We start from the raw sequence: 115,343 nt of genomic DNA, 5'->3' as shown, positions 1-115,343 counted from the left end.
TCGCAATGCGCATGGCGGCTCTGATGAAAGTTCAGAACATCCAAGTTTACACGCACGACTCTATCGGTTTTGGCGAAGATGACCCAACTCACGAACCGATTGAGCACATAGCGCCCATGTGACCAAGTTGAATCTGCACCAGCAGGCGAACTGTTCAAGATGTTTGGCTTTACTACTGAAAACGTAGTGAACACAGCGAAAGAACGACTAGCTTAGTCATCGATTAGTTTTCAAGTAATTGCTTTAAAAACAGAGCCCCACTAATGCAGTGGGGCTTTTTATCATCTAAATTGCGTATTGTATAAATAACGGAATTTTTTACGAAGATTTATCTTCAAATCGAAGTGCTAGTTGATAGAAATCTTTGACCTGCTCTTTTAGCTGAAGGCTATTTTGTTCGACAGAATGAGTCGCGGCTAAATTCTGTTCTGCAGTGGATGCGATTGACTGAATATGCAAATTCACATCACTCGCCAGTTTTAGCTGATTATCCGCTGTCTGTGCCACATCAACCATTAAACCACTCATGGTTTTCATCATCTGTTCAACTTCCGAAAGGCGTACTGTACTCTGTTCTGCCACTTCAGAACACGCGTCAGTCTGCTCTTTATTTGCAAGAATGTCTTTTTGCCAACTCTGTATTGTCGACAGCATGGTAGAAATGGAGGCCTGTATTTGCTCTGTCGCATTAGAGGTACGACCGGAAAGAGCTCTTACTTCATCCGCGACCACAGCAAAGCCACGTCCTTGTTCACCAGCTCTAGCAGCTTCAATTGCCGCATTTAACGCCAGCAAATTGGTTTGATCAGCAATGCCGCCGATTTCTTCCATCAAGTGACTCACTTTTTGTGCCTGATCACTCAATTTATAGGTTGTTTCAGTGGCTTGCTCTGCCTGTAAACTCAGCTGGGTTAAATTACTGTGGGTCTGAACAATGGTTTCTTTGGCCATCAAACATGATTTAAGCGTGTCATCAATAAGTAGATGTGCATCATTTGTTGTGGAAGAAGCCGAGTTTGCAGAGCTCTCAACCTCTTGCATGGCATCACGTACTCGATGGATATCTATGTTTTGCTGGTTAAGCGCATCATGCACTTCAGCCGTTGTCTGACTGAGATCTTCTGCGCATTCTTGTAACGGTAATGCTGAGTCTGTCATACGCCCTAGGACGGTTCGTATTCGAGCTGACAGCATTTTGATATGGAAGTCCGCAATAGAGAATGCACTATCACCCGAGTAAATGAGTCTGCTTACACTATCATATTGCTTCTGTAATTTTTTTAGTTGTTGAGGAGTATCAATCAATTCTTGACGAAATAACAGGGCTAACACGCCAGCAGGCAAGAGACTCGCTAGCCAAGCTAAAGGACCTTCAGCAGACATAGCATAAGCAGCGGTCGGGGCGCTCAATGCACCAAGTAAAATAGCATAGCGTAACGAATCATTAATCTTTAAAGACCAAATTCGACCGGATTTCTCTGCCGCTTGCATACTCTTATAAGCTTTCGCGGCAATATCAACCCATTCACGTTTCGGCTTAACACGCACAGACTGGTAACCTACTACCTGATTCTGCTCATATATTGGTGTTACATAAGCATCAACCCAATAATATCCACCAGACTTGGTGCTGTTTTTTACCATGCCACGCCATGCCTTACCTTGCTTAAGACGGGCCCACATGTCACCAAATGCCCCTTTCGGCATATCATTATGACGAACAATGTTATGATTTTGGCCGACCAACTCTTTGTTTGTATATTCTGCCACTCGACAAAATGCCTCGTTGCAGTAAGTGATAACACCTTTCAGATTCGTAGTTGAGACCAGTTCCTCAAACTCTCCGACGAGAGTCTCTTGACCTTTGTGATTTGAATTGACTGACATAGACAATGCTTCTCATATTTATAGTTATCGCTCAGTAATAATTTGTCGAGCTATTACGAAGTAATTGATTCACGACCCTTTTAGGGTGACTATTTAACGGCATGTCCCCATTTTTCTTAAGAGTAAACACAGGGAAATTTACACAGTTGCTTACAATCAAAGGACATGCCCGTCTTTAACGGAACGCAGACGCTATGTAGTTATTACGGGTAATAGCCTAACCACATGCTTGTTCAGGTTAGTAATATGTCAGCGATAAATAAAAAAAGAGCCAGAGGCGTCGGCCTCTGGCTCCATATATAATTAAGAAGTGTTATTTATTGCGACGTGCTTTCACTGCATCTGCAAGCTGACGTAACACAACTTCAGTATCTTCCCAGCCGATACATGCATCGGTGATTGACTGACCATAAGTTGCAGCCTTGCCATCAACAAGATCTTGGCGGTCTTCAACCAGATGAGACTCGATCATCACACCAAAAATAGCATCTTCTCCACCAGCAATCTGCTCTGAGACGTCGTCTGATACCAGCATCTGACGCTTGAACTGCTTCGAGCTGTTAGCATGACTGAAATCGATCATCACTTTCTTTGGTAGACCTGCCGCTTCTAGCTCATCTTTAATTTGGGTAACATGAGCCGCACTGTAGTTTGGTTCCTTACCACCACGCAGAATGATGTGACAATCTGGGTTGCCTGCGGTTTCAACAATCGCGGAGTGACCGTATTTCGTTACAGATAAGAAGTGGTGAGACGCACTTGCCGAACGAATAGCGTCAGTTGCAATCTTGATATTTCCATCTGTGCCGTTTTTAAAGCCTACCGGGCAAGATAAACCCGATGCTAATTCACGGTGTACCTGTGACTCTGTCGTACGCGCGCCTATTGCACCCCAACTAATAAGATCCGCAACGTATTGAGGAGTAATCATATCTAGGAACTCACTGGCTGTTGGTAATCCCATATCAGTGAGGTCGAGAAGCAGTTTACGTCCGATACGCAAACCATCGTTCAGTTTGTACGTGTCGTTTAAGTACGGGTCGTTAATAAGCCCCTTCCAACCTACGGTCGTACGTGGCTTTTCAAAGTAGACTCGCATCACGACTTCTAACTGATCACCGAGCTCGTCACGCAGTACTTTTAGCTTTTTACCATACTCAACAGCAGCTTCCGGATCATGGATCGAGCATGGACCGACGATAACAAGCAGTCTGTCGTCTTTCCCTTCCAAGATGTTATGAATAGCATTACGACAATCAAAAGTAGTTGAAGCAGCGGTTTCAGTGGTTGGAAATTTCTCTAAAACTGCAACAGGTGGCAGCAGTTCTTTTACTCTATTTATTCTTACATCATCAGTTTGAAACATTACTTCTACATCCTGGTTGTTGTTAATGACCCACCTTTTAGCCAGCTATAAGCATTGCAATATTGTTCATAAAGCAAGCAGCAACAAGGGCTGTGGTTCATTTTTGACTTTCGATGCAAGTAACTTATCGGCTTAGCCGTAGACTTTCAATCACTTTTTGCAAATAAATGCAAACAAACTACCAGCGTTAAATATTAAACACATTGTAAATATTTATTTACGTAAAAAAGTTCAAAATTATCATATATTTTCTTATACCTTTGAAAATCTTTACTACAATGTAAGAAATATCAAAAGTTTGTGAGGTATTGAACACAGAAAAGTATGTCTAGTTCTAATATTTTGTTGCTTGATATGAAATGAATTAACTATTAAACTAATTACTTATAAACACTAGTTTTTTCTTAAAATTTGATAACACGACGTGTAAATTAATATGCAATCAATACAAGGAAACATTATGAACAAAGTAGCAATTGCAGTAGCAGCGGTGGTAGCTAGTGGTAGCGCTCTTTTGAACACTGCGCAAGCTGAAATGTATATCGGGGGCAAAGTGGGCATGAGTACACTCGATGATGCTTGCTATCTAAACAGCCCTTGTGATGATGACGCATTCGCGGCCGGAATGCACGTTGGCTATGGCTTTAATGAATATTTTGATCTTGAATACGGTGTAGACTTCCTAGGCAACTACGAAGCTAACTTCAAGACAGCTGCAGGCGCCGATACGATTGATGGCGATCTGTGGGCAATGACGCTGGCACCTAAGCTAAACCTACCTCTTTCAGACGATTTCAACTTGTTTGCTAAGATCGGTGGTGCTTACATGATGTCTGGTGACGAGAAAGATTTCGTCCCAACTGGCTCTCTGGGTGCTGAATACGCTCTAAACCGAAATCTAAGCCTACGCGCCGAGTATCAACGTTATCAAGATATGTCTGACGACGTATGGAATGATATGGATGCGAACTTCTTCTCTGTTGGTGTTAACTACACATTCGCAGCTGCTCCTGTAGTCGCGGCCGTTGTTGAGCCAGAGCCAGAGCCAGAACCAGTTGCGGTAATGAAAACTCACAAAGAAGAGTACGGTTCAGGTACGTTTGAGTTTGATAGTTCAAAACTTACACCTACTGCGACACAGCGTCTCGACAATTTCATTGATCACTTGAACGAGTACCCTCAAGCTAACGTAGAGATTACAGGTTTCACAGATAGCTCAGGTCCAGCAGCGTACAACCAAAAACTGTCAGAGCGTCGTGCTCAAGCGGTTGCTGATTACCTAACAGCAGCTGGTATTGATGCAAGCCGTCTAACTGTGTCTGGCATGGGTGAAGAAAACCCAGTTGCTGACAACAGCACTAAAGAAGGCCGTGCTCAAAACCGCCGTGTTGAAGTTGTGGTTCCAGAGTTCGAGTACGAAGTAATCGAAATGGTTCAACCATAAGCTCAGAGCTTTCAATACATTGATCATCAAGGGGTGCATTCGCACCCCTTTTTACTACTAGCAGTTACAGTGCTTAAAACAGGCTAACCGTTAACTCATTTAAGGCTTAGCGAAGAAAATAAGATCATCACCTACCACCATGACGCAATCCATTCCTGCTGCATGTGCTGCTCGCTTACCCAATTCCGTATCTTCAAAAACCAGACAACCAGATGCTTCTATACCGAGTTGTTCTGCAGCCATAAGAAAGGTGTCTGGAAACGGCTTATGATTATCAACATCGCTAGCAGTAACAACAGCATCAAGTTTATCTAACAGCCTAGCATGACTCAGTAAACGCATCGCACTGTCGCGTTGACTTCCCGTCCCCACTGCAATCTTTTTAAAACCTAGATATTCTTCTAACACGTCGTTAGTACAAGGAATAATCTCACCGTGCAGTTCCATTGCAGTGAAGGTTTCCATCTTAAACCGTGCCACTTGCTTAGGGTCGAGCGATAGCCCGTGTTTGTTATTTAACTCAATAACAATCTTAAAGCTCGGCATGCCCCCTAAACTATGAAACCAATCCTGACAAAATGGAAAATCAAATCGGTCGGCTGTCGCTTGCCAAGCAGCAAGGTGGGCAGGCATGGTATCAATCAAGGTACCATCCATATCGAAGATGAATCCCTCATATGGCCTGAAATCAATCGTACTCATGTCTTCTCTTCTATTCTTACATCTGTAATGTTAATTTATCAGCTCTTTTAATCGTCCCTATCGGCATTCTCTTATCATGCTCAAAATTTCGAACTCCGTCACACTTCAAGAATGGGAAATCCAGTTATCGCCAATAAGAGCTCAAGGAAATGGTGGGCAGAACGTTAATAAGGTGGCGACTGCAATTCATTTGCGCTTTGACATACATCACTCAACTTTACCGGAGTTTTACAAAGAGCGATTACTCGCGCTTTCGGACAGCCGTATCACAAAAGACGGTGTGATTATTATTAAGGCACAACAGTTTCGCACGCAGGAACAAAATAAAGAAGACGCACTAAATCGGCTGCAAGAGCTGATTGCATCTGCTGTGATACAAAAGAAGAAGCGCATCAACACTAAACCAACCCGCGCTTCACAACGTCGTCGGCTTGACAGTAAAAACAAGCTGGGCGCTAAAAAGCAACAACGCAAGAAAGTACAGTATTAAAAATAGCGTTTAGCATGACAAATGTATCGAACTATTAGAACCACCCAAGCTTCATATTTATTTGGGGGGATTGAGTTATCGATATAAATCAAATCAATCATCTTTTGATATTTACTACAAAGTAGACAGCAGTATCAATAAGAACGGGTAATAGAGTAGAAAATGTCATCTTCGCCTCAATGACAACTTATACCGCCCGACCATTTATTCAGGAAAAAGCAATATGACTATTCGGCAAAAACTCTACTTCCTTGGAGCTATCGCCATTTTAGGCATTGTGACCCTTTTGGGTACCTCGTCTCATTTCGCCAACCAAAGTAATAAACTCAACCAAGCTATTAAACATGTAGGTGATTTGGAAATTCGCTTATTAAATTTGCGACGTAATGAGAAAGACTTTTTACTTCGTAGCGATTTAAAGTATTTAGAAAAATTCAAGAACAATGCCGACCTATTTCTACAAGTCGAAGAAGAACTGGCTGACATTCTTACTCACTACGATCTCCCGTCGAGTTATCAGCTACGAAAGGATTTACTGGCTTACCAACAAGGCTTTCAGGCACTAGTATCTGCCTCTCAACAGTATGGTCTTAACAGCGAAAGCGGGCTTTTGGCACGATATGAAACGCTATTGCTTGATGCTAAAAAAGTTGCCGACCACCAGCAGATTCTGACACTTATTCATTTTGATAACGCGATAAAATCAGGACAATTCGCTCCTAACTCGCTGAGTGGCATTGACGCCCCTGAACTGCTGAAAGTTGCGGAGCAACTTGCCAGCCTGAAACAAATCATTGGGGTCGCATACAACAAGGGCTTGCTTGGTAAGACTCGCGCTCTTTCTCATGCCGTAGAGACGCAGTTCGATACTTTCTCATCGATGATTGATTCTGTAGCAACTCAGCGCGAAGAGAGTATGACTACCGTTAAACAAGTCATTACTGCTCTAGTACTGATCGTTCTATTTTTGCTTATCTGGCAAATCTCTCGTTCTATCAATGTTCGCGTAAGCAGCCTATTAACGACGATAAAAACCATCAGTGAGAGCAACAATATATCACTACGATCCGATCTGGCGGGTAAAGATGAACTGTTTGATATCAGCCATCACCTTAATGATCTGTTAGAAAAACTTGAGCGTTTAATTCAGAACACGCAAGAGAAGTCGATGCAATTGACAGCGAGCACCGACAATATGCACCGTGAGCTAGAAGGTGTTATGAAACAATTTCACACTCAAACCGATCATACTGTCTCTATGGCGACGGCTGTTCAACAAATGGTCGCGACTATCGGTGAGATCTCTGAAAGTACATCTGTTGCAGTAGAAGGGGTCCATCAAGCCACTAACAATGCAGAGCAAGGGCGTACAGTCGTCGAAGCTACTGTGACTAGTATTGGTCAGCTGAGTGGGGTTTTATCTAACAGTCAGCAATCTATCAGCTCCTTAAACCAGCATGTCGATAAGATTGGTGGCGCGGTAAATATCATTCAGGAAATCGCAGAACAAACTAATCTACTCGCTCTTAATGCTGCTATCGAAGCGGCGCGTGCTGGTGAACAAGGTCGCGGTTTCGCCGTGGTTGCTGATGAAGTTCGAGCACTGGCAAGCCGTACACATCAATCTACCGAAGAAATCACCCGAGTGGTCACCGATATTCAGGCCCAAATGTCGACCGTCGTATCCGATATCGATCAGTGTAACGATCAAGGGCAACAAACGCTGAGCGAATCTGAACAGTTGGACGCTAGCCTCAAACAAATCATCACTGACATGCATACGATTCAGGGTAATTCCGAGCGTATTGCCTCTGCGATTGAGGAGCAAGGTATTGTCATGAACCAAGTCAGCGACTCAATCAATGAACTGAACGCGATCTCGGAAAATAACATGCAATCAGCAAAGGAGTGCTTGCTGGAAGTGGATTCCGTTTCTGCTCAAGCTCATGATATGGATGATGCCGTTGCAGAGTTTAAAACTCGCGTCGCCTAATCCGTTGAGGTAATTCCAAATAAAAAGCCCGAAGTGCGTAACGCTTCGGGCTTTTTCATTTAAAGGTCAGTTACTACCATTTGATCATCACTACTCATCATCGAGAGGGACAAGTTTAGTATTACCGCCGTGCACTTTCTCACGCTGTTTCTGTACCAGAGCATAGAAACCCGGGATCAGAAATGTACCCGCCAGAAGCACACATAGCAGCCCCCCAATAAGGGAAATGCCCAAAGAGTTCTGACTGACATGCCCAGCGCCTGCTGCAAAAATCAAAGGGAAAATACCCAAGATAAATGACCAGGACGTCATGTTTACCGCTCTGAAACGCAACGTACCACCCTTCACTGCCGCACTGTCAATGTCCGCGTCTTTCTCTTCGCGCTCTTGCTTAGCAAACTCCACAATCAAGATGGCGTTCTTTGCGGCTAACGCAATGAGCAGAACGAGACCTATCTGAGCGTACAAGTTCAACGGCGTTCCAGTTAGATTCAGTGCTAGGAAAGAACCGAGTGTTGCAACTGGCACGACGAGAATAATCGCGAGCGGGATACTCCAACTTTCATACTGTGCCACCATGAACAGGTAAATGAAGATCAGTGCCAATGCAAAGGCATAAATTGCCTGATTGCCAGCAAGCACTTCCTGATAGGCCATGCCCGTCCACTCATAAGTGTAACCTTGCGGTAGAACCTCTGCCGCCACACGTTCCATCGCTGCAATCGCATCACCACTTGAATAACCCGGTGCTGGTTGGCCTTGAATAATCGCACTGCGGTACATGTTGTATCGCCATGCAACATCAGGCTCAAACACCTGCTCGTAACTGACCAGTGTGCTTAGCGGAACCATATCTCCGCCAGTCGTGCGGACGTGGAAACGTTCTAAATCCTGCATGCTACTGCGATGCTGGCTGTCCGCTTGCATAGTCACACGGAAGTTCTTACCAAACATGGTGAAGTCATTCACATACAAACTACCTAAGTTACCTTGCAGTGTCTGGAAGATTGAAGACAATGAAATACCGAGTTGCTGTGACTTTTCACGGTCAATATCAACATAGTAATGCGGCACGTTTGCACGGAATGTACTGAACGTATAAGCAATTTCCGGTGCTTGGTTTGCCGCCTGAATCATCTCCCCCATGACCATGGATAAATCTGTACGGCTGCGTCCCAAGGTATCTTCCAGCACAAATTCAAAGCCTGACGCCGCCCCCATACCCGGAACCGCAGGTGGGCCCATAGCAAACACCACAGCCTGTGGTAATTTCATCGCGGCAAGGCCGTTGATACGGTTAGCAATAGTATTCGCCGAATGGTCTCCTTCTAAGGAATTTCGCGTCTCCCAATCATGCAATTTAATGAACATCGAGGCACCGTTTGAAGCGGCCGCTCCTGTCATAAAGGAGTAGCCATTTGCTACCGTCACCCCATCAACACCAGGTTCCTGCTCTACCATTTGCATCAACGCGCTCGTGACCTCTTCAGTACGAGACAATGAAGCAGAATCTGGCAGTTGAACATTCACCAACAAGATCCCTTTATCTTCCTGAGGAACAAAAGCCGTGGATGTCGTCTTAGCAAAGAAAGAGACTGCCGCAACCGCAACAATGAAGAAGGTCACAAGCAACAGTGACTTCTTGACCAAGAAGCCCGCAACCTGACCATAGCCTTTAGTCACACGCTCTAAACCACGGTTGAATGCCTGGAACCAACTTGCGGTATTGCCACCCCCTTGCTTGAGCACCAAAGAACACAACGCCGGAGAAAGCGTTAATGCGTTGATCGATGAAATCACTACCGAGATACAAATAGTCAGTGCGAACTGACGATACATAATGCCAGTAATACCCGGAAGCATAGCAACCGGTAGGAAAACCGCTAGAAGCACCAAGGTTGAGGTAATGATCGGCCCGGTCACCTCCTTCATGGCGAGCAAGGTAGCCTTGCGCGGTGAAATGGTCGGGTCTTTAGCCATAGTTGTATCGACGTTTTCGATCACCAAGATAGCGTCATCCACTACGATACCGATTGCAAGAATCAAACCAAACAGAGTAACTGTATTAATGGTAAAGCCTGTCACTTGCATGATGGCGAACGTACCAACCAGAGAAACTGGAATCGCAACCACCGGAATTAGCGTGGCGCGCGCACTGCCTAGGAACAGATACGTAACCGCGATAACGAGTAAAATGGCTTCGATCAAAGTTTTGACCACCCCTTTGATAGACTCCGCAACGAAAACTGTCGTATCGTAACTGGTTTCGTACGCCATGCCTTCCGGGAAGTCTTTACTCAAACGCTCAAGCAGATCCATGACCGCTTTGCCACTTTCCAACGCGTTTGCATCGGACTGAAGAGACAACGCAACAATAGACGCATCTTGACCACGGAACTGGCCATTACCATCGTAGAACTTTTTACCCAGTTCTACGCGCGCGACATCTTTTAAGTAAACGGTTGAACCATCTGAATTGGCGCGAAGTACCACATTCTCGAATTCGCTCACGCTCTCCAAACGACCTTTAGTCACCAGATTAAACTGAACTTCCTGAGGGTTATTGTAAGGAGCAGCGCCTACTCGCCCAGCCGCAACCTGAACGTTTTGCTCCGCTAATGCCGCATATACGTCGGATGTAGTCAGCTTCAGGTTAGCCATCTTTTCAGGATCCAACCAAACACGCATCGCGTACTCACCGCCACCAATCACATTAACTTCACTGATCCCTTTCGCACGAGCAAGCTGATCTTTTACATTGAGGTTGATGTAGTTGATTAGGAACTGGTCATCATACTTGCCGTCCGGAGAATAGAAGTTCAGCACCATTAATAGGTCTGGTGAACGTTTTTTAACCGTCACACCCACCATTCGAACTTCTTGTGGCAACTTGGATTCAATCTGCGACACTCGGTTCTGAACGTTAACTTGCGCCATGTCGGGATCGGTTCCGACATCAAAGGTGACGTTCAAACTGTAAGAGCCATCGTTCGCACTTTTTGAAGACATATAAATCATATCTTCTACCCCGTTCACCGAGGTTTCTATCGGGTCGGCAATCGCTTGTTCGACAACTTCAGCACTTGCTCCAGTGTAGTACGCCGACACGCTAACCGAAGGTGGGCTGATCTGTGGGTATTCTGCAACTGGCAGGATTGCTAATGAGATAGCCCCAGCCAATGTCAAAATGATGGAAATGACCAGAGCAAACTTAGGTCTTTGTATAAAGAAACGACTTAGCATTCTGCCTCCTACTGCTTATCTTCAGTCGGAGTTTGAATACTCACTTCTACGCCATTACGAACACGCTGTAAGCCCTGTGTGATAACCGAATCGTTTTGATCCAGACCATCACGAATAATGATCCCTTGCTCTACTTGCGGTCCTAGCACAACGTTATGACGCTCTGCTACATTACCTTCGGTGGTCACCATTACAAAGTCCCCTTCCAGATCCGTTTGTACCGCACGACGTGGCACGACAATCACGTCTCTTGCGTTCTTATCACGCAAGTTCACTTTGATGTGCTGACCCGGCAATAGCTTATGATCAGGGTTAGTGACGATCGCTCGCATCGAAATCGTGCCGGTTTGAGTATTAATACGGTTACCTAAGAAATCGAGTTGTCCTAAGTGCTCGAAGAACTCTCCGTTTTCCAGCTCTAGCTGTACTTCGACATTACTGGATTCCGCAGAGCCATCCCCTTTAACTTTGTCCATGCCCATCGCCAGGCGTTCGCGCTCACTAACACTGAATGAGGTGTGAACGGGATCTAAGCTCACCAATGTGGTCAAAACCCCTGATGATGGAGAAACCAAATCACCAGTACTTACTTTGGTATCACTAATGCGACCGCTAAATGGGGCGCGAATCTGTGTATAAGAGAGGTTCACTTCCGCTAACTTCAACTGAGCGTTCGCGGCTTCAAGTTCAGCTCTGGCACCTAAAAGTGCCGCAGTCAGGGCGTCAAACTCTGATTGGGAAATACTGCCGCGAGGAAGCAAATTTTTCCCGCGTTGATGGTCTAATTCCGCTTTCTTGAGTGCAGCTTTCGCCTGAGCCAAGGTTGCTTTCGCACTTGCTACCTGAGCCTCAAAAGAAGAAGGTTCGATGGTATAAAGCAGTTGGCCTTTTTCTACCATTTGTCCTTCTTCAAAATGACGCGCTTTCAAGTAGCCTGAAATTTGAGCGGTAATATTGGTATCTTCTACTGCCTCAATTCGGCCGATATACGACTTGCTTGGTTGGTAGTCAATGACAATGACATCCTGTGTCACAACGAGAGGAGCCTGACTCCCTCCCTGGGTATTTTTCACTTCTCCGCATCCTGCAAGGATAGTTGTAGCCGCTATTAGTGCGACAAGTGGTTTCTTTTGCATGTATTTACCATTTTTATGGAACAGGATATTATTAACAAACCCTTCAACCTTACCGTCTGTAGCGTGCGAATTCTCCTACATAAATTATGCAAATCGTTTCTAATTGTAATGAAATGAAACCAAGTAAAATTAACGTGATGCGATGGAAATTTTTTTATTATCTTTATTTGTCCTACAACATGAAAATCCATCTTTCATTAGCGCAGTGTATGACTACGTTTCTCTTCCCATCACTAACATCTAGAGCCTGTAGATCAGATTCCCTTCCCTAACAGAATGATGAAAAGTGAGCAATTAAGCGTCAGCACTCGTTTTTTGACTATTTTTTACAACAAAATGAGTTATCATTTCGATATTTCAAAGCCTTCGATCGAGAGGATGTACATGATTTCTAAATGGGCGAAACGTTTTTACCAAATGGCCGAATTGGTGGCATCTTGGAGTAAAGATCCATCCACGCAAGTTGGTGCAGTAATTACCAAGCAAAACCGTATCGTTTCTGTTGGCTTTAACGGCTATCCACACGGGGTTTCCGACAGCGTGGACACCGATGAGCGAGAACTTAAATACTTAAAGACACTGCACGCAGAAGAAAACGCCATTCTGTTTTCTAAGCGTGATTTAGACGGCTGTGACATTTGGGTCACCCATTTTCCGTGTCCTAACTGTGCGGCCAAAATTATTCAGACTGGCATCTCACGCGTACACTGCCCAGAGCAATCAGAAGATTTTCTGTCTCGCTGGGGGGATAAAATTCAGGTCAGCCAGGATATGTTCGATCAAGCTGGCGTAGAAGTGGACTGGCTACCGTTAGAAGAAATCGAAATTGAAGGTAAAGACGTTCGTTAATCTTCATTTCAAACAAAACCGCCCAGACATTGTCTGGGCGGTTTTGTTTCTGAAGGTAAAGGCGTTACGACAGTTTTAAAACTACTGGTATTTCTTCGCAGTCAGCTCGGCAATTTTGGCGATTACCACCACCGATTTTTCCATCATTTCGATTGAAACGAATTCATGAATACCATGAAAGTTAAACCCACCAGTGAAGATATTCGGGCATGGTAAACCCATAAATGATAAACGAGCGCCATCGGTTCCGCCTCGTATTGGTTTAATCAAAGGCTCAACATCGCACGCTTCCATCGCTTGCTTTGCAAGGTCGATAATATGAGGATAAGGCTCGACCATCTCACGCATGTTGTAGTAATTGTCTGTGATTTTGATTTCTACACAGCCATGTTTCAGTCCGGCGTTCATCTCATCCACTAACTTACGCATAAACGATTTACGACTTTCTAAACCTTCCCGGTCAAAATCACGAATAATATAGCCTAACTCACTATGAGCAATGCCAAGACTGCCTGATTTAAGATGATAAAAGCCTTCATAACCTTCTGTGGTTTCGGGAGTTTGCTCTTCTGGCATCTGCACCTGAAATTTGGCCGCCAAGTTCATCGCGTTGACCATTTTTCCTTTTGCGGTTCCAGGATGAACGCAGACACCGTGAAAAACAACGTCAGCGCTTGCTGCATTGAAGTTTTCATATTCCAGTTCACCCTGAGGACCACCATCTACCGTGTATGCCCATTGCGCACCAAACTTTTCAACATCGAATTTATCTGCACCTCGACCGATCTCTTCATCAGGCGTGAATCCGATGCAGATATCACCGTGCGGAATGTCTGGGTTTTCAATCAGCATCGCCATTGCCGATAATATCTCTGCGATGCCGGCTTTATTATCTGCGCCTAAAAGGGTCTTACCATTCGTCGTGATCAGGTTGTGACCATGAAGCTGATGCAAATCAGGGTATTGAACAGGTGACAACACTTCGTCACCAAGTCCCAACGCAATATCGCCCCCCTGATAGTCTTCCACAAACTGAGGCGAAACATTTTTACCAGAAGCGTCCGGAGCCGTATCCATATGCGCAATAAAACCAATTGCTGGCACGTCGTACTTAACATTGGATGGCAGTCTCGCCATAAGGTATCCATGCTCCGTTAAGACGACATCACTTAAGCCGAGGTCTATCATTTCCTGTTTTAAATGTTGTGCAAAAACGAGCTGACCCGGACTGCTTGGACAAGCTGTCACTTTGGGGTTTGATTTGGTATTGAACGTGACGTAGCGAAGAAACCTTTCAACTAAATGCTTCATAATTATTCTCATTACTCTAGGCTTCTTTGCATGTTACGCCCAACGTAGAATAAGAACTTGCTTTGAATCATTTTCTAATTAAAAACAGAGCTAATCATACCGCTCAACCCAGGAGCTCTTGCGCTAATTCACGCCACTCTGCAACTTTACCGTGAAAATGGTTCCACTGCTTTTCCGTCATGGACTTAGAGAGTGAAAGGGTGAGCTGGTCCACCAGCGCTACATTGTGATCCATATTTTGAGATAATTGATCACTATAAAAACTTTCTGGCTCAAACATTATTTTCATGAACACTTTCTGATAAATAACATTGTTGGATTTATTGTCGAACATATATTCAAGCTCTTTATAGATTGATGCTCGATAATTACGCCATAAAGGACTATTGAGAATAACTTGATTAGAAAATTGCGTCACATATCTTTGTTGATCATTATTAAGTTCCCCTATCCACTCTGTCACCCACTCTTCCGTCTTATCAAAAACAATCTTTCTGACTTCCTTTTCTGTCTTATCCGCATATTTAGCATTTCTCTTGTTATAATCCTTTTGTACGTTGAGTAAAAACTCACGTTGCTGCTGCGGAGTTAATAACAAACTCAATGAGAACAATTCTGGCGCAACCTTACTCACAATACGGTTATAGTGTTCACGGAATCTTTCTCGGCTTTGCTGTAAGTAATTCAACGTAATATCTTCCTCTGTGATGGTTTCCATTTCCTTTAAATGGTCGACATAACGAGGTAGCTCTTCTTTCTTATGCCACTCTGCTAAGAGTAACAACCGTTCTTCTAGCAAATTCTCTTGCTCTTGGTTGAGCGTGACATAATCGTCCAGATATTCAAGGACGAACCAATCCAAATTGTTATAGAAAAACTTTTTAGTACAACCAACCAGGACAAAAATGGAAATCAATATAAGGCTGTAGCGAAGTACTTTATTAGATACGTCATGTAATTTAATCACTTAGCGAATTCCCTTTTCTTTTGTTTACCCTCTATAATCAGTGATATCACTTAATATTGCGGCAAACTTACCTTGATGTGACAAATATTTGTTGTCACCCTAATAGTATATAGAGTTTGAAGATAACTTTTTGATCACTACTATCCGCAAAAAAGTGAATTTGAGCGTATTGGTTGGCTAAAAAATCGAATAGCGCTCCCTAAAACAGCATATAATTTGCTTGAATGATTCTAGGATAGTTTATGGAGGCTAAGTATGGCTGCCGTTGAGCAACTTGATAACTGTGTAGAATATGAAATTCTATATTTTGAGCAGGGAAGAATGTTCCGCATGATGGTTGACGCCGAGAGCAAAGACTCGGCTTATGAGTTTTATTTAGGGTGTGGGAAGCATATTAGCGACTTGTACTCTATTCGCCCAGATTATTGAAACCCCACCTCTATTCACAATAGAGGCAGGGTAACTTTTGCTACTTGCTATCGCCAAAGCGTTCTAAATAAAGAACAGTAGCCGCTGTGCGAGACGGGACTCTTAGTTTTTTTAGCAAACTTTTCATATGCACTTTTACTGTCGATTCTGATATGAATAGACGGTCGGCAATTTGTTTGTTTCGAAACCCTCTCGCCACTTCTTTGAGTATCTGGCTTTCACGCTCAGTCAACGTATCAAAGACATCTTCTTGCTCGCCACGCTCACTAAGATATTTTGCCACTTCCCGGCTGTAGGTTGTATCACCACTATGAGCCTGCTTCAACAACTCGACTAACTCATCTGGCTCGGTATCTTTCAGTAAGTACCCATCGGCACCAGTGCGAACAATCGCATCAATATCTGCAGGGCTATCTGATACCGTCAGAATAACAACGCGAGCCTCGCACCCGTCAGCTCGCAAGGCTTTCAGAGTATCCAAGCCAGACATTCCCTTCATGTTGAGGTCGAGAAGTACTAAATCCAGTTCCAATTCATGCGCTTTAGCAACAGCATCCGCACCGTTACTCGCTTCTGCAACAACTTCAAACTCTGGTTCGAAACTTAAAAGTTGTTGAATGCCACGTCGCATTAGTGGATGGTCATCCACCAGCATTACTTTACACGCTGTCAATGTTTACTTCCTTACTATGTTGGAATTCTAGTGTTACGGTACAACCATTGTTTTTCGACGCGACCACATGAAAGTCAGCATGCAGTCTTGTTGCTCGCTCTTGCATGATACTCATACCGTAATGATTAATTTTTGGGTCTTGATGATCAAAGCCTACCCCGTCATCTTCTATTGTTACTGTGATCTTCCCGTCACAATCGAGGCACTGAATAACAATATTATCCGCTTGAGCATGCTTCATTGCGTTAAGAGTTGCTTCTCTGATCAACTGCAGTAGATGCACCTGTTGGTGCGCATCTAACTCTGTAGAAGAAAGACGGTTGTTTAAGGATATCTTAGTCTCTGTTTGTTCATTCAACGTCGCGACCATTTCTTGCAACGCCTGCCCAAAACTCCCCTCTTTTATTGTTAAGCGGAAGGTGGTTAGTAGCTCTCTCAATTGAGTATACGCAGCCGATAATCCCGTATCCAGCTCAGCAATAACCTGATTGGCTTGTGATATCGCCTTTTCATCAGGTAAATTTTTCACGCTTCTTTTAAGCAAAGCGACTTGAATTTTCAGGTAAGAAAGGGCCTGAGCCAGTGAATCATGCAGTTCTCGCGCAATGGTGGCTCGCTCTTCCATCAATAATATTTGTTCAGCTTGTCGCTGAGCTCGATTGTAATAGACTGCTCGGGAAAGAATCTGTACAAAGTTATCGATTAAAGTTTCATTTGGACAAGGCAGCCCTGCCTTCCAATAAAGAAATCCCAAGTGCTCGCCATCGAGTACAAGTGGATCAGCGTGACATGCTTCATCACAATCATGACAACACTCTTCTCCCTCGGTGAGAATCCAATTTGGCTCACCCACCTGCTCTATCTCGAGCTTAACCGCCTTAATGCCTTCCAGGCTAGCAAGGTGTTGTAAAATAGCCTGAAAATTTTCCTGGCCGATTCGCGAAGCCGTCAGCTCTTTTGAGGAATCATAAAGCACTTCAAGAGACTGATTTGCCTGTTGCAATTTGCGTGTCTTTTCGTCAACGGCTTTCTCTAACCCTCGGTAGAGTTTGCCGAGATCGGTAGCCATACGATTAAAGGTGCGTGTCAGTATGCCTATTTCATTATCACTTTGCACTTCAAGTGAAATATCGAAGGAACGGTTTTGGATCTGCTCACTCGCAACAACCAAAGATCGTAACGGTTTAACGACTTCCCGGCGGACAAAGAGAACAACGAATACACTTGCGCAGAGAATCCCGCCAAGACCAAGGCCGCCAACCCACGCTAAGTTAATCAACTTTTGTTCTGAAAAACTTTGCAGCTTAAATACAAACGCATCAATCTGCGCAACGAATCCCACAACCAACATTTGATAGTCGCTCGGATCGTCTCGTTTTAGAACCACTTTGAGTTCATGCCATCGAGCAATTAATCCGTAATAGTCTTGGGTAATATCTTCAGGTACCGACCAGTTTTGCAACGCCTTCATCGAGGGTGAATAAATCGAACGTTCGAATGCTTCAATATGATCCGAGTAATCTACTGACTGGATTTGAATATCATTAGCCAAGCGATAACTCTGCATACGCATTGACCCTGCAACGTTAACCGCTTCAGCATCGTTGAGACTAGACGCCAGCGTGAAAATAGCGAATCCAGTTGTTGCAATCGATAACAACAGAATGATCAGCATTGCAGATGCAATCGTCCCGGTTACTGACTTTTTTACATTTTTTAACAACCTGAAATCCTTACTTTGTTGTGCGATTGGCTTGTGCAGTGAGCCCGTGACGCTTTAGCGTCATCAATATGTGATCACCCGCGATGGAATTTATTGATCTAAAACAATAATACCCCCCAATTAACCCCTTGGGGGTATTTATGCGAATATGTCAAAAACTACAATTTCGTTTGCGTTAATGAAAGTTTATTAATGAAAATTGTGGGCTAAGCTTAGTTGAGTACCAAATTTTAAGATGAACATCCGCATTGAGGTGGTTAAGTGGTAAACCTTTCAAGAAGAAGACTCTTTGCAAGAAAAACGCACACCAATGATGCAGTACGCTTACCTTGGTTAGCACAGCCTGAACACTTTACAGACGGTTGTACTCGCTGCGGTAAGTGTATTGATGTCTGCGAAACTAAAATTATATCCAAAAGTGACGGCGGCTTCCCTTCGGTCGACTTTAGCATTAATGAATGTACGTTTTGCTATCAATGTGCTGATGTCTGTCCCGAGCCACTATTTTTAGCAGAAACAGAACAGCCTTGGCAGGCAAAAGCACACATAAATGACAGCTGTTTAGCAAAACAGAATGTTGAATGCCGAGCCTGTGGGGATATGTGCGACCCAATGGCAATTCAGTTCAAATTAGAGCTGGGGAAAGTAGCACAACCGAATTTAAACCTTGATGAGTGTAACGGATGTGGAGCATGTGTTTCTGTCTGTCCGACAGCATCCATCAATGTGAGCAATATAAATATCATTGCCTAAGCTGTATATCTAAAAGGCAACAACTGAGAGAGCTATATGTCTCTAAATGAAGTGCATATTTCAAGTCTGGTAGTACACGTACTGCCTGAGCATCTGGATGATATCAAAGCCCAGATCGAAGCGTATGAGAACGCCGAGATATACGGCGACAGTCCAGAAGGAAAAATCGTTGTGGTGCTTGAGACCGAAAACCAAGGATTCATCACCGATACTATCGACGCGATTAATAATTTACCTAATGTCTTAAGTACCGTCTTGGTTTACCACCAAATTGAGACTGAACTTGAACAAGCAGATAACCAAAACACTGGAACACAGAATTCCCAAATTGAGGGTGAAGTATGAAAATGACAAGACGTGCGTTTGTGAAAGCAAACGCGGCTGCATCGGCTGCTGCTGTCGCAGGTATTACACTACCAGCCTCTGCCGCGAACCTGATTGCAAGCTCTGATCAAAGCAAAATCACTTGGGACAAGGCGCCTTGTCGTTTTTGTGGTACAGGCTGTTCTGTTCTTGTTGGCACGCAAAACGGCAAAGTTGTGGCCACACAAGGTGATCCTGAAGCACCTGTGAACAAAGGCTTGAACTGCATTAAAGGTTACTTCCTGTCTAAAATCATGTACGGGCAAGACCGTCTGACTCAACCATTACTTCGTATGAAAGATGGCCAATACCATAAAGATGGCGACTTTACTCCGATATCTTGGGATGCTGCCTTCGATATTATGGCAGAGAAATGGAAAGCATCTCTAGAGAAAAAGGGCCCAACGAGTATCGGTATGTTTGGTTCTGGTCAATGGACCGTAATGGAAGGCTACGCTGCGGCAAAAATGATGAAAGCGGGCTTCCGTTCGAATAACATTGACCCGAACGCACGTCACTGTATGGCTTCTGCGGTTGTCGGCTTCATGCGTGCCTTTGGTATTGATGAACCAATGGGATGCTACGACGACTTCGAGAACGCCGATGCATTCGTGCTTTGGGGTTCTAACATGGCCGAGATGCACCCAGTACTCTGGACACGTATCACTGACCGTCGTTTGAGCCACCCTCACGTTCGAGTAAACGTACTTTCTACCTACTACCACCGTTCATTTGAGTTAGCTGACCACGGTTACATTTTTAATCCTCAGTCTGACCTTGCGATCGCAAACTTTATTGCGAACTACATCATCGAGAATGATGCGGTAAACTGGGATTTCGTTAACAAGCACACCAACTTTACACAGGCGGATACTGATATCGGCTATGGCTTGCGTGATGATGACCCATTACAAGTGGCTGCAAAGAATCCAAACTCAGGCAAACTTACTTCTATCTCTTTTGAAGAGTACAAGAAGTCTGTCGCTCCTTACACAGTTGAGAAAGCGTCAGAAATTTCTGGTGTCGAGAAAGAGAAACTGATCGAGCTTGCTAAACAATACGCTGATCCAAACACCAAAGTCATGTCACTTTGGACCATGGGTATGAACCAACACACTCGTGGCGTATGGATGAACAACCTGGTTTACAACATTCACCTGCTAACAGGTAAAATCTCAACGCCAGGGAACAGCCCATTCTCACTAACGGGTCAGCCATCAGCTTGTGGTACGGCACGTGAAGTGGGCACCTTTGCTCACCGTCTGCCAGCAGACATGGTGGTAGCAAACCCTAAACACCGTGAAATCGCAGAGAAGATCTGGAAATTGCCTGAAGGTACAATTCCGCCAAAACCAGGCTTCCACGCGGTTCTCCAAGATCGCATGCTTAACGATGGCGTATTGAACTGTTACTGGGTTCAATGTAACAACAACATGCAAGCTGGTCCGAACATTAACACTGATCGTCTTCCTGGTTATCGTAACCCGGACAACTTCATTGTGGTATCGGATCCATACCCAACCGCGACGGCACAAGCAGCAGACTTGGTTCTTCCTACCGCTATGTGGATTGAGAAAGAAGGCGCTTACGGTAACGCAGAACGCCGTACTCAGGCCTGGTATCAACAAGTTGGTACTGTGGGCGAGGCAAAATCGGATCTATGGCAGGTCATGGAATTCGCGAAACGCTTCAAAATGGAAGAAGTGTGGCCTGAAGAGTTGCTTGCAAAAGCGCCAGAGTATCGCGGCAAAACCATGTATGACATGCTGTTTAAAAACGGTCAGGTCGACAAGTTCCCTGTCGAAGAAGCTCGTGAACTGAACGACGATTCACATCACTTCGGCTACTACGTTCAAAAAGGTTTGTTCGAAGAGTATGCAACATTTGGTCGCGGTCATGGTCACGACTTAGCACCATACGATGTTTACCACACTGTACGCGGCTTACGCTGGCCAGTTGTTGATGGCAAGGAAACACAATGGCGCTTTAAAGAAGGCTCAGATCCATACGCGAAAGCAGGCTCAGGTTGGGACTTCTATGGTAACGCGGATGGTAAAGCGAAGATCATCTCTGCGCCATACGAAGCGCCACCAGAAATGCCAGATTCCGAATACGATTTATGGTTATGTACAGGCCGAGTTCTAGAACACTGGCATACTGGCACCATGACTCGTCGTGTTCCTGAGCTTTACAAAGCGGTTCCAGACGCAGTGTGTTACATGCACCCGGATGACGCGAAAGCGCGCAATGTTCGTCGCGGTGAAGAAATACTCATCGCCAATAAACGTGGTGAAGTTCGCGCTCGTGTAGAAACTCGAGGTCGTAACCGTCCGCCAAAAGGCTTGGTCTTCGTACCATTCTTTGATGCTCGTATTTTGATTAATAAGTTAATCCTGGATGCGACTGACCCACTGTCAAAACAGACAGACTTTAAAAAGTGTCCAGTCAAAATCACCAAGATCGCTTAACGCTTCAGATATCGAATAATATGGCCGTCCTCGTGGCGGCCTGAAAAAGAATTTAAGCCATAAAGGCGGAGAAGAAATGATGAAAAAATTACTTGTCGCACTTCTATCAGTAGGTGCTTTAGTGACAGGCATGGCACAAGCTGAGTTAGACAACCCAGGGGGTACTGGCGGTTTAGAATCTCTACGCGGCATGTCTCAACTAGAAGAGACTCGCGCTGCTGACGAGTTCAAAGATTTCCCAAAAGATCAAATCGTTGAAGACAGCTATGTTTATCAGCCACCGCTGATTCCCCATAGTATCCGTAACTATGAGGTCTCTTTGAATGCGAATAAATGCCTTGCCTGCCATAGCTGGAAGAATGCGAAAGAGTCAGGCGCTACAAAAATCAGCGTAACCCACTATGTTAACCGCCAAGACGCTGTACTGGCTGATGTCTCTCCTCGTCGCTTCTTCTGTTTGCAATGTCACGTTCCGCAAACTGATGCGAAGCCACTAGTGGAAAATAAATTCCAATCCGTAGATTCACTTCAGTAATTGAAACGCGAGTGCTAAGAGGTTACTTATGAAAATACTTAAAGCGTTTTGGAATCGACTGAAGAGCCCGAGCAAAGCTGCCGCTGGCGTCGTGTTATTCCTAGGTTTTGCTGGCGGTCTGCTGTTTTGGGGCGCATTTAACACGGGGATGGAAGCGACGAATACCGAAGAGTTCTGTTCTGGGTGTCACGCACCAATCGTGGCTGAAATCAGAGAAACGATCCACTATTCAAACCGTTCAGGGGTTCGCGCTATCTGTTCAGATTGTCACGTTCCTCATGAATGGACGGATAAGATCGTACGTAAGGTTCAGGCTTCCAAAGAGTTGTTTGCTCACTATGTGCTTCGTACTATTGATACGCCGGAAAAATTCCAGGAACGTCGCGGGCATTTAGCAGAGCGTGAGTGGGCTCGTATGAAGAAAAATGACTCTTTAGAGTGCCGTAACTGCCACGAGTTCGACTTTATGGACTATTCACAACAAGGCTCTCGTGCCTCTGCTCAACACTCAACGGCGTTAGCTTCAGGCGATAAAACCTGTGTCGATTGTCATAAAGGTATCGCGCACAAATTACCTGATATGCACGGCGTAGAAGGCTGGCAATAAGGAGAACTGACCATGAGTACATTAGAATCTGTGATTTGGCATATCCTTGGATACAGCGCAATGCCGGTAATCATTTTGTCTGGCTTTGTCGGCGTCGCTGCCATTTCTCTGTGGGTTTTGTCACTAGGCAAAGATAAGAACCTGTAATCCAACAACGTAATGCATGGATACCCTATTCAAAGACTTTGTTCATGTATCAATAAATAAACAGCGCTGAGGTAACCTCAGCGCTGTTTTGTTTTATGCTCAGCTGAATAAAAAAAGCGACCACGAGGGCCGCCAAGAGTATCGCCAAATTTTAATGCTAAAGGAAACATGACCGTTCAAGACTATTTCACAGGCAATACCTGTTTAACGTAAGTACCTGGCGCTTTATCAATCACTGGATTGCTTTCAGAACCAGTAGGGAATGGTTCAACCTGCTCTTCTGGATTGAACTGAAGTAGCCATTCATTCCAGTGTGTCCACCAGGACCCATCTTTACGCTCTGCATTGCTAAGCCATTCCTCAGCAGAGTCTTCTAGCGTATCGTTTAACCAATAGCCATATTTGCCCTTAGACGGAGGATTAACAATACCCGCGATGTGCCCCGACTCGCCTAGTACAAACGTCTTGTTACCGCCGGTGTTCAGAGCGCCGCGATATGTACCTTGCCAAAGCGCAATATGGTCTTCCTTGGTAGATACAAAGTAGCTCGGGATTTTAATCTTATTCAGATCTATCCAAACGCCGCCGATTTTCACGCCTTTATCTTGTATCAACTTGTTTTCCAGATAGAGCTCTCGAAGCAGGAAGTTGTGCGCTGCTGCACTGACGTTAGTACTGTCGCTGTTCCAGTACAACAAGTCGAAATTCACAGGGCTATTACCTTTCAAGTAGTTGTCTACGTAGTAGTTCCAGTACAAGCTGTTTTCACGTAACAAACTGAAAGTCACACTTAAAGAGCGGCCATCCATATAACCTTTTGCATTGTTCTGTGATTCTATCGCACTGATGATGACATCATTAATGTAAGCACCAACTTCTCCCGGCTGCGAAAAGTCAAGAAGCGTAGTAAAGAACGTCGCGGATTTAATACGTTTTTTCATACGCTTAGCAGCATAGTACGCAACAGTACTTGCAAGAACCGTCCCGCCAATACAGTAACCAACCGCATTAATTTGATCTTGACCAGTAATGTCTTCAATCGCTGCGACGGCTTTTACCACACCTTCAGTGACATAGTCACCAAACTCAACTTCGGCTTGCTCTTTGCCAGGATTGCGCCAGGACATCATAAATACACTGTGTCCTTGCTCCAGCAGCCAGCGAACCATCGAGTTCTTCTCGGTGAGATCCAAGATGTAATACTTGTTAATGAACGGCGGCACGATCAGCAACGGCGTTGCATTCACCTTCTCCGTCACCGGACGGTATTGGATCAGCTCAAATAACTCGTTTTTGAAAACCACGTCACCCGCTGTGGTGGCGACATCTTCACCTACACGGAAAGCATTGTTATTGGTCATGCGGATTTTTAAAATGTCCGCGCTCGACTCAACGTCTTCTTTAAACTGTTCTAAACCTGCTAATAGGTTTTGACCGTTTTGCTCAAGTGTTAGCTTTAAAAGTTCTGGATTGGTTGCAATGAAGTTAGATGGGGAGAGGGCATTAATTGCTTGGCGGGAAAAGAAGGTGATTCGCTCTTTCGCCTTCTCATCTAAGCCTTCTAATGACTCGATGGTGTCCAAGTACATCTTACTGAACAAAAGGTAGGATTGCTTGATGAAGCTAAACATCGCCTCATTTTTCCAATCCTCATGAGAGAAACGCTTATCTCCCCTTTCTGCTTCTATTGTTTGCGTCTGGTTACCTGCCAGAACAACGTTCTGCCAAATTTGCAGCTGTTGCTCCCACCATTCAGCTTGCAGCTTAAGAATCGCAGCTGGTTGATTGGCAGCTTGTTCAAACAGTTTGGCAGTGTCCTCAAAGTTCACTTCTTGCATAGCCTTGTTCAAAGGAGAATTCACGACTGCCTTGTTGACTTCGAAATCATGCCACCATTGTTGATTGGTTTCCTGAAGCTTTACAAGATAGTCCGAAAAGAAGTGTTGAAACATAGTCTTACTCCTATATTCGGAAAAAACAACGCCGCCCAAACTTAGGGTCTGTTGACCTTTTGAGCTGATTTTTGCAGCGGTTTGTGGGTTCTTTATACAAGGCAGAGGCTTTGAAATGTAGTTACTCTACCTGATAAGCCGATAACGCAGTAGAAAGGAGCCACAAACGCTGCCCGATGGGTTCGAGCTGGGCGCCCCCGCTAAAAGCGTTTTACTCTTTGTTGAGAGGTATTTTGCTTAGAGTGACTAAGCTACAAACCTCTCGCCGCGATTAAAACGCTTTTATCTCGAACAAAAACCAACCACGAAAGACTAACAGACCCTATGGCGGCGAGAATCGGACAAATTACGCTGGAGTAACAGTCTTAAGATTTTCCGAAGTCATTTTCTCAACGTCTTCTTTGAATTCTTTTGCGATAGCTTGCAGCTTGTTGCTGTCATCCATCATTTGTTGAGAAAGCTTAGTCATTACGCTTAGCTGCTGGCTATTAAACGCAGTCAGAGAAGTCACGTCTTTGATTTCTGACGCAGCTTTCATTTGCGTAATACCCATTTCACTGTACGTACGCATCGCGTTTAGTTGAAGCTCAGTCAGCACTTCAACGTTTTTAGTAACCAGCTTGTTGAACTTCATGTAAGGTTCTAGCGTTTTCTCTGTTTGATCGCTGAATGTTTTGAAAAAATCAGTGTACATGGTGTATCTCCTAGATAAATGAATATAAATGTCCGTTTAAAAAATTACTTAATTGCTTTTAGAATGACAGCTGTCCCCATACCGCCACCCACACACAGTGAAGCCACACCGTATTGGGCGTCCTGCTTATGAAGTTCGTGAACTAAAGTGACCAGAATTCGGTTGCCAGATGCACCAAGTGGGTGACCTAACGCAATCGCACCGCCATTGAAGTTTGCTTTATCTTGAATCGTATTGACCGGAACTTGGTTTGTTTCTGCCAACTGATGAATCACCCCAAGAGCCTGAGCCGCAAAGGCTTCATTCAACTCATATACATCAATATCCTGAATATTGATCTCTGCTTTCACTAGCGCTTTATTCACCGATTCAACTGGCCCGAGCCCCATGGTCTTCGGATCGATACCTGACTGCGCATAACTCACAATCTCAGTCAGAGGTGTCAAGCCATGCGCTTGAACTGCGCTTTCTGATGCTACGATGATCGCACTCGCACCATCGTTGATTCCTGATGCGTTACCCGCGGTCACCGTACCTTCGCGGTCAAATGCAGGGCGCAGCTTGCTCAAACCTTCGAGTGTTGCATTTGCCTTTGGGTATTCGTCTGTATCAAACAGAATCTTTTCACGGCGCTGCGTTACTTCAACCGGTACAATTTCATCTTTGAATTTACCCGCTTCAATCGCAGCGACTGCTTTTTGTTGGCTGGCTAAGGCATAGGCGTCTTGCTGTTCTCGGGTAATACCCACTTCCTTCGCCACGTTTTCCGCGGTCACGCCCATATGGTACTGATTAAAAATATCCGTTAGCCCGTCCGTAATGAGCAGATCTTTCATTTCCATGTTGCCCATCTTATTACCATCGCGGACGCTACTTGGTACCGTGAAAGGGATTTGAGACATAACCTCAACGCCAGCAGCAACCACTACTTGCGCATCGCCGTTACGAATGTGAGCTACAGCATCCATCACGGTTTTCATGCCGCTACCACACACCATATTGACGCCATACGCTGGCACAGATTCTGGTATACCCGCAAATAGTGCCGCTTGGCGACCCACGCCCATCCCTTGGCCTGCGCTAACAACATTACCAACAATTACTTCATCGATCTTATCGCCACTCAGTTTTGCAGCTTCGAGAGCCCCTTTAATAGCGACTGCCGCTAAGTTGCCCGCCGACGTATTTTTTAAACTTCCACCAAATGCGCCAATTGGTGTACGCTTTGCTGCTACGATATAAACTTTTTCCATCATCTCTATCCTTAGTGCATGTAAAGGCCGCCGTTCACCGACAGTGTTTCGCCAGTGATATATGCGCCTGCATCACTCACTAAGAAGCTAACAGATGCTGCAATCTCTTCTGGTGTCGCTAAACGCTTCATTGGAATTTGATTAGTAATCGACTCCAACACTTCAGGTTTCATTTGCTCTACCATTGGCGTTCCGGTGTACCCCGGAGCAATCACGTTGACGGTAACGCCTGAGCGTGCACCTTCGAAAGCCAACGCCTTAGAAAAGCCAATCATGCCAGCTTTCGCAGCGCTGTAGTTCGCTTGACCAAACTGACCTTTAAGCCCATTAACCGAAGAGATATTGATGATACGTCCGCCACCTTTTTCACACATTGCCGCGAAAATTGGCTGAGTAACGTTGAACAAACTATTGAGGTTGGTATTGATCACGTCGTTCCAAGCTTCTGCCGTCATCTTCTTGAAGACGCCGTCACGAGTAATACCTGCGTTGTTGACCACAACGTCAAGCGTCCCCTCTTCTTGAAGCAAAAGTGCTAACTTTTCTGCACATTGAGCTGTGTCGGTAACATCTAACTCCAAAAGGCGAACTTGGTCTTTGGTAAAACCTTTGCTGTTAAACCATTCCAACGCACAGTCATAATTGCCGGTGTTGTAGGTAGCGATAACTCGATAGCCATCGTTCACGAGTTGAGAGGAAATTGCGGAACCAATTCCGCCTTTTGACCCGGTGATCAAAGCGACTTTATTCATTGACGACTCCATTCTTTACGGAAAATAAATCTACTAATTACAAACCCGAATTGTTTAATAATTTTTTTCGGCATAAATCCTTGAATGCCTTTTATTCTAATTTAATCCATAAGTGTTACATTTCAAATAATACTATAGTCTATTTTCGTATTATTGATTTAGATCCCACAAACAATGAAAGGTTAATTAATTGTTAAATACGTTACAATTAACTATAAGCCATTGTTTTTAAATGAAATTAAATCTCAACCAAAACCACACGCAATCAACAAAAAATATTTAAATTCAATGAGTTATATTGATAAAAAGAAATTACACCATTTAGTGAAATAAGATCGTATTAATATTTACCTAGATTTTAAAAAAACGAAAAATAGAGTATTAATTCAAAATTAATTATAATTATATTAGTGTAAACGTTTAACACGTTTAAAACAGAATTTTTGCTTTAATAATAGTGCTTAAATATGAACTGCAAAAGAGAATTATTACTAACACCTAAGTTATAATTATAAAATTAAAAATTTCGCTCCGAGCTGGTGCAAACGCACTAATATGACGCGATTATTAAAATATGATGTATTTTAATTTAATATAATTTATTAAGTTCAATAATATAAATATAAAAGTGATTAAAAGTTAGTAGTAGCATCCACAACGACTTTGCACTATCTTTGTGAGTCTTCTTTTATTAGACAATTGATAACACCTATGAATATGACATTGCTTAGTATGTTCATCCCTACCTTCTTTTTTGTTTCCATTACGCCCGGGATGTGTATGACACTTGCACTCACGTTAGGAATGAGTGTCGGGTATCGACGCGCGTTATGGATGATGATGGGTGAGCTGGCTGGGGTTGCCCTTGTTTCGATCTCAGCAGTGCTGGGCATAGCGGCAATTATGCTTAATTATCCGTGGTTATTTATCGTACTTAAATTTATCGGTGGCGCCTATTTGCTATACCTAGGCATTGAAATGTGGCGTTCACGAGGCAAACTTGCCATCAATCTAGAGACAGCATCCGCCTTGCCCCAAGGTAACTGGAACTTAGTCATTCAAGGTTTCGTAACTGCGATTGCGAACCCAAAAGGCTGGGCTTTTATGATTTCTCTACTCCCACCATTTATTGATCAAAATGCTGCACTTGCTCCTCAATTGGCCGTGTTAATTTCGATCATTCTGATGTTTGAATTCCTCTGTATGTCCCTCTACGCAACCGGAGGGAAAGGGTTAAAACGTGTACTTGGGCATTCAAAAAATGTCCGTCTGATGAACCGCGTAGCGGGCACTTTGATGATGGGTGTTGGCGTTTGGCTATTAATGAGTTAATGGTAAAGCGCTAACTTCTGATAGCGCTCTAATAGAGTTACCAAATAGTTTCTCTGTCTCCAACAATAGTATTTCTATTCCCATGAAATAAAAAACGCCACTTCTGAACGAGTGGCGTTTTCTCTTAGCTATAAACACAAATATGCATTAAGGCGCACTATCAATCTCTACTGGTAAATAATGCTTTGGCTCCAGTTTCAATCGCTCTGGTAAAACGGTACCAATTGAAATAGACGACCAAGTGCCCGATAGAACACCAATAAACATGGCGGTAGAAAACCCAGCCAACGCGGCACCGCCCATGATCCACAATGCCCCGACCGTGATTAATGTCGTTCCTGATGTCACCATAGTACGAGAAAATGTTGCAATAACGGCTTGATCATTGATTTCTTCTGTTTTCCAACTCTGCTTCGCGATTAGTAACTCTCGAATTCGGTCAGCGATGATGATCGAGTCATTGAGAGAGTAACCAAGAATCGCCAAAATTGCGGCAAAAACGGTTAGGTTAAACTCCATCTGGGTAATAGCGAAGAAACCTAGTACAAGCACCACATCGTGTGCAAGGGCGAATAATGATCCGCTGGCTAAACGCCATTCAAAACGGAAACATAAGTAAGCCAAGATGGTCAATACCGAAACGAGCAGCGCCAGACCACCTTGCTCAAACAGATCCTGACCAACTTGCGCCCCGACAATACTGTTACTTACCACATCGACTTGATGCGAAATCGGCTTTAATACATCAGGGACACTTACTAGCTCTTGTCCTTGTTCGGGCGCTGAATAGCGAATAACCCAGCGACCTTCTTCGCCAGAACGAGTCACTGATGTCGATTCACCCAATTCGGGCTGCAACGCACTCAGCACATCTTGATTAGTTAACTGCTTGTCGATTTTAACTTCAGTCACCATGCCGCCGGTAAAGTCGAGGCCAAGGTTCAGTCCTCTCATTCCCAGCGCTGCAATCGCAATCACGGTCAGAATTAATGAGACTAAGGTAGTAAAGTAGCGAATTTTACGAATATGTTGCTGTAATATTTTGACCATGATTAAACTCTCACATCACGACGGGCATCACGGCCCCAAATTAAGTTGATCATTGCTCGAGAGGCAAATACGCCAGTAAACATACTGGTCAACAGACCCAAACCTAGCGTTAAAGCAAAGCCCTGGATCGGACCGTTACCTATGGCATACAAAATCACAGCCGTAATCATGGTGGTAATATTGGCATCAAGGATGGTGGCAAATGCACTGTCAAAACCAAGATCAATAGCCTGTGCAAAGCTTCGCCCTTCGCGCATTTTGTCCTTGATTCGTTCAAAGATAATCACGTTAGTATCCACCGCCATGCCGACCGTGAGCACCAAACCAGCGATACCCGGCAAAGTGAGAACCGCACCTGGAAGTAGTCCGATGAGCCCGAGTAAGCACAGCATGTTGGCACACAAAGCGACATTAGCGACCCAACCTAAACGGCGGTACCAAAGCGCCATAAAAGTCAGCGTTAGACCCAAGCCTAAAGCCAGCGCCGCAAAGCCATTTTGGATGTTCTCAGCACCAAGAGAGGCACCGATTGTACGCTCTTCAACGATTGTGACCGGTGCGGTCAGAGAACCAGCTCGCAGTAAAAGTGCCAGTTGCTGTGCTTCATCCATGCTTCCCGCGCCGGTAATACGGAACTGGCTGCCAAGCTGAGATTGAATCGTCGCAACACTGATGACACGCTCGTTACGCTCAGTAACACCGCGTTCATTCGTCTGGTATTCGCGGTATACCGTCGCCATTGGCTTACCAATATGCGTGGCAGAAAAATCACTCATTTTCTTACCACCAGCATGGTCAAGCGAGATGTTTACCTCTGACATGCCCATTTTGTCCACACCAGCACGAGCGTTCACAATGTGCTCACCAGTAAGTACCGGACGCTTACTCAGTGTCACGGTGCGGCCATCATTGTCTTTCAATACCAAATCTTGACTGCTTTGCGCTTTGCTTGCGTCTTTCACTTCATAGAAAGCCAGACTTGCCGTTGCACCAATCACATTTTTCGCTTGCGCTGGGTCTTGAACACCAGGTAACTCAATACGAATGCTCTCTTTACCCTGACGCTGAACAAGTGCTTCCGTAATACCCAACTCTTCAATTCGACCACGCATGATCTTCAAGTTCTGCTGTAGCGTCGTGGACTGGAATTCCTGGATATTTTGCTCACTAGGCTCCAGCACGAATCCTCTTACTGAGCTTTTTGCTACCCAGCCTGGGTAATTTTGCTGCAAAAACTGGTTTACATCAGCGAGTGTCTTTTCACTCTCACTGTTGACGGCAATACGATTACCACTTTCAGCGCGAACCTGAACGCCACGTGTTCGATTGTCACGCAGGTCAGCTTTGATCTCATCGATCAGTGCGTCTCTTTGCTCTTCGAATGCTTTATTTACATCAACATTCAACAGGAACTGCACACCACCACGTAGATCAAGGCCCAGCTTAATCGGGTTAAAGCCCATCTCGCTCAACCATTCTGGCGCAACAGAGACATACGAGAAGGTGATGCTGTCCTCTTTATCCAACTGTTTATTGAGCAGAACACGAGCTTTACTTTGTGCGTCTTCACTGCCAAAAACGATGGTTGTTTTGCCATCCTTTTCGATGATTCTGTCGGTAGAAATCTGGTTCGTTTTGAACAATTGATTGAGTTGTACCAGTGACATTTTACTCTGGTTTTGGTCAGAAAAGGTCACTTGGATCGATGGCTGCTCGCCAAACCAGGTCGGAATGGCACTCAGCGTCAGAATAATGATTGTCGCGATAAGCACGACATATTTCCAAGCAGAATAGTGGTTTAGTAATTTTCTACTTTTGGCTGGTTTTGGTGTTTTCTTCATATAAACATCATCCCCTCACCCTTAGGTGAAGATTTTACTTTGATAGAGTCAAGACACGACAACCTACGCCCAGAAAATAATCTAGGATAAAGAATGCTCAGAACACAGATCTGTTCTGATGAATACCGTCGTCGTGTTGAGATTGCACAGAATGTGCAGAGTGATGGTGTTTAGGCAGAAAACTGACTATTAAGAGCAACATACATCGCATTGGTTTCTTTCCAACCAGAAAGGCGATAGTCGCTTGTGAAATGATAAAAAATGGACTGGTTTTGACGCCAGTTAATATTGATCAGGCTGTAACTATAGCCAACATCCACATAGAAAGGCGCATTGAGATCGCCGACAAAATCGACATCTTCTTCATCAAGCCCTTCTCGAACATGAGAGAGCCAGCGTTGCGAATTAAATATCGCCGACGAATCTGAATTTGCATGACCTTCAGATACCGGCGCGCGCGTGGACTCTTCTGACGCTTCAGAAAAATCATCGTCTGAAATTGGGGATGTGCTTGCCGCTACAAAGGGTTGTAGTTTACTGAAATACGGTAAGTGAGCTTTCTGATCAGCTTGGGCAGCTGAAACATGCACTGGCAGTAATACCGTTGCAAGCAGCAGAAAAAATAGCTTTCTAAGATAAATCAGAGACATGAAAACTCACTAAAATAAAACAAGGCTGAGTTTACTCACCCGGCCCGGTGATACTATGCCTATTGATTAGTCTGAACAACTAAAAAGATCTAAATCTCTGATTCCATCTTTGCCATGACCTAAACGCTTTATGTCTAACGATAGAATATTTCACCACTATCAACGTCCAGATAGATTTTATTCTCTTGCTCTAAACCACCACAGTATATGAAGTACACATTTCGCTGCTTGTAAGTCACAGAACGAACCCACCCGCCAAGTTCTGTGAAATCTTCTGGCTCACACGTATTGTCGTCCAACAACCGTTGTGTCTTGTTGCGAAATATTTCTAGATTGTCTTTTAAATCGTCTGACTTCTGTAAATACCCATCGAGTATCTCTAAGCGCTCTTGCTCTTTAATCACTGGTTCAGCATCCGACAGCCCTTTTGCATCTAACCATTCCGCCGTTTCTTCACCGCCGTCCTCATAAACGAGATAATCGGAGATGCGATACCAACCGTTAGACTTTTCCAAAACGACGACCTTTTCCCCTTTGTAGATCGTATCAACAACTAACGCGCTATGATCTGGTTTGTTGTACACGCTAACCTGACGTTCAATCACGTAATACTCGGTCGTTTCAGGCGGTACAGATTCCAAATCCATGACAGGTTTTGACGCTTCTTCTTTTACTTGAGCTTCAGGAGAAGAGGCTTCTCTTGTCGGTTCTGGCTGATCCTTTTGCATAAAGAAGAAATAATAACCAAAACCAGCGCCTCCAAGCATTAAGACAGCTATCATCGCGATAAGCGCTTTCTTCATAATATCTTTTCCCTTCTATTTTGGGCAAATATCCCAAAAGATACTTGATTATACTTCGCCAGCAATAAACTATAGTTAAAAGAGTCGCTTAACTAACGTGAATAATAATGATAAACAAGCTTAAATGGATACTTTTGCTTTTCGTCTTCCCATCGGTATGCTATTCAAATGTGCCATGCACCCCGTCTTCATGGAATGATAATCTGAATGAATTCAACAGGCTAGAGTCTAAGTACAATCAGCATGTCAAAGTCTTCAATGCACTTCTGATGGAACATAAACAACGACCACTCTTATCCAAGGAGTTTTCTCCCAACGAGCTAGTGATGCTTTGGCGCGTAAAATCTCGTAGGGATATGCTCCTAGCCCAACTAGAATCTTCTATAAAATATCGCCAAGAGTTAACCCAAAAAGCCAATGAAATAACCAAGCTCAGTACACAATCTAAGTGGTCAGCCAACGGCTGGGAAAAGCTCGCTCAAAGTTGTAAAATGTCGGAAAAGATGTCAAACCAGATTACCGCAGAGTGGTATAAGAGTAATGCGGAGCAACTTGCTGAAGACTATACTAAATTATCCTCGCTTTATCTTGGATTAGCTGCAGTTTACAACAGAGAGGCAAGCGCATTAACATCTGCGCAACACAAAATAAACATCAATTCACCCAAACACTAATCAGTCACACCAGATTGAATTATTTTCATTCAATCTGGATAGATTTAAGAGACATAGGTCACAATAATACTTTACTTGTGGCCAATTATTGGGTACTTTAGCCGTTAATAAAGTTTAACAAATAGTCACAACTGGCTGGGATGATGCTACAAAAATGGTTATCAATCGATTAAGTAACAGGCAAGACCCTAATACTACTAAAGCCAAGTTTTTGTCAGTAGTTAGGCACGTAAAACAATTCGGTTCAATCAGTGATCTGGACCTTTGTAAAATCTTCGGAGAAACAATTTGGAGCGATGGAAGGGAATACCATTCAGCTGCTTTCTCATTTAAAGTGGATCGACGGACCGGCAATTGTGAAATATCACAATACAAAAATAGCCAATAGAGCATAAAGAATCTTAAAGCGAAGTCATTAAACGGACTTCGCTTTTTTGATCATGGTTATGGTGAAATCATGATCAGAGTACCCCTCAATTAACTGTGCATCGGGACATAGCCACCGACAATAACGTAATACCCCCTGTTTATTATGAGAAGCGAGCATTTTCATACTGGGCAGTTTAGCTTCATCCAATAGATTGAACGCACAGCCCTTCTCAGCGGCCTGATACATTCTAGTAATCATCTCTACCGTATGATTTTCATTACTCGACTGATAATTAAGTGAGCCGGAAGCAAACACGTAATCACATCGCGGCAAGACTAACGTAGAAAAATCTGCGCATATGAAGTCTGCAGGAGTATTGAAGTTTCTATTTTTCGCGTCTGCAACAAACGACTTCTGCTGATCAATACCAATATAACGTTTTGGAGTTATGTCATTCGTTTCCAGAAACCAGAGTAAGTCGCCATACCCACATCCAATATCAAGAATGGAAGCGTCATCCAATCGTAGCTCGGCGCATAAAGCCTCAAATCGACTGAACTGACTGAATTTATCCTGCCACCCTAATGCCCTCACTCTGTCAGAACCAAATGCCCTAAGTCGTTTACGATGATAATGCACAATTCGTAATCTATCTAACCACCTCATGATGATCACCTCTCGTAGTGATCAGGCATAAACTGGCAGACTTCCATTGCCTTTTACCTCTCTTATGGCTAGATGGGTATGAATGTCTTTCACATTCTCCAACCTCTGTAGTTTTCTGGTGAAATTTTCATAGCCCTCCAGATCCTTACTGACAACTTCCAATAAGTAATCATAAGCGCCCGATACGACGTGACAAGAGATTACCTCGTCCATTTCAACGATCGAATATTCAAAATCATCAATCGAAGACGCTTGGTGATTATTCAAACTGACTTCGACAAACACCGTCATCGCAATGCCGACCTTACCGCGGGATAATATAGCCCGGTAGCCATTAATAACACCTTCTTGCTCAAGACGCTTTATTCGCCTTGCGCATGGAGAAGGCGACAGCCCAACTTGGTCTGCAAGATCTGCGGTCGTCAGAGTGGCGTCTTTTTGAATCAGGTTAATGAGTTGCCTGTCTATTTTGTCCATTTCTCATTATCTGCCAAATTTAATTAACATATAGACTTTATACGCGTTTTTTCACCAATATTGAAATAAATCACGTCATAACTTGCCACCACTGAGCGTCATTTTTATTCGACAATGAATGAGTCGATAACAAATTGGATACGTTAAGCATGATTCTGGGATACGCAGCAATACTAGTGACCTTACTTCTCTGGTCCGGTTTTTTCATTTCTCTCAAAGCAGGCGCGATCTCAGAACTTCAACCAGCCGATATTGCTTTGGTCAGATTTTTGATTCCTAGCTTGGTCTTACTGCCTTTTGTCCTAAAGTACAGAAAAACAATAAGCGCTATTCCCAATAAATACTTAACCGGCGTTGTCGTCGGTAGCGGACTGCCTTACTTACTGATCGTAGGTAGCGCGATGCACCTCGCTCCAGTCTCTCATGCCAGTGCACTGATCCCCGGCACATTACCGTTATTCGTCTCTGCTATCGCAGTTCTCTTTTATCAACAAGCATTGAGCCAACACCGTTTATTTGGGCTTACGACGGTATTATTGGGTATCTTTGTCTTCCTGTTTTCCAACATAGGCACTGACTACAACTGGTCACAATTACAAGGACATCTACTATTTCTTACGGGTAGTTTAATGTGGGCTGTCTTTACCATTAGCGCGCGTGTCGCCAACCTGAACGCTCATGTATGTGCAGGTTTTGTGGCGATTATCTCGTTAGCACTACTCACCATCGCCGTGGGTTTCGGCTGGATAGAAAGCTATTTAGCCGTAACACCAATTAAGTACTGGCCATGGGAAGAACTGTTGGGGCACACCATGCTTCAAGGGGTAGGCGCAGGCTTAATCGCTTCATATACTTTTATATACGCTATCCGAATCATTGGCGCGGAAGCCAGTGCTGCGTTTGGTTCTTTAACTCCAGTTATTGCGACACTACTAGCTATCCCAATCTTTGGTGAGCAACCCGATACACTGACATGGCTAGCCCTGATGCTAGTGACATGTGGCAGTATTATCGCGAGCCAGATATTTATGAAAAATGACCTGAGCCAACCTTATCGCCCACCAGCCCATCGTTAAGGGGCGTACACCTTAAGTTCGGATTTTAATATCCACTGGTTTGATACTGTGCAGGTGGACTTAAGCGACAAGTGGTCACTCTGTAGTCAAGTTGTTATATTGATGGGGGTAGAATAGTGATCGATTAGGTAAATAAACTCTATTAAGCAGTTATTTACATAAAGTATGTTGCCTGACCAAATGATGTTCTGATAGCCTCCCAAACAATAAGGGAATAGAACATTTGATGATATGCCAGCAACACACACGAAAGATGAACTGAGTCATTTCTTGAAACCGGGAACTAAGTTATCCATTGAGATGGAGTTTGGCCCACAGAAGAGCAGCTCATACTCTACGGCTTATTTAGGCTTTAAGGAAAACGCCTACCTGATTATTGATATTCCAACAAAGCTACTAGAAGATCATGCGATCAGAAGGCTCAATAATGCAGACGTCGTTGTTCGTGGCGTATCAGACACGGAACTGGGGCACGTTGTTGCGTTCAAATCCAGTGTGTTAATGCACGTTAGCCTCCCTTCCCCTCTTTTATTCGTCCGAATACCCACGACGTTTGCCACAAAACCAGTACGTGAGTTTGAACGTTACAAGCTGAAAATGGACTGTACTATTGACCATGGCGGTCATGTCTACGCCGGAAGCCTGATCGACTTTTCCATCGCCGGGATTGGTATCTCAACCTTAATTGAACCGGACTTCCAAGTGGGTGATAACGTTAGGGTTGATTCAGCACTTAGTACTTATGTAGGCAGCGACAATCATTGCTTAATCGCAAACATCAAAAAGTTAGCCAAAGGCTGGATCATTGGCATTAAGTTTGAAAAGCCAATTGCAATGACTGACCAGCTGAAAATAGCATTGCTGGAACAGTATTTTCTGTCCAGCAACTAACGTTTAATACTCAAAGCAAATTGAATGGCTATTGTTCGCCAAAGCGAGTTGCTTCGAAGCTATTGAGGAATCGATGGACCAGATAGGTCACCAACAGCGTTACAACAATGGCAAACAGGATACTGCTCACCCGATAAAGCGCGCTAAAGATCAAATCACCACCTGGGCTTAAGTATTGACCAAATAAAATGCCTAACGTAGTAAGTCCACCAAAGCCCGCTCCGGATCCACTGGATTCTTTAACGTGCATATAGCTGAAAATCATTGCGCCAATCCACAGCAGAGGTACGACGAATAGCAAGGTATCTGACCAGTCATAAAGTATTAGCTGGCTGGTAATACCGAACGTAACCCCCAGTAACGTACCCATGGCTCTTTTACGCGCATAACCTAGGGCACCATTCCAATGCATCGGAAACAACAACAATATCGTCGTTGCCTGAGCCGATAAAGAGTCACTTAAGTCGAAAATCTGGAAAACCAGAAACGACATAGTTGCAATGCTCGCCCCCATCAACGCTTCATGACGCATACGATGGCTTTTCTTTGGTTCCGAAGGTCTGGCTAGCGGCTGACGAGGCTCTGCATCTGGGATTAAAAACGTCACCAAGTACGCAACAGCAACTGAAAGAACATTCGCTTCCAGATTACTGAAGATAAGATCATTTAGGTCAGTACTGACATAGCTGGAAAAATGCAGCATGATGCTCAGATTTAGTACACTACTTGCACCAAACAGGAAAAGACTTCCTTTTGACATACAAGCAAATTTGTACAGAAATAAACCAAATGCAATCATTGTCATCATGACGGGATGGCCGCCAAACAGTCCGGCAAGGATACCAACCTCGAGGCCACAGACTACGGCTGCAAATATCATCTGCCTAGCCGCGTGCAAGCTCATCACAGGTACCATGCCAAGCAGCAGCATTGGCGTTACCGTATAAAATACACCATAGTTCCAGCCGAAAAGTTTACATACGGTGAAACCTATCATCGCGCCCGTGGCGATTCGTAAGCACTGCCGGAGATCATTCTCAGACATGGGGTGGTCCCATAACTTCATACCACCTCCTAATTAATATATGTAATGCAGAGCACTCAAGAAATGAATCTGTAGGTTACTAAACCAGCCAGAGATCGTATTCTCAGGTAACAGTTGAACTGTTGCGCGTGCTCCGGCAGGGAACGATTGCAGCTCTTGATCGTCGATTGCTAAATGCAAACGCATGCGCTGTGCATCCCTAACCCAACGGTCGGTCTCCGTAGGCTTGGCAAGCCGGCCATCTGCATCAAACTGACCAGAACTGACACCGGCATCAATACTCGTGATTTGAGCTTCAAAAACTTCACCAGGCAAGCTATCAAAGGCCACCAATGCACGGCTGTCGCGATTAAAGTGGCGCAGGCTCTTTTCACGGAAATCAGCAATAATGTCAACGTCATTTGAAACTAATGCTACCAGAGGGCTTGCCGTAGAGGCGTAAGCACCAACTTCCAATTGAAGGTTGGCAACTACTCCATCATGTTCAGCAATAACTCTTGTGTAAGACAGATTCAGCTCCGCTTGCTTGAGTTGGTTCTGCGCAACACGAACGCTGACATTATCGTCACCCATTTCACCACGACTTACTTCGAGTTCCTTCAGACGAGCACGGGCTGCTAACAGGTTGGCTTTTTCAGCGGTGGCACTACTCTGAGCATCATCTAGTTGCTGCTGAGAAGTACCATTACGATGAAAAAGCTTATTCAAACGCGCCGCTTCTCGTACCTTTTGCTCTGCAATAATCTTACTTGCTTCCACATCAGCTTTGGCAGCGGCGATTGAAGCATCCAGCTGGTCATTGTTTTGAATCACCTGGTCCAGGTTGAGCTGAGCACGCTCTACCGCCAGTTGATACGGTTGCGGATCGATCTGGAACAACAGGTCGCCCTTGTGGATTTCCTGGTTGTTCGTGACGTAAATTTCTGTGATTTGCCCACTAACACGTGGAGCTACTTTGGTTACTACGCGAGTTGCCATTGCTTGAGGGGTAAGAGGCATTGCCAGGTCGGCAACTAGAAAATAAGCAAAGACAAGGACAAACGCTACGCATGAATATTTAATCCAGCGCGCGAATTTTTGGTCTGGAGTCATAGGATTCAACTTCTCTTTTTTGGGTTTTCTGACTTATTCGCTAAGTGTATCGAGTGCATTACGGGCAATTTGCTCTAGGATTAATCCCATGGCTTTCAGCTCATCATCATTGATGTCCGACAGTAATTTTCTACGAACCTCAAATATTCGGCTCTCTAGTTGAGTAATAAGAGCTTTACCTTCATCAGTCAGACTGACGATACGGGCGCGCTTGTCATGTTCACAACAACGTCGTATTACCAGAGACTGCTCTTCGAGTAATTTTAAGGTTCGCATCAACGACGACAGTTCAATCTCTAGTGCTTCAGCGAGATGCTTCTGGCTGACATGGTCCCCCATACGATGTAACTTCCATAAGGCAGTCCAGCGCGGATACGTCAGGTTCAGTGGCTCAAGCTCTCGGTCTGCGACCATCTTCCATAAACGTGAGACGCGAGATAACTTCTCTGCAACGGAAAGTTCTCTCAAAATGTCGATGTCTTGAATCATTACAAACACTCAATTACTTAGCATGCTAAGTAATATAAATTAGTTAGCATGCTAAGTAAATGGCTTTGTGACAAAAATCACATTAAATTCAAGGTGAGAGATTTTGTTGCAGAGGGATCTTAGGTAATAAAAAAGGCACAACTTGCGTTGTGCCTGATATGAGGTGATGTGTTTCTTATACCCAGTCGACTAAGAATCGCTGTTTGTAATCCAAAAGCGCATCGTGGAATGCATTTTCTTTAATTGGTTTAAGTAAGATGTAGTTCGCCCCCGCTTCCATAAATGCATCGCCTGTTTCTTTTGCAGTATCAGCCGTGCAAGCATAAATCGGCGTGCCTAATTTCAAATTTCGGCGAATCTCTTTTGTGGTTTCTATACCACCGAGATGCGGAAGTTGATTATCCATTAAGATCAAGTCATAGGTATGGTGTTTTAATCGCTCGATAGCCTCAAGCCCATCTTTTGCCCATTCAACCTGCATTTCATATTTACTACAAAAGGCTTTTAAAATAAACGCATTGGTATGATTGTCTTCAACCAGCAGGACCTTCAACGTTTCATTGAACATATCCTCGGGATTGATATGTTGGCTGGGCTTATTTTCACTTGAGAGACGCTCACGATCTCTCACCGGCAACGTTACAACAAATGTCGTTCCAACCCCTTTTTGACTGTGAACTTGAACATTACCGTCTAGCATATCGACCAAACTTTTGACGATTGTCAGTCCTAAACCACTACCACCATATTCACGCGTTGTCGTTTCCTCTTCTTGCACAAACGGCTCAAACATTTGCTCAAGTTTATTCGGGTCAATACCAATACCTGTATCGGAAACTTCAACCACGAGCACGCTGTTCTCAGCGCCTTCAAAGTGCTCTAATTTCGCGCTTAGCCGCACGCTTCCTGATGGAGTAAATTTGACCGCGTTACTAAGCAGGTTAAACATAATTTGGTTGAGGCGAACCTGATCCGTAAATAGCGCCACTTTAGGATCCAACTGGTTTTCAATAATCAGATCCACACCTTTGCTTTCACAAATCGGACGATAAATATTCTCTAAAGTACGAACGGTATCGGTAAAAGAAAAGGAATGTTTTTGAATATTAAATTTCCCTTGCTCTATTTTCGAGAAGTCCAGAATATCATTCAAAACAGCTAATAAGTGCTCACCACTATGACGGAGAACGTCTATCTGATTACTTTGTTCTTGCGATTGAACAGAACCTTTCAATAGCTGAGCAACCCCTAAAATACCATTTATTGGCGTTCGAATTTCGTGACTCATTTTAGCGAGGAAATCAGCGCGAGCTTGGGCGGATTTTTCGGCTTCTTTTCTGGCGACATTACTTTGTTTTTCCGCTTCGATAAGGGTTGTGATGTCTTGCCCTTGTACAATGATGCCACTAAGATCGCCATCAACGAGAATGGGTGATAAGTTCCAGCGATACACTTTTTCCCCAATCGGCACATTCACCCCAGTTAACGTCGCACCTTGCGATGCCATACGAAGATGTGGAAGTAGTTTTTCCTTAAAGTTTCTAAACACGGGAGGCATGGTCTTAATGTCATCTTCGAGCACTAGCTCTTTTCTCGCCGCCGGGTTTACCTGTATCAGTACTCCCGCTTCAGACCACACCATGATCGGCGATAATGCAAAGTTAAACAGGTCGCGAAATGAACGTTTTTGCGCTTCTAGCTCTTCAAAAGTGTTTTCTAACGTAGTTCCAATATCATCAAACTCTTCGATATCTGACCCACCAAAACGTTCAAACCCTTTTTCTTCGCGAGCGGAACGTGTGTAGGACATCAAGGAGTCAAGTTGTTCTGCTACCTTATTCTCAATCCACTCTTTGGTTAGTAAGGCGATTAAGATCATTCCGATGACCGAAGCCATCATCGCCAAAAGATGCTGAACCTGCAGGGTAACGACACTTTGATTGTCCTGAACTGTTAGCAAAGATAAGTCGGTATGCGCTGCGTTCACTTCAATTGGTGTCTTAATAATCAATAATTGGTCTAGTTTCTCTTGAGACTCTTTGCGTTTCAGAACATCAAATATTTTATAAGACTCATCGCCAGCTAATGAGTTGGCTAAAGGTAGATTATCGGAGATGAGTACAACATTATCGACGTTACCTTCGCTCTTCAGCCTTTCCATCAGGCCAAAGTTATTATCCAAGACGACGACATTGTAGGAATACCCCCTCACTTCTCCCGTTTTGGGTTCAAGTACCGGGACTCTTCTAACCAACAGGTGACGAGCCCCCATCGGGGTCAGTGAAGTAATGTAATACCAGTTATTGGTGAATGTGACGTTACTGGCAATAGTATCCAGTATTGAGTCATTAATGCCATAAAAATGGGCGTTTCCATCATCCCAGATAATGCCTTGATGATTAGTGAGGAAGCGAATTTCAGGCGTGTGTGCAGGATCACTCTGGTCAATGCTGAGAAAAAAGAAATTTAAGGCTTCTTCATCTCGCTTCGTATAAAAATCAAGCACCACATCGCTTTTAGAATTGCTGTCGTGGTGGATTTGAATCGCAGCGAAATGACTGTCGAAAATATTCAGAATCAGGGCGGATGTTTGTTGCTTTGTCCTATCGACTTCTTGCCAAATAATCTGTTTGGAGAAGTAATAACTCTGAACGAATATGCCTAAAATAATCGGAGCAAGAACGAGAATTATAATTTTAGTAATGAGCGTCGACAAAGAGCGACGCTTTCTAGTTGATGTATTTGTCATCAATTATCTGAGTATCTAAATGCGCGCTTTCTTAATGCTTCTATTCTGTCAGGAGAATCAGATGTGGTGACTACTTCATAGTCGCCAGAATATACGGTTGGTACCGACTTCCCTTCCAGATCCCACTTTATTGCTTCTGCCATTGCAATACCGGTATCATCGTTCATACGCATGACGGTTATATCTAACTCTCCGCTTAAAATTGCGTCTAGCTCCGCAGAGCCCCCTCCCCAGCCGTTAATCATAATATCATCGCGCCCGAGTTCTGCTAGCGCTTCAACGGCACCAAGTGCAACATCTGTTGAGCAAGCATAAATAAAATCGACATCTGGGTACTTGTCCAGACTGGCTTTTGCCGCCTCATACCCAGATTGCTTTGTCGCCTTGGTGTAATAAGCAGATTGTAGCTCAAAGTTGCTGTCACGGTTTACTTGGTTAATAAATGTATTCCCTCTTACATCACTAATGTAGCCTTCTGAAAAGTAAAGCACACTGTAGTGACTGTTTTTTGGGAAGCGTTTACTAAACTCTTTCGCCAGTTTTCTACTGCCTTCAGTATGGTCAAAACCAACATAAAGAAACGGTTGGTGATTATCCCAATCTCTTACTGGTGTCGTAATGTTTTGTAAGATCAGTTTGGTTTGCTTCGAATCCAATACATGCTCGATAAATTTACGATGTCTAGTGGTATCGAGAGTAAAGATGAGATAGTCCGAATTGCCTTTCAAAGCCTCCATTAGAGACAGACTTTGCTGTTTGATATCGGCATTTGGGCGAGTAAAAACCTGATTGAGCTGATAGTTAATATTAAGCTTATCTAACCGTTTTTCAAATGCATCAATATTTCTGACCCAGTAATCCGAGATTTGCTGCCCCGGGTAAACAACAGAAATCTTCAGTTCACGCTTTTTCTCGCTAGTAATCGGAATCGGATTTTCTCTGACAGCCTCAGCCAGCGCGTTGGTCAGTTGCTTTTGCTCCGGGAATTCATCCAGAAACTCTTGATATTCCCAATATCCATTCAGGACTTGAGATGCTTCCGCCACAGGGGCAATACCAGTCATTAAAACAAGGGAAAATATTAACTCTTTTTTCATCTGTTGCTCTATTAGTTTTATACCGAGTCTCATTCACTCTATTTATTATTTAGCCTAGTCATCCGTTACTTTGACGCGTTGAACTATTGTAATCTACCTTCCACTAAGTACTGGTTTCAATATCATTTTCTTAGTTCTGCATTATGCGTCAGATGAGTCTTACATCACAAACGAATATTGCATTCTATTTCATAACATTATGAATGCACATTTTAAATAAAAAAAGCCGCCTTATAAAAGTTGGCGGCTGATCGTAAGTCAGTGTAGTACGTTTATTCGACCATTTAACGACGAACGGTAAATATCAAGCAGTGGTTTTCATCGACACCAAGTGACGCTTTTGACTCAACTAATAGCTCTTTTTTCTTTTTAGCTAGTTGCTTAATAAAGTACTCAGCTTTCATCGCTAGGCTCTTAGAGTCAAAGTTCATTGTCCATACCAGGACTAATGGACCTTTACCTTTTAGTGCCTTAGCACCTTTGCCCTCTTGATGCTGTTTAAACCGGCGCTCAATATTGTTGGTTACCCCACAATAGAGTGCATTACGGTTATTTCGTATCAGATAAACACTCCAAACCTGTTCCACACAATCATTCATTAAAGCAGAGATTCTACCTGAGCTTTCAGAGCATCGAGTTCTTCTCTAAGCATTGCCACTTCTTGTTCAAGCTGACTAACCCGATCTGAGCTCGGTGATACAGCCGTTGACTCAATTGCAGATACATCCACTTCACCGCAGAATAAATGCATATAGCGAGATTCACGCTTGCCAGCTTCTCGTGGCAGTTTTACGACTAATGGCCCTTTTTCTTCGCTCGCCAAATGTTCAAGAACGTTTTCCACCTCTTTAACGTCGCGGAAAGTCGTCAGGCGGTTAGTGCGAGTACGAATCTCACCTGGCGTCTGAGCCCCACGCAGCAGCATACAGCATACAATCCCTTTTTCTTGCTCAGTCAGTTTTAGATCGCCAAACTCCGTATTGCAAAAACGGTGCTGATACTTGCTCACTCGGCTATTAAAAGCACTTTCATCACTAACAAGTCGACGTTCAATTAGCGCATCTACCGCATCTAATACATCAGACTCGGACAACGACATGACTGGCTCACGATTACTTTTTTGATTACATGCGTTGGTAAGTGCATTCAGACTAAGAGGATAAAGATCGGGAGTCGTCACCTCTTTCTCGATCAGGCAACCAATTACTCGTGCTTCTATTGCCGTTAGCTCAACTTTCATAATGCATTCCTTATTATTTTTTGCATTTGAATTTTATACTCAAGCCACTTCAGCGGGTCAGACTGTAACCTGAACAGGCTTGAAATCGCTTGAATATAAGGTAGTCAGGCTAAAGCATAGACTAAGACCTGACCCCTTTTGTGAATCGGGATAGGACTTAGTGCTCGGAGAGAATAGGCACTTTTCTCAGATTACCATCTTCATCAATCATCATTATTTTCGAACGATTGAGTTCAACTTCTGTCATTTCAAGTTGATTACGCGCATTGATGTACGCTGTTTTTAACTTCTCAGCCAAAGAGCTCGTGACTTGTTCACTATCTTGACTGTCGACTTGCTCCGCAGTATTACGAGAGTCCATATCAAGTGTCATCATTTTGTATTTAGTGATGTTGATAATATAGCGAAGGCTCAATTATGACAACGCATCGATTTACTCAAACCCAGTCTCAAACACATATTTATCCAAACAGGAGCTCACAAAGATACGTTTTGTTTAGTGACTGCGGCCTATTCGTGGATAGAAATAGTAGTGCATGAGTCATTTCTACCACGAAATCACCTTTGCTCTGAGGCACCTCAAGTCAGGCTGAGCTGGCATGAACCTACGATGATTTTCTGTAGTCAGGCATGGAACAAAATGATTGGTCAAGAAGCGTTCAACTCTTCGTCGTGATTGATCTAAAGACTGTTATGCCACGAGATGTTGTGCTTTAATCGAGGGAGATATTCACAAATTAGGAAAGGGAACTATGAGTAGCGTATTTGAAATCGTTAGCCAAGCTCGTCGCAAAAACAAACTGAAACGAGAGCTTCTTGATAACGAGAAAAAAGTTCGTGATAACCGCAAACGTGTAGACCTGCTAGAAAACCTTCTAGACTACATCAAGCCAGAGATGACTCACGACGACATCCTAGCAATAATCAAAAACATGAAAGCAGATTACGAAGATCGTGTTGATGACCACATCATCAAGAGCGCAGAAATCTCTAAAGCACGTCGTGACATCAGCCGTCGCATTCGTGAACTGACGGAAGAAGACAAGCAAACTAGCGGTAAGAAATAAACACCAATAGTTCTGTTATAATTTGAACCCCGAGTAAGACAACTTGCTCGGGGTTTGTTTTTGTCACTGATCAGAGTGGTGTGTACAATTGCACCAACGGCATCCCCAAACCTAATAACTGAATAAGCTTTCTATGTCCTCAACAACGATCACCCCGCAACCTACATTAGCCAAGCAATTGTTTTCGATGACATGGCCCATGCTCTTTGGTGTTTTATCACTGATGAGTTTTCAGCTTGTGGACAGTGCTTTTATCGGCCAACTTGGCGTCTTACCGTTGGCGGTACAAGGCTTCACACTTCCACTGCAAATGGTCGTGATCGGTATTCAGGTAGGCTTAGGTATCGCAACAACTGCGGTTATATCTAAAGCACTAGGAGCGAATGAAACCCGCTATGCTAAACAACTGGGCGGTTTAGTTCTAATGATAGGGTCAGTAGGGGTTGCGATAATCAGTGTGTTAATTTGGTTACTTCGTTACCCAATATTATCCATGCTCAGCGCACCAGATACGGTTATGCCAATCATCGATAGTTATTGGCCATGGTGGTTACTGAGTTCCTGGACCGGAGCCTTTCTCTACTTTTACTACAGCATCTGTCGAGCACACGGCAATACCATGTTGCCAGGCACCATGATGATGATCACCAGCGGCGTGAACCTTATTCTCGACCCGCTCTTCATTTTCACCCTCGACCTCGGCATTAATGGTGCTGCGCTCGCAACCATTGCGGCTTTCAGTTTGGGTATTTTAGTCGTGGCTCCACGGGTGAAAAAGAATCATTGGGCTACAACACAATGGCAAGATTTAAATGTGATAAAGAGCGTCCGCTCGATCGGTAATATCATGGGACCTGCAATGGTAAGCCAACTGTTACCCCCTTTATCTTCCATGCTGGCAACTAAGCTACTGGCTGGGTTTGGTACGGCTGCTGTCGCGGCATGGGCCCTAGGTTCGCGTTTTGAGTTTTTCGCTATTGTATCTGTGCTCGCATTGACCATGTCTTTACCACCAATGGTTGGGCGATTACTTGGCGCAAAAAATTATGGTGATATTCAATCACTGGTGAGTATTGCCGTTAAGTTTATTCTGAGCTTCCAGCTCTTAATTGCCGTTATCACCTTTGCTGTCGCGAATCCTCTGGCACTATTAATGACCAGCGATATTCAGGTTGAGCAAGTATTAGAAATGCATTTGATGATCGTTCCGATTAGCTTAGGCTCTCTGGGCGTATGTATGCTTATGGTTTCTGTCTGCAATGCACTAGGTAAGTCATACACGGCGCTTACCGTCTCGGCGTTACGTCTGTTCGTATTTTTCCTACCATGTTTGTGGGTTGGTTCTCAACTTGGGGGAATCAGAGGCCTTCTGCTTGGTGCTTGTCTCGGTAATATCTGCGCAGGCATCGCTGCTTACCTCACTTATCGTCGCACTATCGCATTGCTGTCCGAAAGGCATAAAGTGCACTAAGTCGATAAACCAACAAGATCAGACATCACAATAATGAAGCCCTCTATATTGAGGGCTTCATTCGCTGAGTTAAATACAGCCTTCTAATACATCAAGCCGTTTTGTCCGCTGGAAAAACAACGCCAGTTTGTCTTCTGACTTCAGTCAGGACTTTTGCTACTGTCAATGAGCGTTGTTTAGTGCTCTCATCAATCACACCTAACTTAAGTTGCTCGGCAAAAGCTTTAGCTTCGTAAAACATGTGGTTTTCGGTTTGTGGCAGGGTCAGTACTTCTTTCTCTTTACCACGAAGAGTGCGTTCGACGCCACGACCCGTGGAGATCATATCGACTAGGACGCTACCTTGCTCACCCTGAAATTCACTTGGAATAAGCGAGTCGCTTACTTTTGAATGCAGAAGGTTGACGTTAAAATCGTCGTAGGCAAGGGTCACACTTCCACACCCATCTACGCCAGATGGCAAAACAAACGCACTGGCCTGAACCTGATTCGGCTCTCCAAACAACTCAATTGCAGCACCCAGACAGTAATAGCCGATGTCCATAATCGAACCATTGGAAAAACCCGGATTAAACGTATTCGGGTTCTCTCCGTTTAAATACTTTTGATATCTCGATGAGTATTGGCAATAGCTGATCGTCGCATGTCTTAATGGTGCAATGCTCGGCAAGCTTTGTTTCAATACCGCGAAGTTTGGCGTGTAAGGCGACATGAATGCCTCAAAAAGCACGACTTCATTTTCTTCAGCGCACTTAAACATCTCTTGTGCAAGTGCATAATTTGAAGCCATCGGTTTTTCACAAATCACATGCTTGCCCGCACTTAGCATTTGCATTGCTTGAGGTGCATGAAGTGAGTTTGGACTAGCAATGTAAACAGCATCAATATCGGGATCTTTCCCCAATGCGTCTAAACTGTCGTAGAAAGTCTCCGCATGGTATGGCGCACCAAATGATCGCGCCTTGTCAAACTCTCGCGAATATACGGCTTTGAGGCTAAACTCCCCCGTCTGTATTGCTGCTTCAACAAATTGTTGAGATATCCAGTTCGTCCCAATAATCGCGAGATTAAACATGTCATTTCCTTCTAATTTTGACTATAAACGCCAAGTGACTTCAGTTTATCTAATCGATTTAAACAAGGTTTATCTGATTAGACAACGCCTAACAGCGAAAGAATTGCAGCGCTGCGTGTTCTACAATTCGTGAATCACATGCGTGACAGCGTCACTTGATATAAGATATTTAGCGCTGCTAACCGTCGTTTTATTGATAAGCCTCAACAATCTCATCTCGCAGGACTGGTAATTTGAAGCCGTTCCGTGACTCACTAACCCGAATGATAATTCTGATCTAGCTCTTTTCATGTACAATAAACCTAAAACCTTTAAGGTTTATTGTGTTTTTTGGGAGCTATAATCCCAGTTTATATTGTGATTTGATGCAAATTTTTGATATTAAATCTGAACCTCAGAAGCACATTTCAAACCATCCATTAGTCTCAGTTTATTAAGCACATAATTAAGACTTTTATGTTTACCTCTAGAGTTGCGTTATCGATTCACATCACAAATTTATGTAACAAACAACACTCCTTTCAAGTAAGACTCATGAGAGCAAGCATTATCATCGCAAAATAAGTTTGCATTTTTAAAAATGTCAACACCTCAAACACTACGCCTTAGTCACATTAATCATCCATAAATAAGTCATAAAGCAGTGATTTCCACTAGGTTTATTTTTCCTAGCAGAATAAGCCCTTCAGCCGTAGAATCCGCCCCATAATTATTACAACCCGATTACATTACCACCAGACTCCTACGCTCTACCGTAGAGGTAACGGCGGCGAGGATGGTTAGCCCCCAAACGTGAAAGGTCCAATACAACAATGAGTCCAGAGAAATATCTCCAAGACTGGCAAACTAGCCAAACGATTGCTGAATCTATCTCCCCTCTAATCGGCAAGCTTTATCGTGAAAAAGGAATCGAAGTGGTTCTGTTCGGTAAGACGCTTATCAACGCCACAACTATCGACATTCTCAAAACTCACCGCGTAGCAAGACGATACACTGGAAACCCTCTTTCTCTAGAGCAAACAATGCCTATCATTGAAGCACTATGTGAAATGAGCATTTCGTCTAGCCGCGTTGATATTGGTCAGCTGGCAACTAAGTATTGGAATAAGCACGAAGATACTTCTTCACTTAATGATTTCCTACAAACCGCACTTCAAGGTGCTCGTGATGCAGATTCTTCTCTGAAAGCTCGCGATGTGGTTCTTTACGGTTTTGGTCGCATCGGGCGTCTACTAACACGTCTTCTTATCGAGAAGAGTGGTCCTGGTTACCCACTAAGACTTCGTGCAATCGTTGTACGTGGTGGTAAAAAAGGCGACTTAGAAAAGCGCGCTAGCCTACTTCGTCGTGACTCGGTACACGGCCAATTCAATGGTAGCATCATCATTGATGAGGAGCGTAAGGCACTGATTGTGAATGGCAACTTCATTCAAATCATCTACGCAAACAACCCAAGCGAAGTTGACTACACTACTTACGGCATTAACAACGCACTTGTTGTAGACAACACTGGCGTTTGGCGTGATGCAGAAGGTCTGAGCCAACACTTAACATGTAACGGCGCAGAAAAAGTACTTCTGACTGCACCTGGTAAAGGCGATATCAAGAACGTTGTATTTGGTGTAAACGAATCTGTGATTCAAGAAGAAGACACCATCATCTCAGCAGCAAGCTGTACAACAAACGCGATTACACCTGTGCTGAAAGCGTTGAACGATAAGTACGGTGTACTTTCAGGCCACATCGAAACGGTACACTCATACACTAACGACCAAAACCTGATCGATAACTTCCACTCAGGCGATCGTCGTGGGCGTAGTGCATCTCTGAACATGGTTCTAACTTCAACTGGTGCAGCAAAAGCAGTAGCAAAAGCACTGCCTGAACTGGCTGGAAAACTAACAGGTAACGCGATTCGCGTTCCTACGCCAAACGTTTCAATGGCGGTCGCAAACCTAAACCTAGGTGAAGACGTGGATCGCGATTCACTGAACGACTACCTACGTGAAATGGCTCTAAATTCTGAGCTATCAGCACAAATTGATTACACAGACTCAACTGAAATCGTTTCAACAGATTTAGTTGGTTCTCGTCATCCTGGCGTAGTGGATGGTCAAGCGACTATCGCACAAGACAAGCGTTGTGTACTGTACATTTGGTACGACAACGAATTCGGTTACAGCTGCCAAGTTGTGCACTGTATGGAACAAATGATGGGTGTTCGTTACCAAACATTCCCTCGATAGGTGAACATTGCTCCACAACGTTAACCACATGGTGTAACGAACTATACCTCAACATTTGTTCTTTATAATAAGCGCGAAAGCGCACTACTAATCTTAACTCCCCTTTGTACGCCTGAACTCACCCTCAGGCGTTTTTTATTTAGACAATCTAACTTTCTTCAGGCTTTGACATTCCTCAGACATAGTCACTCCTATCGTTCATGTTTCGTTCATATTCACAGGGGTAATCTGAACACATAGACAGATATAGAGGTCAAGTTTATGAATCGGATCATCGTTACAGCACTGGCACTGATTACCGGCATTTTTGCTTTAGTATTTAGCCTAATCATGGCGATTCCATTGACCATCGCGGCTTTGATAACGGGTAAACGCATTGAGAAGCGTGTCAAGTACATGCAAAAAGAGATGCAGGAAGAGTATGAGTTCAATACTGGAAAAGAAGACGCGATAGAAGGCGAGTTTGAAGAAGTGCGCCGATAAAAGAATTAAAGTGTTTCTCAACCCCCTCGTCCCCAAAAGCTATAAAGCTCCTGAGAAACTCCTTGCTTACACCCAGCCTTGAACAAGCTGGGTGCTTTTTTTGTTCTGAAAACCAAATTTATATCGTTACGACAACGCGCAGAGCCAACAACATAAGTACAACGCCAGACAAGCGATCAATCAAAACCGCTTTTGAGCGAATACGATCGACCACTCTCGAACTGGATAATACGATAGTAATGAACGTGTACCACAAACCGTCAACCACAAATGGCGTCGCAACAATAATCATTTGATTACTCAGATCATTACCCAAGGCAACGAACTGGCTAAATAACGCGATAAAGAACAGTGCAATTTTAGGACTGAAAATAGAGATAAAAAAGCCTTCTCTTGCTGACTGACCAACGGTCGTTTCCTGTCCAGACTCCAGCTTAGCAGCAACACCGCCTTTCGAGCGCAGAGCATTGAACCCTAAATAGGCTAGGTACGCCGCCCCCGCCAAGCTGATCGCTTTAAACAGTAGCGGACTTTGCTGCAAAACCACTGCCAAGCCGATCAAAGTAATAAATGCATATATCCCGATACCAAATGCGTGTGCCCACGCTGTCGCCAATCCATTGAGACGACCACCAGCCAAAGCGTGTTTAGCAACAATGGCTAAACTAGGGCCTGGTGACATAGCGCCTAATAAACATACGGTAAAAAGTGATAGCCAAATTGTTAGTGTCATAGAAACCTCTCCTTATTTGCTAACAATCTATCAAGTGATGGGATATAAATAGAAATCAAAGTTATTCATAAAGGCCATGATTTTAAATCATAGCTTAATGAATGGAGTATTCCGATAGCTTCATCACTGTACGAATTTGCTCTCTAACCCAGCGATGAGCAGGATCGGTATCGTATTTAGGGTGCCACATCAACCAATATTGATGTGTCTGGGTCTCAATGGGCAGCGGCTTATTTATTAAATTCCAGTGCTTAGCGAGATTCAGAGCGATGTGTTCCGGCACAACCATAAGATGATCACTCGTCACCAGTCTGTTTACCGCTGCCGAGAAGAATGGCACTTTGAAGGCAATATGACGCTGCAGACCCATCTCTTTTAATGCAAGGTCGGTACTGGAGTCCTTATCACCACCTCCCGTTACCTGAATATGCGAATAACTGACGAGTTGCTTCGCCGTGATATTTTTACACTTAGCCAGTGGATGTGAACCTTTCATCAGACAAACCGAATTATCCGAGCCGATGTTGATGCTCGATACACCTTCTGGTTTGTCTGGATACATAGAAGAAGCGATATGTATGCCAAGTTCATGCAGTTTGTCTAAGAAATCTGGCTGCCAAAGCCGATAAGCCATATCAAGTTGCGGTGCAAGTTCACTAAGGTGTGAAGCGATATCTGGAAGAACATATTGTGCGACGTAATCACTTGACGCAATAACGAGCTCTCCCTGCCAGTCTTGAGGCTCAAATGGTTTGTCATCCAAAAGGTGATCAAATTCCGCGAGTAGTGCATCCAGTTTTTCTTTTAGTGCTAATGCTCGCGGGGTAGCAATCAGTTGATTACCCTGGCGAATAAGAAGAGGATCACCACATAACTCTCGGAGTTGTGCCAACTGACGACTCACCGCAGACTGCGTGATGTGCAGCCGCTCAGCAGTACGGCTTACATGGCACTCTTCGAGTAGTACATGTAAGGATCTCAGCAGATTTAAATTGATGTGGTTTAACATTCTTTATCCATTTGAATGGTATTTAATGACCAGTTTTTCCAATTACTTTACGAACTTATTACCAGTGGTATTAAAAAACTCGGTTAGCACTGTATGTGTCATGAGATGGCGAAGCTCAGGAAAACGTTGAATTTGGTCTCTGACCTCATTCAGGCGGTTCATGTTGGGTACCTCGACAAAGACCATCATATCGGTTTCTCCGCTAATGGCATGACACCATTTCACCCCATCAATCTTATACAATTCATTCGCGTAAGATTCGCAGTAGTACGTTGAGGTGGAGGTATCGAACTTCAGAGCAAAGTAGGCACAAATAGAATCCCCTTCACTTGAAGCTATTTCTGCATGATAACCCAAGATAACTTTGTCATTTTCGAGCTTACGAATTCGAGCTGTCACTGCTGACCGAGAGAGGTTCACTTTTTCTGCGATTTCAGTGACTGACAGCCGAGCATTGTGCCGGAGGATATCAATGATCTTGTGATCAAACTTGTCCATAAACTTACCGCTTCTTCCTTATTTTCTTCATTTTATAACGATTTTAAATGCATAAGAAACCAACATTTTGTTGGAATTATTTGAAACAACCGTCATATTGGCGGTGCAGTAACGCATTTTGTATTTAAGAACTCATTTATTCTTAGACTTCACTTAGTTCGACACCGTCAGAGACAAGCATGGAACAGCTCAAAAAAGACATTTCACTCCTATCCGGAATCGCCCAACTTTCCACCACATTGATGGGAACGGGTCTGTTTATGATACCTGCGATTGCGGCAGGTATTGCAGGTCACTTTTCACTCTGGGCATGGATACTGCTGTTTATTGCGATCTGTCCTATTGCTTTGACTTTTGCCCAACTAGGTAAACGGTATCCCAACGCTGGCGGCACCGCATTTTTCGTCCGTAAAGCGTTTAACGCTAAACTGGAAAGTAGCGTTGCCTGGCTTTTTGTTAGCGTCATTCCCGTTGGCGTACCCGCAGCTATCGCTCTGGCGGCTGGATTTCTTCAACAGCTGTTACCAGCTCCAATAAACAACAATTTGTTTGCACAAGTACTCACGGTGCTACTTCTTGTCTTTGTGAATTTGTTAGGTACGAAATCCTCAGGTCGCTTACAAACCGTTATTGCTTTGAGCGTGTTCGCACTGGTCGGTGCATTTCTATGGAAAGGAGAAATCAGCAGTGTTGATCTAACCATGCCGGCCGTCACAACAGACTCGATTTGGCCGATTACGGCTGCGCTTGCTGTTATGTTCTGGTGCTTTGTAGGTATAGAAGCATTTGCGCACATGGGTGAAGAGTTTAAGAACCCACAACGCGACTTTCCTATCGCGATCATTGTCGGGTGCTTCGTCGCAGGAGCGACCTATTGGGCGTGTTCAGTAGTGATATTAAAGTTTGGCGCTTATGGCACCCCACAATTTGATAATGCATCTATCCCTTGGCTAAGCGCACAACTGCTCGGAGACGGTGCCAAATGGATCATCAGTGTGATCGGATTTTCTGCTTGTTTTGCCAGTGTGAATTTATACACTCAAAGCTTGTCCCGAATGGTGTGGAGCCAAGCTCGTGAACATCGTCCAGACAGCAAACTGGCGAAAGTCTCACATCGAGGCGTTCCTTCCTCTGCGACATTGCTGGTTGGCTTCGTCCTATTAGTGTCCTGTGTGGCAGGTACACTCTCTCAACTTGATTTAGAGTTTTTCCTTAAACTCGCTAACAGCATTTTTGTATTGGTTTATCTGCTTGCTATGCTCGCAGCATACAAACTGTTGCAAGGCGCTGGTAAAGCTCTGGCTGGAATTTCTCTTATCCTCTGCACTGGCGTATTTATCTGCTTGGGTTGGTCCATGTTGTACGCTCTCACGGTTTTTGGACTGCTCTCACTGCCGTGGAAGCAACTAAGACCAAAACGCGGTTCAAAGGTCATTGAATAAAGCCTTAAAACAGCTCAGATAAGCGTTGTATGAGAGGATCAATATCTTTTAAAGCAACGTTACCATAACCGAGCACGACACCATTCCAATCACGATATTGGTAGCTTGGGTGTTCATAGTAACTTAGTGGACGTAATACGATGCCGCCGTTGGTCCTCTCAAAGCGAGCCAGAACCTGCACGGCGACATCGCTGCGCCGGATTACAGCAGTGCTTGTTCAAGTCGTTGGCATAGAGATGAAACCGCGAACTAGCAATGAGCATACTGTTAATATAAACAGAGCCCCCTCGACCGCTGGCACTACCAGCGGTTTTGTTTTCAAATGTATCCAATCGTACAGTTTTCCCGTATAACAAAAGGTTAAAAGCTAAAGGCGCTATTCATTAGAGGTTTGGGTGTAGCTAACGGGAGGCTCTCAATGTCAGACAAGGAAAAAAACTTACCTACACATCGCATCTCCAGATTCGGTAAATTTGCTTCTCTTGCCACAAGAGTAGCCGGAAATGTGCTTGCTGAAGGAACTAAACAGCTCGCGAAGGGCAACAAACCTAAAGCGAAAGACCTCCTGTTGACACCTCAAAACATCACCAGACTGACCGATCAGCTTGCTCATTTGCGTGGTGCGGCGATGAAACTCGGACAAATGTTGTCGATGGATGCGGGAGATATCCTCGAGCCTGAATTAGCAGACATCCTCGCAAGGCTCCGCTCTAAAGCCGACCCGATGCCAGCCAAGCAGTTAAACGGCGTCATGGAAAACGCGCTCGGTCCGAATTGGAAATCAGAATTTCTGGCGTTCAACTTTAAGCCTATTGCCAGCGCTTCCATAGGACAAGTGCATCAGGCATACAGTGATGAGGGCGACAAGCTTGCGGTGAAAGTCCAATACCCCGGCATTCGTAAAAGTATTAACAGTGACGTCGACAACGTTGGCACGCTGCTTAGAGTTGTGGGTCTGATACCTGAGTCCGTGGACTATAAAGGACTACTAGAGGAAGCGAAAAAACAACTTCACGATGAAGCCGATTATGATCGTGAAGCGCAATTTGCGATGCGTTATTTCGATGCTTTAAAAGAAAATCCTTGTTTTATCATACCGAAAGTTCACTTAGAGAGCTCTTCACAATCGGTATTAGCCATGGAATATATCGAAGGGATCCCAGTGGATACCATCGTAAACTCAGACCAAAATACCCGTGATACCGTCATGCACCACTTGCTCGAACTGCTTTTCCGCGAGCTATTTGAGTTCAAAATGGTTCAGACCGATCCAAACTTTGCCAACTATTTATACCTTGAACAAACCAAGCAGATTGGTCTGTTAGATTTTGGTGCTACCCGCGAATACAGTGAAAGATTCAGTTCTGGATATCGTCAGGCATTCTCCGCGGTTATTAACCATGACGAACAAAGCCTGAACGAAGCCCTAGAGAAGATTGGCTTTTTCAGTCAAGACATCCTGCCAGAACAGCGAAAGGCAATTTGGGAATTGGTCAAGATGGCATGCGAACCAATGTTAGTTGATCAAGACTATGACTTTAAAGCCAGCGGCCTTGCTCAGAGGTTACGTGACGCAGGTAAGATACTCAGCATGGAGCAGGATTACTGGCACACGCCACCAGCAGATGCCATCTTCCTTCATCGAAAAATCGCCGGTATGTATCTACTTGCGGCGCGAATTGACGCTAAAGTGAACATTCGTAAATTAGTAAAGCCGTATCTCAATATCAAAGTCGAGTAGCCTATTGTTTTTCTGTTACTTTCGCGTACTTTAACTTAACTATGTTTGGGCTCGAACTTTTAGCGCGATTCTTCGCTATTGTTATTGTTATTGGTATAGGTTCGAACACTATCTCTATTCTTTAAACGAACAAACTATCGGGGTGCTCGGTGAGCAAGTTTCAAGATCTCTCCATTCTCATACAACAAATTGGGCAAGCTGAAGAAGCGGATCAAGTCGCAACACTCAATGCGTCAATCGAAGAGGGTTTAGACCCCGGTTCCATCGCCCTGATTCTCGAAGCTTTCACCATCAATGATCGTGTTCGGTTATGGAGAGCATTACCGCTAGAATTACATATTGATGTGCTGACTGAAATGCGTGCTGACGTGCGCTTTTCGATCATCAACGCACTATCAGAAGTCGAACTTAAACTCACGCTCGCCAAGCTAGACAACCTTTCTCTGATCGAGTGGGCAGACTCACTGCCAGAAGAAATCATTAATGAAGCACTGGCATTAATCGAGAAAGACGAGTTAGAACTTTACGATCAAGCCAATGCTTATGAAGATGAAGAGATTGGCCGTTGGGCAGATCGAAAAATCGTTACCTTACCTTTTAACATTACGGTTGGTACTGCCAAGCAACTGATGGATCGTTACAGCTACGACATGCCCCAGCAGGTCTATTTGATTAACCGTAATAAACAGTTTCGTGGCACGGTTAACTATTTCGAAATTTTGCGTAGTGACTCCGATGTACGCTTGAAAAGCCTTTCGGTAGAAGCGGTTACTGTCCTCGATAGTAAAATGTCTCTACCTGAGGCTGTTGAGGCTCTGGAGCACAGTACCCTTTCCGCTTTACCAGTAACCGATGCCGATCAAACGTTAATCGGCGAAGTTGACTGGCAATTTGCACTGAGTACTCAGCGTGAAATCTACGAAGCTCGATTGATGGCGGGTACCGGTATGAACGAAGGGGATGACTTATTTGCCCCGGTCATTAAAAGCTCTCAAAAGCGTGGCGTATGGTTAGGGATTAACTTAATGACTGCCATATTAGCCTCCGTCACTATTGGTCTTTTTGAAGACGTGATTGCCCAAGTGGTTGCTCTGGCGGTATTAATGCCAATAGTGGCATCAATGGGTGGCATCGCAGGTAGCCAGACGCTTACGCTAATGGTTCGGGCGATGGCACTGAATCAGATCACGCCCGGAAACCGCTTTAAGCTACTAAAAAACGAGTTAGGTATTGGCTCACTGAACGGTATTGCGTGGGCAGTAATCATTGGCGCTCTGGCAGGATTGTGGTTCCAATCAGCGATTCTTGGCGGAACCATTGCTCTGGCTATCGTAGTCAATATCATCACCGCTGCTCTGTTTGGTGTGTTAATTCCAATAATCTTGGACAAGTTAGAATTAGACCCAGCGCTCGCGGGTTCAGTGATTTTGACAACCGTGACAGACGTTGTTGGTTTTTTCGCCTTTTTAGGAACCGCTAGCCTCGTATTGTTGTAGGTAAATACTACTAATTTATTAATCAATCATTAGCATAGTAAGGAAAAATTGCATATCGCAGTTGCAAATTGCGAATATTATCGAAGTTTAGGCAACGTCACTCACAGAAACCACGCTTTTTAGTGACTTTAAAAGTTGGCACGCTAGATGCATTGTTTAAAGTGACCCTTCTTAAGCCGAGGGTCACCTAGCCAACTGACGTTGTTAGTGAACTCAACTTTGTTCATATATATAAGCCAATCGCACTGTTTGCGGTTGGCTCTTTTTTTGTCTGTCTTCTCTAAATCTAATTGCCCTCTGATTTCACCGTTTCATACAGCGACAAAACGGACAAAGTGACATGTTCGTTATTTGGTCATAAGTCTCATTAAATTCATCGCGTTTGGAAATTCGTTATTGGGTTGGGCATAATTTCCTCATCCCCAAGTATGAAGTATTACCCATGACCTCATTAAGCCAAGCTGAACCCCTATTCTTAGAATTCATGCAGCAAGAGATGCAAATCGATGCAGCTCACGATCTCAGCCACGTAAAACGTGTCGCCAAAACGGCTAAAAAGCTCGCTGAGCAAGAGGGTGCTCAATTGGAAGTCGTATTGCCAGCTGCCTACTTGCATGACTGCTTTACTTACCCAAAAGATCATCCTAACCGTAAGCAAAGCTCCGCGATTGCGGCTAAAAAGGCCATCGCATTTTTGGAAAGTATCGACTACCCACGTCATTTCCACGACGACATTGCTCACGCGATAGAAGCACACAGTTTCAGCGCTAACATTCGTCCCAACACACTCGAAGCCAAGATCGTGCAGGATGCTGATCGTCTAGATGCACTCGGTGCGATCGGCGTAACGCGCTGTATTCAGGTTAGTACTCAGTTCGATGCTAAGCTGTACGATCACCAAGACATGTTTGCTGAAGAACGTGCCCTGGATGACCAACAATTTACCCTCGATCATTTTCAGACCAAATTATTTAGAATCGTCGATACGATGAATACCCACTCTGCCAAACAGGAAGCCAAAAGGCGCAAAGCATTTATGCAAAGCTATTTAGGCCAGTTACGCGAAGAGGTCGCAGAGTAAATGTCAGAAAGTTATGCCCTGATTAAGGAGCTGAAACGTCAATTGAAGCTCTCTGGTTTGCACTATGTAGACGTTGCACAGCATTTAGAGTTAAGCGAAGGAAGCGTAAAAAGACTGCTTGCTGAAGGGCATCACATTAGTCTCGAGCGTCTTGAACGTATTTGCCAACTGATTGGGTTAGACATGGCCGAGCTGTTTAAGCTCGCTGCTTCACACAATAAAGGACTGGAATCACTCACTCTGGAGCAAGAAAAGCAACTCGTTGAAGATAAAGCATTACTGCTGGTTGTTATATGTGTTGTGAATGGCTATCAATTTGAGCAAATCATTGAACAATATACATTCAGTGAGCCAGAGCTAGTACAGAAGCTTGCCCTACTCGATCGGCTTGAGATTATCGACTTACTTCCTGGCAACAAAATACGTTTACGTATTTCCCCGACGTTTAACTGGCAAATAGGTGGTCCGATCCAGCGCTTCTTTCAACAACAAGTTCAAGAAGCCTTTTTCAAAAGTTACTTTTCCGCCGAGGGCGAGAAGCTGGCAATGGCAACTGGGTTAATGAGTATACCGACCAACAAAAAACTTCAGCAGAAGCTACAAAAAGTGATCGATGAGTTTTATCTGGCTTGTCAGAGTGACAATTCATTAGAGATGAATGAAAAGCACGGTACCTCTCTAGTTATCGCCATGCGTCGCTGGACGTTTCCTCTTTTTAAACCCTGGGAACGCACTCCGAATCAATAGTAATAAAATTGGCAACCTTAGTTAGTGGGGTTACGTAAATAGCAACTTAAGGTAACACAATACGTTACTACACCTAAATCACTGGCTTATCTGTAGGGAATACATAAAGTGCATCCATCTAATTTAACAATGTGCATATGGAGCCAGCATGTTTTTCTCTAAACGCTTTTTCCCATTTTTCGTCACACAGTGCCTTGGGGCATTGAATGATAACGTTTACAAAAATGTTCTTTTATTAATGGTCACCTACAGTCTGATTGATTCATTACCTGTCTCAGTGAATCTGTTTGTCAATCTCGCTGCTGGTCTGTTTATCTTGCCCTTCTTTTTATTTTCGGCGCATGCTGGTGCTGTCGCGGATAATATGGATAAAGCCAAGTTGATGCGCCGCCTAAAGCTTATCGAATTGCTGATCATGATCTGTGCTGCCTCCGCCATCATGACCGAAAATGCACTCTTGATGTTAGTGTTGTTATTTTTAACCGGAACACAATCTGCCTACTTCGGTCCGGTGAAATACGCTTTACTGCCTCAAGCCTTAAAAGCCAATGAACTTGTCAAAGGCAATGCTTGGGTTGAAATGGGGACTTTTTTATCCATTCTGATTGGCACGTTAACGGCAGGACTTTTACTCGCGATTCCCAACGGTACATTTATCGCCTCGTGCCTTGTTTTATTCCTTTCGATAATGGGGTTCATTAGTAGTGTGAATATTCCCGCTTTGCCAAGTCACTCCAATCAAAAAGTAAAATTCGAGCCAATTTCTGGCCTCAAAAAGACCCTAAACGTCGCTCAAAAACAGCGTGGGGTATGGATGTCGATTCTGGCGATAAGTTGGTTTTGGTTTATGGGTGCGACCTATCTTACACAATTTCCAAACTTCGCTCGCGAGCACCTCTTTGCTGATAGTACCGTCGTTTCTTTGTTACTGGCGCTATTTTCGATTGGCATCGCCACGGGATCTTGGTTGTGCGAAAAGCTCTCTTTTGATCATGTTGAGCTTGGCATTCTGCCATTCGGAATTCTGGGGTTAACTTTGTTTGGCCTCGATTTATTATGGGCAGTACCGTCATACAGCCAACTTCCGACCCAATACTACGCTGTAGAAAGTTTCATTTCAGAGCCTAAACACTTTCGAGTAATGATTGATTTATTTTTTGTCGGAGTCAGTGGTGGAGTGTTTATTGTGCCACTCTACTCATTCATTCAGTCTCGCTCTACGCAAGGCGAATGTGCACGGTCCATCGCCGCGAACAACATTATGAATGCCCTATTCATGGTGGTGTCCGCATTGGTATCGATATTTGTGCTCAGTATATTAGAGCTCTCTGTTGTGGAGCTGTTCGCTATCATGGCGATTGGGAATTTCTTGGTTGCTATCTATGTATATCGCCAAGTTCCTGAATTTACCCAGCGCTTTATCAGCTATTTAATTAGCCATTGTATGTACCGCGTTTCCGTGGAGGGGCGCAAGTATATCCCAGAAAAAGGAGCGGCATTGATCGTCGCCAATCATGTCAGTTATGTGGATGCGCTTATTCTGATGGGAACCTCAACTCGGCCTGTGCGTTTTGTTATGGATAAATCCATCAGTGAGATGCCTGTTCTTAAATATGTGTTCCGCCACGCAGGCGTTATTCCCATTTGCTCTCCTCGTAAGTGTGCAGAAACCTACAAGCAAGCCTTTGCACAAATCGAGCAAGCATTAAATAACCAAGAGGTGGTCTGTATCTTCCCGGAAGGTCGGCTGACTTCAAATGGGGAACTCGGTGAGTTTAGACCTGGTGTGGAAACAATCCTCCAGCGTACTCCGGTGCCAGTGATACCAATGGCGTTGAAAGGCCTATGGGGTTCATTTTTCAGCCATAAAGGCGGACACGCACTGACCAAAAGACCAAGACGTTTTTGGTCCAAAATTGAAGTCATAATTGGTCAAGTAATCAACCCTGATCGTTTAGATCGCCATAGGTTACAGCAAGAAGTTCAGGAATTGCTGATAAATCAGAAGTAGTGGCACCTAATTTAGAGTAGGATACCTAAAGCATAGTGTTCTTGCAGAAGTCCTAACTCTAGGCAGTCAATATGCAGAGTCGTCATTGGAGATATTATGAAAATCATCATACTACATGGTCTTTATATGCATGGGCTGGTGATGCAGCCTCTTAGCCAAAAACTGCGTAAGTTGGGTTACGAGACTCAAGTGCTGAGTTACAACACCGTATCGATTAATGAAGATGCACTGTTTAATTCTATCGACCATGCACTCAATCCACTGACGACCAATGTACTGGTTGGGCATAGCTTAGGTGGCTTGATGATTAAGCGTTATTTGGCAAATAGAAAACCAACCACCAGCTTGATTTCTCACGTTATCGCTATTGGATCACCTCTAAAAGGAGCGTCGATCGTTTCCCGAATCCAAGACCTTGGCTTGGGCGCACTTTTGGGTAACTCGCCTCATCACGGTTTAAACAAACATGACGACGTCTGGGACTTTCCTCAGAAACTTGGAAGTATCGCAGGTACACTCCCTGTCGGGGCTCGTTCTTTGCTTATTCGCGATGATAATACAATGTCTGACGGCACCGTGACCGTAGACGAAACCCGCTTAGAAGGGATGCAAGATCATATTCAGGCCAAACAGACGCATACCAGCCTAATCTACAATACCTTCGTTCCTGAGCAGATTGATCACTTTATTCGCACCGACTTTTTTCGTCGGTAGCACATTTTTATGCAATAAAAACGTAATCTGCTTCCCAAGGTATTGGTAAATCAGTACTATCCCATTGTCAGTCTTAGTTAAAACAATAGACTTGGCATAATTTTAATTGTTCTCAGGGCGGGGCGAAATTCCCCACCGGCGGTATACTCTTTTGAGTCAGCCCGCGAGCGCTCGATTCGTCGAGGTCAGCAGATCTGGTGAGATGCCAGAGCCGACGGTTATAGTCCGGATGAAAGAGAATAAGAATACACCAGTACGCTTACTCAATACGTTGAGAAGAACTGGTGCACTTCTTTTTGATCGCATTTTACAGCGAGCTCTCATACCGCCCTGATTCTGGTCATATTTAGGAGTTAACCATGAATCAGTCATCGCTACTTGCCGAATTCGGCGACCCAATTACTCGTGTTGAAAACGCACTTACCGCACTGCAGGAAGGCCGAGGTGTACTTTTACTTGATGATGAAGACCGTGAAAATGAAGGCGACATCATCTATTCAGTAGAACACCTGACTAACGAACAAATGGCACTTATGATCCGTGAGTGCAGTGGTATCGTGTGTCTGTGTCTGACGGACGCTCAAGCAGACAAGCTAGAGCTGCCACCAATGGTTGTCGACAACAACAGCGCAAACCAAACCGCATTTACCGTTTCTATTGAAGCGAAAGTAGGCGTAACGACAGGTGTCTCTGCGGCAGACCGTGTTACCACGATCAAAACGGCGGCAAATCCACACGCGAAGCCTGAAGATCTTGCACGTCCGGGCCACGTCTTTCCTTTGCGCGCTCGCCCAGGTGGCGTAATGACTCGCCGCGGGCATACCGAAGGCACGATTGATCTAATGCAAATGGCAGGGCTACAGCCTGCAGGCGTATTGTGCGAAGTGACCAATCCGGATGGTACGATGGCGAAAACACCAGAGCTCGTTGCATTTGGGCGTCTTCACAACATGCCAGTTCTCACAATTGAAGATATGGTCGCTTATCGCAATCAGTTTGAATTGAAGTTGGCGTAACACACCTTCCAGACTTGTTCCGAGCCGTGCAGTTGCGCGGCTTTTTTGATCGATCTTGAACCTGCTGAGTAACACTATACTAAGTGAAGAAGGAAATCGAATCATGACAACAAGAATAAAAAACCTTGTCTTACTAGCGCTATTCAGTCTGAGTTCCACTGCTTTTGCTTCAAGCTGCCCGGATATTCTTCAAGGCAAACAAAGGTTGCTCAACTCCACTGATGAAATTGATTTATGTGAGCACTTTAAAGGTAAGACATTGCTTGTCGTAAACACAGCCAGCCAATGTGGATTTACGCCGCAGTTCGAACAGTTGGAATCCCTTTACCAAACGTATAAAGATAAAAATTTCGCGGTGATTGGTTTTCCAAGCAATGACTTTAACCAAGATAAGGGCAGTGAAGCGAATTCCGCAAAAATTTGCTATCTCGATTATGGGGTTACCTTTCCGATGATGGCACGAAGCTCAGTGATGGGAATCGATGCGAATCCGGTATTTAGCGAGATCAGCCAGCAAGCAGGTATCACACCAAGGTGGAACTTTTACAAGTTTCTGATCAGTAAAGATGGCAAAGTCATTGCAACATTCCCAAGTTCGATCTCTCCTACAAGTACTACGCTTACTAATATGATTGAAAAACAATTGTAGGGCAGCAATCATGACAACTACACGTTCTACCATGTTGCGGCTGGGCTATTTAGGACTTATCCCTTTTTTATTTAGTTTGCTGCTGATTATCACTGACACCACTTTGCTTAATTTAAGTGGTCATGAATTCTTTATTGCCTACAGTGCGGTTATCTTAAGCTTCTTGTCTGGTGTGTTATGGGGTAACGGCATCGACCATTACTACCACCGCTTGAGTCGCAATATTTTGGTTCTGAGTAACCTGTTTGTTTTGCTCGCGTGGGGCGCCCTTCTACAGGGACACACTCATTACATTATTGCCACCCTGCTTTTAGCCGCAGGTTACATTGCCGTTTGGTACTCTGAAAAGTTGATTCGGAAGGTAGAGAAAGAGATTGACCCAAAAGGTTATCAAGGAATGCGTGGAACACTCACCTGCGGAGTGCTTCTGATGCATGGCATCGTGCTGTTTGCTTGATTTAAGAAAATCAAACAATGGGAGGTCGAAACTTGCTCATTCGCGGCTCATCCGCATGATTATTTTCCTTTTTTTACCGTCGTGTAGCTGATAAAACTTGAATTCAGTATTAATCCTTAGTAATAGTTAGAATAGTTTTTGTACAAACAAGGAAAGATTAATGCTTAAAAAAAGATTTTTTAAAACCAAAGATGAAGTCGAAGTCACCTTTGAGCTTGATAAAGAACAGCGTGAGTCGGTAAAAATTGCGGGAGACTTTAACAACTGGCAGCCAGAACCAATGAAATTGGTTAAAAGCAGCGGCCAGTTTAAGTTTAAAACTCGCTTACCAAAGCAACAAAACATTCAATTCCGATACCTGCTGAATGAAGCTGAATGGGAAAACGACCCTCAAGCCGATGCCTATGTTCCGAATGGTTTTGGCAGTGATAACAGCGTCGTTTGCACCAGCGAGCAGATCGCTTAACGCTAGCGCCAGATGCCTAAGAGCTCAGTCATTACAGCTTGGTAATTAAGCTAAAACCTTAAGCCTGACGACAAATTGTGAGTCAGGCTTTTTTATAGCATTAGACTTCAGCATATTCTCTCTTGTCCTTGTTATACTCGGCTGCTAGTCAGATAAAAGAGAAGAACCCAGATGAAAATTGGTATCATTGGCTTAGGAGATATTGCGCAAAAAGCTTACCTTCCGGTTATCACTCAGATCCCCAATATTGATTTAGTTTTTTGTACCAGAAATACCAGAACTCTGAGCGCTCTGGCTCAACAGTACCGAATCGCAGAAACCTGTCAGGACTATCAGCAGCTTATGAACTTCGGCGTCGATGCCGTCATGATACACGCCGCTACTAGCGTCCACTTTCAAATCGCTGAATACTTTTTAAAGCAAGGTATCCCAACCTTTGTAGATAAGCCTCTGGCTGACAACGCCGCAGAGGTCGAAAAGCTGTATGAGATTTCCGCTCAGACTACTCAGCCTCTTTATGTTGGCTTCAATCGCCGCCATATACCGCTCTACAATCAACACATGCACGGAGTACAACAGGGAGAACTCACTGGATTGAAGTCGCTTCGCTGGGAAAAGAATCGACATAACTTGCCGGGTGACATTCGTACTTTTATTTTTGATGATTTCATTCATCCGTTAGATAGTGTCAACATTGTGGCCAAAACCAACCTACACGACGTTTACGTCACACATCAATTTGATGGAGCTCAATTGGCCAGACTGGATGTGCAATGGCAACATGGTGAGACACTTCTGCACGCTTGTATGAATCGCCATTTTGGCATCACAACCGAACGAGTACAGGCTTGTTACGCTAACCGAGCCGTCGAGTTCGACTCATTTGTAGAGGGCAAACTTTGGCACGAAAACAAAGAGCAAAAATTAAGCTTAAAAGATTGGACGCCAATGCTGACCAGTAAAGGCTTTCATGCCATGCTATTAGATTGGTTTGCCGTCATAGAAAACGGAAAGCTGGATAATGCGGTTGCCGAACGCAATATCGCCAGCCACCAATTTGCGGAAGCCATTTGCCAACAAATTGAGAAAACCGTTTTACGTTAAACACCGTCAATATGGTATCCACGTTCATTTGCTACACTAAGCATAGTGTGCGTGGATATTCTTCTCGCCTTACAACTAGTTACTTCCAAACCTCAGCTCAGATTAATGTTATTCATACTCTGTTAAGATTCCTGTGACATACTTATAATCAAGTCCAAATTGGATTCAATGACGTCACTTTACATCGGTGGCATGAACTCGATTTAAAATCGACGATTAGAAATAGGAAATAGAATGAGAACTCTTGGCAACATCATCTGGTTTGTGTTGGGTGGCGTGTTTATGGGACTGCTATGGTGGTTTTTCGGCATCCTGGCCTTTATCAGCATTATCGGTATCCCGTGGGGACGCGCCTGTTTCGTCATGGGTAACTTTTCATTTTTCCCATTCGGAAAAGAAGCCATTTCGCGTGATGAACTGACCAACGAGATGGACATAGGCACCAGTCCACTTGGCGTTATTGGCAACATAGTGTGGTTTGTGTTTGCAGGTATCTGGCTGGCAATCGGTCATGTCATTTCCGCTGTTGCGTGCTTCGTTACCATTATCGGTATTCCGTTTGCACTTCAGCACCTGAAACTGGCGGTTATTTCCCTTGCGCCTATTGGTAAAACTGTCGTATCGAAAGAAGAAGCTGCGATGGCACGCTTCAATATTAATCGATAAAACTTGCCATCCTCTGGGAGATGACTCTCAGAGGGTAACCCCGGTCAAAAGTAAGCCGATGATTGCTATAGCGTACTCGATTATGGTTGATTGTATGTTCATAGCGTCGCCTAATATTGTAAATTAATACCTAGACCACTACTGACTTTGTATTTTTTATTATATAAATCAAAGGCATCTAACAATGTTACTATTCACGAAACGGTTGTTAAATGTCGAGTCGAACCTATGGTTTTGCCGCCTACCTTCCCTGTTTATTTTCTGCAAGCCGAACTATAAGCATAGTCAAGATCCACCTAGATCGCGGAGATTTTGGCAGCAATAATGAGATTTACAGTGTTAGTTTCGATCAAAGTCAGCAAAGAGAATGCCTTAGAAACCAAGTTTTGAACGGGGAGTCGACAAAAATAATGGCTCAATACACCAACAGAAGAGTTACTCGCGGACCGGATAAACCAAAGCAGAGGCCAATGAGCATTCTGCTTTATGGATAAATAGGCAGTTAGACAGGTTAGAACTCGCGGTTCATTCTTTCCAGACATGTGAGAAAAATGGCTTGTTGTTCGGGCTCGATGTGTCGGGTCAAGTCACGAACTAAATCCAGATGCAACTGATTATGGTGTCGATGGATAATCTCACCTTCTGGCGTCAATTTAACCACTATAGCACGACGATCTTCGGGATGTGGGCAACGTTCAATCAAATTCGCATTGACTAGTTTATCAACCTGAACCGTTAAAGTTCCTGTTGTGATACCTAGTTTTTCTGCCAGCTCTTTCATGCGTAAAGCACCATGCCCACCAAGTACTTCAATAGTGTGGACCTGAGCCAGTGAATAACCCGTTTCTTTGACAACTGACTGCTCCCACGATGACATTTTATCGTAGAACTCGGTCAAGATTTGATTCAATCTTTCTAATTCGCTCATCGTTTAGTCATTTTGCAATTCGAGAGTAAGGTGATGAATTTTATCAAACTTACTCAACATTTGTTTAAATTCGCCAAGTGATTTACCACTCCGATTCTTTATCGCGATAGCCGCTGAATAATGGTGTCCACTCACTTTCCACACATGAAGATCCACAACATCAGCATAAGGGGCTAACTCGGCACGAATATCTTGTCGATATTGCTCATCAATACTTTCATCTAATAAAACCGGAGCAGTTTGCCGAATTAAACCAAGTGTCCATTTACCAATGACCAGAGCACCGACGATACCCATAATCGCATCTAACCAAACCCAACCATAAAACTTACCGATGATGAGTGCGATAATCGCAAGCAGCGACGTTAACGTGTCCGCAAGAACATGGAAATACGCCGCCGCTAAGTTATGATCATGATGATGTTCATGATGGTTACCATGATGATGATGATCATGTCCGTGATGGTGGTGATCCTTTAACAGCAACATACTCGCCAAGTTCACCACCAAACCAATGACCGCCACCATTATCGCTTCGTTAAACCGAATCGTTTCTGGGTTGAATAACCGATGTACAGACTCGACCATCATCATCAATGCTACGATGCCAAGTGCTATTGCGCTAGTGAACCCGCCTAATACACTGACTTTACCGGTACCAAAAGAAAATCGTTCACTGTTCGCGTGCTGCTTAGCGTAACGATAGGCAAACAAAGTGATACAAAATGCCGCGGCATGGGTACCCATATGCCAGCCATCAGCCAGTAACGCCATAGAGCCAAACAACGTACCAGCACTAATCTCTACTATCATAGTGATCAGCGTGAGAAGAAGTACGTAAAACGTTCGTCTTTCACCTTTATGATTATGTGACACAAAGTCATGTGAATGCTGCGAGGCTGTCATTGCGTGACCTTTCATCCTGAATGCTCATTTGTTTGATGATCAAAATACTTGATATGAATTTAGTTTGACTATCAAACATTGTCAACGGGTAGCGTAAACTGTTGCCTGGTTATGCTTTGGTTATATCCCTCCTTGCGTTAAGCTAGTGGTCATCCAATCTGACCCAAACGTGATGGAAAATACCGATGGAACAAGTAGGTACTCGCGCATTGATTGTGGAAGGAGGCGCTATGCGGGGCGTCTTTTCTTGCGGCATACTCGACCACTTTTTAGAACAAAATTTCTCGCCATTTGACAGCTTTTGGGGAGTGTCAGCTGGCGCAAGTAACTTAGCGGCCTACCTAGCAAACATGCCGGGAAGAAACCTGAAAATCTATCTCGATTACAGTCTTCGTAAAGAATTTATTAACCCGAGTCGCCTGGTTCTTGGCGGTAATATGATGGATCTCGATTGGATGTGGAAGCTCACACTCGAAGAGCTGGGTATCGACAAAGCAATTCTGGCTGCAGATCGACGACCTTTCTTCTTAGGCGTCACTCGTCAGGACACGGGTAAAGCAGAATATCTGACTCCCGACGTGGATACACTGGCAGAAACGATGAAAGCCAGTAGTGCACTACCCATCCTTTATCGTAACGGCGTATTACTCAATGGAACACGATATGTTGATGGTGGCGTCTCTGATGCGATTCCAATTGCAGAAGCGATTAAACGAGGTGCAACCAAAATCATGGTATTGCGCAGTCGTCCCGCAAGCTACCGAAAATCAAAATCAAAGTTTGGCGCTGCAACCAAACGAATGTTGAAAGATACACCTGCATTGATTGAGCCGATGTTGACTCGTGATATTCGCTATAATCAAACCCTAACACTTATAGAGAATCCACCAAAGGGAATAGAGGTTGTACAGATTTGTCCGCCCGAAACCTTTAAACTTAAGCGCTTGAGCCGTTCTCAGGAACCATTACGTGCAGCGTATGAGCTCGGTTTAGAGGCAGGGAAAGAAGCCATTATGCGCTGGGAGAGGATTTGAGGTTGTCGGTTTTGTAAAGAAAAAAGCCACACCCTAAGGCGTGGCTCATACAAATTCGATGGCAGTGGATTATCGTATTTGCTTTTCAGTAAGCCCAACAATCAGGCTCAAATTTTCCTATTCTCGTTCCCCCCGGCTGAGCGCCAAAAGACTAATAAGTTTCAAATAGTCCCGCATTGTAGTCTTGAATCGCTTGTTCGATTTCTTCAATGCTGTTCATTACAAAGGGACCATAGTGAACCACAGGCTCGTTAATCGGCTCGCCAATGAAAAGTAGTACTCCACTTGCGTCATTTGCCGTCAGCTCAACCCACTCTCCTTGAGACAAGAGCGCCATCTCACCTTGTTTGATCACTCGCTGTTGAGTCTCAACGTTGCCTTGATAGATATAAACCATCATGTTGTGGTTCGGCTCGGTGACAAGCTGGAGCGTTGCGCCTGCATGTGGTCGCCAATCAGCAACCGTTACATCAACACCCGTTTTCGTCAACGGACCTACTGTACGGTTTCCATTTATGTTCAGTTCCCCAGCAATGATACGAACCAGACCGACGTCTTTGCTTTCTACTTCCGTGATTGTTTCAGGCTGAAAGTCATGGTACTGAGCTGGCTGCATTTTATTTTTTGCTGGCTGATTAATCCATATCTGAAAACCATGTAGCTCGCCATCTTGCATAATTGGCATTTCGCTATGAATGACACCACGACCTGCGGCCATCCACTGAGCACCACCCGAACGCAGTTCACCAACATTATTCATGTGGTCACGATGCTGAAAGTGCCCTTTCAACATATAAGTCAGGGTTTCAATGCCACGATGTGGATGTGGAGGGAAACCACCGATATAGTCAGCACGGTTATCAGATTTCAACTCATCTACCATCAAAAATGGTGAAAAACTGGCATTATTGAATCCAGCAACTCGGCGGATTTTAACGCCATCACCATCAGCAGTAGGCTGGGAAGGAATTAACTGGCGGACTTCTCTTGTCTTACTCATCACCTTTCTCCTCAAAAGCCTTGCTCACTTTTATCTATCAAGCTCGCATTACTTGGCTATCGGTATGCTGTTATTGTAGGTTGAAGGAAAATAATCATGACCACATGCAGTTGAGCTATTTGTTCAATTTTTTCGAATAACAACATGCCCTCTACAGGCTTTCGTGCTGAAATGATAGAGGCAAACTCCCGCACCCCCACTATTAGAGCATTAGCCAATACCAACCGAAAATAAATGTGGCTATTTTCTAAACTCGGTGTATAGTGGGCGTTGGCTCTTAAAGAAGAGCTGTTAATGCAACATTTAGTTTAAGTTCCTTCTCAGTAAAATCTTGAATCACCCATTCAGACACCTGCGTACAACTTCCTCTTGATTGAACATTCAATAGCTTAAAAAAGATCCACAAAATCATTCGTAATTAAAATGTTTATTTCAAAGGTATTTTTATGTCTAAAGTAACTGGTTCAGTAAAATGGTTTAACGAAACTAAAGGTTTCGGTTTCCTATCTCAAGATAACGGTGGCCAAGATGTATTCGTACATTTCAACGCTATTGTTTCTGACGGTTTCAAAACTTTGACTGAAGGTCAGAAAGTAAGCTTTAACGTAGAGCAAGGTAACAAAGGTCCTCAAGCGACTGAAGTTACTCCTCTATAAGACTGCTTTTCTTGGTGTAGCATATTCATGCTGCACCAAACTTCTCCCCTTCAAACATCCCACTTTAATTTTTAGCCTATTAATGGCTTAGCTTAGTGCTGTCTAAAATAAATTTGGCAGTGCGATTTTATATTTTATTAATAAAAGGAAAGTAATATGTCCTCTAGAAGAACTAGCCGTCAAAAGCATTGGTATCAACTACTTAACAAAGACAAAACGATAAAGAAACAGGAGAATAAATGTTAGAAATTGAGTTTAATTTAAAACAACCACAAACCACTTGGAATGCCAGAATACATCAACTTAACAGCGATATATTAATGCGACATGTATTACCAAAACTTCAAGCCAGCAGTGTTTTTATTGACTTTCAATATGATGAAAAAGATGGTGAAGGTACAATTCTGTGTGATGAAGGTTCAAAGATAGGAAGTTTTATTGTCAAATAAGACATTTTTCAGGCATTGATAGTATTCATCTTCAAGTTGGAGGCCTTTTTATGGCTAAGAAAAGTAACAAAAAACTAGAAAAAGAAAAGAAAGAATCTGAGCAAAATAATGCAGCGATTAAGCAGAAAACTCGACGTCGTATTGAAGACATTATGGAACAAAGAGAGTTTGATAAATTATTTGATCTCTAAAAGAGTGACATCACCTTCTTTTTTTCATGTTAAGTGTAAGGTAACGCCACCTGCCTTTCACTCACATGAATAGTGCCTCTTCCATCCAACCCCACTTCTATACAGCCTCTACTGGCCACCCTTCGATTATTTCACTCGTTCAGTAACACCAATAAACTTCTAGTCAAATTGATAATTTTGCGTATAATCGCAACCGTTTGCTTCGTATAACCCCAATGATATGGTTTGGGGGTCTCTACCAGCTCCCGCAAAGTGCTGATTACGAAGAGTTGAGATCACGATGTATCTTACTCTTTGTAATAGCGTTCGACTTATTTCTATCAATACCTATTCTTAGAGTAACTGCATCCACAATACACAAAAGGTGGAATATGAACGCATTTATTCAAGGTCTTCCAAAAGTAGAGTTACACTTACATATCGAAGGTTCACTTGAGCCGGAGTTGCTCTTCAAGCTTGCTAAACGCAACAATATTGAAATCCCATACTCGACCCCTAGTGAATTACGCGAAGCATACCAGTTCGACGATTTACAGTCTTTCCTCGACCTTTACTACCAGGGCGCAAACGCTTTGCGTACAGAGCAAGATTTTTATGATCTGACCTGGGAGTATTTAGAACGCTGCAAAGCAGATAACGTTATTCATACGGAAATCTTTTTTGATCCTCAAACTCATACCGATCGCGGCATTGATTTTGATACAGTGATTAATGGAATTAGTCGCGCTTTAAAAGATGGTCAGGAACAACTTGGCATTACTTCTCAAATCATTGCCTGCTTCCTTCGTCATCTTTCAGAAGAGAGCGCAATCGAAACGCTCCAATCTATCCTTAAACATCGCGACAAAATTATTGGTGTCGGCTTAGACTCGTCTGAAAAAGGACACCCACCAGCAAAATTTGAGCGCGTGTTCCAACAAGCGAAAGCGGCGGGTCTATTAACAGTTGCACACGCGGGTGAAGAAGGTCCGGCACAAAATATCTCTGATGCAATTGAAATGCTGGAAGTCAGTCGCGTCGATCATGGCGTTCGCTGCGTTGAGGATAAAGCGTTGGTTGCCTCGCTTATCGATAGCAAAATGCCCCTTACAGTCTGCCCACTCTCGAACACTAAACTGTGTGTCTTTGATGACATGAAGCAGCACAATATTGTCGATCTTCTTCGACAAGGCGTTGCCGTCACCATCAACTCTGATGATCCTGCTTACTTTGGTGGCTACATGACCGACAATTTCCTAGCCGTAAGTCAGGCACATCCAATGAGCAATGATGAGATCGCACAGTTTACTTTCAACGCTATAGAAGCAAGCTTTATTGATGATGAAATGAAAGCTAATTATCGTTCTTTAGTTGAAAACTACGTTGAACGTCACTCTTCGTTGTAAAAGTAGAAATAACCGGGGCAGCCGTAATCGGACGTGTATACTAAAATGACTTTACAAATAGTTTCAGAATGTTAGCGTGACTTGAGTATACCCTTACAAACCCTCTGTGGTTAATGTTGCACTTAAGCGCTAGACTGACTGAGACAAATAACGAATATCAAAAGGAAGAGAATTATGATTCAACAAGGCCAAGCACTACCTTCTGCAACTGTCAGTGAACTAACCGCCGATGGCATGGTAAATCATGACGTGAATGAGCTATTTGCAAATAAGAAAGTGGTGTTGTTTGCTGTTCCAGGTGCGTTCACGCCGACTTGTTCAGAAGCGCACTTGCCAGGCTATGTTGTTTTGGCTGATCAGCTAAAAGCAAAAGGCGTTGATCTTATCGCATGTATCGCAACAAATGACGCATTTGTTATGCACGCATGGGGTGAGGCTCAAAACGCCTCTGAGATTATGATGCTGGGTGATGGTGATGCTAGCTTCACTAAAGCACTTGGTCTGGAAATGGATACCGGCGGTTTTGGTGGTATTCGCTCGCAACGTTACGCGATGATTGTTGATAATGGTGTCGTGACCAAACTTAATGTTGAAGAACCACAGAAGTTTGAAGTGAGCAACGCAGAAACAATTCTTGCAGCACTTTAATTAAAAAAAAGAACGCCCCGACTTAACTCGGGGCGTTCTTTTACTTTATTAGTATTAACGATAGATAACTTTTCGTCTGCCTGCTGCTAAAAGTAGCATCAACATCAAGTACATGTAGCCCAACGAACCACCACTACTGTCGTCTTCGTCATCTTCACAGCCAAAAACAACATATTGGCCATCAATATAGGCGTTACACTCTTCAGTATCTGTCACTTCTTCTTCCTCTGTCACTGAGTCGCCCTCTTCACCTTCAGTCACAGGATCTTCGCCTTCCTCAGTTTCCTCTGGAATAACCAGAAAGTCAGGCTTAGTAATTACTGCCTCAGGCGGTTGCTCACTGGCAATGTATGTGTATGAGTCAATCCACTCTTTGAAATAAGAAACGTTAGTGTACCAAGTTGGAAAGGTTACAGAGAGATAGATAACTTTGACCAAAAAAGAATGATGAGATAATCGTTAGAAACTGCACTAGCAGCCATTAATATTACCGTGGGATAAGATAAAAAGTGTCCGCACTCAGGCAGGTTAAAAACACATGTGCGGACATAACAACACAGTTCATGCTGGAGAACTGAAAAATAGGGGGGCAATGGAAATCAACGAAACATGACTTCCAATGACACTAGTATTGCGTTTCTTTGATTTTATATTGTTAGCTAAGGGTCAATCATATTGCTGGGAAAACAAATAAGGATAACCAAGAAAACCAATTAATTAACCGTTTTAAAAACAAAATCAATTGTATAACGATGAAATATAAGCCTCATTTATACCTGACATTAATAACGCTTATGTTTTTAAACTATCTTTAAAATAGCAAAGTCATTTTCAGTGTTGATACGAATAACGAAAAAGTATTAAGTTTGTTAATCCTTTTTCGTGTTAAGTAATAACAGTAGGCATGGGTACATTTATATATTTGAGGAATAGTAAAGCTGAATAGAAAACTGCGCACCAATCCAATGAATGGTACGCAGGATAGTATGATTGAATCTAAGGTTTTAGTTTTAACACGTTATCAATATCTTCAGCGCTATGTCGCTCCTCAAGATACTCACCTTCTTCTCCCCAAGTTCGGTTTACGATACGACCGCGTTTTACTGCTTCACGTTGATCAATCTCTTTTGCCCAACGAACCACATGCTCGTAGCTATTTACATCTAAAAACTCAGCCGCGTCGTACGCTCGACCCAAAACAAGGTTGCCATACCATGGCCAAGTGGCAATATCCGCGATACTGTATTCATCGCCACCTAAAAACTCATTCTTAGCTAAGCGCTTGTCCAATACATCCAGCTGACGTTTTGCTTCCATGGTGAATCGGTTGATCGGATACTCAAACTTCTCTGGTGCGTACGCATAGAAGTGGCCAAACCCACCGCCTAGATATGGCGCAGAACCCTGTAACCAGAACAACCAGTTCATCACCTCCGCTCGCTTTGCTCCCTCTTTAGGTAAGAACAGGCCAAATTTTTCAGCTAAATAGAAAAGAATGTTGCCAGATTCAAAAACGTTTACCGGCTCTTCGCCTGAGCGATCGACTAATGCAGGAATTTTTGAATTAGGGTTTACTGCGACAAACCCGGAACCAAACTGGTCACTATCACCGATTTTAATCAAATGCGCGTCGTATTCCGCTTCTTTCACACCAGCAGCCAAGAGCTCTTCAAACATAATGGTGACTTTTTGACCGTTTGGTGTTCCCATGGAATACAACTGGAATGGATGCTCACCAACTGGTAACTCTTGTTCATGACGTGCGCCTGAGTCCGGACGGTTGATGCTTGCCCATTGGCCGCCATTTTCACTGTCGTTTGTCCAAACTTTTGGTGGTATGTACTCGTTTGACATTGTTATTCCTTATCGTGTTTGAATGCGCCTTTGGCTGATAGGATCAGTAGCCATGCCACTCAATCCCGTATCTTGAATTCATTTGGCTATAATCAGAATATTAGGTCGCAACCATAAATTTAAAGCCCTCAAGACGAGTTTGATTAGAACCTTTGGTTATGGTTTTTTCTTTAGCGCTATAAGATAAATCAAGCAGATATGGCTATGGGTAGGAAAAAGCCGCCCCATGAAAGGACGGCGCGAAGAGACTACAAGACTAAGCCACCATCGATTTTTAACACTTGTCCTGTAATGAATTCACTCTTATCTGATGCTAAAAAGGCGACACCATTTGCGATATCTCGAACGGACCCCATCCGTCCCAATGGTGTTTTGCCTTCCATCATTTTGATCACTTTTTCTGGCAGATCTTTGGTCATATCGGTAACGATGAACCCGGGAGCAACACAATTCACCCGTATTTGTGCACCTTTTCGAGCAAGCTCTTTCGCCCACCCTTTACTCATTGATATGACACCGCCTTTGCTGGCAGCATAATTACTCTGACCAATATTCCCATCAGTGCCGACAATGGAAGAGATATTAACGATGCTTCCGGCCCCTTGATTTAACATTACTGGTGCGACACTTTGAGTTAATAAAAATACCGCTTTGAGGTTTACGTCGACCACACTGTCCCAATCTTTTTCCAGCATATCCTGAAGTAAGGCATCTCTCGTAATACCAGCGTTATTAACCAATACATCGACTCTGTGATGTTGCTTGATAATACTATCGACCACTTCGTTGACTCCTTTGGAGTCACACAGGTTAACTTGATAACTAGAAAGTTGTGGTGAGTCTCCCCACTCTACTGGTGAGATATCTAACCCGATGACATTAAAGCCATCTTCCAGTAATTGCTCACAAATCGCTCGTCCAATACCGCGAGCGGCACCGGTGACAATGGCTACCTTGTCATTTTTCATCTTGGTGTTCCTTTATTTTAGAGAATACAACCTGCGCTTTAGCACTTCTTCTTGTACCCTCTTAGCTCCTCGTTCTAGCACGCCTTTGCGTTGCTAATAAAACTATAGATAAATTCCAGAAGTGCGTTGTGAGCAAACCGATACAATTGGTCAGTATTTTTAACTCCCCTCTCTGCGTCGTGGCCGTTAGCTTTGCTTGTTTCCAACAAATTTTCATACACTTCTTATAAGGTTTTTAAGCCGATTGGGGATGTTACACTTACAATCACAAAACATTCTGCGAAAAATAGGTCTCGGAATTTCAGCATGTTGAATATGAATTTTACTCAGAGGGTCGTGATTAACACGGCTCAACAAGAATGGCTCGCCAGCCCCGCTCCAGGCGTATGGCGAAAACCATTAGAACGTGAAGCGAAAGAATCAGGACACACCACCAGTATTGTAAAATATGAAGCTGGATCACGCTTTGCGACGCACCACCACCCTAGCGGTGAGGAAATTTTAGTACTTGAAGGCGTATTTTCTGATGAAAATGGCGATTACCCTGCTGGGACTTATATTCGTAATCCGCCAGGTAGCCATCATGCACCATTCAGCGAAGAAGGCTGTGTTATTTTGGTAAAACTAAACCAGTTTGATCCTCAAGATCTTACTGAAGTCCGCACAGATACCAATAAGGCAGAGTGGAAACCGGGAATTGGTAGGTTACAAGTCATGCCTCTACATGATTTTAAAAACGAATGTGTCGCGCTTGTGAAGTGGCCGGAGGGCGAACAGTTTCAACCACACAAACACTTTGGTGGTGAGGAAATCTTAGTTTTATCAGGCGAGTTTAAAGATGAATTCGGTATCTACCCCAAGCATACCTGGATGCGAAATCCACATTTAAGTGAACACGCGCCATTTGTCGGAGAAGAAACGGTGATTTGGGTCAAGACAGGGCATCTACCTGTTTAAAAAAGAAAAAGGCTCGTATATATATACGAGCCGATACTCATTAGTTGGCTATGCCCCCATGATTTTGGAATGTAACCAATCTTTCAGTTCAGCACGATTATGCTTCAGTATATTCATTTCGTGATCATCAATTGGGTTACCTTGCAGTTCCAAAACACGTATTTCTTTATCCAAGGCGTTGTAGTTTCTCACGTTTTCAGCAAAGGATGCATCATTTGCTGACAGATGGGAAATGGTATCCAAATGTTCTGGAAATTCATGAGTTAATGAGTGATTTTCACCTAACATATAGACCTCTTGGTGGATGGTTGATGTATATGTTTGCTCACATTTTAAGCAGTGCATTAATAAACATAGCATTACATCGGGCAATATATCGTCGAATTGCCCACACTTTTACTTACTCATAACCTAAAGAAAACCGAAGTCCAGATCACAATTGCTCTAAGACTTAGCTAGTAAGTCAGTTCGCTAAAAAGTTCCTTCGGAATAATTTATTTTTTCCTTCAAATCAACTTTCTACAGTAAGTGTATGTTTTTATTCACGCCTAAACAAATGACGTAATTTCTTCCTCTGCTCACACATTTGATGGTTCTAAAAGTTAGGTCTATCTTTCAAACAAAGGCATCAACTTTCTAGCATTAATACCCTCTAAATCAGGCACTTTTGAACGTGCGAATTTAAAGAAACTCAAAGTGTCGAAGACATGGTATAACAAGGTAACCAGCTACGAAGAGTTGATCACAACCATTCTGAAAGTCGCGAAACCAAACTGGCCGATTAAGAAAAAGTCCGCCTATCGCGCTAAGCTACAGAGGGGTTATCAGGATGAACATTCGAATAACAAAAGTACTCTTCATTACGGGCTTGGCTGTCCTAATTTCCTATTTTCCCGTTTACTACTCATACGCTGCAACGTCGCCAAACTGCAACAACATATTGGCAACCAACCGAACGTCAGTCTCACAAAAAATGGTAGTGTTACTCGGTCAGGATATTACGAAATCTAACCGCATCACTACCGTCATTCCTACAGCGAAAAATCCGTTCGTAACGGAAGAACTTGTATCGGTTTCTAACGACGTTTCGCCCAATAGCCGCTATCCCAAACGCACACTCAAAGACATTCAAAGGATGAGATCGAATTTAAATCTGGCCGCGAAGGAAGCTGAGCGATTGAAAGGCACCTATGAGCTGGCATTGATCAGCCTTGTCGATGGTTACTGTCAATTTTCAAGCCATAAACAGACCCAATATGCGAAGATAGATTTTGATCATTTAGAAGGCCTTACTCTCTATTCCATTCCAGCACTAATAGCAATGGCTGACCAGTCTTACGCTATGGTCAAAAAGCAAAGCAATAAACAACCGAGCGAATCGAATGAACGCAATAACGACCAGCAAAACAACGAAGAAGGTTCTAGCGCCGTTGCCGCTGCGAGCTATCAAAATGATAACGTTCTAGTCAAAGTGGAAGACTTCGATGGCTCCAATGTGACTTTCTCGGTAACCAATATCGGCTCAGAGGGCGAACTGGAGCCTCAGTTCAACACATTTAGCGCTTATCGTAATGAAAGCGGAAACCTTTTTTACCGACCGGAATCACTGCTCAGTATTGAAGATAATGATGGTAACAGTTTACCAACAATAGGCATTGCGGAGCTCTCTTCTCAAGGTAGTAAGCGTTTATCTATCTCACCTGGAGAAACTCGAACGTTCGTCACACAACTTGTGCAAAAAGCACCAGAACATGCCCAATTAAGATTAGAATTTCCAGCTAGAGCGCTGAATACAGATCAGTCTTTCTCGTTGTCATTTACCGACTTAATCGCTATCGCAACGGCTGACATAAACTAGTCAAAGGTAGAGATGAAACTAACTAAAGCGAACAAAGCAGGCTCAACCAGCCTGCTTTGATACTTCAATGGGACAAAAAAACCAAACAGAGAGGTGCTAACTTCTTTGTATCTGAGATAAAACGTATAGCGTTAAAAAGTGAGGGATAGTAATTGGCTTCTAAGAATAAATTGATTCGTTATGTCGCAACGGAAGTCTCTGATGTCTTTGATAAAGAAGATGAACTGATAGCTCAGGTTCAATCTAATCAGCTGTCGCAAGTCTTGCTACTCTGGCAAGTCAAAAGCCCGACATTGGTGCTGCCTGCAGGGAGGAAATGGCCTATTTCGGAAGAGTTGCAAAACGCTTTGACTGAATCCGGCTGGAAGTTATTCTCCCGCAAAACTGGCGGTGCTCCAGTTCCTCAAGTTCCGGGAATCATCAACCTCTCTCACATCTATCATTGGCCAGATTCAGAGCCCTACGACATAAAAAAGGCGTATCTGGATTTATGTGCCATATTAACGGCATTTTTTGAACAGCTTGGCGTTAAAGTCGATGTACACGCTACGCCTTATTCATACTGTGATGGTGAGTACAATTTGAATATTGAAGGGCAAAAAATCGTCGGTACCGCACAACGCGTGTTGCTTAAAAAAGGCGGTGGAAAAGTCGTCTTGTCCCAAGCTTGCATCCTGATTGATGCAAATGTCGACACAATCGTTGAGCCAGTGCGACTGTGTAACCAACTTTGTGGTCACAGCGATGATATTCGTGGAGAAGTACACACCCCACTGTTCGATCACATCGCAGATAGGCCAGCTGTTGACGCACTATTTCAGCGACTAACCAGTACTTTTTTAGAACAAGCCAAACGCACGTAGCTTAAAAAGGAGCAAGATGTGAATCCTGCTCCAAACGCTATATATCAGTTAGTGAGAATAATCATTGCGCTCACTAAGCACATCAGAGAAGTACTCGATAAACTCAAACTGCATGCCGTGATCTTCCATATAGTAGACATTCTTTCTGAACGGGTGCTCATCACCTCTATGATCCAGCTCGTACCCTGCGAGCCTTAGCCGTTCGATGAGCTCCTCTACATTTGGTACCACAATCCCAACATGTTTAACGCCGGTAAATTGCGATGTCCAATGATTCGCTTCTCCTTTTCCACCTGAGGAGATCGCAATATAAGAATGGTCGTCACCAACGTGAAACCATTCAATAGAGCGACCAAACCAATTATCAACTTTTCCGCCGCCACGTACTGTCCACTCAGGAACCGCCGAGATTAAAAATTGAACGGTCTTTTGTGCATCGACTACTGAGATATTGGCGTGTTCAACGTAACTTTTCATCTGTGTTTTCCTTTTTTCTTCTCGCTTTCATATCCTTACTGCACACTCTAGAACCTCAAGCTAAGTTGAGGTAAAGGTCGATTTTTAATGTGGCTATAAAAATGAGATGGCGATCAAATACGGAATTAGTTGAAGCTAGCGCACAAAAGCCTCAGAATGTCGCACTTTTCGTATCGAAACTAATTTCGACGCGCTGTTATATAACTCGACAATTGAGAATCATACATATGGGTTTTACCTCGTTAGGTCTATCTGCTCCAATCCTTAAAGCTATTCAGGAAAAAGGCTATGATACCCCTTCTCCAATCCAGGCTCAGGCAATTCCGGCAATATTGGAAGGGAAAGATGTCATGGCTGCAGCACAGACCGGTACGGGTAAAACAGCGGGCTTTACGCTGCCAATCTTGGAGCGTTTGTCGAATGGACCTAGCGTTCGTGGAAATCACATTCGCGCTCTGATCCTGACCCCAACGCGTGAGCTTGCCGCTCAGGTACAAGAAAATGTCTTCATGTACAGCCGTCACCTGCCGCTTTCAAGCGCGGTCGTATTTGGTGGTGTAAAGATCAACCCGCAAATGCTGCGTCTGCGTAAAGGTGCGGATGTGTTGGTCGCCACACCAGGTCGACTGATGGACCTTTATAACCAGAACGCGCTGAAATTCGACCAACTAGAAGTATTGGTGCTGGATGAAGCAGACCGAATGCTTGATATGGGCTTTATTCGCGACATTCGTAAGATTCTTAATTTACTACCAAAGAAACGTCAGAACCTACTGTTCTCTGCGACATTCTCAAATGAGATCCGCGACCTTGCGAAAGGCTTGGTGAACAATCCTGTCGAGATTTCGGTTAACCCAGCAAACTCAACCGCACGAACAGTGGAACAATCCATCTACCCGGCAGACGTAAAGAAAAAAGCGCCAATGCTGGTGAAGCTGATTAATGATGGTGATTGGCGACAAGTACTGGTATTCATGCGCACAAAACATGGCGCAAACCGCTTGGCTAAGTTCTTGGTAGAACAAAATCTACCAGCGGCAGCAATTCACGGTAATAAAAGCCAAGGTGCACGTACCAAAGCACTGGCTGATTTTAAATCGGGTGAGATTCGAGTGCTGGTTGCGACAGACATCGCAGCTCGCGGTATTGATATCCCTCAGCTACCACAAGTCGTGAACTTTGAATTGCCAAAGGTTGCAGAAGACTACGTACACCGTATCGGTCGTACAGGTCGTGCGGGCGAAGTGGGCAAAGCTATCTCGCTAGTTTGTGCGATTGAAGCTCCTGAATTATTTGCGATCGAGCGTTTAATTCAAGAAGTGTTGCCACGTAAAGAGCTTGATGGCTTCGCACCAACGAATGTCGTGCCAGAGTCAAAACTGGATACGCGTCCGATTAAGCCTAAAAAACCAAAGAAACCTAAAAAACCAAAAGCACCTCAAGCAGAAGGCAACAACACGCATTCTGCCGATAAAAAAGCATCTAACGGTGATGGTAAACCTAAGCGCCGTTTCACTGGTAACGGTAAGGGTAACAACAGCGGCAACAAAAATAGCTCAAACCAGGCTGGAGCGGGAAACCCGAAAGGTAACCGTGAAGGTCAAGGGCGTTCAAACACCCAACCAAATAGCAACAAGCCAAGTGGAAATAAGAGCGGTAATGGTGGGAAGCCAGCAGGTAATCGCAAGCCAAACAACGCAAAACCATCAGGTAATAAGCCATCAGGACAACGTCGTCAGGCTCGTCCACAACCTGCAAACTAAATCAGCCGCTGACACGTTAGTCTGACTGATACGAACAAAGCCGCTCATCATCTGAGCGGCTTTGTTTTTATTCCAAACGAGTCAATTATTTCAAAGGGGTAATACGAATATCCGCAATTTGTGCTTCATTCAGCTCACCTTCAATGCCACCTGCATAAATGTAAGTTTCATTCGATTTGAGATAACTCATATTGAAATGATCCTTAAGCGTAATCTGATACATCGTCCCCTGCTCTAACGTCACTTCAATGGCGTTTGAGTAACGCATACCTTGGTTTTCACCAATGTGTCCCATCTGCAAGTAGCCTTGGCCAACGACGGTGCCTGCCTCATCGGTCACTTCTAACAGCTTAACGGCGTTAGTAATCCCCGTATTGAGCTGGCCCAGATTATTGTTGTACCAAGCATCAAATCGGTAAGTACCACTTGATGGTACAGAGAACGACTCCAGTCCATTCACCGCACCGCTGTCTTTATTTACGGTGACAACAGAGACATCCTCTTTAAGAGGCTGATAATCCCCTTCCAGTTGGATACGAACCTCGTTGCCAATACAAACAGGCTGACTTGGATTCGAGCGGAAACCCTGCTCATTGATGCTTTCAGCGATGTAGCAAGCAAAACCTTCTGGCACATCCGTGTATGTCTGTGCAGCCACATTAGACTGAATTAAATCGCCATTACGGTACAAGTTCACATTGTATTTGCTCTCCACAGCAATGTTGATCGAATTGTCTGCGGATGACGCAACTAAGGTAGGCTCTTTCGGTGAATAAACACGGCTATCTTCGCTGGCGTATGGCGCAACTCCCGAGACCAGTTTTACTTCACTCTCAACATTGACCAATCCGCCTAATGTCACGCGGTAGTTTCCATCTTGGTCTAGAGTGACATTTTCAACAGCGTAATATCCCGCTTCATCCTCGCTGACTTCCGGCAATTCAACCGTCACCGAGTACGTTTTCCCTTTGAATACGAAGTTTTCCAGCGTGATTTGTTCAGATTGAGCAAGTAAGTTATTGCGTACCCAGCTTGTAATAAACGGTTTTATCTCAAGCTGCCCCGTCTCGGTATGGATACCAAAAATCGTTTCCACCACCATATTTAGGTAACCACCTACAGACCAAAGTTGTCGCTGAGAATTAATGACTGGCCCATCAAGGCTCGGATCTTCACCGTGATCACTGTGAATAATGAAAGACTTGCCCGATAACCACTCTAAGTTTTCCATGTTCGACAAGTTGGTTGCCGTTCCGCGGACCAGTGACTGAATCGCATTATTCGCCGCTGCAACATTTTGTGTTTGATGGGCCGCACGCAAGCTATACGCTGTTACAAATGGCCAGATTGCTCGGTTATGATAAACGGGTACATCCGGTTGTTGAGGAAAATAAACAGGTACGCCAAACTCGCTGTGAGGGTAATTCGACATGATTTGCTTAGCTTGTGTGTCTGTCGCGATGCCACTGATGATCGCAAGCGCCTCACCTAGCATGTCGTATTTATCGACTGCAATGTCTTTACCGTTATCGAACAGGTAACTCACGTACATACCACGCTCAGTATTCCAGAATTGGGCATTAATGTCTGACTTCAATTGCTCAGCCCACTCACCGTACTTCACTGCATTGCTAGAGTCGAATTGCTCAGCCAGTTTGGCTGCGAGTTTTAACGCGCGGTAGTGCACCACGTTAGTCGACAAGGCTTTGCTACTGCCGATGGCATTCACATCATCAGGCGTCCATGTGGAATAAGTTTGTTCACGCCAATCAAGGAAGGATTGTTCACCAGTATAAAGTCCTGATTTCGCGTCAAAAGCGGCTAGACGATCGGCTTCTAACGTGTTGCTGATCGCTTTATAAGCACGTTCAGCAAACTGGCTGTATTCTTCTCCATCCAGCGCCGAAAGTAATCGTTCAGCACCAAGTGCCCAAGTGGTCCTGTCCGTACTGATCGGCCAACTTCCGCCCGTACCAGTATCCTGGACAATTTGCTCACCATCATATTGTTGCTCTGTCGTTTCGCGGAAAGCAGACAGTTTAAAGTTTAAGCCATTTTGAACGCGAGTTGGATTCATAAGAGCAAGAGAAAGATCAGCGGCATAGGCTAGATCTCGCGTCCAGACATAGTGCCATTTCGCGCCCGTCTCAAAAACTTCGGCTTTAATTGGGTTATTGTAGTTGTAATTGCCGTCTTTGATTTCAGATACTGCCAGTTGATCCAGCTCTTTCATCGTCAATGCAAACAGCGCATCAAATGCAACATCTCCCGACAAAACCCGTGGCCCCGCTTGCTCATTAACGACAAGCCCCTGATCTAATGCATCGCGTAATTCAGTCGTGGTTGAAATACCAAACTCACGCCTCTCCGCACTCGGGTCTTTCACAGAGAAAGTGACACTTTCGCTGGAATCATCATAATTAGCGAACCGTTTTACCTCTGTACTCTGATGCCCCTCATGCACCATTGCAGGGTCTAAAATCGCATCGGAGTAGTATTTTTCAGCTTCTTCTTGCGTTGCTTTTGTCACTGTCATTGTCGCGCGACTTTCATCGGCAAAGCTTACAGAAAACTTGTAGTACCCTTTGTCTGCAAACGTGATCTCCGAGTTACAGTCACCGTTCATACACGCTTCATTGCTATCGGGTTTTGGCAGGTAATCCTGAGCTTCATCAAACGCCGCGGGCTCCTCAAAATAGGTGTATTGGATCTGCCACCCCGGATCGGCAATCTTAAACTGATTGCTACCTCGAGCGACCCGAAGTACGGTTTCGTACTCATTGTTGCCCAAATAGTTTAGCTTGGCGTGGTCAGCTGTGCCCCAATCCCCATTTAATCCTCGCAAATACAGCTCCGCAGAGATAATAGGTTGGTCGACAGACTCTGTGACTTCTGACGTATCAGATCCACATCCAGCCAGACCAATACAAGACGCGACAGCAAGCGCAATAAAGCTCGGTTTCATGTTCATTCCTTAGATTGTTATTTTGGGCGTTAGTCTAAGGAACGCATTCTTAAGAGAAAAATAGGTAACAGACGTTGAGGTATAGATGACATCTATACCTCAAACCCCAACGGTGATTTAGATCTATGAAATACAGATTTTTCCTACAAAATTGAATGCCAAGTTTGTGATTCGCCTACGAAAGTATGCAAAAATACACGGCGCTTAAAGAGGGGGACGAAGAATATGGATAAATCTCTGCAGCAATTTTTGCTGGTTGCTCGCTGTCAAAGCATCAGTGCCGCAGCTAGGTTAGCGGGGCTTAGCCAGCCGACTGTGACCAGTAATTTGAAGAAACTTGAAGAAAATCTCGGTGTAACACTGTTCGAACGTCATCCCAACGGCATGGTTCTGACTGAATATGGCCGTATCCTCTATCGACACAGTAATGCGATGCAGCACGAATACAACCAAATGATGCAAAGCATTGAAGAGAGAAAACAATATCAGGTCGGTAAGATAAAGATGGGAACGGGCGATGCCTGGTGGCCTTTGTTTGTGAAACAAGCACTCAATGAGCACTTGACCAAACTGCCTTCCGCATCCACACACGTTGAATTTGGGAATCACCTCGGGCTGATGGACTCTTTGATCAACGAACAAATCGAGTTTTTTATCGGCCATGAAATCGTTGGATTGTCTTCCAAGTGTGACGTCACTTTTATTCCTTTATTTCAAACAGTGGATGCGTATTTCGTTGCTCCCGATCATCCTCTGTTAGGAAAAGTCGTCACGGACGCCATGTTGCATGAGTATCCAGCTTTATCTGTCACTTATGACGCGAAAAAATTTAATCACGTTATCGATAATCCAATTCCAAAACAGAATGAGCGAGAGAGACAACAATTGGATGACAGGCCAACCTACGAAGTCGACTCGTTACTTGCCAGTATTGATATGCTGAAAGAGAGTGTCGCCGTCATGTCATACACCCGTCATTTGCAACCCTACCTGGAGTCCTTTGGATTGCAATGTTTAAGCATGGCAACCGAACCGAAACCGGGAACGGTAGGCATTTATCGTCATCGTCGAGAGACATCCGAGTCACACCTTGACTTAATTTCTGGCATCACACAACACGCCAAAATGCTAAGATAAAAAAGCCCCAACACAACAGTGTGCCGGGGCGTGAGTAAGCTAAAAACCCTTATGCAATCAATCAACTTTACACGACTTGTAACTTGCCATTTCGCCAAGGTTCAATCACAACCTTAATGTGGTCATTTGGTGTCAATAACTGCTTAAATGCACTTTCAACGCCATCCATACCCACTTTAGCCGTCAGCATTTTCTGCCATGGCACTTTACCTTCCGCTATGGCTTGAAGACATTGCTCAAACTCATGTGGTTGATAGTAGTAAGAGAAGCGTAGATCAAGCTCTTTAACGGTCGCGTAAGCGTAGTTGATGCTCGTAGGTGTCGTATGAATACCAGTCACTACAATGCGAGCGCCTGCTGGAGCACGGCGAATGAAGTCATCAATCAAGGTGTGTTTACCCACACACTCAAAGATAACCAGACGTGAACCTGCTGCGACTTCGGCACCGACCGCAACTTCATCTTCTTTGGTCGGGTTTACCACGCGTGTTGCACCAAACTCTTTTGCCAGTTCCAACTTCTCATCTTGAATATCGACCGCCAGAATATTGGTAACGCCACGCAGTTTAAGCGCTGTGATAGCCGCAAGACCAATAGGACCACAACCAACAACCAACGCCACTTCATCAACCAAGATGTCACTGCGATTCACTGCATGCAACCCAACCGCCAGTGGTTCTGTCAACGCGGCAGCTTCTGAAGGAACGTTCTCAGGAACAGGCAGAAGCAGCGCTTCATCAAGCAAAAAGTATTCAGAGTATGCACCGTGGATACCCGGCGTCACACCAACACCAGCGCCATTTTGGCTCATTAGGATCGGCACAGAAGTAACGCGGCTACCAACAGGTAGTGCTTGTTGTGTATCATCACCGTATTCCACGATTTCCGCACAAAACTCGTGCCCTAGCATGACTTGAGTATGGTCATCCATGCTTTCTGACATCACACCAAGCTTACGGTAAACATCAAATACTTCGTCCGTATGACGTGCAATGTGTATATCTGAACCACAAATACCACACGCTAAGCTACGAACAAGTACTTGGCCCGGGGCCGGTTTAGGTACATCCACCTGCTGCAAGTAAACACCGCCATCTTGCATTACGATACTGTTCATTGTTGTCATGGAATTACTCTCCAAGCTGGTCGCTTACACCTGCAATCGCACCTGGCTTGATGTAACGTGGTGTGATGCCTTGAGCTTTAGCCGTGGCGATAACCACTTGCTCGATCCAGCCAGCGTCCATGATGTTCATGAAGTTGCCGTCTTGATCAAAGTTGATGTTCGCACCTTGGATGACCATAAAGCCATCTGCACCGCCTGACTCTTCTGGACAGTGGAATGTGTGGATAGAACCGCCTGGCTCGTACAGGTAGCTGCCAGCCGTTTGTTTTTGATCTGGATATTCTGTGTAATGCCACATACCGCTTAACGTGTAGAAATGCACCACGCCCGTGTGGAAGTGCTTCGGTAGTGTAATTCCTGGCTTAAACTTCGCTCGAATTACCCAAGTGCCGTTTTCTGGATCAAGAAACAACGGGTAAACATCAACACCCGGCAGAGCATCTTTGATGATCGATTCTTCATTTGTGTTTAGAGTTAACAGAAAATCCTGATGCTGAATAACTTCTGGTAATGACATAACTTGCTTCCTCGCTTTTGTTGTAATTAGACTTCCACGTCTTAGCCCAGTAATGGGTATTTAAAATTCTCGAAACCGTCTGATGCACTAACTGTGCAACCATTGATGCAATTCGCTTTTTCGCTGACCAAGAATGCAACCACGTTGGCGATTTCTTCTGTTTGGGTAAAGGTATCGCGCATCTGCTCTTTGCGGATGTGCTCCCAAAGGCCAAGCGCTTCATATTGGCGTAGCATTGGAGTATCCACGCGACCCGGTGCGATGGCGCAAACACGAACACCCAACGGTGCCAGCTCCAAAGCTGCACATTTTGTCATCATGTCAACGGCGGCTTTACTCACGTTGTAAGTGAACGTCATTTCAGCTGCCATTTGCGCGTAAACAGAAGAGGTATTGAGGATGACACCCGGTGTGCCTTGTGCTTGGAACTGACGTCCTGCAGCCAAAATGCCATAGTAAACCCCGTTTTGATTGACCTTAGAAACGGGTTCAAAATCGGCGACCGGATCATGTTCTAGCAGCGGTTTTGCTAAACCAATGCCAGCGTTATTAATCATGATATCCAGCTTGCCAAACTCCGCGACTGCGTAGTTGACCATGGCTTCCACTTGCTGAAAATCCGTCACATCCGCAGAAAAAGTCTTTAATGACTTCGAATCTGCATCTTTATAAACTTCAAGCGATTGTTGAGAAATGTCGACAGCCAGCACGTTCGCTCCCTGCTCACGTAGTTTGCCTACGATGGCTTGACCAATTCCACCAGCAGCACCAGTGACGATCGCAGTTTTGTTCATCAGTTCCATTTAGCTTCCCTTTCTCGACATGTTATAAAAATGTAACTTAGATCAACTCACTGACACTCACTTGACCTTTTACGAATAAAATTTGATATATTGCGATTCACAAACCATTAACATTTCAAAATCGAGATATGTATATCGTTAGAAGCGGTGCAGCAGACAAATTTGATAGTTTAGTTTCTGAACACGGACAGAATCCGATAGAAATAATGAAACAGGCCGGGCTTTCTGCTGCCCAGTTCCGCGATCCCGACACTTACATCGCCAATTCGAGGCTGGCCGAACTTCTGGAAGTCGCTGCGATACGCTGTCAGGAACCGATGTTTGGTGTCTTACTGGCTCAACGGCAAAGCTTTAATGCATTAGGCGACTTACCCATGCTGGTCGCTCGCGCTGAAACGGTCAGAGAGGCGTTAATACGCGCTAATGATTACCTCTATTTGCAATCTTCAGGTGTTAAATTCTCGATGACACCACAAGATGAATGGATGAGACTTTCTTTAAGCATTGATACTTACAGTGAACAAGTGACCACTCAGCTGATGCAAATGAGTGTCATGCAAATGGCTAGGTTTCTGGCGAATTTACTCAACATTGATATGAATAGTTTCACCCTGTACCTGACTCAATTTGGCAGCTTGGAAAACCGAAATGGCAACTCAGCCCCGTTACCCAAGATTCGATTTGGTGAGAAATTTAACGGCATTATGCTCAAGGCAAGCCTGCTTGATACTCGAAACCATCAAGATGAAGACGCGTTAGATCGACACTTTCAGGAGCATCTTAAATACCTGAAAAATCGCTATCCGGATAATCTGAGCGATCAAGCCAGAGATATGATCGGGCGGTTATTGCCGACAGGAGAGTGCAGCGTTGAACAGGTCGCCCGAGCTTTAGACATGCATCCGAGAATGTTACAAATAAGATTAAAAGAGCGCGGGAAGAATTATAGCCTGCTCTTGAGACAAGTGAGGCAGAGCTTGGCGGAACGTCGCCTTAATGAAAATATCCAAAGTATTACCGATATCGCGTTGCAGCTAGGCTATGCCGAAACGGCGGTATTCAGTCGTCACTTTCGTCAATGGACGGGCAAGTCACCGAGTCAGTGGCGAAAAGATCATAAATTAGAAAAAGTAAAAGAGCGCTAATACTAGCGCTCTTTTGTATTCAATTCGGTCATTCATTTAAACGGCTTAAGCGTGCGTTAAAGCTCTGAACCATTCGACGCGATGACTTTTTTGTACCAGTCGAAAGAAGCCTTCTTCTTACGATCTAAGGTACCTTCACCATTGTTGTCTTTATCGACATAAATAAAGCCGTAGCGTTTTTCCATCTCACCAGTGGATGCGCTCACCAAGTCGATACAACCCCAAGGTGTATAACCCCACAAATCAACGCCGTCTTTCACCGCCTCACCCATTTGCTCAATGTGGGCTTTCAGGTAATCAATACGGTAGCTATCGTTGATTGAGCCATCTTCTTCGACTTTATCGAAGGCACCCAAACCATTCTCGACAACCATCAGTGGTACTTCGTATCGAGCATAAATTTCATTCAGCGTATAACGCAAACCAATTGGGTCTATTTGCCAGCCCCAGTCTGATGCTTGCAAGTAAGGGTTCTTCACGCCGCCCATTAGGTTACCAGAAGTCGTTTCCTTACTTGGATCCGCAGAAACACAATTCGACATGTAGTAGCTTAGCGTGTAGTAGTCGACGGTTCCTTCAGCAAGGATTTCTGCATCGCCCGCTTCCATTTTCACTTCAATGTTATTTTCTTCGAAGTAACGCTTTGCGTAGTAAGGATATTGACCACGAACCTGAATATCACCGCAGAAATAGTTGTGCATTTTCATATGTTCCTGCGCAAGCACAATATCTTCCGGATTACAGGTGAATGGGTAAGTGGTCAGGAAGCAGATCATACAACCAACCTTATTCTCAGAATTGATCTCATGAGCCAGTTTTACCGCTTTTGCACTGGCAACAAACTGGTGGTGCAATGCCTGAAAACGTAGCTGCGGGTAGTCGACCTGATTAATAAAATCGTCCGTACCTTCGTTAAGAATACCTAAACCTAGGTAGTTGCCTATCGGCATAGTACCGATGTTGATTTCGTTGAAGGTCAGCCAATACTTCACTTTACCGTTGAATCGCTTAAACAGTGTTTCCGCGTAGCGTGTATAGCATTCAACCACTTCTCTGCCAGCCCAGCCGTTGTATTCTTGAGTCAGACCGAACGGCAGTTCGTAATGTGAGATAGTAACCAGCGGCTCGATATCGTATTTTTTTAGCTCGTCGATAACGTCTTCATAGAACTTCAAACCCGCTTCATTTGGCTCCAACTCCATACCGGTTGGGAAAATTCGCGTCCAGTTAATTGAAAAACGAAACGTTTTAAAGCCCATTTCAGCAAACAACGCAATGTCTTCGCGGAAACGGTGGTAAAAGTCGATCGCTTCATGTGAAGGGTAATGACCCCCCTCTTCGATAGTACGGGTAATTCGGCGAGCAACGGTATGGGTACCACCGCTAAACATATCACTCGTACTTGGTCCTTTACCGTCTACGTTCCATGCACCTTCAAATTGGTTTGCTGCCGTTGCACCACCCCACATAAAATCTTCTGGAAAAACGTTATTGCTCATTTATTTCACCACTATTCAATGAGTTAATCTATTTAATGGTCAACTCAAACCTAAGTTCACTTCAGTTCCGAGATGTCGTTCTCTACAATAAAACACAAAATGAAACCGGTTACAATAATGCATAAAAATATTTTTTAAGACTTATTGATGACGAAGATAAATCGAGTTCCAACATTTCAGATTGTCATTTCTGGTTGGTTTTTATTCTAAAACCCGCGCTTGAATGTGTTCTTAGCGCCAGAAAAAGAGATCCGTATAGCGTTTTTAAATCGTCTGACGATTGTTTCTGTGATCCAATTCTGTATTGCTTTTTATCGCTGTTGATGTAAAAAGTTATTCCGACTTATTCTGAAACCGGTTCCAATAATTCGAAATTAACGAAAAATAATAAAGGGAAAGGTGAAATATATGGCTGCAGTCAGAGATTATGCTCAGCTTGCGAAAGACATTCTTGCGCAAGTAGGCGGACAAGAAAACATAAGTAGATTCTCACGCTGTGCGACCCGTCTGCGCTTGGTATTAAGAGAAACACCGGAAGGTGCTGCAGACAAAATTAAAGAAATGCCGGGCGTTATTACAGTTGTGATGAGTGGCGGTCAATTCCAGGTTGTTATCGGCACTCACGTCCAAGACGTTTATGCCGCGATGTCTACTTTAGTTGATACGTCTTTGATGTCTGAAGGTTCTGAGAAAGTACGGTTGTTGGACGCGATTATCGCCTCTATGTCGTCGATTTTCGCGCCTTTTGTTTATATTCTTGCGGCTGCTGGTATCTTGCAAGGTGCTTTGATTTTCGTCCACTATCTTGCTCCAAGTGTTGCCGGAACTGGCGCATTTGAAGTTCTGAACTTTATGTCCTGGACACCATTTGTCTTTCTTCCAGTTTTTATCGCCATCACCGCATCCAAACATTTTAACTGTAACCCTCTTATTGCGATTCTTTGTGCATGTGCACTCATCAACCCATCTTGGGCAGACATGGCTGCACGAATCGCTGATGGTGAATTAATAACCTTCTTAGGTTTACCGCTGGCAAAAACCGTTTATACCGCATCAGTGCTGCCACCTATTTTTATGGTTTGGGCTCTGAGTTACGTTGAAAAATACATAAAAAGAATCCTACCTGACGTAGTACGTGAACTGTTTACCCCGTTACTTTGTATGCTAATCATGGTGCCTGCTACGCTGGTTCTCATTGGCCCTGCGACCAGCTTCGTTGCAAGCGTTATTGCAACGGGTTACAACACGTTGTATGACGTCGCCCCCGTTGTTGCCGCAGCTGTGATTGGTGGAATTTGGCAAGTTCTAGTTATTTTCGGTGTTCACTGGGGTACCACTCCAATCGTCTTGGCAAACTACGAAAACTTCGGCTATGACTCGATTCAAGCCTTCTGTGGCATCGCCGTTGTAGCTCAAATGGCTGCAGCTTTCGCTGTCGCATTAAAGTCTCGCAATACTCGCATGAAAACTACTGCTTACTCTGCCGGCATTACAGGTTTCTTCGGCATTACAGAGCCCGCAATCTACGGTGTGACATTAAGGCTGAAAAAACCATTTATCTGTGGCTGCATCGGTGGCGCAATTGGTGCTGCGGTCGCGAGCCTGTTCAACACGTACTACTATGCTTATGCAGGGCTGACAGGCATTCTGACCGTGGTTAACGCGATTAACCCAGATAACCCAAGCTCATTTACTGGTGCGCTTCTGGGTACAGGCATCACCATCGTCGTCACCATCACACTGGTTTATTTTGTTGGCTTTGAAGATCCAGTTGAGGCAGAAGACAAGAAAGAGAATGAATTAAAAGTAACCCCAGAATTATCGCCTGTAATGAAAAAGACAGCGACTTTAGTCAGTCCGCTAAAAGGCGAGATTATTGCCCTGGAAACAGTTAATGATGAAAGCTTTTCACAAAAACTACTGGGTGATGGTGTCGCTATCCGACCAACAGAAGGAATTGTGAGAGCCCCATGTGACGCAGTGATTTCATCCGTTATTGAGACTAAGCATGCCGTCGGTATGACATCGACAAACGGTGCTGAAGTACTGATTCACGTCGGCCTCGACACCGTGGAACTAAAAGGTCAATTCTTTGAGTGCCTGGTTGATCTCGACCAACAAGTCAAAGCTGGTGACCCATTAATCAAATTTGATCTGCAGAGTATCGCTGATGCGGGTTATGACACAACCACACCGTTTATTGTAATGAACAGTGATGAGTATGAATTTGAACTGATCGAGCAAGATCAGGAAGTGAAACATATTGAGATTGGACAGCCTGTAATTCAAATGGCTTAAGGGTAAGTAAAGATGAGTAATGTATTTCCTGACGACTTTCTATGGGGCGGTGCAGTAGCAGCACACCAAGTTGAAGGCGGATGGGACCGTGATGGAAAAGGTCCAAGTATTGTTGATGTGTTGTCCGGTGGCGACGTAAACACACAGCGCAAAATTACCGATGGTGTGTTGGAGGGTTATCACTACCCTAACCACGAGGCAACGGCATTCTACGATCACTACAAAGGTGATGTTGCACTACTAGCTGAAATGGGCTTTAAGTGCTTTCGTACTTCAATCTACTGGCCACGCATTTTCCCAAATGGTGATGAACTAGTACCAAATGAAGCGGGCCTGCAGTACTACGATGATTTGTTTGATGAGCTATTGAAACACGGTATTGAGCCAGTTATTACCTTATCTCACTTTGAAATGCCGCTGCACTTGTCAAAAGAGTACGGTGGTTTCAAAGATCGTCGCGTTGTGGATTTCTTTGTTCGTTACGCAGAAACAGTAATGAATCGCTACAAAAACAAAGTCAAATACTGGATGACGTTTAACGAGATCAACAACCAGCGTGATCTTCATTTACCGCTGTGGGGTTATTCAAACTCAGGTGTGGATTATACCGTTGAGGAAAATCCTGAAGAGTGTATGTACCAGGTGGTTCACCATGAAATGGTAGCCAGTGCCAAAGTGGTAAAACTGGGTCACGAAATCAACCCTGACTTCCAAATTGGCTGTATGGTTGCGTGGGTACCAATTTATCCATATTCGTGTAATCCGGATGACGTCATACTGGCTCAAGAAGCGATGCGTAACCGCTTCTTCTTCAGTGATGTCCATATGCGTGGTGAATATCCGGCCTACACACTGAAAGATTGGGAACGCAAAGGCTACAACATCAAGATGGAACCAGGCGATCTGGAGATCTTAAAAGAAGGTGTTTGTGACTATATTGGCTTTAGTTACTACATGTCGGTCGCGGTAAAAGCCGATGCGGAACAAACTACAGAAGGATCAATGAGCGGCTTTACCGGCAGCGTTAAGAACCCTTACGTTCAAGCGTCTGAGTGGGGTTGGCAGATTGACCCAGTAGGTCTGCGCTACTCGCTCTGCGAGCTGTATGAGCGCTACAACAAACCATTATTCATTGTAGAAAATGGATTTGGCGCAATTGACAAAGTCGAAGAGAACGGCGAAATCAACGACGACTATCGAATTGATTACCTAAAAGCGCATATTGAAGAAATGCAAAAGGCGGTTAACTACGACGGTGTTGATTTAATGGGCTATACCCCTTGGGGCTGCATTGACTGTGTGTCTTACGGTACAGGTGAATACCGTAAACGTTATGGCTTTATTTACGTCGACCGTCACGACGATGGCACAGGAACCATGGGTCGTAGCCGTAAGAAGAGCTTCTATTGGTACAAAGACGTCATCAGCAGCAACGGTGAAAAACTGTAAAGCGACAGCGAGAAACTGTAGATAGCATAATGCACCCTAAGCCCCGGCGAAGGGTGCATTTTTTATCCTGAAGATCGCTCCCAAACAACGACCGCAGATAACGGATATAAGTCAAAGCAGATATTTTAGGAACAAAAAGGGCTTCTCTAGATCCTAGGGGAAGCCCTTTTATTCAACCTAAATTGGAGCGAATGCAGTCAGCCAACCTCTAATCCGTCCAAGATCAAACTATTGATTTACCAAGAAGTTTCAAAACCTCTTTGGAAGTAGAAAAGTCTTCAAGAGAGGTAAGCTTGATATCTGCAATACCAAAGCGTGGATTCATTTCCTGCCCCGGTTCAGGCACACAAATAGCGGTCATACCTGCTGCTTTCGCGGCAATCAAACCGTTAACTGAGTCTTCAATAGCCAAGCAGTTATGAGGCTCTGTATTCAACTTCACTGCCGCATCCATGTATACCTGCGGGTGAGGTTTTCCATATGGCAGATGCTCTGCAGAAACATAGACCGAGAAATACGTACCGATTTCGAAAGTATCCAGTACTGCCTCGATTAATCGCAATGGTGAAGAAGAAGCCAAACCAATTTTCAAACCCGTTTTGGCCAGAATATCCAAAGATTCTTTTACGCCCGGAAGAAGTTGACCGTGCGTCTTAATTTGTGCGATCACTTCTATCAAAATAGCATCTGCAAGATCTGGGGCACATTTCGGATCTAAATTACAGTAGCGTATCCAATAATTGGCTATTTCATCGATGCGAAGGCCAGTACTCTGATAAGCAAGCTGCTCGGTGATTTGTCCACCAAAACGTGCAACCGCGTTGACCTTCGCCTTGCGCCAGAACGGCTCAGAATCAACAAGCACGCCGTCCATATCAAAAATAATTGTGTCTATCAAAATGGTTTCCTGTTCCTTAATTATGAAAAATGTTATCAAAATGACTTTAAGATGCAGGGTTCGAACTATGTTGTTTTGACAGGGAAATCCTGTAGGAGTCATTGCCGTCAGCTAACTGAATAGCAAAGCATAAATGTGCTTATACTTATCAAGAGACTTCGATGCTCGTAATTAGCATACACCAACAACTGAAACCGGTTACAGTTCGAGTGCGATAATTCTCAGAAAACTGTGAGGACAAGCAAAACCAGACCACTTTTTGCTCTCATTCCACGTGATTAATCTGTGTGTATTGAACTTGCGTCTAAAATAAGACAACGGTTTACCTTCGCTCAGGCAAATAGTGTAAACTGCCAAACCAAAGTATTTGGGAATAAAAAAATGGCGACAATCAAAGACGTATGTAAAGCTGCAGGTGTTTCAAAGGCGACGGTATCCAGAGTTATAAATGGAAGCGAATATGTGAAAGATCAGACTCGTGAGTCTGTGTTAGCGGCTATGAAATCTTTAGGTTATCAACCTAATGCTTTTGCGCGTGCTTTGGCAACAAACAGCTACAATACGTTCGGCTTAATTCTCCCTCATTTTGAAAGTCACTATTTTGGTTCCATGCTGACCGAAGCCGCAATAGATATGCAAAAAGCTGACAAGAAATTGTTTGTGATGAACAGCAGCGACAATGCTGAGGGCGAAGAGGAAGCCGTTCGCTCCCTGAACGCTCATAACTGCGATGCCATTCTGATTTACAGCCGTCATTTATCTGAGCAACAGCTTTCTACTCTGCAACAGGAAATGAAAACCCAACTAATCGTTATCAATCGTGCTTTGGACGATGAAAAGTTATTCAGCTTTTATTTCGATCAAGAGCAAGTGGCGCGTCTTGCAACTCAATATCTTTTAGATCTTGGCCATAAGCAAGTCGCCTGTATTACTACACCAATGTACAGCAGTACGGGTCAGAAACGTCTTTCTGCCTACAAACAAACCCTGGTAGAGCATGATATAACCGTCGTAGACTCACTTATTTTCGAAGGTGAGAGCACCACCAAAAGTGGTTATGACGCCACGATCAAATTGATTGATAGTGGGATACCTTTTAGCGCTATTTTTTCGTGTACCGACTCGATGGCTATCGGTGCGATTCGTGCATTACATGACAAAGGACTAAAAGTTCCTGAAGATATTTCAGTAATTGGTATCGATGGTGACCCAACTGCGAGTTATATGGTACCGCGAATTTCAACGGTAGAACTGCCTATTTTAGAGCTCACTCGCGATGCTATCACTACCGCACTTACCCTTAATAAAGAACAGCAGACCGTTCAAAAACACTTCCAATATCAGGGCTCGCTGCAAGTAAGAGAATCCACTCAAAAACTAAGCTAATATCGCTTTTAGCAATGAACAGACTCTCTACCCCGCGCTTTACTTTTCCTTCAATAGCGCGGGCTCATTAAGCTAAAAGCGTGCCCAATTCGCCACTAAGCATTCGACTATCGCTATCAATCTTTGACCAGAACTCAAAGGTGTTCAGTTCACAGCCTGTTCTCAAAAAATCCCGAAGATACATAAACCTACCGATTTAATTTTCCATAGTGCACCTTTGCCCCAAAACGGGTCTAAGCGTTTTTTACATAAAAAAATGCGGCATTTAGGACAAATCTCAACCACACTTGTTTTTATTGATAAGAATTAAAACAACGAGGAGTAGATAATTGTGCCGATATTTTTAACCATCGATTTCAAACCGTGGTTAAAAATAACGATAGGTCCAAGTGATCTGAGTATAGGATTAGAGACCTCACTTCCGAGGGCCAAGAGCATCGGATTTTCTACAAGGAGAGTGTATGAGAGGCATTACTATGCATTTTACGTTGGAGGAATTCCAAGAACGTTTATCCAAGGTTCGACAATCGATGCTCGAACGCGAATTAGATTTACTCATCATTCATGACCCATCCAACATGTCTTGGTTGACCGGGTACGATGGATGGTCTTTTTATGTGCCTCAATGCGTGATTGTAGGTCCTGAAGGCGAACCTATCTGGTTCGGACGCTACCACGACGCAAACGGCGCTTATCGAACCGCGTATATGTCGGCTGAAAACATCGCCTCCTACCCCGATCATTATGTGATGAACCCACCTCTCCACCCAATGGATTATTTGGTTGAGTCCGTATTGACGCCCCGCTGCTGGGACCGTGGCCGTATTGGTGTAGAAAAAGACAACTATTACTTTAGTGCGACCGCTTACGAATCGCTGATCGACCATTTGCCGAATGCGCAGTTGCTCGATGCTACTGGTTTGGTGAATTGGTGTCGTGCGGTAAAGTCTGACCAAGAGTTATCGTATATGTACCGCGCTGCACGTATTGTAGAAAACATGCACCGTGTCGCGTTTGACATGATAGAGCCGGGCTTACCAAAACATCATCTGGTAGCAGAAATTAACCGTCAGGCCGTTCTTGGTCATGAGGAACATTTTGGTGATTACACCGCTATTGTTCCGCTATTACCTTCGGGTGCCGATGCTTCCGCGCCTCACTTAACCTGGGACGACAGACCATTCAAAAAAGGAGAAGGCACTTTTTTTGAAATCGCAGGAGCGCATCGGCGTTACCACTGCCCTTTATCTCGCACCATTTTCTTGGGCGAGCCCGATGATAAGTTCAAACGCGCAGATGAAGCACTGACTCGCGGACTTGAGGCTGGCTTAGAGGCAGCTAAACCGGGCAACACTTGTGCCGATATTGCCAATGCGTTGAACAAAGTCCTCGATAAAGCAGGCTTTTCCCGTGAAGGAGCTCGTTGTGGTTACCCTATTGGTCTCAGCTATCCGCCAGATTGGGGCGAGCGCACCATGAGCCTTCGCGACACCGACAAGACAATACTGAAAGAAGGCATGACGTTTCATTTTATGCCCGGCCTATGGTTTAAAGACTGGGGTCTAGAGACCACGGAAAGCATTGTCATTACCCGGCTAGGTGCCAAAACATTATGTGATTTCCCTCGCCATTTGTTTATTAAACACTGATCAAGAAAGGTTGAAACGAAACACTTAGCAAAGAACAAGGAGTTTGCATGCAAAACAGCTCGATCACAGCCACTGTCGACTTTGACCGAGAAGGTACCCAACACGGATTTTTAACCCTACCTCACTCCCATGATGATTCCGCGTGGGGGAGCATTATGATCCCAATAACGGTGATAAAAAATGGCCCAGGTCCAACATCACTTTTGACCGGAGGAAACCATGGCGACGAATATGAAGGGATCACCAGTCTCTTAAAGCTATCGAGTTCACTACAACCCGAACAAATTCGCGGACGCGTCATTATTGTGCCAATGATGAACTTGCCATCTGTCCAGAATGCCTCTCGCACGTCCCCTATCGACAAAGGTAACTTAAACCGTAGTTTTCCCGGAAACCCTGTAGGAACCGTGACAAAGAAGATCGCCGACTACTTCTCCCGTTATTTGGTGCCACTGTGCGATTTCGCTCTGGATATTCACTCAGGGGGCAAAACGTTAGATATCCTCCCATTTGCAGCCGCGCACCGCCTAGATAACCCAGAACAAGAAGAAGCCTGCATATTAGGAGCGAAACTGTTTGGCGCCCCTTATACCATGATCATGCTCGAAATGGATGCCACCAGCTTATATGACACCGCCGTGGAATCTCAGGGTAAAGTCTTCGTCACTACTGAACTGCGTGGAGGCGGCACCAGCACTCCACAAACTATTCAATATGCCGATCGCGGTATCCGTAATTTCCTGCGTTTTGCAGGCAACCTTTCTGGTGATTATGAAAAGCCAAGTCAACCAACCCAGTTGCTCGATATGCCAGATGCAGACTGTTATGTCCAAAGTCAGCACAGAGGTATCGCGGAATACCGATTTGAGCTTGGTGATGCCATCAATCAGGGTGATGTCATTGTAAGAATCTACTCTATCGAACGAACTGGCGAAGCCCCAATAGAATACAAATCAGAGCGAGACGGTATTTTCGCTGCGCGCCGTTTTCCTGCTATGGTGAATATTGGTGACACGCTCGCTGTCATTGCCAAAGATTGCGGAGAATTCTTTTAAACATCTTGCTTACTTTCGTCAGTATTTCGTCCAAACCAAGAGGAGACCAACCATGCGCCTCGATCGCTACGACGTCAAAATTCTACAGATCCTTCATGACAATGGCCGCATCACTAAATCCCATCTTGCGGAAGAAATAAACCTTTCCGTCAGTCCGTGCTGGGAACGGGTTAAAAAACTTGAAGAAGCCGGCATCATCGAAGGTTATGGTGCAAAGGTGAATACCGATGTGTTATTCAAACGAACCTCAGTCATGGTTGAGGTTTCACTCAAAGAGCACAACGCGCAGGCTTTCAAGCGCTTTGAACAATTGGTCAAGCATACCCCTGAAGTGACCGACTGCTATGCCACGGGTGGCGGCGTTGATTACATCCTCAAAGTTCAATCAGAGGACATCGATCAATACCAGCGACTGATTGATAACTGGCTTGATTCTGAAGTGGGCATTGAACGCTATTTTACTTACATCGTCACCAAAACCATCAAGCGAGATTCAGGCAGTTTAGAGATCAATCAAAACGTTTTGTTCTAAAAGGAAAAGTTAAACCTGTTCTAAGCAGAAAAAAACGCGACTTTCTGTCTTTATAAAGAAAAATGTCACAGTACCGGCCCTCCCATCAGAAATAATTTAACTCCCTCCTCGATTACAGTTTAACTATGGATAACGAAGCTCGAGAGGGACTTATGACAGCACTTCATAACTTTCATGGCGACGAAGTCAAAGCGTCGCATGACATGATGGCAATCATGGAAGACGTACGCTTGGTAAGAGGGCTCGCTTACGTTAATGGCAAGTGGACAAGCGGAGACCATTTCCATCCCGTTCATAACCCAGCCGACGCAAGTGTGATCGGATATACCACCCGACTGTCCCAGCAGCAACTCTACCAAACGATTGATGATGCCGATCGCGCCTTTCGTCAGTGGCGAAAAATGCAGGCAGAACAACGCGCTGAAGTATTGATGCGTTGGCACGATATGATTCTGCAATCCAAACAAGATCTCGCGCGTTTGATGGTGATGGAGCAAGGCAAAACCATAGGCGACGCACTTGGTGAAATTGATTATGGCGCGTCTTTTATTCGCTGGTTTGCAGAAGAAGCACGTCGTAGCTACGGTGAAACCATTCCCAGCCATATACCGAATGCCCAGCTTTCCACAATACGTGAGCCTATTGGGGTTGCGGCATTGATTACACCATGGAATTTCCCTAATGCCATGGTGACGAGAAAAGCCGCTGCCGCATTAGCGATTGGATGTCCGGTCATCATCAAACCTGCGAGCGAAACGCCATTTTCATCTTTAGCGCTGGCAGAACTGGCCGATCGAGCAGGATTTCCGGCAGGTGTTTTTAATGTAGTCACGGGCGACGCTGCCATGGTCTCTAAGACACTGTGTCACTCCGATAAAGTAAAAGCTCTGTCATTCACAGGCTCCACTCGGGTAGGTAAATTGCTGCTGCGCGACGCGGCGCAAACCGTGAAGAAATGCAGTATGGAATTGGGGGGAAACGCGCCCTTTATTGTCCTGCCCGATATGGAAATTGGATCAGCAGCCAAAGCAGCCGTAGAAGCAAAGTTTCAAACCGCCGGACAAGATTGTTTAGCGGCAAATCGCATATTTGTTCCACACGATAAATACCAAGTCTTTCTCGAGGCTTTTGCTAAAGAGATGGACAAAATTGTTTTAGGCAACGGCTTAGACAACAAGACCACTATGGGACCGCTGATCAATCGAGCGGCCGTGGACAAAGCCCATGACCTCGTCCGTGACGCCCTTGATAAAGGTGCGAGATTGGTCGCGGGTTACCACAACGAGGTTCCGGGTGAAAACTTCTTTGCGCCAACGCTACTCGCCGATGTGACACCAGAGATGGCCGTCTACCGTGAAGAAAACTTTTGTCCCGTCGCCGGCGTGCTTCCCTATCAAGATTTAGACACCGTGATCGACATGAGTAACGACACAGAATATGGCCTCGCTGCCTACGTTTATGGCCATGATATTCACCAGATCTGGCGATGTATGCGCGGCTTGGAGTTTGGCATGGTGAGCGTCAACTCCGTCAAGATGACCGGGCACCCTATCCCCTTTGGCGGCGTAAAACAGTCGGGATTAGGGCGCGAGGGGAGCCACCACGGCTTTGAAGAGTTCAGCGAAATTAAATATTGCTGCTTAGGCAACCTGCCTAGCGTTAGTGGCTGTTGAGACAGGAAAGTTGAAGATAAACAGGAGAAGGACTATGAGCAATAAAACACAACAACTACTGGAGATCGATCGTCAACGTGTGTTTCATGCCTCAACCCACCTAAAGCAGTACGCGGCTGGTGAGCTTCCGGGCAGAATCATATCAAGCGGGCAAGGCATTCGAATCACCGACTCAGAAGGCACTGAACTTATCGACGGATTTGCCGGCTTGTATTGCGTAAACATTGGTTATGGCAGAACAGAAATGGCGGAGGCGATTTACGAGCAAGCGAAAGAACTGGCGTACTACCACACCTATGTCGGTCATACCAATGAAGCCTTGGTCAAACTCTCAGACCGTATCATCAAAATGGCACCGGACGGCATGAGTAAAGTCTACTACGGCATGTCAGGTAGTGATGCGAATGAAACCCAGCTCAAATTAGTCTGGTATTACAACAATGTCCGTGGCCTCCCAGAGAAAAAGAAAATCATCTCCCGAGATCGCGCTTACCATGGTTCAAGCATCGCTTCGGGCTCAATGACTGGCTTGCCACTGTTCCATGCTCATTTTGATCTGCCACTGGAACGCATCAAACATACGATAGCACCTTATTATTACCGTCGTGAAAATGACAGCATGTCGGAACTGGAATTCTCTCAATACTGTGCAGATCAGCTTGAGTCGATGATTCTTGCCGAAGGGCCAGAAACCGTCGCGGCAATGATTGCAGAGCCTGTGCTCGGAACTGGTGGTATTGTGCCACCGCCAGAAGGCTACTGGCAGGCGATCCGTAAAGTACTCGATAAGTATGATGTTTTATTGATCGCAGATGAAGTGGTATGTGGTTTTGGACGTTTGGGCTCCGATTTTGGCTCTATCCACTATGACATGAAGCCAGACCTTATCACGGTAGCAAAAGGCTTAACATCGGCGTACCAGCCACTTTCTGGTGTGATTGTCGGCGAACGAGTGTGGAGTGTACTGGAAAACGGCACCGACCAATGGGGCGCAATTGGCCACGGCTACACCTATTCTGGTCACCCGATGGGCGCAGCGGCTGCAAACTGCAACTTAGATATCATTGAGCGAGAAGGCTTAGTACAAAACGCAGCAGATGTGGGCGCTTACTTGCAGCAACGCATGAACGAAACCTTCATAGATCATCCGCTCGTCGGGGATTCTCGTGGTATTGGTTTACTGCATGCACTGGAGTTTTCGCCTGACAAACTGCGTCGAGCACAATTTGACCCGAACTTAAAAGTTGGCCCGCAAGTATCCGCAGCCTGCCTGGAAGTCGGACTGATTGCCCGAGCCATGCCACATGGCGATATTCTGGGCTTTGCGCCTGCACTCATTACCAACCGCAACGACGTCGATACTATCGTGGATAAAGCGCATCGAGCGGTCAATAAAGTGATGGATAACCTCGTCACCTCTAAGCAGTGGAACGCTAAATAACGGCCGTCAACGTTAACCATACTGAGCATGACATGCCGGCTTTTACCGCAAAAGCCGGCATTTTATTAGGATATTCACCCTACATCCCTTCCCTGCCCTTTCCTTGCGGATCAGGACTGGTTAAAATGGCAAAAATTGCGTATTAACTGGATTAAACATGGCAAAACTAACCCTTCAAGAACAAATGCTAAAAGCTGGCTTGGTTAACGAGAAAAAACTAAAGAAAGCGAAAAAAGGTTCTAAAAAATCCCGCGTTCAGGCACGCGAAGTCAAAGCGGCCGTTGAAGAAAGCAAACGCCAGCAGTTAGAACGAGATAAAGAGTTGAGCAAACAACAGAATGCTGAACGTTTGAGTAAAGAAATCAGAGCTCAAATCAATCAATTGATCGAAATGAACAAAGTTGATTTGAAAGATGGCGACATCAAATACAACTTCACCGACGGTACTTTGGTGAAATCACTGTACGTTGATTCTCTGATTCGTGAACAGTTGATCAAAGGTATTCTCGCTATTGCGGTTGTAGGCGAGAGCTATGTAGTCATCCCACGCGGCGTAGCAAACAAAATTGCGCAGCGTGACGAATCAGTGATTATCGATCAAAAAGAACCTGAAGCCGACATCCCTGAAGAAGACGACCCATATGCAGAATTCGTCGTTCCAGACGATCTGATGTGGTAAGCAGTAAGGACTCATTTTATAAAAGAAAAGGCAGCTATTTCGCTGCCTTTTTGTTTCTTTCTACTGTTATCTTGCTTTCAAGTTACTTAGAAAGACAAGTTATCGATAATGTTATCGTCAACCTGGTTAGCTAGTGTCACTTTTAACTTCGGTGTTCTTTCCATTTCACGTTGAATCGCAAAATTAGCTTCTTTGTTACGTGCCCAGCTACGACGTGCGATACCGTTGTTCACATCGAACAATAGCATTGACTTCAATCGGCGCTCTGCGCTGTCACTGCCGTCAAGCAACATACCAAAGCCACCGTTGATCACTTCACCCCAGCCTACACCGCCGCCGTTGTGGATAGAAACCCAAGTCGCGCCACGGAAACCATCACCGATTACATTGTGAATCGCCATATCAGCAGTAAAGCGGCTACCATCGTAGATGTTTGACGTTTCACGGAACGGTGAATCAGTACCACTTACATCGTGGTGGTCACGACCAAGTACCACAGGACCGATTTCTCCGCGATTAATCGCATCGTTAAATGCTTTCGCTATTTCCATACGACCTTGCGCATCCGCGTAAAGAATACGAGCTTGTGAACCTACAACCAGTTTGTTCTGTTTCGCATCTTTGATCCAAGTGATGTTGTCTTGCATCTGCTGCTGAATTTCTTCTGGCGACTCTTGCATGATCTTGCTTAGTACTTCCGCAGCAATCTCATCGGTTCTGTCCAGCTCTTCTGGCTTACCTGAAGTACAAACCCAACGGAACGGACCAAAACCGTAGTCAAAACACATAGGACCAAGAATGTCCTGCACGTATGACGGGTATTTGAAGTCAATGCCGTTTTCCGCCATCACATCGCCACCAGCGCGAGAGGCTTCCAGCAAGAACGCATTACCGTAATCAAAGAAGTAAGTACCACGAGCCGTGTGCTTGTTTACCGCATCAGCATGGCGCTTCAGAGTCTCTTGTACTTTTACCTTGAACAATTCTGGCTCTTCACGGATAAGACGGTTCGACTCTTCATAGCTGATGTCCACCGGGTAGTAACCGCCTGACCAAGGGTTGTGTAGCGACGTCTGGTCAGAACCTAGGTGTACGAAGATCTCCTTCTCGTAGAAGGCTTCCCATACATCAACCACGTTACCGATAAAGGCAATCGATACCACTTCTTCGTTAGCCTGAGCTTTACGAACACGCTCAACCAGTGCGTCCATGTTGTCGACCAACTCATCAACCCAGCCTTGTTCGTGACGCTTAATCGCCGCTTTCGGGTTCACTTCTGCGCACACAGTAATACAGTTCGCGATGTTACCGGCTTTAGGCTGTGCCCCACTCATACCGCCAAGACCTGCAGTCAGGAAGATCTTACCTTGCGGGCTTTGACCTTTTTCCAGCACCTTACGGAATGCATTCATCACCGTAATTGTGGTGCCGTGTACGATGCCCTGAGGACCAATGTACATGAACGAGCCAGCCGTCATTTGACCATATTGAGTCACGCCTAATGCGTTGAATTTTTCCCAATCATCTGGCTTCGAGTAGTTAGGGATCATCATACCGTTGGTAACGACGACGCGCGGCGCATCTTTAGACGACGGGAACAGACCCATAGGGTGGCCAGAGTACAAGTGCAGAGTCTGGTCGCTTTCCATCTCACTTAAGTACTTCATGGTCAGCAGGTATTGCGCCCAGTTCTGGAATACCGCGCCGTTACCACCGTAAGTGATGAGTTCTTCTGGATGCTGCGCCACTGCAGGATCTAAGTTGTTGTCGATCATCAGCATGATCGCGGCTGCCTGCTCACACTTGGCCGGATAGTCAGCAATAGAGCGAGCTTTCATCTCATAGCTCGGTTTGAAGCGATACATGTAGATACGGCCAAAATCTTTCAGTTCCTGAGCAAACTCTGTAGCCAGTTCCTGATGCCACTCTTTCGGGAAGTAACGCAATGCATTACGAATCGCCAATTGCTTTTCTTCAGGAGTCAGAATGTCTTTGCGTTTTGGCGCACGGTTTACACCTGCTGGATACGGTTTTGCTTCCGGCAAAGTGCTAGGGATCCCTTGTTTAATTTGTTGTTGAAAATTCAATACAGTTTCCATCCTTAGCGGCTCCCCTTAGTTAACGTTAAACGCTTGTGTCTTAACAAGTGTGATCATCGCATCAATATCTGGTTTAAGCAGACGGTCTTCTTCTAGCTTGGCAACTTTCTCACGAATAATATGGAAATTTTCTTCGATCAAATCTGAACATTTGTTCGGACGTCTAAACTCTATCGCCTGTGCAGCATACATAAGTTCGATAGCTAAGATCTTTTCTAAGTTACCTAAGATCTGGTTCAGTTTTCGACCTGAGATGCTGCCCATCGAAACGTGATCTTCCTGACCCATTGAGGTTGGTACGCTGTCAGCAGACGGTGGGAAACACAGTGATTTGTTTTCAGTAACCAGCGCCGCTGTCGCATATTGCGGAATCATCATGCCTGAGTTAAGGCCACCGGATGAAGTCAATAGACGCGGTAGACCGTGCAAGCCTTCAAGGAGTAGGTAACAACGACGGTCGGCAATGTTGCCCAGTTCCGCTGCTGCGATTGAAGCGTAATCCAACACCATCGCAAGAGGTTGACCATGGAAACTACCACCGGAAATCGCTTCTTCGGAGCTGATAACAATCGGGTTATCCGTTACCGAGTTCATTTCGATTTCAGCAAGTTCTTTTAAGTGGTTATAGGCATTGCGAGAAGCACCGTGTACCTGAGGAATACAACGTAGTGAGTACGGGTCTTGCACGCGAACACAATGCGCATGAGAAGCCATGTTTTCTGAGCCTTGGAAGAAACGTCTCATTCGAGCCGCCACTTCAAGGTTACCTGCGAACGCACGAGTCAGGTGAAGCTCTTCTCTGAATGGAGAACCACTGCCTTGCATGCCCTCGATACTCATCGCGCCAGATAGGTCAGCTAAATCAAGCAGGTAGCGCATTTTTGTTAGTGCGGTAATCGCATGCGACAAAATAAACTGCGTGCCGTTAATCAGTGCCAAGCCTTCTTTAGCATGCAGCTCAAGTGGCTCTAAACCGTTTTCACGAAGCGCTTGCGCGGCAGGAATGATGCTGTCACCGTTCCAGAATTCACCTTCACCAATCAGTGGTAAAAACAGGTGAGAAAGTGGTGCTAAGTCACCCGATGCACCCACTGAGCCTTGCTCTGGTACAACAGGGATAAGATCCAGTTCGATGAACGCTAGCATGCGCTGAACCACTTCTAGGCGAATACCTGAGTAGCCCTGGCTTAACGCATGTACCTTAGTAATCAGCATCAGTTTTGAGATTGGTTTAGCAATTGGCTCACCCACACCAACCGCATGAGTAATCAGGAGGTTTTTTTGTAGCAGATGCGTTTCTTCAGGTGAGATTTGCGTATCACATAGAGGACCGAAACCCGTATTGATGCCGTACACTGCCTTATCTGATGCTGCGATGATGTCTACATTACGACGACTTGCATTGATCTTATCTAGCGCTTCTTCACACAGTTCCGCTTTGATACTGCCATCAGCAATTCCATTTACGATATCTAGGTTTAGTCGGTCTACACCATATCTAAACGTCATTTTGTTCTCCTAACATACGATATTTTGCTATCACGTTACTTATGGGCTCATGCTAACTTGCTCTGGATGTTTTATAAAAGCATAATGTTCGTAGTTCATTCCGGTTTTATCGAACTAAAATCCAAACGATAAAGAGGGCTACCTATGCAGGTGCAAGATGTTGATTTACGTATGCTAAGAATATTCGTTGCTATTGTTGAGTGTGGTGGTTTGTCAGCGGCGGAAACCCGTTTAAACATCGGTCGCTCAACCATTAGCTCTCATTTATCTGATTTGGAATTACGGCTTGGGCTTAAGCTGTGTAAACGCGGCCGAAGTGGCTTTGAAGTAACAGAAGCAGGACGCGTGACTTATCAAGCCTCACTAGAATTACTGCAACAGTGTGAAGCCTTTGCAGCAACAGTCGCGAGTTCAAAAAATGAACTCTCGGGCCGAGTGACGATTGCCATGATTGACACCTTAGTCAACGATCCGCGCTGCCGCGTAGCAGATGTCATTTCTTCATTAAAAAACAGAAGCAATAACTTACAGTTCGACATTAACGTCTGTGAGGCACGCGAAGTCGAAACGTCCGTCGTCAATGGTCGTTCATTGGCCGGCATCGGCGTCAGTCGCCACCAACTAAGGGGGCTCGACTATTATCCACTGCATAATGAAACTAACTATTTGTATTGTGGCAAAGGCCACCCACTGTTCGACTGCAAGCCCTCTGAAATCAAGACACTTTTGCAACAAGCGGAAGTGATCACCAGTAACTATATGCGAGACAAGGAAACCCGAAACGATGCGCTGAATTACCAAAACAGCGCTATTGCCTATCACGATGAGGGGATTGCCCATCTCATTTTATCGGGCGCGTTTATCGGCTACTTGCCCGAGCACTACGCCAGCAGTTGGGTCGACAAGGGACTGTTAAAAGCTATCCTGCCAGACAAGTACACCTACCAAATTCCGGTCATGCTGATCACATTAAAAAATAACTCGGCTTCACCATTAGCTAAAGCACTGATTTCAGAAATAAAACGCTGCCACGGTGCTAACTCATAATCGGGTAGCACAACCTGTAGCGTTATTGAGGGAGCTATGAATATACTCATTCCCCCCTGGACTAAATACCCCCAATTGTATTGTCGCTTGATGAATCAGAGACTGAGCAGTTGTTTAAAGGCCTCTCCAATTCGAGAGAAGAGGATGTGTATCCCACTTTTCATCAAGTCTATGAAATTAAAAATCTCCTCAAGAAACACATAGACAATATGCAAGACGAAAATACAAAAGCTACAGTTCTTAGAGAAATCGCGTTCGAACTCAATTGGAAAGCACCATAGCCACAACTCAGCTAACTAAGAGAAATGGTAGAGTGAGTAGTGGCGTAAAATCTGTATCCTCAGATAAGGAACGACGTAGAGGACAGAAAATTCATTCATTTTGGGCAAGGAGACCAATCATGCTATGGATTGCCATAAAGTACCTTACAACTGCGGCTGTCGTTGTTTTGATTTCTGAAGTAGCAAAACGAAGTGATAAATTAGGTGCTTTAGTTGCTGCTTTACCGACTGTCACAATATTAGCATTGATCTGGATGTACATTGAGGGCCAGGGAAGCAATAAACTCTCTAATCATGCGTTTTATACTTTCTGGTACGTGCTGCCAACGCTACCCATGTTTTTGCTCTTTCCTTACTTGCTGACTAAATACTCTTTTTGGGTCACATTACTAATAAGCGGCTTAGTATCAATTGTTTGCTTTGGTCTTACTCATATGTTGGTAAAGCAGTTCGGGATCAACTTGTTGTGAAGTTTGAACAGAACACGGTTGCTAATACAATCCACGGCGCTGGTTAATCAAAAGCCCACCGAAGTGGGCTTAATCCGTATCTGTCAAACCATCTACTGAGATAAAAGATCTTCAATCAGCTGACATGTATATTCCAAGTTTCCTTGCTCAACGACATTAGCGAGTCCTTTTCTAGGCTCATCGACAGTGCCCGGGCCATGACCATCACCCGAAGGATCCGCTGAATGCTTCCCCTGCTCAAAACCTTGCTCTTTGATCGCTTCCATGGTCAAGGTTCCCCAGTTGCACTCTATCGTCATAGCTTTGATGGGTGGGCCCGCATAAGCAAACGATGCAAATACTGTTGCGAGTCCTGCAAAAAGCACAGGTATACATACTTTAGATATGTTCATAATCTCCTCCGTTATTTTTACCTGTCTAGATGGCATGTGTTGCAACTTCCACCATCGCTTTATACTGTAGCCCACATTACAGAGACAGCTCTCATTTACTCATCGGCTGCGGGTTCTTGAGTACTTTCTTGATCGTTAAATCGGTACCCAAAGCAGTTTCCTCTACCTTGTTTGTTAGCAAAGTTTCCACCATGGACTTGGTTCATCCACTCCTGCATTGCCTCAGGGTTATCGTGCATTTCTTCCATCCATGCTTGCATGGCTTCAGGGTTACCATGAAGTTTGAGCATAGCTTGGTACTGAGGACTCTCCGGATTCATCATGGAGTGCATAAAACCAAAGTTGTTGTCGCCGTTATTCATATGTGCAAACACACTTGCTGAAATAGCGAGTACACTCGCAACGGCCAATAATTTAGTGAACGTTTTCATCATTCATCCTCCACCTGTTCTATTCATTGTCATTACAGCAATTTTTGAGAATGTAGGTGTGTCGCAATCCCTTTTATTTCTGACAAATGTTGGCAATCCCTCAGATTGACACACTTTGTCACACATCCGTTTTCGAAATGTTTATATTGAATAATATGTATAAGCCATTGAGGTTGTTTGATGGAACAGGCCTATCGAATTTTGGTCGTTGACGATCATCAGGAAATTAGAGACTTACTGAAACGATTTTTAACTCAGCATGGTCTGAACGTTGTCACGGCTGCTGATGGCGACAGCATGGAGAAGGCCATGCAGCATCAGCGGTTTGACCTGATCATTCTGGACTTGATGTTACCGGGGAAAGATGGCGTAACCTTGTGCCGGGAAGTCAGAGCCGTATCAAATATACCGATCATCATGCTTACTGCACTGGGTGAAGAAATCGATCGGATTGTTGGTCTGGAAGTTGGAGCCGATGATTATCTCGCAAAGCCCTTTAACCCCAGAGAGTTGCTGGCTCGAATTAAGTCGGTGTTAAGACGCCACTTCACCATTCCCAATGTTAATGAACAAGTATCCACAACCCATACAAATTACGATTTTTCCGGCTGGTCACTCAACGTAACGACGAGGGAGTTATTTGATCAGAATGGCGTTTTAGTCTCCTTAACGTCCACGGAATTTGAACTGCTCCTTGCTTTTCTGACGCATCCTAATGTTGTTCTAAAGAGAGAGAATCTACTCAAGTTAGTTCAAGGGCGAGGTGCTGATGTTTATGACAGGGCGATTGATACGCTCATTAGCCGCCTGCGCAAGAAAATTGAAACCGACCCTAAAGAGCCAAAATTGATAAAAACGATTTGGGGTGGCGGCTATCAGCTGAGTTGCGAGGTCAATCATGATTAAGTGGATTCGGAGTCTTGGACTGATATACCAAATCGGAGCCATTGTGTTAATCGGCTTTGGTATCAGCTCATACCTTTCGATCCACCTGTTATCCTCTGAAAGCTCTAAAAGTTTGAGCCTGCTCTCCTCTTCAGCAGCCGTTCAAAGAGTACTATCCGTCGTTGACATATTAGGCCAAACGCCAGAATCTCTGGATAGATCAATCGTTCATGCTAGCAGTAGCTCGGATCTGTCACTCTCAATTACCTCAAATCCACAGATCGTAGAAACTAACGTGATTTCTGAGGACACGAGGCTGTTGAAAGAAAAGTTTAGGGCTAAAGGGATAGAAGAAGTCAACCTATCGTTAGTCAAACGATCTCGTCCAATCATGAACATGAGCGATATGCACAACGCTATGATGTCTGGACGTGCCATGGAAATGCGAAGAGATCTTCATATGGGTTATCTGGCCACGATTGACGGTTCGATTCAGTTGAACAGCGGTAAGTGGTTAAACTTCTCGTCTGGTATTCAGGAAGATATCGCACATTGGTCTGTTAACGTCATCATTGCTTTAGCCGTCGTCATGTTTGTGACTCTGACGCTGTCTCTTTTTATTATTCACCGTGCTCTTCGACCAGTACAAACGCTGGGAAAAGCTGCAACAGAGTTCGCCTTGAACCGTAAAGTCACACCTGTCAGTGATAAAGGTCCGAAAGATTTGCTCCCCGCGATCTCAGCATTTAACAAGATGCAAATCGATATTTCTGAATTTATCGACGAAAGGACGCGCTTGCTTGCTGCTATATCTCACGATTTAAGGACACCGTTAACAAGCCTTCGTCTCAGATTAGAATTTGCAGAGGATACAGAAGACAAACAGCAAATGCTTAAATCTATTTCGATCATGGAACAAATGCTCAAAGCAACCATGAGATTTGCAAAAGATGACAGCAATTTAGAAGAAAGACAGCCTGTCAATATCGATAGTCTGCTGCAAACTATTGTGGATGAGTTCGACGAGAAGTCGGTAAAAGTTCAATACACAAGTCCAGGCCATTTAGTTGAGTCGATGCCTCCGATCACTATACGCAGAATGGTGGAAAACTTGATTAACAATGCCCATCAGTATGGCGGAGAAAATTGTGAGATTACATTAAGTGTCACGAAACTGCCCGAATGTATTGAGTTTACGGTTGCCGATACCGGAATTGGTATTGATCCATCTAAATTTGAAGAAGTTTTGAAGCCATTTAGCCGACTAGATAAAGCCCGAGATACAGACAGCTCTAATGTAGGCTTGGGCTTAGCGACAACCAAAGCTCTGGCTCAGAATTATGGGGGTAAACTGTGGCTGAGGAACAAAGAACCTCATGGCTTGATAACCACTTTTACGATTGGTTTGAGTCGGTAGGTTTGGAGAGTATTCAAACAGAGCAGAATAAAAATGGCAGCGCTAATTTAGTTAAGCTGCCATTTTTAAACCGTATGAGTCCAAGACTACTCTGTTACTCTTAAACCCCTTAAAACCATATCGACGACAAACTCCTGCGCTTTTTCAAACTCTTCTGTCGACAGAGGTCCACCTTTGATCAACCTGATCTCGGTATCAAAATCGGCGTAAAACTGAGTGGCTCCCCAAATCAGAAACAACAAGTGCAAAGGCTCAACAGGGCGAATCAGTCCCTGATCGATCCAGGATTGAATGATAGTGGCTTTGCCTGCTGCCCAGTTGACCATTGGGAACTGAATTGAATCTGCAATAATAGGCGCACCTTGAATAATCTCTTGTGCGAAGATCTTCGACTCTTTTGGGTGTGTTCGGCTGTATTGCATCTTGCCGACGATGTAATTTCTCAGCACGACTTCAGGCGGCAACGTCGCGGCTTGTTCTGAAAAACCGTCATTCCATAGCGTGAGTATATCTTTCAATAACGCTTTATAGAGGCCTGTCTTTGACTTGAAGTAGTACAGCAGGTTCGCCTTAGGTAGGTTCACTCTGTCAGCAATGGCCTGAACAGAGGTGCCTTTGTAACCATGCTTGACGAACTCATCTGCCGCGGCTTGTAAGATTTGCTCTTCATTACGTCGCCTGATCTCACCGACATTAGCTCGTTTCGTTTGCCCTGCTTCAACAACCAAGTTGACTCCTTATCTTTCGACTTTTTGTCTCTACCAATCTTAACAAATAGCTTTTCATCTTAGCTGGCTAAAGTGCCTATTGACCTCTGTACAAGATACGCGCCAACCCCGAGAACGCTCAGCAATCCGTTGATATCGGGGGTCACCATTGCTCCGCTGGACGAGACCTGCATCAAATGAGTGCAATGTATACAACAGCTAGCACCAAAGTTATACATAATCCAGTCGCCCCATCAGATCCCCTCAAATTATTGGGGTTTTCTGGCACGCATATTATGCTTGATATATAAGCCTTCAAGCTAAAAGTGGAAAGTTATTTTTAAAAATACGACCAATTGGTCAGGTTTTTGCTTTAGTCCTAATACCAACTGGCTAATACCAACTGGCTAATACCAACTGGCTAATACCAACAAGTAGGCTAGTTATGCAAAGACGAAACGAATA

At 44.4% G+C, this 115,343-nt stretch carries 109 protein-coding genes, 1 pseudogene and 2 riboswitches (1 of these 112 only partly in view); of the genes and pseudogenes, 59 read left to right on the top strand and 51 right to left on the bottom strand.

Going from position 1 to position 115,343, the window contains the following annotated elements:
* Positions 1-153, top strand: a pseudogene (locus L3V31_RS03730) (transketolase) (its annotated part extends 88 nt beyond the left edge of the window); the annotation flags it as partial.
* Between the two features lie 165 nt (positions 154-318).
* Here the strand turns inward: L3V31_RS03730 and L3V31_RS03725 are convergent.
* Together L3V31_RS03725 and aroG are read right to left on the bottom strand one after the other, a co-directional pair.
* Positions 319-1,887, bottom strand: a complete 1,569-nt coding sequence (locus L3V31_RS03725; RefSeq protein ID WP_237314785.1) for a PAS domain-containing methyl-accepting chemotaxis protein — start codon at positions 1,885-1,887, stop codon at positions 319-321.
* A gap of 313 nt (positions 1,888-2,200) precedes the next feature.
* Positions 2,201-3,253 (bottom strand): 3-deoxy-7-phosphoheptulonate synthase AroG, encoded by a 1,053-nt coding sequence (aroG, locus tag L3V31_RS03720; RefSeq protein WP_237314784.1) that lies wholly within the window; start codon positions 3,251-3,253, stop codon positions 2,201-2,203.
* A gap of 460 nt (positions 3,254-3,713) precedes the next feature.
* On the opposite strand from aroG, the gene L3V31_RS03715 reads away from it, so the two are divergent.
* Entirely contained in the window at positions 3,714-4,697 is a 984-nt protein-coding gene (locus L3V31_RS03715; RefSeq protein WP_237314783.1) for an OmpA family protein, read from the top strand.
* 99 nt (positions 4,698-4,796) lie between these two features.
* Here L3V31_RS03715 and L3V31_RS03710 read toward each other — a convergent pair whose 3' ends face one another.
* Positions 4,797-5,399 carry a beta-phosphoglucomutase family hydrolase gene (locus L3V31_RS03710; protein ID WP_237314782.1) on the bottom strand — a complete coding sequence of 201 codons (603 nt, stop codon included), beginning with the start codon at positions 5,397-5,399 and terminating at the stop codon, positions 4,797-4,799.
* Between the two features lie 76 nt (positions 5,400-5,475).
* Here L3V31_RS03710 and arfB point away from each other — a divergent pair, with 76 nt between their 5' ends.
* Positions 5,476-5,889: an alternative ribosome rescue aminoacyl-tRNA hydrolase ArfB gene (arfB, locus tag L3V31_RS03705; RefSeq protein WP_237314781.1), complete on the top strand. Its 414-nt coding sequence runs from the start codon at positions 5,476-5,478 to the stop codon at positions 5,887-5,889.
* Between the two features lie 223 nt (positions 5,890-6,112).
* Positions 6,113-7,882 carry a methyl-accepting chemotaxis protein gene (locus L3V31_RS03700; RefSeq protein WP_237314780.1) on the top strand — a complete coding sequence of 590 codons (1,770 nt, stop codon included), beginning with the start codon at positions 6,113-6,115 and terminating at the stop codon, positions 7,880-7,882.
* 90 nt (positions 7,883-7,972) lie between these two features.
* Here L3V31_RS03700 and vmeZ read toward each other — a convergent pair whose 3' ends face one another.
* Positions 7,973-11,125 (bottom strand): multidrug efflux RND transporter permease subunit VmeZ, encoded by a 3,153-nt coding sequence (gene vmeZ, locus L3V31_RS03695; protein ID WP_237314779.1) that lies wholly within the window; start codon positions 11,123-11,125, stop codon positions 7,973-7,975.
* An 8-nt stretch (positions 11,126-11,133) separates the two neighbouring features.
* On the bottom strand, positions 11,134-12,261 hold the full coding sequence (gene vmeY / locus L3V31_RS03690; RefSeq protein ID WP_237314778.1) for a multidrug efflux RND transporter periplasmic adaptor subunit VmeY: 1,128 nt from the start codon (positions 12,259-12,261) through the stop codon (positions 11,134-11,136).
* Between the two features lie 384 nt (positions 12,262-12,645).
* On the opposite strand from vmeY, the gene L3V31_RS03685 reads away from it, so the two are divergent.
* On the top strand, positions 12,646-13,110 hold the full coding sequence (locus L3V31_RS03685) for a cytidine/deoxycytidylate deaminase family protein (RefSeq protein ID WP_237314777.1): 465 nt from the start codon (positions 12,646-12,648) through the stop codon (positions 13,108-13,110).
* Between the two features lie 81 nt (positions 13,111-13,191).
* Here the strand turns inward: L3V31_RS03685 and pepT are convergent, their stop codons facing one another.
* Positions 13,192-14,421 carry a peptidase T gene (gene pepT, locus L3V31_RS03680; protein WP_237314776.1) on the bottom strand — a complete coding sequence of 410 codons (1,230 nt, stop codon included), beginning with the start codon at positions 14,419-14,421 and terminating at the stop codon, positions 13,192-13,194.
* Positions 14,422-14,524: 103 nt separating this feature from the next.
* Positions 14,525-15,388, bottom strand: coding sequence for a DUF6279 family lipoprotein (locus tag L3V31_RS03675; protein ID WP_237314775.1), 864 nt, complete (start codon positions 15,386-15,388; stop codon positions 14,525-14,527).
* A 255-nt stretch (positions 15,389-15,643) separates the two neighbouring features.
* On the opposite strand from L3V31_RS03675, the gene L3V31_RS03670 reads away from it, so the two are divergent.
* Positions 15,644-15,817 (top strand): RNA helicase, encoded by a 174-nt coding sequence (locus tag L3V31_RS03670; protein WP_237314774.1) that lies wholly within the window; start codon positions 15,644-15,646, stop codon positions 15,815-15,817.
* A gap of 40 nt (positions 15,818-15,857) precedes the next feature.
* Here the strand turns inward: L3V31_RS03670 and L3V31_RS03665 are convergent, their stop codons facing one another.
* On the bottom strand, positions 15,858-16,472 hold the full coding sequence (locus L3V31_RS03665; RefSeq protein WP_237315001.1) for a response regulator: 615 nt from the start codon (positions 16,470-16,472) through the stop codon (positions 15,858-15,860).
* Between the two features lie 4 nt (positions 16,473-16,476).
* Entirely contained in the window at positions 16,477-18,213 is a 1,737-nt protein-coding gene (gene narQ / locus L3V31_RS03660; RefSeq protein ID WP_237314773.1) for a nitrate/nitrite two-component system sensor histidine kinase NarQ, read from the bottom strand.
* A 261-nt stretch (positions 18,214-18,474) separates the two neighbouring features.
* Here narQ and napF point away from each other — a divergent pair, with 261 nt between their 5' ends.
* The 6 genes from napF (at position 18,475) to L3V31_RS03630 (ending at position 23,086) form a co-directional block, all read left to right on the top strand.
* On the top strand, positions 18,475-18,966 hold the full coding sequence (gene napF / locus L3V31_RS03655) for a ferredoxin-type protein NapF (protein WP_237314772.1): 492 nt from the start codon (positions 18,475-18,477) through the stop codon (positions 18,964-18,966).
* A 36-nt stretch (positions 18,967-19,002) separates the two neighbouring features.
* Positions 19,003-19,311: a chaperone NapD gene (locus tag L3V31_RS03650; protein ID WP_237314771.1), complete on the top strand. Its 309-nt coding sequence runs from the start codon at positions 19,003-19,005 to the stop codon at positions 19,309-19,311.
* Positions 19,308-21,797, top strand: a complete 2,490-nt coding sequence (napA, locus tag L3V31_RS03645; RefSeq protein ID WP_237314770.1) for a periplasmic nitrate reductase subunit alpha — start codon at positions 19,308-19,310, stop codon at positions 21,795-21,797. The genes L3V31_RS03650 and napA overlap by 4 nt, the downstream gene beginning before the upstream one ends.
* A 79-nt stretch (positions 21,798-21,876) precedes the next feature.
* Positions 21,877-22,332 carry a nitrate reductase cytochrome c-type subunit gene (locus L3V31_RS03640; protein ID WP_237315000.1) on the top strand — a complete coding sequence of 152 codons (456 nt, stop codon included), beginning with the start codon at positions 21,877-21,879 and terminating at the stop codon, positions 22,330-22,332.
* Positions 22,333-22,360: 28 nt separating this feature from the next.
* Positions 22,361-22,939, top strand: coding sequence for a NapC/NirT family cytochrome c (locus tag L3V31_RS03635; protein ID WP_237314769.1), 579 nt, complete (start codon positions 22,361-22,363; stop codon positions 22,937-22,939).
* Between the two features lie 12 nt (positions 22,940-22,951).
* A complete protein-coding gene (locus tag L3V31_RS03630) occupies positions 22,952-23,086 on the top strand; it encodes a TIGR02808 family protein (RefSeq protein WP_237314768.1) in 135 nt (44 codons plus the stop codon).
* 182 nt (positions 23,087-23,268) lie between these two features.
* On the opposite strand, the gene phaC is transcribed toward L3V31_RS03630, so the two are convergent.
* The 4 genes from phaC to L3V31_RS03610 form a co-directional block, all read right to left on the bottom strand.
* Positions 23,269-25,038 (bottom strand): class I poly(R)-hydroxyalkanoic acid synthase, encoded by a 1,770-nt coding sequence (phaC, locus tag L3V31_RS03625; RefSeq protein ID WP_237314767.1) that lies wholly within the window; start codon positions 25,036-25,038, stop codon positions 23,269-23,271.
* A 346-nt stretch (positions 25,039-25,384) separates the two neighbouring features.
* Positions 25,385-25,732 carry a phasin family protein gene (locus L3V31_RS03620; protein WP_237314766.1) on the bottom strand — a complete coding sequence of 116 codons (348 nt, stop codon included), beginning with the start codon at positions 25,730-25,732 and terminating at the stop codon, positions 25,385-25,387.
* A 44-nt stretch (positions 25,733-25,776) separates the two neighbouring features.
* On the bottom strand, positions 25,777-26,985 hold the full coding sequence (locus tag L3V31_RS03615; RefSeq protein ID WP_237314765.1) for an acetyl-CoA C-acetyltransferase: 1,209 nt from the start codon (positions 26,983-26,985) through the stop codon (positions 25,777-25,779).
* Positions 26,986-26,996: 11 nt separating this feature from the next.
* On the bottom strand, positions 26,997-27,737 hold the full coding sequence (locus L3V31_RS03610) for an SDR family oxidoreductase (protein WP_237314764.1): 741 nt from the start codon (positions 27,735-27,737) through the stop codon (positions 26,997-26,999).
* A gap of 711 nt (positions 27,738-28,448) precedes the next feature.
* Between L3V31_RS03610 and L3V31_RS03605 the strand changes: the two genes are divergently transcribed.
* Entirely contained in the window at positions 28,449-29,069 is a 621-nt protein-coding gene (locus L3V31_RS03605; protein ID WP_237314763.1) for a LysE family translocator, read from the top strand.
* A 147-nt stretch (positions 29,070-29,216) separates the two neighbouring features.
* On the opposite strand, the gene secF is transcribed toward L3V31_RS03605, so the two are convergent.
* The 4 genes from secF to L3V31_RS03585 all read right to left on the bottom strand — a co-directional run bounded on the left by secF (position 29,217) and on the right by L3V31_RS03585 (position 33,413).
* Positions 29,217-30,119 carry a protein translocase subunit SecF gene (secF, locus tag L3V31_RS03600; protein ID WP_237314762.1) on the bottom strand — a complete coding sequence of 301 codons (903 nt, stop codon included), beginning with the start codon at positions 30,117-30,119 and terminating at the stop codon, positions 29,217-29,219.
* A gap of 2 nt (positions 30,120-30,121) precedes the next feature.
* On the bottom strand, positions 30,122-31,960 hold the full coding sequence (gene secD, locus L3V31_RS03595; protein ID WP_237314761.1) for a protein translocase subunit SecD: 1,839 nt from the start codon (positions 31,958-31,960) through the stop codon (positions 30,122-30,124).
* A 170-nt stretch (positions 31,961-32,130) separates the two neighbouring features.
* Positions 32,131-32,610: a hypothetical protein gene (locus L3V31_RS03590; RefSeq protein ID WP_237314760.1), complete on the bottom strand. Its 480-nt coding sequence runs from the start codon at positions 32,608-32,610 to the stop codon at positions 32,131-32,133.
* A 134-nt stretch (positions 32,611-32,744) separates the two neighbouring features.
* On the bottom strand, positions 32,745-33,413 hold the full coding sequence (locus L3V31_RS03585) for an SH3 domain-containing protein (RefSeq protein WP_237314759.1): 669 nt from the start codon (positions 33,411-33,413) through the stop codon (positions 32,745-32,747).
* A gap of 107 nt (positions 33,414-33,520) precedes the next feature.
* Between L3V31_RS03585 and L3V31_RS03580 the strand changes: the two genes are divergently transcribed.
* On the top strand, positions 33,521-34,087 hold the full coding sequence (locus L3V31_RS03580) for an ATPase (protein WP_237314758.1): 567 nt from the start codon (positions 33,521-33,523) through the stop codon (positions 34,085-34,087).
* Positions 34,088-34,241: 154 nt separating this feature from the next.
* Entirely contained in the window at positions 34,242-34,475 is a 234-nt protein-coding gene (locus L3V31_RS22075) for a hypothetical protein (protein ID WP_076633452.1), read from the top strand.
* 27 nt (positions 34,476-34,502) lie between these two features.
* Here the strand turns inward: L3V31_RS22075 and L3V31_RS03575 are convergent, their stop codons facing one another.
* Both L3V31_RS03575 and L3V31_RS03570 read right to left on the bottom strand, forming a co-directional pair.
* On the bottom strand, positions 34,503-35,123 hold the full coding sequence (locus L3V31_RS03575) for a class I SAM-dependent methyltransferase (RefSeq protein ID WP_237314757.1): 621 nt from the start codon (positions 35,121-35,123) through the stop codon (positions 34,503-34,505).
* Between the two features lie 21 nt (positions 35,124-35,144).
* On the bottom strand, positions 35,145-35,600 hold the full coding sequence (locus L3V31_RS03570; protein WP_237314756.1) for an Lrp/AsnC family transcriptional regulator: 456 nt from the start codon (positions 35,598-35,600) through the stop codon (positions 35,145-35,147).
* Between the two features lie 149 nt (positions 35,601-35,749).
* On the opposite strand from L3V31_RS03570, the gene L3V31_RS03565 reads away from it, so the two are divergent.
* Positions 35,750-36,676 (top strand): DMT family transporter, encoded by a 927-nt coding sequence (locus tag L3V31_RS03565; protein ID WP_237314755.1) that lies wholly within the window; start codon positions 35,750-35,752, stop codon positions 36,674-36,676.
* Positions 36,677-36,907: 231 nt separating this feature from the next.
* Complete coding sequence (locus L3V31_RS03560; RefSeq protein WP_237314754.1) at positions 36,908-37,567, top strand: flagellar brake protein; 660 nt, start codon at positions 36,908-36,910, stop codon at positions 37,565-37,567.
* Positions 37,568-37,595: 28 nt separating this feature from the next.
* Here the strand turns inward: L3V31_RS03560 and L3V31_RS03555 are convergent, their stop codons facing one another.
* The 8 genes from L3V31_RS03555 to L3V31_RS03520 all read right to left on the bottom strand — a co-directional run bounded on the left by L3V31_RS03555 (position 37,596) and on the right by L3V31_RS03520 (position 45,640).
* Complete coding sequence (locus L3V31_RS03555) at positions 37,596-38,633, bottom strand: DUF2955 domain-containing protein (RefSeq protein WP_237314753.1); 1,038 nt, start codon at positions 38,631-38,633, stop codon at positions 37,596-37,598.
* A 12-nt stretch (positions 38,634-38,645) separates the two neighbouring features.
* Positions 38,646-39,704: an HlyD family secretion protein gene (locus L3V31_RS03550; protein ID WP_237314752.1), complete on the bottom strand. Its 1,059-nt coding sequence runs from the start codon at positions 39,702-39,704 to the stop codon at positions 38,646-38,648.
* 33 nt (positions 39,705-39,737) lie between these two features.
* Positions 39,738-40,193: a MarR family transcriptional regulator gene (locus tag L3V31_RS03545; protein ID WP_237314751.1), complete on the bottom strand. Its 456-nt coding sequence runs from the start codon at positions 40,191-40,193 to the stop codon at positions 39,738-39,740.
* 175 nt (positions 40,194-40,368) lie between these two features.
* A complete protein-coding gene (gene luxQ / locus L3V31_RS03540; protein WP_237314750.1) occupies positions 40,369-42,942 on the bottom strand; it encodes a quorum-sensing autoinducer 2 sensor kinase/phosphatase LuxQ in 2,574 nt (857 codons plus the stop codon).
* Positions 42,942-44,006: an autoinducer 2-binding periplasmic protein LuxP gene (locus tag L3V31_RS03535; protein WP_237314999.1), complete on the bottom strand. Its 1,065-nt coding sequence runs from the start codon at positions 44,004-44,006 to the stop codon at positions 42,942-42,944. The genes luxQ and L3V31_RS03535 overlap by 1 nt, the downstream gene beginning before the upstream one ends.
* A gap of 317 nt (positions 44,007-44,323) precedes the next feature.
* Complete coding sequence (locus tag L3V31_RS03530; RefSeq protein WP_237314749.1) at positions 44,324-44,638, bottom strand: GIY-YIG nuclease family protein; 315 nt, start codon at positions 44,636-44,638, stop codon at positions 44,324-44,326.
* A complete protein-coding gene (locus L3V31_RS03525; RefSeq protein ID WP_237314748.1) occupies positions 44,638-45,279 on the bottom strand; it encodes a YceH family protein in 642 nt (213 codons plus the stop codon). The genes L3V31_RS03530 and L3V31_RS03525 overlap by 1 nt, the downstream gene beginning before the upstream one ends.
* 157 nt (positions 45,280-45,436) lie before the next feature.
* On the bottom strand, positions 45,437-45,640 hold the full coding sequence (locus L3V31_RS03520) for a hypothetical protein (RefSeq protein ID WP_237314747.1): 204 nt from the start codon (positions 45,638-45,640) through the stop codon (positions 45,437-45,439).
* Between the two features lie 391 nt (positions 45,641-46,031).
* Between L3V31_RS03520 and L3V31_RS03515 the strand changes: the two genes are divergently transcribed.
* The gene (locus L3V31_RS03515; protein ID WP_020334143.1) at positions 46,032-46,346 is read left to right on the top strand and encodes a DUF496 family protein; all 315 of its coding nucleotides are present in this window, start codon (positions 46,032-46,034) and stop codon (positions 46,344-46,346) included.
* 133 nt (positions 46,347-46,479) lie between these two features.
* A complete protein-coding gene (locus L3V31_RS03510) occupies positions 46,480-47,817 on the top strand; it encodes an MATE family efflux transporter (RefSeq protein ID WP_237314746.1) in 1,338 nt (445 codons plus the stop codon).
* 91 nt (positions 47,818-47,908) lie between these two features.
* On the opposite strand, the gene L3V31_RS03505 is transcribed toward L3V31_RS03510, so the two are convergent.
* Positions 47,909-48,892, bottom strand: coding sequence for a Gfo/Idh/MocA family oxidoreductase (locus L3V31_RS03505; protein WP_237314745.1), 984 nt, complete (start codon positions 48,890-48,892; stop codon positions 47,909-47,911).
* 812 nt (positions 48,893-49,704) lie between these two features.
* On the opposite strand from L3V31_RS03505, the gene L3V31_RS03500 reads away from it, so the two are divergent.
* Together L3V31_RS03500 and L3V31_RS03495 are read left to right on the top strand one after the other, a co-directional pair.
* On the top strand, positions 49,705-51,138 hold the full coding sequence (locus L3V31_RS03500) for a glyceraldehyde-3-phosphate dehydrogenase (RefSeq protein ID WP_237314744.1): 1,434 nt from the start codon (positions 49,705-49,707) through the stop codon (positions 51,136-51,138).
* Between the two features lie 261 nt (positions 51,139-51,399).
* Positions 51,400-51,621 (top strand): hypothetical protein, encoded by a 222-nt coding sequence (locus L3V31_RS03495; RefSeq protein WP_237314743.1) that lies wholly within the window; start codon positions 51,400-51,402, stop codon positions 51,619-51,621.
* A 118-nt stretch (positions 51,622-51,739) separates the two neighbouring features.
* Here the strand turns inward: L3V31_RS03495 and L3V31_RS03490 are convergent, their stop codons facing one another.
* The 3 genes from L3V31_RS03490 to L3V31_RS03480 all read right to left on the bottom strand — a co-directional run bounded on the left by L3V31_RS03490 (position 51,740) and on the right by L3V31_RS03480 (position 53,861).
* Complete coding sequence (locus tag L3V31_RS03490; protein ID WP_237314742.1) at positions 51,740-52,354, bottom strand: LysE family translocator; 615 nt, start codon at positions 52,352-52,354, stop codon at positions 51,740-51,742.
* Between the two features lie 94 nt (positions 52,355-52,448).
* On the bottom strand, positions 52,449-53,363 hold the full coding sequence (locus L3V31_RS03485; RefSeq protein ID WP_237314741.1) for a LysR family transcriptional regulator: 915 nt from the start codon (positions 53,361-53,363) through the stop codon (positions 52,449-52,451).
* A 42-nt stretch (positions 53,364-53,405) separates the two neighbouring features.
* On the bottom strand, positions 53,406-53,861 hold the full coding sequence (locus tag L3V31_RS03480; RefSeq protein WP_065297797.1) for an Lrp/AsnC family transcriptional regulator: 456 nt from the start codon (positions 53,859-53,861) through the stop codon (positions 53,406-53,408).
* A 179-nt stretch (positions 53,862-54,040) separates the two neighbouring features.
* On the opposite strand from L3V31_RS03480, the gene yjeH reads away from it, so the two are divergent.
* Positions 54,041-55,303 (top strand): L-methionine/branched-chain amino acid transporter, encoded by a 1,263-nt coding sequence (yjeH, locus tag L3V31_RS03475; protein WP_237314740.1) that lies wholly within the window; start codon positions 54,041-54,043, stop codon positions 55,301-55,303.
* A gap of 4 nt (positions 55,304-55,307) precedes the next feature.
* Here yjeH and L3V31_RS03470 read toward each other — a convergent pair whose 3' ends face one another.
* Positions 55,308-55,484, bottom strand: coding sequence for a hypothetical protein (locus L3V31_RS03470; protein ID WP_237315009.1), 177 nt, complete (start codon positions 55,482-55,484; stop codon positions 55,308-55,310).
* Between the two features lie 237 nt (positions 55,485-55,721).
* Here L3V31_RS03470 and L3V31_RS03465 point away from each other — a divergent pair, with 237 nt between their 5' ends.
* From L3V31_RS03465 to L3V31_RS03410, 12 genes are all read left to right on the top strand, one after another.
* On the top strand, positions 55,722-57,044 hold the full coding sequence (locus L3V31_RS03465; RefSeq protein ID WP_237314739.1) for an AarF/ABC1/UbiB kinase family protein: 1,323 nt from the start codon (positions 55,722-55,724) through the stop codon (positions 57,042-57,044).
* Positions 57,045-57,193: 149 nt separating this feature from the next.
* A complete protein-coding gene (locus tag L3V31_RS03460) occupies positions 57,194-58,540 on the top strand; it encodes a magnesium transporter (protein WP_237314738.1) in 1,347 nt (448 codons plus the stop codon).
* 442 nt (positions 58,541-58,982) lie between these two features.
* Positions 58,983-59,621, top strand: coding sequence for an HD domain-containing protein (locus L3V31_RS03455; protein WP_237314737.1), 639 nt, complete (start codon positions 58,983-58,985; stop codon positions 59,619-59,621).
* Entirely contained in the window at positions 59,622-60,368 is a 747-nt protein-coding gene (locus tag L3V31_RS03450) for a helix-turn-helix transcriptional regulator (protein WP_237314736.1), read from the top strand. It begins immediately after the preceding gene.
* Between the two features lie 148 nt (positions 60,369-60,516).
* The gene (locus L3V31_RS03445; RefSeq protein WP_237314735.1) at positions 60,517-62,379 is read left to right on the top strand and encodes an MFS transporter; all 1,863 of its coding nucleotides are present in this window, start codon (positions 60,517-60,519) and stop codon (positions 62,377-62,379) included.
* A gap of 96 nt (positions 62,380-62,475) precedes the next feature.
* On the top strand, positions 62,476-63,093 hold the full coding sequence (locus tag L3V31_RS03440; RefSeq protein ID WP_237314734.1) for a triacylglycerol lipase: 618 nt from the start codon (positions 62,476-62,478) through the stop codon (positions 63,091-63,093).
* Between the two features lie 104 nt (positions 63,094-63,197).
* A riboswitch (FMN riboswitch) is annotated at positions 63,198-63,338 on the top strand.
* A gap of 114 nt (positions 63,339-63,452) precedes the next feature.
* Positions 63,453-64,109 (top strand): 3,4-dihydroxy-2-butanone-4-phosphate synthase, encoded by a 657-nt coding sequence (ribB, locus tag L3V31_RS03435; protein WP_237314733.1) that lies wholly within the window; start codon positions 63,453-63,455, stop codon positions 64,107-64,109.
* Between the two features lie 103 nt (positions 64,110-64,212).
* Complete coding sequence (locus L3V31_RS03430; RefSeq protein ID WP_237314732.1) at positions 64,213-64,758, top strand: glutathione peroxidase; 546 nt, start codon at positions 64,213-64,215, stop codon at positions 64,756-64,758.
* Positions 64,759-64,768: 10 nt separating this feature from the next.
* Positions 64,769-65,215, top strand: a complete 447-nt coding sequence (locus L3V31_RS03425) for a DUF3429 domain-containing protein (RefSeq protein WP_237314731.1) — start codon at positions 64,769-64,771, stop codon at positions 65,213-65,215.
* A gap of 160 nt (positions 65,216-65,375) precedes the next feature.
* A complete protein-coding gene (locus L3V31_RS03420; RefSeq protein ID WP_237314730.1) occupies positions 65,376-65,681 on the top strand; it encodes an isoamylase early set domain-containing protein in 306 nt (101 codons plus the stop codon).
* Positions 65,682-65,852: 171 nt separating this feature from the next.
* Entirely contained in the window at positions 65,853-66,785 is a 933-nt protein-coding gene (locus tag L3V31_RS03415; protein WP_237314729.1) for a Gfo/Idh/MocA family oxidoreductase, read from the top strand.
* Positions 66,786-67,019: 234 nt separating this feature from the next.
* Positions 67,020-67,451, top strand: coding sequence for a YccF domain-containing protein (locus tag L3V31_RS03410; RefSeq protein ID WP_237314728.1), 432 nt, complete (start codon positions 67,020-67,022; stop codon positions 67,449-67,451).
* Between the two features lie 511 nt (positions 67,452-67,962).
* On the opposite strand, the gene L3V31_RS03405 is transcribed toward L3V31_RS03410, so the two are convergent.
* Positions 67,963-68,379, bottom strand: coding sequence for a MarR family transcriptional regulator (locus L3V31_RS03405; protein WP_237314727.1), 417 nt, complete (start codon positions 68,377-68,379; stop codon positions 67,963-67,965).
* A gap of 3 nt (positions 68,380-68,382) precedes the next feature.
* The gene (gene dmeF / locus L3V31_RS03400) at positions 68,383-69,285 is read right to left on the bottom strand and encodes a CDF family Co(II)/Ni(II) efflux transporter DmeF (protein WP_237314998.1); all 903 of its coding nucleotides are present in this window, start codon (positions 69,283-69,285) and stop codon (positions 68,383-68,385) included.
* Between the two features lie 185 nt (positions 69,286-69,470).
* Between dmeF and L3V31_RS03395 the strand changes: the two genes are divergently transcribed.
* A complete protein-coding gene (locus L3V31_RS03395) occupies positions 69,471-70,319 on the top strand; it encodes a patatin family protein (protein ID WP_237314726.1) in 849 nt (282 codons plus the stop codon).
* Between the two features lie 151 nt (positions 70,320-70,470).
* Here the strand turns inward: L3V31_RS03395 and L3V31_RS03390 are convergent, their stop codons facing one another.
* Positions 70,471-71,319: a pirin family protein gene (locus L3V31_RS03390; protein WP_237314725.1), complete on the bottom strand. Its 849-nt coding sequence runs from the start codon at positions 71,317-71,319 to the stop codon at positions 70,471-70,473.
* Positions 71,320-71,765: 446 nt separating this feature from the next.
* On the opposite strand from L3V31_RS03390, the gene L3V31_RS03385 reads away from it, so the two are divergent.
* From L3V31_RS03385 to L3V31_RS03365, 5 genes are all read left to right on the top strand, one after another.
* Positions 71,766-71,975, top strand: a complete 210-nt coding sequence (locus L3V31_RS03385; protein WP_237314724.1) for a cold-shock protein — start codon at positions 71,766-71,768, stop codon at positions 71,973-71,975.
* Between the two features lie 239 nt (positions 71,976-72,214).
* The gene (locus L3V31_RS03380) at positions 72,215-72,424 is read left to right on the top strand and encodes a hypothetical protein (RefSeq protein WP_237314723.1); all 210 of its coding nucleotides are present in this window, start codon (positions 72,215-72,217) and stop codon (positions 72,422-72,424) included.
* Positions 72,425-72,474: 50 nt separating this feature from the next.
* Positions 72,475-72,615: an adenosine deaminase gene (locus L3V31_RS03375; RefSeq protein ID WP_237314722.1), complete on the top strand. Its 141-nt coding sequence runs from the start codon at positions 72,475-72,477 to the stop codon at positions 72,613-72,615.
* Between the two features lie 182 nt (positions 72,616-72,797).
* Positions 72,798-72,897, top strand: a riboswitch (purine riboswitch).
* Between the two features lie 89 nt (positions 72,898-72,986).
* Positions 72,987-74,000 carry an adenosine deaminase gene (locus tag L3V31_RS03370; protein WP_237314720.1) on the top strand — a complete coding sequence of 338 codons (1,014 nt, stop codon included), beginning with the start codon at positions 72,987-72,989 and terminating at the stop codon, positions 73,998-74,000.
* Between the two features lie 174 nt (positions 74,001-74,174).
* Positions 74,175-74,648: a peroxiredoxin gene (locus L3V31_RS03365; protein WP_237314718.1), complete on the top strand. Its 474-nt coding sequence runs from the start codon at positions 74,175-74,177 to the stop codon at positions 74,646-74,648.
* 54 nt (positions 74,649-74,702) lie between these two features.
* On the opposite strand, the gene L3V31_RS03360 is transcribed toward L3V31_RS03365, so the two are convergent.
* The 3 genes from L3V31_RS03360 to L3V31_RS03350 form a co-directional block, all read right to left on the bottom strand.
* Entirely contained in the window at positions 74,703-75,086 is a 384-nt protein-coding gene (locus tag L3V31_RS03360; RefSeq protein WP_237314716.1) for a GlyGly-CTERM sorting domain-containing protein, read from the bottom strand.
* A 558-nt stretch (positions 75,087-75,644) separates the two neighbouring features.
* The gene (yghU, locus tag L3V31_RS03355) at positions 75,645-76,502 is read right to left on the bottom strand and encodes a glutathione-dependent disulfide-bond oxidoreductase (protein ID WP_237314714.1); all 858 of its coding nucleotides are present in this window, start codon (positions 76,500-76,502) and stop codon (positions 75,645-75,647) included.
* Between the two features lie 248 nt (positions 76,503-76,750).
* A complete protein-coding gene (locus L3V31_RS03350) occupies positions 76,751-77,470 on the bottom strand; it encodes a beta-ketoacyl-ACP reductase (protein WP_237314712.1) in 720 nt (239 codons plus the stop codon).
* A gap of 306 nt (positions 77,471-77,776) precedes the next feature.
* On the opposite strand from L3V31_RS03350, the gene L3V31_RS03345 reads away from it, so the two are divergent.
* On the top strand, positions 77,777-78,427 hold the full coding sequence (locus L3V31_RS03345) for a cupin domain-containing protein (protein WP_237314710.1): 651 nt from the start codon (positions 77,777-77,779) through the stop codon (positions 78,425-78,427).
* A gap of 48 nt (positions 78,428-78,475) precedes the next feature.
* On the opposite strand, the gene L3V31_RS03340 is transcribed toward L3V31_RS03345, so the two are convergent.
* The gene (locus tag L3V31_RS03340) at positions 78,476-78,715 is read right to left on the bottom strand and encodes a YdcH family protein (protein ID WP_237314708.1); all 240 of its coding nucleotides are present in this window, start codon (positions 78,713-78,715) and stop codon (positions 78,476-78,478) included.
* A 541-nt stretch (positions 78,716-79,256) separates the two neighbouring features.
* Here L3V31_RS03340 and L3V31_RS03335 point away from each other — a divergent pair.
* On the top strand, positions 79,257-80,285 hold the full coding sequence (locus tag L3V31_RS03335; protein ID WP_237314706.1) for a hypothetical protein: 1,029 nt from the start codon (positions 79,257-79,259) through the stop codon (positions 80,283-80,285).
* A 152-nt stretch (positions 80,286-80,437) separates the two neighbouring features.
* A complete protein-coding gene (locus L3V31_RS03330; RefSeq protein WP_237314704.1) occupies positions 80,438-81,148 on the top strand; it encodes a lipoate--protein ligase in 711 nt (236 codons plus the stop codon).
* A gap of 48 nt (positions 81,149-81,196) precedes the next feature.
* Here L3V31_RS03330 and L3V31_RS03325 read toward each other — a convergent pair whose 3' ends face one another.
* A complete protein-coding gene (locus L3V31_RS03325; protein WP_237314702.1) occupies positions 81,197-81,625 on the bottom strand; it encodes a VOC family protein in 429 nt (142 codons plus the stop codon).
* Between the two features lie 227 nt (positions 81,626-81,852).
* Here L3V31_RS03325 and L3V31_RS03320 point away from each other — a divergent pair, with 227 nt between their 5' ends.
* Positions 81,853-83,388, top strand: a complete 1,536-nt coding sequence (locus L3V31_RS03320) for a DEAD/DEAH box helicase (protein WP_237314700.1) — start codon at positions 81,853-81,855, stop codon at positions 83,386-83,388.
* Between the two features lie 85 nt (positions 83,389-83,473).
* On the opposite strand, the gene L3V31_RS03315 is transcribed toward L3V31_RS03320, so the two are convergent.
* Positions 83,474-86,353, bottom strand: coding sequence for an amylo-alpha-1,6-glucosidase (locus tag L3V31_RS03315; protein WP_237314698.1), 2,880 nt, complete (start codon positions 86,351-86,353; stop codon positions 83,474-83,476).
* A gap of 225 nt (positions 86,354-86,578) precedes the next feature.
* Here L3V31_RS03315 and L3V31_RS03310 point away from each other — a divergent pair, with 225 nt between their 5' ends.
* Positions 86,579-87,490, top strand: a complete 912-nt coding sequence (locus L3V31_RS03310) for a LysR family transcriptional regulator (RefSeq protein WP_237314696.1) — start codon at positions 86,579-86,581, stop codon at positions 87,488-87,490.
* 67 nt (positions 87,491-87,557) lie between these two features.
* On the opposite strand, the gene L3V31_RS03305 is transcribed toward L3V31_RS03310, so the two are convergent.
* From L3V31_RS03305 to L3V31_RS03295, 3 genes are read right to left on the bottom strand one after another with little or no spacing between them, the layout of a single operon-like run.
* Positions 87,558-88,616, bottom strand: a complete 1,059-nt coding sequence (locus tag L3V31_RS03305) for a zinc-binding dehydrogenase (protein ID WP_237314694.1) — start codon at positions 88,614-88,616, stop codon at positions 87,558-87,560.
* A gap of 4 nt (positions 88,617-88,620) precedes the next feature.
* A complete protein-coding gene (locus L3V31_RS03300; RefSeq protein WP_237314692.1) occupies positions 88,621-89,133 on the bottom strand; it encodes a 2,4'-dihydroxyacetophenone dioxygenase family protein in 513 nt (170 codons plus the stop codon).
* Between the two features lie 41 nt (positions 89,134-89,174).
* Complete coding sequence (locus tag L3V31_RS03295; protein WP_237314690.1) at positions 89,175-89,936, bottom strand: SDR family oxidoreductase; 762 nt, start codon at positions 89,934-89,936, stop codon at positions 89,175-89,177.
* Positions 89,937-90,064: 128 nt separating this feature from the next.
* On the opposite strand from L3V31_RS03295, the gene L3V31_RS03290 reads away from it, so the two are divergent.
* Positions 90,065-91,081 (top strand): AraC family transcriptional regulator, encoded by a 1,017-nt coding sequence (locus L3V31_RS03290; protein ID WP_237314688.1) that lies wholly within the window; start codon positions 90,065-90,067, stop codon positions 91,079-91,081.
* Positions 91,082-91,137: 56 nt separating this feature from the next.
* On the opposite strand, the gene L3V31_RS03285 is transcribed toward L3V31_RS03290, so the two are convergent.
* Positions 91,138-92,580, bottom strand: coding sequence for a glycoside hydrolase family 1 protein (locus tag L3V31_RS03285; protein WP_237314685.1), 1,443 nt, complete (start codon positions 92,578-92,580; stop codon positions 91,138-91,140).
* 408 nt (positions 92,581-92,988) lie between these two features.
* Here L3V31_RS03285 and L3V31_RS03280 point away from each other — a divergent pair, with 408 nt between their 5' ends.
* Together L3V31_RS03280 and L3V31_RS03275 are read left to right on the top strand one after the other, a co-directional pair.
* Entirely contained in the window at positions 92,989-94,878 is a 1,890-nt protein-coding gene (locus tag L3V31_RS03280; RefSeq protein ID WP_237314684.1) for a beta-glucoside-specific PTS transporter subunit IIABC, read from the top strand.
* Between the two features lie 12 nt (positions 94,879-94,890).
* Complete coding sequence (locus tag L3V31_RS03275; RefSeq protein WP_237314681.1) at positions 94,891-96,327, top strand: 6-phospho-beta-glucosidase; 1,437 nt, start codon at positions 94,891-94,893, stop codon at positions 96,325-96,327.
* 223 nt (positions 96,328-96,550) lie between these two features.
* Here the strand turns inward: L3V31_RS03275 and hxpB are convergent, their stop codons facing one another.
* Positions 96,551-97,225: a hexitol phosphatase HxpB gene (hxpB, locus tag L3V31_RS03270; protein WP_237314679.1), complete on the bottom strand. Its 675-nt coding sequence runs from the start codon at positions 97,223-97,225 to the stop codon at positions 96,551-96,553.
* A 381-nt stretch (positions 97,226-97,606) separates the two neighbouring features.
* On the opposite strand from hxpB, the gene L3V31_RS03265 reads away from it, so the two are divergent.
* The 7 genes from L3V31_RS03265 to L3V31_RS03235 all read left to right on the top strand — a co-directional run bounded on the left by L3V31_RS03265 (position 97,607) and on the right by L3V31_RS03235 (position 105,640).
* Positions 97,607-98,611 (top strand): LacI family DNA-binding transcriptional regulator, encoded by a 1,005-nt coding sequence (locus L3V31_RS03265; RefSeq protein ID WP_237314677.1) that lies wholly within the window; start codon positions 97,607-97,609, stop codon positions 98,609-98,611.
* 461 nt (positions 98,612-99,072) lie between these two features.
* A complete protein-coding gene (gene doeA, locus L3V31_RS03260; protein ID WP_237314675.1) occupies positions 99,073-100,260 on the top strand; it encodes an ectoine hydrolase DoeA in 1,188 nt (395 codons plus the stop codon).
* 47 nt (positions 100,261-100,307) lie between these two features.
* On the top strand, positions 100,308-101,315 hold the full coding sequence (doeB, locus tag L3V31_RS03255) for a N(2)-acetyl-L-2,4-diaminobutanoate deacetylase DoeB (RefSeq protein ID WP_237314673.1): 1,008 nt from the start codon (positions 100,308-100,310) through the stop codon (positions 101,313-101,315).
* 52 nt (positions 101,316-101,367) lie between these two features.
* Complete coding sequence (locus tag L3V31_RS03250; protein WP_237314671.1) at positions 101,368-101,847, top strand: Lrp/AsnC family transcriptional regulator; 480 nt, start codon at positions 101,368-101,370, stop codon at positions 101,845-101,847.
* Positions 101,848-101,999: 152 nt separating this feature from the next.
* Positions 102,000-103,520, top strand: coding sequence for an NAD-dependent succinate-semialdehyde dehydrogenase (locus L3V31_RS03245; protein ID WP_237314669.1), 1,521 nt, complete (start codon positions 102,000-102,002; stop codon positions 103,518-103,520).
* A 34-nt stretch (positions 103,521-103,554) separates the two neighbouring features.
* On the top strand, positions 103,555-104,961 hold the full coding sequence (locus tag L3V31_RS03240; RefSeq protein ID WP_237314667.1) for an aspartate aminotransferase family protein: 1,407 nt from the start codon (positions 103,555-103,557) through the stop codon (positions 104,959-104,961).
* Positions 104,962-105,118: 157 nt separating this feature from the next.
* Positions 105,119-105,640 (top strand): DUF2058 domain-containing protein, encoded by a 522-nt coding sequence (locus L3V31_RS03235; protein ID WP_237314665.1) that lies wholly within the window; start codon positions 105,119-105,121, stop codon positions 105,638-105,640.
* A gap of 86 nt (positions 105,641-105,726) precedes the next feature.
* Here L3V31_RS03235 and L3V31_RS03230 read toward each other — a convergent pair whose 3' ends face one another.
* Entirely contained in the window at positions 105,727-107,739 is a 2,013-nt protein-coding gene (locus L3V31_RS03230; protein WP_237314663.1) for a urocanate hydratase, read from the bottom strand.
* Between the two features lie 15 nt (positions 107,740-107,754).
* On the bottom strand, positions 107,755-109,248 hold the full coding sequence (gene hutH, locus L3V31_RS03225) for a histidine ammonia-lyase (protein ID WP_237314661.1): 1,494 nt from the start codon (positions 109,246-109,248) through the stop codon (positions 107,755-107,757).
* 144 nt (positions 109,249-109,392) lie between these two features.
* On the opposite strand from hutH, the gene L3V31_RS03220 reads away from it, so the two are divergent.
* Positions 109,393-110,295, top strand: coding sequence for a LysR family transcriptional regulator (locus L3V31_RS03220; RefSeq protein ID WP_237314660.1), 903 nt, complete (start codon positions 109,393-109,395; stop codon positions 110,293-110,295).
* 400 nt (positions 110,296-110,695) lie between these two features.
* Positions 110,696-111,046, top strand: a complete 351-nt coding sequence (locus L3V31_RS03215; RefSeq protein ID WP_237314658.1) for a DUF3147 family protein — start codon at positions 110,696-110,698, stop codon at positions 111,044-111,046.
* Between the two features lie 92 nt (positions 111,047-111,138).
* Here L3V31_RS03215 and L3V31_RS03210 read toward each other — a convergent pair whose 3' ends face one another.
* Together L3V31_RS03210 and L3V31_RS03205 are read right to left on the bottom strand one after the other, a co-directional pair.
* A complete protein-coding gene (locus L3V31_RS03210) occupies positions 111,139-111,438 on the bottom strand; it encodes a hypothetical protein (protein ID WP_237314656.1) in 300 nt (99 codons plus the stop codon).
* 95 nt (positions 111,439-111,533) lie between these two features.
* A complete protein-coding gene (locus tag L3V31_RS03205) occupies positions 111,534-111,872 on the bottom strand; it encodes a hypothetical protein (RefSeq protein ID WP_237314655.1) in 339 nt (112 codons plus the stop codon).
* A 177-nt stretch (positions 111,873-112,049) separates the two neighbouring features.
* Between L3V31_RS03205 and L3V31_RS03200 the strand changes: the two genes are divergently transcribed.
* A complete protein-coding gene (locus L3V31_RS03200; RefSeq protein WP_237314653.1) occupies positions 112,050-112,775 on the top strand; it encodes a response regulator in 726 nt (241 codons plus the stop codon).
* The gene (locus L3V31_RS03195) at positions 112,768-114,171 is read left to right on the top strand and encodes a HAMP domain-containing sensor histidine kinase (RefSeq protein ID WP_237314650.1); all 1,404 of its coding nucleotides are present in this window, start codon (positions 112,768-112,770) and stop codon (positions 114,169-114,171) included. Before L3V31_RS03200 ends, L3V31_RS03195 begins: the two co-directional genes overlap by 8 nt.
* A gap of 86 nt (positions 114,172-114,257) precedes the next feature.
* Here the strand turns inward: L3V31_RS03195 and L3V31_RS03190 are convergent, their stop codons facing one another.
* The gene (locus tag L3V31_RS03190) at positions 114,258-114,899 is read right to left on the bottom strand and encodes a TetR/AcrR family transcriptional regulator (protein WP_237314648.1); all 642 of its coding nucleotides are present in this window, start codon (positions 114,897-114,899) and stop codon (positions 114,258-114,260) included.
* Positions 114,900-115,343: the final 444 nt, after the last annotated feature.

It is taken from the genome of Vibrio sp. J1-1 (assembly GCF_021728395.1).
GTDB lineage: Bacteria > Pseudomonadota > Gammaproteobacteria > Enterobacterales > Vibrionaceae > Vibrio.
Note: the sequence above shows the minus strand (reverse complement) of the source record. Positions and strands in the feature narration are given on the sequence as shown.

Excerpts from the sequence above, each read along its gene's own strand:
- L3V31_RS03725 (WP_237314785.1), bottom strand. The coding sequence starts at position 1,887 with ATGTCAGTCAATTCAAATCACAAAGGTCAAGAGACTCTCGTCGGAGAG.
- aroG (WP_237314784.1), bottom strand. The coding sequence starts at position 3,253 with ATGTTTCAAACTGATGATGTAAGAATAAATAGAGTAAAAGAACTGCTG.
- L3V31_RS03715 (WP_237314783.1), top strand. The coding sequence starts at position 3,714 with ATGAACAAAGTAGCAATTGCAGTAGCAGCGGTGGTAGCTAGTGGTAGC.
- L3V31_RS03710 (WP_237314782.1), bottom strand. The coding sequence starts at position 5,399 with ATGAGTACGATTGATTTCAGGCCATATGAGGGATTCATCTTCGATATG.
- arfB (WP_237314781.1), top strand. The coding sequence starts at position 5,476 with ATGCTCAAAATTTCGAACTCCGTCACACTTCAAGAATGGGAAATCCAG.
- L3V31_RS03700 (WP_237314780.1), top strand. The coding sequence starts at position 6,113 with ATGACTATTCGGCAAAAACTCTACTTCCTTGGAGCTATCGCCATTTTA.
- vmeZ (WP_237314779.1), bottom strand. The coding sequence starts at position 11,125 with ATGCTAAGTCGTTTCTTTATACAAAGACCTAAGTTTGCTCTGGTCATT.
- vmeY (WP_237314778.1), bottom strand. The coding sequence starts at position 12,261 with ATGCAAAAGAAACCACTTGTCGCACTAATAGCGGCTACAACTATCCTT.
- L3V31_RS03685 (WP_237314777.1), top strand. The coding sequence starts at position 12,646 with ATGATTTCTAAATGGGCGAAACGTTTTTACCAAATGGCCGAATTGGTG.
- pepT (WP_237314776.1), bottom strand. The coding sequence starts at position 14,421 with ATGAAGCATTTAGTTGAAAGGTTTCTTCGCTACGTCACGTTCAATACC.
- L3V31_RS03670 (WP_237314774.1), top strand. The coding sequence starts at position 15,644 with ATGGCTGCCGTTGAGCAACTTGATAACTGTGTAGAATATGAAATTCTA.
- L3V31_RS03665 (WP_237315001.1), bottom strand. The coding sequence starts at position 16,472 with ATGCTGGTGGATGACCATCCACTAATGCGACGTGGCATTCAACAACTT.
- L3V31_RS03650 (WP_237314771.1), top strand. The coding sequence starts at position 19,003 with ATGTCTCTAAATGAAGTGCATATTTCAAGTCTGGTAGTACACGTACTG.
- napA (WP_237314770.1), top strand. The coding sequence starts at position 19,308 with ATGAAAATGACAAGACGTGCGTTTGTGAAAGCAAACGCGGCTGCATCG.
- L3V31_RS03640 (WP_237315000.1), top strand. The coding sequence starts at position 21,877 with ATGAAAAAATTACTTGTCGCACTTCTATCAGTAGGTGCTTTAGTGACA.
- L3V31_RS03635 (WP_237314769.1), top strand. The coding sequence starts at position 22,361 with ATGAAAATACTTAAAGCGTTTTGGAATCGACTGAAGAGCCCGAGCAAA.
- L3V31_RS03630 (WP_237314768.1), top strand. The coding sequence starts at position 22,952 with ATGAGTACATTAGAATCTGTGATTTGGCATATCCTTGGATACAGCGCA.
- phaC (WP_237314767.1), bottom strand. The coding sequence starts at position 25,038 with ATGTTTCAACACTTCTTTTCGGACTATCTTGTAAAGCTTCAGGAAACC.
- L3V31_RS03620 (WP_237314766.1), bottom strand. The coding sequence starts at position 25,732 with ATGTACACTGATTTTTTCAAAACATTCAGCGATCAAACAGAGAAAACG.
- L3V31_RS03615 (WP_237314765.1), bottom strand. The coding sequence starts at position 26,985 with ATGGAAAAAGTTTATATCGTAGCAGCAAAGCGTACACCAATTGGCGCA.
- L3V31_RS03610 (WP_237314764.1), bottom strand. The coding sequence starts at position 27,737 with ATGAATAAAGTCGCTTTGATCACCGGGTCAAAAGGCGGAATTGGTTCC.
- L3V31_RS03605 (WP_237314763.1), top strand. The coding sequence starts at position 28,449 with ATGAATATGACATTGCTTAGTATGTTCATCCCTACCTTCTTTTTTGTT.
- secF (WP_237314762.1), bottom strand. The coding sequence starts at position 30,119 with ATGGTCAAAATATTACAGCAACATATTCGTAAAATTCGCTACTTTACT.
- secD (WP_237314761.1), bottom strand. The coding sequence starts at position 31,960 with ATGAAGAAAACACCAAAACCAGCCAAAAGTAGAAAATTACTAAACCAC.
- L3V31_RS03590 (WP_237314760.1), bottom strand. The coding sequence starts at position 32,610 with ATGTCTCTGATTTATCTTAGAAAGCTATTTTTTCTGCTGCTTGCAACG.
- L3V31_RS03585 (WP_237314759.1), bottom strand. The coding sequence starts at position 33,413 with ATGAAGAAAGCGCTTATCGCGATGATAGCTGTCTTAATGCTTGGAGGC.
- L3V31_RS03580 (WP_237314758.1), top strand. The coding sequence starts at position 33,521 with ATGATAAACAAGCTTAAATGGATACTTTTGCTTTTCGTCTTCCCATCG.
- L3V31_RS22075 (WP_076633452.1), top strand. The coding sequence starts at position 34,242 with ATGGTTATCAATCGATTAAGTAACAGGCAAGACCCTAATACTACTAAA.
- L3V31_RS03575 (WP_237314757.1), bottom strand. The coding sequence starts at position 35,123 with ATGAGGTGGTTAGATAGATTACGAATTGTGCATTATCATCGTAAACGA.
- L3V31_RS03570 (WP_237314756.1), bottom strand. The coding sequence starts at position 35,600 with ATGGACAAAATAGACAGGCAACTCATTAACCTGATTCAAAAAGACGCC.
- L3V31_RS03565 (WP_237314755.1), top strand. The coding sequence starts at position 35,750 with ATGATTCTGGGATACGCAGCAATACTAGTGACCTTACTTCTCTGGTCC.
- L3V31_RS03560 (WP_237314754.1), top strand. The coding sequence starts at position 36,908 with ATGCCAGCAACACACACGAAAGATGAACTGAGTCATTTCTTGAAACCG.
- L3V31_RS03555 (WP_237314753.1), bottom strand. The coding sequence starts at position 38,633 with ATGAAGTTATGGGACCACCCCATGTCTGAGAATGATCTCCGGCAGTGC.
- L3V31_RS03550 (WP_237314752.1), bottom strand. The coding sequence starts at position 39,704 with ATGACTCCAGACCAAAAATTCGCGCGCTGGATTAAATATTCATGCGTA.
- L3V31_RS03545 (WP_237314751.1), bottom strand. The coding sequence starts at position 40,193 with ATGATTCAAGACATCGACATTTTGAGAGAACTTTCCGTTGCAGAGAAG.
- luxQ (WP_237314750.1), bottom strand. The coding sequence starts at position 42,942 with ATGACAAATACATCAACTAGAAAGCGTCGCTCTTTGTCGACGCTCATT.
- L3V31_RS03535 (WP_237314999.1), bottom strand. The coding sequence starts at position 44,006 with ATGACTGGTATTGCCCCTGTGGCGGAAGCATCTCAAGTCCTGAATGGA.
- L3V31_RS03530 (WP_237314749.1), bottom strand. The coding sequence starts at position 44,638 with ATGAATGATTGTGTGGAACAGGTTTGGAGTGTTTATCTGATACGAAAT.
- L3V31_RS03525 (WP_237314748.1), bottom strand. The coding sequence starts at position 45,279 with ATGAAAGTTGAGCTAACGGCAATAGAAGCACGAGTAATTGGTTGCCTG.
- L3V31_RS03520 (WP_237314747.1), bottom strand. The coding sequence starts at position 45,640 with ATGGACTCTCGTAATACTGCGGAGCAAGTCGACAGTCAAGATAGTGAA.
- L3V31_RS03515 (WP_020334143.1), top strand. The coding sequence starts at position 46,032 with ATGAGTAGCGTATTTGAAATCGTTAGCCAAGCTCGTCGCAAAAACAAA.
- L3V31_RS03510 (WP_237314746.1), top strand. The coding sequence starts at position 46,480 with ATGTCCTCAACAACGATCACCCCGCAACCTACATTAGCCAAGCAATTG.
- L3V31_RS03505 (WP_237314745.1), bottom strand. The coding sequence starts at position 48,892 with ATGTTTAATCTCGCGATTATTGGGACGAACTGGATATCTCAACAATTT.
- L3V31_RS03500 (WP_237314744.1), top strand. The coding sequence starts at position 49,705 with ATGAGTCCAGAGAAATATCTCCAAGACTGGCAAACTAGCCAAACGATT.
- L3V31_RS03495 (WP_237314743.1), top strand. The coding sequence starts at position 51,400 with ATGAATCGGATCATCGTTACAGCACTGGCACTGATTACCGGCATTTTT.
- L3V31_RS03490 (WP_237314742.1), bottom strand. The coding sequence starts at position 52,354 with ATGACACTAACAATTTGGCTATCACTTTTTACCGTATGTTTATTAGGC.
- L3V31_RS03485 (WP_237314741.1), bottom strand. The coding sequence starts at position 53,363 with ATGTTAAACCACATCAATTTAAATCTGCTGAGATCCTTACATGTACTA.
- L3V31_RS03480 (WP_065297797.1), bottom strand. The coding sequence starts at position 53,861 with ATGGACAAGTTTGATCACAAGATCATTGATATCCTCCGGCACAATGCT.
- yjeH (WP_237314740.1), top strand. The coding sequence starts at position 54,041 with ATGGAACAGCTCAAAAAAGACATTTCACTCCTATCCGGAATCGCCCAA.
- L3V31_RS03465 (WP_237314739.1), top strand. The coding sequence starts at position 55,722 with ATGTCAGACAAGGAAAAAAACTTACCTACACATCGCATCTCCAGATTC.
- L3V31_RS03455 (WP_237314737.1), top strand. The coding sequence starts at position 58,983 with ATGACCTCATTAAGCCAAGCTGAACCCCTATTCTTAGAATTCATGCAG.
- L3V31_RS03450 (WP_237314736.1), top strand. The coding sequence starts at position 59,622 with ATGTCAGAAAGTTATGCCCTGATTAAGGAGCTGAAACGTCAATTGAAG.
- L3V31_RS03445 (WP_237314735.1), top strand. The coding sequence starts at position 60,517 with ATGTTTTTCTCTAAACGCTTTTTCCCATTTTTCGTCACACAGTGCCTT.
- L3V31_RS03440 (WP_237314734.1), top strand. The coding sequence starts at position 62,476 with ATGAAAATCATCATACTACATGGTCTTTATATGCATGGGCTGGTGATG.
- ribB (WP_237314733.1), top strand. The coding sequence starts at position 63,453 with ATGAATCAGTCATCGCTACTTGCCGAATTCGGCGACCCAATTACTCGT.
- L3V31_RS03430 (WP_237314732.1), top strand. The coding sequence starts at position 64,213 with ATGACAACAAGAATAAAAAACCTTGTCTTACTAGCGCTATTCAGTCTG.
- L3V31_RS03425 (WP_237314731.1), top strand. The coding sequence starts at position 64,769 with ATGACAACTACACGTTCTACCATGTTGCGGCTGGGCTATTTAGGACTT.
- L3V31_RS03420 (WP_237314730.1), top strand. The coding sequence starts at position 65,376 with ATGCTTAAAAAAAGATTTTTTAAAACCAAAGATGAAGTCGAAGTCACC.
- L3V31_RS03415 (WP_237314729.1), top strand. The coding sequence starts at position 65,853 with ATGAAAATTGGTATCATTGGCTTAGGAGATATTGCGCAAAAAGCTTAC.
- L3V31_RS03410 (WP_237314728.1), top strand. The coding sequence starts at position 67,020 with ATGAGAACTCTTGGCAACATCATCTGGTTTGTGTTGGGTGGCGTGTTT.
- L3V31_RS03405 (WP_237314727.1), bottom strand. The coding sequence starts at position 68,379 with ATGAGCGAATTAGAAAGATTGAATCAAATCTTGACCGAGTTCTACGAT.
- dmeF (WP_237314998.1), bottom strand. The coding sequence starts at position 69,285 with ATGACAGCCTCGCAGCATTCACATGACTTTGTGTCACATAATCATAAA.
- L3V31_RS03395 (WP_237314726.1), top strand. The coding sequence starts at position 69,471 with ATGGAACAAGTAGGTACTCGCGCATTGATTGTGGAAGGAGGCGCTATG.
- L3V31_RS03390 (WP_237314725.1), bottom strand. The coding sequence starts at position 71,319 with ATGAGTAAGACAAGAGAAGTCCGCCAGTTAATTCCTTCCCAGCCTACT.
- L3V31_RS03385 (WP_237314724.1), top strand. The coding sequence starts at position 71,766 with ATGTCTAAAGTAACTGGTTCAGTAAAATGGTTTAACGAAACTAAAGGT.
- L3V31_RS03380 (WP_237314723.1), top strand. The coding sequence starts at position 72,215 with ATGTTAGAAATTGAGTTTAATTTAAAACAACCACAAACCACTTGGAAT.
- L3V31_RS03375 (WP_237314722.1), top strand. The coding sequence starts at position 72,475 with ATGGCTAAGAAAAGTAACAAAAAACTAGAAAAAGAAAAGAAAGAATCT.
- L3V31_RS03370 (WP_237314720.1), top strand. The coding sequence starts at position 72,987 with ATGAACGCATTTATTCAAGGTCTTCCAAAAGTAGAGTTACACTTACAT.
- L3V31_RS03365 (WP_237314718.1), top strand. The coding sequence starts at position 74,175 with ATGATTCAACAAGGCCAAGCACTACCTTCTGCAACTGTCAGTGAACTA.
- yghU (WP_237314714.1), bottom strand. The coding sequence starts at position 76,502 with ATGTCAAACGAGTACATACCACCAAAAGTTTGGACAAACGACAGTGAA.
- L3V31_RS03350 (WP_237314712.1), bottom strand. The coding sequence starts at position 77,470 with ATGAAAAATGACAAGGTAGCCATTGTCACCGGTGCCGCTCGCGGTATT.
- L3V31_RS03345 (WP_237314710.1), top strand. The coding sequence starts at position 77,777 with ATGTTGAATATGAATTTTACTCAGAGGGTCGTGATTAACACGGCTCAA.
- L3V31_RS03340 (WP_237314708.1), bottom strand. The coding sequence starts at position 78,715 with ATGTTAGGTGAAAATCACTCATTAACTCATGAATTTCCAGAACATTTG.
- L3V31_RS03335 (WP_237314706.1), top strand. The coding sequence starts at position 79,257 with ATGAACATTCGAATAACAAAAGTACTCTTCATTACGGGCTTGGCTGTC.
- L3V31_RS03325 (WP_237314702.1), bottom strand. The coding sequence starts at position 81,625 with ATGAAAAGTTACGTTGAACACGCCAATATCTCAGTAGTCGATGCACAA.
- L3V31_RS03320 (WP_237314700.1), top strand. The coding sequence starts at position 81,853 with ATGGGTTTTACCTCGTTAGGTCTATCTGCTCCAATCCTTAAAGCTATT.
- L3V31_RS03315 (WP_237314698.1), bottom strand. The coding sequence starts at position 86,353 with ATGAAACCGAGCTTTATTGCGCTTGCTGTCGCGTCTTGTATTGGTCTG.
- L3V31_RS03310 (WP_237314696.1), top strand. The coding sequence starts at position 86,579 with ATGGATAAATCTCTGCAGCAATTTTTGCTGGTTGCTCGCTGTCAAAGC.
- L3V31_RS03305 (WP_237314694.1), bottom strand. The coding sequence starts at position 88,616 with ATGACAACAATGAACAGTATCGTAATGCAAGATGGCGGTGTTTACTTG.
- L3V31_RS03300 (WP_237314692.1), bottom strand. The coding sequence starts at position 89,133 with ATGTCATTACCAGAAGTTATTCAGCATCAGGATTTTCTGTTAACTCTA.
- L3V31_RS03295 (WP_237314690.1), bottom strand. The coding sequence starts at position 89,936 with ATGGAACTGATGAACAAAACTGCGATCGTCACTGGTGCTGCTGGTGGA.
- L3V31_RS03290 (WP_237314688.1), top strand. The coding sequence starts at position 90,065 with ATGTATATCGTTAGAAGCGGTGCAGCAGACAAATTTGATAGTTTAGTT.
- L3V31_RS03285 (WP_237314685.1), bottom strand. The coding sequence starts at position 92,580 with ATGAGCAATAACGTTTTTCCAGAAGATTTTATGTGGGGTGGTGCAACG.
- L3V31_RS03280 (WP_237314684.1), top strand. The coding sequence starts at position 92,989 with ATGGCTGCAGTCAGAGATTATGCTCAGCTTGCGAAAGACATTCTTGCG.
- L3V31_RS03275 (WP_237314681.1), top strand. The coding sequence starts at position 94,891 with ATGAGTAATGTATTTCCTGACGACTTTCTATGGGGCGGTGCAGTAGCA.
- L3V31_RS03265 (WP_237314677.1), top strand. The coding sequence starts at position 97,607 with ATGGCGACAATCAAAGACGTATGTAAAGCTGCAGGTGTTTCAAAGGCG.
- doeA (WP_237314675.1), top strand. The coding sequence starts at position 99,073 with ATGAGAGGCATTACTATGCATTTTACGTTGGAGGAATTCCAAGAACGT.
- doeB (WP_237314673.1), top strand. The coding sequence starts at position 100,308 with ATGCAAAACAGCTCGATCACAGCCACTGTCGACTTTGACCGAGAAGGT.
- L3V31_RS03250 (WP_237314671.1), top strand. The coding sequence starts at position 101,368 with ATGCGCCTCGATCGCTACGACGTCAAAATTCTACAGATCCTTCATGAC.
- L3V31_RS03245 (WP_237314669.1), top strand. The coding sequence starts at position 102,000 with ATGACAGCACTTCATAACTTTCATGGCGACGAAGTCAAAGCGTCGCAT.
- L3V31_RS03240 (WP_237314667.1), top strand. The coding sequence starts at position 103,555 with ATGAGCAATAAAACACAACAACTACTGGAGATCGATCGTCAACGTGTG.
- L3V31_RS03235 (WP_237314665.1), top strand. The coding sequence starts at position 105,119 with ATGGCAAAACTAACCCTTCAAGAACAAATGCTAAAAGCTGGCTTGGTT.
- L3V31_RS03230 (WP_237314663.1), bottom strand. The coding sequence starts at position 107,739 with ATGGAAACTGTATTGAATTTTCAACAACAAATTAAACAAGGGATCCCT.
- hutH (WP_237314661.1), bottom strand. The coding sequence starts at position 109,248 with ATGACGTTTAGATATGGTGTAGACCGACTAAACCTAGATATCGTAAAT.
- L3V31_RS03220 (WP_237314660.1), top strand. The coding sequence starts at position 109,393 with ATGCAGGTGCAAGATGTTGATTTACGTATGCTAAGAATATTCGTTGCT.
- L3V31_RS03215 (WP_237314658.1), top strand. The coding sequence starts at position 110,696 with ATGCTATGGATTGCCATAAAGTACCTTACAACTGCGGCTGTCGTTGTT.
- L3V31_RS03210 (WP_237314656.1), bottom strand. The coding sequence starts at position 111,438 with ATGAACATATCTAAAGTATGTATACCTGTGCTTTTTGCAGGACTCGCA.
- L3V31_RS03205 (WP_237314655.1), bottom strand. The coding sequence starts at position 111,872 with ATGATGAAAACGTTCACTAAATTATTGGCCGTTGCGAGTGTACTCGCT.
- L3V31_RS03200 (WP_237314653.1), top strand. The coding sequence starts at position 112,050 with ATGGAACAGGCCTATCGAATTTTGGTCGTTGACGATCATCAGGAAATT.
- L3V31_RS03195 (WP_237314650.1), top strand. The coding sequence starts at position 112,768 with ATGATTAAGTGGATTCGGAGTCTTGGACTGATATACCAAATCGGAGCC.